Genomic DNA, 88850 nt, shown 5'->3' with positions numbered 1-88850 from the left:
GATGAATCGTCATCGCGCTTTAGGTTGTTGTTTGCGCATGATCTTTCCGGAAAACCGCTTCGCACTTTTCCGGATCATGCTTTAGGCGAATTCCTTGAGCAGCGCACTGCCGGCCAGATAAAGCCCGAGCAGGATCATCGCGATCAGGAACCAGCGACGGAACGCTTCCGCCGGCATCCGGGCCCGCACCGACTGGCCGATGAACATGCCGGCGAAGGCCATCGCCATGCCCACGGCGCCCGGCACCGCATTGGCCGGCGTCAACAATCCGCCCACGGTGAGGTTGAAGGCGAGCGCCAGCGTCGCCGTCGTGAAGAACACGCCGAGCGCCTGCACCAGCTCGTCCTTCTCCATGCCGATCGCCTGCATGAACGGCATCGAGGGGATCACCTGCACCCCGGTCGAGGCCGAGATCACGCCGGTGATGACGCCGACCACGGCGCCGACCCATCCCTCGTTCGCGGGCGCGACGTGGAACTTGAACTTGTTCAGGCCGATCACCGCGTAGATGACGAGCAGGACGCCGAGCACGATCGTGCCGTAGCGCGCATGCGGGCCGGTCAGCGCGCCGGCATTGAGCCAGCAGCCGATCACGGTGCCGATCATCAGCGGCCATAGCCGCCGCAGGATGTCGCGCAAATAGGGGCCGGCGAAGGTCTGCCAGATGTTCGTGACGATGGCCGGCACGATGACGATGGCGATCGCCCGGCTCGGCGCCATGCTCACCGCGAGCAGGCCCATGGAGACCGTCGGCAGGCCCAGCCCGACCACGCCCTTGACGAATCCGGCGAGCAGGAAGACGGCGGCGATAACAATGAGAAGCGGGTCGATCATGTCCGCACATTGACCGAAGCCGCGCCGGCGCACAATCTGGAGGTTACGGAGTTAGCCTTCGTTTGAAACGAAGTCTGAGGAGACCTGCCATGCGCTTTGACCTCGTCGATCTCCAGCTCTTCATCGCGGTCGCCGACCAGCGCAGCATCACCCGCGGGGCGGAGCGCTCGCATCTGGCGCTGGCTTCGGCCAGCGCGCGCATCAAGGGGCTCGAGGACGCGCTCGGCGTCGCGCTGCTCAAGCGCGGACGGCGCGGCGTCGAATTGACCGCAGCCGGCGAGAGCCTGCTCGACCATGCGCGGCTGGTCATCCACCAGATCGACGCCATGCGCGGCGACCTCGCCGGCTTTGCCTCAGGCGTGCGCGCCAGCGTGCACTTCCTCGCCAACACCTCGGGCCTGTCGGAGCATCTGCCGAAGGCGCTGGCCGGCTTCCTGCGCGAGCATCGCGACATTGCCGTCGACATCGAGGAGCGCGAGAGCACCGACATCGCAGCCGCGGTCACCGCGGGCGCGGCCGATCTCGGCTTTGCCGCCGAGCACGCACTGCCCGACCACATCGAGCGCTTCCTGTTCAGCGAGGACCGCCTGGCGCTGGTGACGTCGAAACGCGGCCCGTTCGCCGGCCGCCGCCAGATCGATTTCCAGGAAGCGGGGGCGTACGACTTCGTCGGGCTGACCAGCGCCACCGCGCTCCAGATGCATATTTCGAAGCATGCGGCGCGGCTCGGCATGCGCCCGCATTTCCGCGCGCGCCTGCGCGATTTCGACGCGATCTGCCAGATGGTCGCCGCCGATGTCGGCGTTGCCCTCGTGCCCGAAGCCGCCGCCCGCCGCTGCGCGAAGCTGATGCCGCTCGCCATCGTCCGCCTGCGCGATGCCTGGGCCAACCGCAAGCTCGTGATCTGCGCGCGCAGTTTCAAGGCGCTGCCAAGGCCGGCGAAGATGCTGGTGGAGCATTTGAGGGCGGAGGCGGTGTGAGGCTTCTTACCCTCCCCTGGAGGGGGAGGGTCGATCGCGCGAAGCGCGAGCGGGGTGGGGTGATCTCTCGACTCGAGCTGTGTCGGATGTGGAGATACCGTCACCCCACCCCGTCTCACATTTCACTGCGCTCATGTGAGCCGACCCTCCCCCTCCAGGGGAGGGTAAGAAAGACCTACTTCGCTGTCTCGACGCCGGCGTCCTTGATCACCTTCGCCCACTTCTTCGTCTCATCGGCGATGAACTGCCGAAAATGCTCCGGCTCGTCGCCAATCAGCGTCGCGCCTTGCGCCGCGAGCTTCTCCTTCACCGCCGGATCCGCCATCGCTTTGGTCGCGAGAGCATGCAGCGCGGTGACGATCTCCTTCGGCGTGCCCTTGGGCGCGACCATGCCGTACCAGTTCTCGATGCGCAGATCGGGAAAGCCCGCCTCCGCCGTGGTCGGCACGTCGGGCGCGGTCGGGGCGCGCATCGCCGAGCCGATCGCGATCGGCCGCAAGGCGCCCGCCTTGACCTGCGGCAGCAGCACGGGGAGATCGAGGAAGGTCATCTGCACCTGCTGGCCCAGCAGATCGTTCACGGCCGGCGCCGCGCCGCGATAGGGCACGTGCACGATGTCGATCCTGGCCGTCAGCTTGAACAGCTCACCGGCCAGGTGCGGCAGGCTGCCGGGTCCCGAGGAGGCGAAGTTGAGCTTCCCGGGCTGCGCCTTGGCGAGGGCGATCAACTCGCCGATGTCCTTCGCCGGCACGTTGGTCGCCACCACAAGCATTTCCGGCACGGTCGCAACCAGCGTCACCGGCGTCAGGTCGGCCAGCGTGTCGTAGGCGACCTTCTCCATGCTCGGGCTGATGGCGAGGGCGCCGGCCGAGGAGATCGCGATGGTGTAGCCGTCGGGCGGGGCCTTGGAGACCGCGTCGGTGCCGAGCACGCCGCCCTGGCCGCCGCGATTGTCGATCAGCACGGGCTGGCCCGACAGCTCCGACATGCGCTGGCCGATCACGCGGGCGATGATGTCGTTGGGGCCGCCGGCCGGGAAGGGCACGATCAGCTTGATCGGCTTTGCAGGAAAATTCTGCGCCGCCACCGCTGACGGCAGCATCAGGAACAATCCAAGGAGAAGCCTGCGTGAGATGGTCATGCAAGCCTCCCGCTCGCGTCTGTTATTGGTTCAGCAGTTTCAGTGCTTCTTCGTGAACCCTGGCGTCGCCGGCCGCGATGATGCGGCCGCCGCCCTGGGCCGGCTTGCCTTCCCAGGTGGTGACGACACCGCCGGCCCCGGTCACGATCGGGATCAGCGCAGCGATATCGTAAGGCTTCAGCTCGGTCTCGACCACGAGATCGACGTGGCCGGCCGCCAGCATGCAATAGGAGTAGCAGTCGCCGCCATAGCGCGACAGCCGCGCGCCTTGCTCGATGCGGCCGAAAATGGCGCGGTCGCGCTCGTTCATCAGCAGGGGGCTGGTGGTGTAGGTCGTCGCCTCCGACAGCGAGGCGCAGCGGCGGACCTGGAGCCGGCGCTCGCCGGAGGGGCCTTTATAGTTGGCCGAGCCGTTGTCGCCGGAGAAGCGCTCGCCGATGAAGGGCTGGTGCATCATGCCGAACACCGGCGCGCCCTTGTGCAGCAGCGCGATCAGCGTTCCCCAGATCGGAAAGCCGCCGATGAAGGATTTGGTGCCGTCGATGGGGTCGAGCACCCAGACATAGTCGGCGTCCTCGCCCTCATTGCCGAATTCCTCGCCGACGATGCCGTGCTGGGGGAAGTTGGCCTTGATCAGCCGCCGCATCACCGCCTCCGCGGCGCGGTCGGCCTCGGTGACGGGATCGAAATCCTTGGTCTTGCTCTTGTCGTCGATCGACAACGATGTGCGGAAGAACGGCAGGATGGTTTCGCCGGAGGCGGTGGCGAGCCGTCCGATGAAGGCGGAGAAGTCGATCACCGTCACGGCGTATCCTCAAAGCGAAAGTTGGATGAAGCTCGACTCCTGCCTAGCTCAATTCGCCTCCCGCGTGCAGCGCTGTCTTGATTTGCACCCTGGTATTTTGGATGCCGCCGCCTGCTGCCTCATCCAAGTCATCCGCTGGCCAAATATCGATCACGGCGTTGAAAACTTAGTTCCGGGGATGCCTTGTTCGTATGCAAATGATAATCAACCCATTGAATTTCCTTATCAAAGAAACTGAATCTGGGTTTCCATGGAAGCAACTGAGCCATGTGCTTATTGCATGGGAAACGGCTCAAAAGCCCTTGCGCTTTGTGCGGCGCGGTCGCATATTGTTGCGGTGCGGTAGCGCTTGGCGTTACCGCTGCCCTCCTTGGGCGTTTCCTCCCTAGACTTGGGCCGCTTGCGTCATTCGCGAGCGGCCCTTTTTTCTTGGGGCCGCCGCTTTCGTTTTGAAGCGCGCGGCGAAGCCAGGCGAAGGCGCGGTCGCGCTCATCGCAGATGATCATTCTTCCAGAGAAGAGAAGTCGGCGCTTATTCCGCCGCGGCCTGGAACGGGCCGAGATCGCCGAAGGGAATCGTGGTCGCCAGCACCTCGGCGAGGACGCCGAAGTCGGTCGCCACTTGCGCAAAGCGCGGGCCGCGCTCGCGCCGCCGCTCGTCCATGTAGATCGCGCGGTTGAGCTCGAGCTGCACCGCGTGCAGGCCGCTCGCGGGATTGCCGTAATGCTCGGTGATGAAGCCGCCGGCATAGGGCTTGTTGCGGCCGATCGAATAGCCGAGGCCCGTCATGGTCTCCTCGACCCTATCAGGCAGAAGCGGCGTGCAGCTCGTGCCGTAGCGGTCGCCGATCACGACGTCGGGCCGGCGCGGCTCGTCCCTGGAGACGCCGACCGAGGGCATCGAGTGGCAATCCACCAGCACCACGGTGCCGAACATCTGGTGCACCTTGTTGATCAGCCGGCGCAGCGCGCGGTGGTAGGGCTTGTACAGCGTCTCGATCCGCCCCAGCGCATCGTCGACCAGGATGCGCTCGCGATAGATCTCCTGACCGTCGCCGACCACGCGCGGAATGGTGCCGAGGCCGCCGGCGACCCGCATCGAGCGGGTATTGGCAAAGCTCGGGAGCCGTCCGCTGAACATGCGGGGATCCAGCTCATAGGGCTCGCGATTGACGTCGACATAGGAGCGGGGAAAGTTAACCCTGACGGTCGGAAAGCCGCGCTCGCTCAGATGGCCGATCAACTCGTCCATGAAGGAATCTTCGGACCGCCGCAGCGTCAGCAGATCGATCCTGGAGGCGCTGAGGAATTCGTCCGGATAGATCGAGCCGGAATGGGGCGAGTTGAAGATGACCGGCGCGCGCCATTGCGCGGGCTCCACGATCTCGAAGGCTGGCGACGTCTCGCCGTCAAACCGGGTCATCTTCTCAGGCTTCGTCCCTTCGCGCCGGGATCTGGCAGGGGCCAGACCGCATCGATTCGGCCGATCGAGCGGCTCTTATGTGTCGTCATTGTCCGGAATCGCAACCATTCTGCCAAGCGAAAAGATGTGATGGCCGTTGGAACATGTCTTAACCGTGTGGGCAGGGAGGCGGGGATACGCCCGCGCGGCTCGATTGATTCGAGCCGTTTTCCGGTTCACAAGAGGGCGGCAGCGAGAGCCGGCTCAGGGTAAAGATTTTCACCCCAAATTTACCCTCCGTCGGGCTTAGTGATCTCTGCTGATATCCTCTGGGGATGCGACGATTCCTGCCATGCCAAAGATCCTGCTCGCCGAAGACGACAACGACATGCGCCGTTTCCTGGTCAAGGCGCTGGAAAATGCCGGTTTTCAGGTCTCGTCCCATGATAACGGCATGGCCGCCTATCAGCGGCTGCGGGAAGAGCCGTTCGAGATGCTGCTCACCGACATCGTGATGCCGGAGATGGACGGCATCGAGCTCGCCCGCCGGGCCTCGGAACTCGATCCCGACATCAAGATCATGTTCATCACCGGCTTTGCCGCGGTCGCCCTGAACTCGGATTCGGACGCCCCCAAGAACGCCAAGGTGCTGTCCAAGCCCGTGCATCTGCGCGAATTGGTCAGCGAAGTGAACAAGATGCTGGCCGCCTAAATCGGCCTTGTTCCGTCCTTGCGCCGGCTCCCTTGAGCCGTTATAGGGACCCCACCCGACGGAAGTGGACTTTTAGGGCACGTAGCTCAGCGGGAGAGCACTACCTTGACATGGTAGGGGTCACAGGTTCGATCCCTGTCGTGCCCACCATCTTCTTCAATCGCTTTGGCGCACCGTGCCTGAGGCCTGAAGGTGGTTTCCACAAAGTCCCATTTTAGCCCCGGACTGCCGCATCCGGCGTATCGACCGGACGCCGATCGAGCCAATGTGGCTCGCCAACGCTTTGGGGAGCTGCGGCCGTGTCTTCCGCGCCTCCGTCGATCCCGCGCCGCCTATTTCAGGCCGGTCACAGCCAGGACCGGGCCATCGCCGTCAGCATCGGCACGGCACTGAAAGCGGTGGTCTTTGACTTCACTTGTCGCCCATTCTCGCTCCCTCGAAAGGGCGATGGTCTGGCACTTCATCACTTCAGACGATGCCTGCTGGACGGTGATCGAAGGGAAGACAGCGGCGATGAACCGGCTGACCGTCTCACGATAGGGAGTTGGCGGCGTCCTCTCGCCGGACTGCGCGACGACGCCAATGATCGTGTGGTCTTCGCACATCACCCCCAGCATCGGGACGCTTGGATGCTCGATCAGGTCCCCAATCACCATTCGACGCGAGACCGTTCCGCCGATCTTGGAAGCCGCTTCCGCAGCTTTGGAATCGCATTCGTCTGCAGATGCTGCGGTCGACAACAACATCGCGGTTGTGATCGCCACCATTCCACGATTCAGCGAGAGCATGGCACGACTTCCTGGCAAACGACGAGCAGGCTGGGCCTTCGCCAGGAGGCGCCTGAGCCGACATCGGGGCGAACGATCCGCCGATCCGGCTCTTCGATTCCGGCGATTTTATCGTGGGCCAGGAATTTTTCCCGCGCCCATCCCATTTGGGTCATGACGGTCGCCCGCCAGCCGCGCCTTTGGTTCTGGGCCGCCTGGACTTGCTCGACGAAGCCAGGGACGCGGTCCGTGGAATGATCAGGTCCATGGCAGTTGCCGGGGCGAAGGCCTGGTCGTTCCTCGATTGACGAACCTCGGCGGAGCCACGCATGATCGAGCTGGATGGACGCGTTTGGGGGCCAGAGATGAGGCGTTTGACTGCCGTTTTCCTGTTGTTGGTCTGTGCCGCGTCTGCTGAAGCCGCGCCGCCATCCAGCTGCGCCGGAAAATTCATCGGAGACTGGCGACATTCGGGCAGCGGCAACAGAGGCACGTTGAAGCCGGATGGTGCGGCGTTGTGCAGCGAGCATCCGGCTTGCGTCCAGGGGACATGGACCTGTTCGGGAAACGTATTGACCTACACCAACAGCTTGGGGAGCTGGAATTACACGCTCGAGCCCGATGGGCGATCGATGTCGACGAACGGCGGCGCCGCGGTTGCCGTGCGCATTGGCGCAGTCCCCGCGAGCGCCCGATCCAGGGATCTCGGCTCGGCGGCGAAGAACGTCACTGCCGATATTCTCGGGATCGACAGAACGCCCTCCGCAGCTCCCGAGGCTGGGCCACCCGCCGCGGCCAAGCCGTCCCTCAAGCCGTCCATGGACCGGACAAAGGCCGATTCCGGCGAAGGAGCCGCTCTATTCGGAGCAGGTAAAGAAGCCTTCAACAATGCGATGCGAGCATCGTACGAAAGTCGAAAGAGTTACCTTCGGACGGCCGAGCACTACTTCAAGAGGTCTGCCGAAGAGTTTCGCAAGACCGGCGATTTACAGAACGAGGCGAAAGCGAAGGAGAACATCGAGAAGATCCGAGCCGTCGATGCAAAGACGGCAGATCATGCTCCACCGCCCGAGCGAAAGCCGAAAGCCGCCGGCGGCCAGCTGTCCAGGCAGCAATGCACCACCATGATCAGCCAGATCAACAGAACACAGGTTGCGCTCTTGCGGGATCCGGTCAAAGGCAGCGACGCTGAGCGTGAGGTGCTGAAGCAGCAGAAGGCAGAACTCGAAAAGCGCTGCAACCAATGAGGCTTGCAAGTCTGCCGACGTCGCCGCGGCGGCCAGTCTGGAACATTCCCCTCGAGACGGTTGCCGGTGAAGGAAGTGCTTTCTACGCGGTCCCTGCCGCCGTCCTCAGCAGCAGTTTCTTCAGTCCGGTCGGATAGAGGCTCGGTCCGCCATCAACGTCGAGATCGGCAAGGTCGAACCAGCGCGCGACGATCTGCTCTCCATTGTCCTCGCAGAAGTCGATGCGGTCCCGGCCGGCGAAGGCGCCCTCTGGAAACGCGACCTCCGCGACGAACACCACCTCGTGGCCGGTCGATCCCTCGTGCACGAAAATGTTCTCCAGCACGACAGGCTCGCTCGTGATGGTCACGTCGATGCCGAGCTCTTCGTTGAACTCCCGCACCAGAGCGGCCCGCCAGCTCTCGCCGAACTCGATCTCACCGCCGAGCGGGCGTACGCCCTTGATGCGCCCGGTATCGTCACGAACCTCGGCCGCCAGCAGCCGCCCGTCCCGCCACTGCAGGCCGATTGCGACGACGCGGATGTGCGGATGAGGGCGCCATGTGGTCATGGGGAACCGTTATCGCGCGCGCCGCCGCCGTGCAATGCGCGGAGGCGCGTTCTGTCAGGCCGGATCAGGCTTCGCAGCCTTGATCGACGACTCGCCGCCTGCCATTGTCCGGCCATCCACCACGGCGAGCTTGGTCCGATCGAGGTACAGAGTTCGCCGAAATGCGTCGCTTCGCCGGATGTGAAGAGAAGGCTATCGAGATGAGCAGCGTGAACAAGCCCGGCGGCAACTACTTGCCGGTGATCATCCATGGTGGACTCGCCTATGTCAGCGGCCAGCTGCCGCGCCGCGGCGAAGAGTTGCTGTATGCGGGCAAGGTCGGAGCAGGTGTCGATATCGCTGCCGCACAGGAAGCCGCTGCCCTTTGCGCTGATCTCTGCATTTCCGCCATCAATCACGCAACGGGCGGCGAGGACAGGATCGTCCAGGTCCTGCAGGTCGTGGGGTATGTCGCTTCAGTGCCTGGATTCACCCAGCAGTCGCAAGTCATGAACGGGGCCTCGGACCGGCTGATCGAACGTCTCGGTGAGCGCGGTCGTCATACGCGCACGTCCGTCGGCGTCGCCGAGTTGCCGCGCGGGGCGCCGGTCGAGCTGAACATGATCGCTGCTGTCCGGACCTAACAGGCCGCCTTATCCAACGAGATATCTGGCAACCGCCGCTTCGTCCCACGCGATACCGTTGCCGGGCTCCCCGCTCGGCAGCGCGAAGCCGTCCTTGATCTCGAGCCGCGTTGCCAGCACGGCATCCGCCCAGTCGACATATTCCAGCCAGTGAGCCGTCGGCGTCACGCACAGCAGATGCGCGCTGACCTCCGAGAACAGATGCGTGGACATCTCGATGCCGGCGGCATGGGCGAGCGCGGCCGCGCGCAGCCAGCCGGTGACGCCGCCGATGCGCTGGCTTCCGCCGCAGGCGCGGTCTGCATCGAGAAGGTCCTGTCGAACTGCTCACCGATCTGGACCGGCATATGCAGCGCCCACCAAGGCGCTGGCAATGCGTTGATCTTGATCAAGATGGCGGCGACGAAACGGCGCAACCTCAATCAGAAGATGCAGATGGGAGGATTGACCATGCGGGCTTATCTCTTCGCATTGGCTCTCGTGTTAGCCATTCTGGGGCCGTCTTCGGCGCATGCGGGGTGCTGGCCGAGCGAGAATTTTCCGATCGTCTGCTGGCTCGACACGAAGGGCGAAGGGTGCTCGGAGCACCACGCGCTGACCAGCTACAAGGCAGTGATGTACCCGCATCCGGACCAGTCGATCTATGAGTTCGAAACCACCCATTGGTGGGACGGCCCTCCCATAACGGCCTGTCCACCGACCAAGACGGTCAAGTTTACCAGCGTTTGGAACCGCGAGACGGGCAAGGCGGAGGAAACGGCGTCCAACGGTTGGTCGTCCTGGACGCGCTACATCTATTGCACCAACAACCCATGGACCGGACAAGGCCCGCCTGCGGTGCCGGTCTGTTCCGGACCTGCCAATGACCCGAATGTGGGGCAGCCGGTGACCTCGGCGATGCTGACGCAGAGCCAGCGCGTGAATTTGCTTCAGGTCCAGGAGCCGCTCCACACGAAGTGCCTGCAGGTCGAGCCTGACCCGATGGGTTCGGAATGGCTTACGGGAAGCTCGGTCGTCCGTGTCGTCGTTTCGCACCATGAATATCAAAGGATCGAGTGGCACTATTTCTTCCAGGAGTTCTATTCGTTCGAGGGCTGGAAGGAAGTCCCCGCGCCGAAGTCGAAGATGCCGTTGATCTCGACGAAGAAATACACCGAGCGCCGCATCGCGACCACGACGGGGCGGTTCTGGCTCAACAAGCAGGGACGTTGGAAGATCGTCGCGGTCCCGAAGCCGACCTCGCTCGCCGCCCAGCTCATCGCGACGACCGTGACCAACGAATGCCCGGGCGCGCGATTCAATATCCAATGACGGCAGATCGACGAAAGGCCCCCTCCTGAAGCGCGTGTTCGACAGGCAATGACGAACACGCGAAGGAGCATCCACGGACTACAATCTACCCGACCAGATACTTCTTCACCGCCGCCTTGTCCCACGCGATGCCGTTGCCGGGCTCCTCGCTCGGCACGGCAAAACCGTCCTTGATCTTGAGCCGCGTTGCCAGCACGGCATCGGCCCAGTCGACATATTCCAGCCAATGCGCGGTCGGCGTCACGCACAGCAGATGTGCGCTGACCTCCGAGAACAGATGCGAGGACATCTCGATGCCGGCGGCATGGGCGAGCGCGGCCGCGCGCAGCCAGCCGGTGACGCCGCCGATGCGCTGCACGTCGGGCATTACGTAGTCGCAGGCCTCCGCGGCGAGTGCCGCCTGCATCGCGAAGGCGCTGTCGAAATTCTCGCCGATCTGGACCGGCGTGCGCAGCGCGTCCGCAATGCGGGCGCAGCCGGCATAGTCGTCGTGGCGGATCGGCTCCTCGATCCAGGTGAGGCCCTCGTCGTCCAGCATCTCGCCGCGGCGGATGGCGTCGGTCACCGTCAGCGCCTGGTTGTAGTCGCACATCAGCGTGACCTCGTCGCCGACGGCCTTGCGCACGGCGCGGACGACGGCGAGATCCTCCCGCGCATCGGGACGGCCGACGCGGATCTTGGCGGCCCCGAAGCCTTCGGCCAGCAGCTTGTGCGCCTCGTCGACCGCGGCACCCGCCGGCATGATGCCGAGCCCCTTCGAATTGTAGGCCCTGACCGGCTTCGGCGCGCCGCCGAGCAGCCGCGCCAGCGGCAGGCCGCGTGCTCGGGCGAGCGCGTCCCATGCGGCCATGTCGATGCCGGATTGCGCCAGCCGCTGCAGGCCGGCGAGGCCGAGCAGCGTGAAGCGCTGGGTCAGCTTGCGCTCGATCTCGAACGGCAACAGCTCGTCGCCGGCGACGAGCTCTGACATTTCCGTGACCATCGCCGTCAGCGGCTTCAGGGCCGACGGCGTGATCGAGAACAGATAGGCGTGCCCGACCGCGCCCTGGTCGGTTTCGCAGTCGATCAGCACCAGCGGCGCCTTCGCCACGGCCCCGGTCGAGGTCTTGAGCGGCAGGTTCATCGGCACGATCACGGGGCGCGCGTTGAAGCGTTTGATGCGGATGGTCTCGGTCATGGCGCAGGCTCCGGATGATCAACGGTGGTTGATGCCGATCTTAGACATTCGTGATGAAACGGAAAGGCGCCTGGTCCGACCACCATAAAATGGGGTTGCGCGAACCGGCGTTTTCTGGGTTCTGTGCCGCCGCATTCCCTCACAAATGACAGGCGTTTGCGACAAAATCGCACACGACGGAGCCACAGCGTGAAACCAGAGATCTCCGAAGAGCAGCGCAAGAACGGCATCCTCATCGGGGCCGCGATCGCTTTCCTCCTGCTCGCCTTGCCGGTCGCGGTCTGGCTGGACCTGACCGATCTCAGCAAGACGGCGTTGCGCCGGCAGGCGATCGATCTCAATTCGGTGATCTCGAGCGTGCGCAGCTACTACGCCTCCAACGTGGTCGGGCGCGTGCTCGCCAACCCTGACGGGACCACGAAGGTCGTGCACAATTACGAATCGGTTCCCGGCGCGATCCCGATTCCGGCGACGCTGTCGCTGGAGCTCGGTCGGGTGATCGGCGCCCAGCAGGAGAACATCACCTACCGCTTCGTCTCGGACTTCCCGTTCCAGAATCGCGCCCCGCACCAGCTCGACAAGTTCGAGAAGGACGCGCTCGATGCGCTGCGCAGGGATCCCGAGCAGAAGATCGTGGAGACCGAGACGTCGCTGTTCAACGACAAGGTCCGGCTGGTGGCCCCCGTCACGATGGGCCCGGCCTGCGTGAGCTGCCACAACAGCCACCCCGAGAGCCCGAAGAAGGACTGGAAAGTGGGGGATGTCCGCGGCATCCAGGAGGTGATCATCGCGCAGCCGATCGCCGCCAACATCTTCTCGTTCAAGTTCCTGCTGGCCTATTTTCTGATTGCCGCCGGCAGCGGACTTTCGTTCCTGTCGTTGCAGCGGCGGCAGGCGCGCCGCATCAAGTCCATGAACCGGGAGCTCGAATCCGCCAACGACTTCCTCGCGTCGCTGTCGATGAAGATCTCGCGCTACATCCCGCCGCAGGTCTACAAGAGCATTTTCAGCGGCCAGAAGGACGTCACCATCCACACCGAGCGCAAGAAGCTCACCATCTTCTTCTCCGACATCCAGAACTTCACGGCGACCGCCGAACGGCTGCAGCCGGAGCAGCTGACCCAGCTCCTCAACGAATATTTCACGGAGATGTCGGCGATCGCCCACGATTATGGCGGCACCATCGACAAGTTCATCGGCGACGCCATGCTGATCTTCTTCGGCGATCCCGAGACCAGGGGCGATCGCGCCGATGCGCAGGCCTGCCTGCAGATGGCCTGGCGCATGCAGCAGCGCCTCGCCGAGCTCAACGCGAAATGGCGCGCCGCCGGCATCGAACAGCCGTTCCGCTCGCGCATGGGCATCAATTCCGGCTATTGCAATGTCGGCAATTTCGGCAGCAGCGACCGCATGGACTACACCATCATCGGTGCCGAAGCGAACCTCGCCGCGCGCCTGCAGTCGATCGCCGAGCCCGGCGGCATCGTGCTGAGCTACGAGACTTTTGCCCTCGTTAGCGACATCGTCCGCGCGCATGCGCTGCCGGCGATCACGATGAAAGGCATCAGCCGCGAGGTGATTCCGTATTCGGTGGATGCATTGAACGATGCGGCGGCGGAGCGAAGCGGCGTCATCACCGAGCGCGCGCCGGGACTGGAGCTCTATCTCGATCCGGCGGTGGTGAAATCCGGCGACGCGGCCCACGTACGCGCACTGCTGGAGAGCGCGCTGGCGTCGCTGAAGCCGGCGTAAGGGGGCGCGAACGTGCGTAGCGCTTTCTGATCGAGAGAGTCCCCGTGTGGCACCCCTCTCCCTAACCCTCCCCCACAAGGGGGGAGGAAACGTACCTTTCGGGTGGCACGCGCTCGCTCCTATCAGTCGCGACAGTGAGGCACAGCGCCGCCGCGCACTCCGCTGCGCTCCCTCCCCCCTTGTGGGGGAGGGCGGGGGAGAGGGGTGGCCCAGCAAACGGTGCGTGCTTGAACGCCGCGCTGTCTCAAGGCCGCGTTTGGGTAAACCTCACCGCGCCATCCCTTCCGTGAACGCCGTTTCGATCACGTCGCCAAAGGGCTGCCAGGAGCGGCCGTCGAACTGCACCAGCCGCATCTGCCTGATCGGCAGATAGTTGCCGGGCGAGGTGCTCATCCTGATGTCGGGCAATGCGACGGAAGGATGAAAGCCCTTCAGCGAAGCCGCCTGTCGCATGATGTTCTCGCGCGAGACATCGTCGCCACATTGCTTCAGCACTTGCGTCAGCGCCTCGGCCGCGGCGTAGCCGTAGACCGCTGCGCTGTTGTTGGTGCTTTCGACCTGATGGTACTTGTCCATGAAGGTGAACCAGTCCTTCATGGCGGAATCGTCCTTCCATGCCGGATCGCTCGGATCCTTCAGAAAGGCCGCCGAGATCACGCCGGCCGAGTTCTCCAGGCCCGCGGGCGCCATCGCATTGGCAATCGAGGCAGAGGCATCGTTGACGATGAACACCGGATGCCAATTCAGTGACGCTGCCAGCTTGATCACCTGGGACGCCGTCGACGGCACGCCGAGAAAGACGAAGATGTCGGCACCGGTGCGCTTGAGGATCGAGACGTGTCCGTCGAGATGCGCGTCGTTGATGTCGAAGGCGATGTCGACGAGGACATGACGGTTCAGATCGCCCAGCCCTTCCTGGACGCCCTTGTAGAGCACGCGCCCGAACTGGTCGTTCTGCCAGAGCACGACGATCTTCTTCCTGGGATAGTAGGCCTGGATGTAGTTGGCGTAGATACGCCCCTCCGATCGGAACGACGGCTGCCATCCCATCGTCCAGGGAAACTTCTCGGCCCGGCTCAGTTCCTCGTCGCCGGAGGCGACGAACAGTTGCGGGATCTTCTTCTCGTTCAGGTACCAGCGCGTGGCGAGATTGCCGGGCGTGCCGAACGCCCCGAACATCAGGTGCACGTCGTCCTTCTCGACCAGATTGCGCGTCAGCTCCAGCGCCGTCGCCGGATCGGAATTGTCGTCGCGCGTGATGAAGCGGATCTTGCGACCGTTGATGCCGCCGCGCGCGTTGATCATGTCGAAATAGGCCGCTTCCGCCTGACCGATCGCGCCGAATTCCGAGAGCGGTCCCGAATAGGGCATGACATTGCCGATGCGGATTTCCTTGTCGCTTGTCGGCTGATCGGCGTGTTGCTGTGACATCGCCCCAAGCGAGGCGAGAGCGGCGATCAAAGCGAATAGCAGTCTGCCGGTGACGCGCATGCTCGACACCTTGTCGTTGGCCCCCAACGAGGTCGGCTCGGTCCGCACCAAGGCGAGCTAATCTAGGTCAGGCGTTTGGCAATCGTGTGGCCTGACGGGGCGTCTTCGAAGCGGGGCTCCCGGGCGCCGACGAAGCGGCAGGTGTGCTGACGCGCCGCGGGGTGGCCCAGCAAATGGTGTGAGAGGTCGATGATCGGAGCAGCGCGTCCGCTACGGCAGCCCCCGTGCCTCCAGCTGATGCACCAGCAGCAGGGTAGGTTCGGCGAGGCTGTCGCCGGAACCGTCGAGACCGAAGGCGCTGGCGATGCCGTCGCGGCTGCGCAGCAGCGCGCTGCGCGGGCAATGACCGGCGCCGCAGAGCGTCTTCTTCAAGGTTTCGCCTTGTGCGACGGTGCTGGCGGAATCGTCCGCGGCCCAGGCCAGCACGATCGGCACATCGACGTTGAGGATGCCCGGGAAAACCGAGCGCGTGTTGTACTGGCCGGCGTCGCTGCCGAGATAGGCCTTCTCGCTGTCGTTCGCATCCTTGCCGGCGCGGTAGATGCCGGACACCAGCACGACGGCGGCGACATCGGCGCGGTCGGTCTGAAGCTCGGGATGCGCCAGCAGGGTCGCGACATGGAAGGCGCCGGCGCCGTAGCCGACCGCAACGATCTCGCGGGCATCGCCGTTGAACAGGTCGATATTGCCGTGCACCCAGGACAGCGCCGCCGCCACGTCGGTCGCCCCCATCGGCCAGGTCGCTGCGGGGGCCAGGCGATAGCTGACGCGTACCCCGATCATGTCGTTGCGCGCGGCAAAGCACATCGCCTGGTCCTGGATCTGGCGCGACAGCTCAGGCGCGCCGCGGTCGCCAGTGAAGGTGTCGCCGGTCACGAACAGCAGCACCGGCCGCGGCGTATCCGCCTTGGTCGCACTGGTGGCGACATCGAGCACATTGGCCTCGCTCTCGCCGTAGCGCAGGCCGCGCGAGAAGGTGACCTGCTCGCACAGCCGAGCGGTGCCGCCGGCCGTGGTGTCGGAATCGGTGAGGCCTGCGCGGATGAGATCGGAGGGCGGCGACAGCCGGGCGGGCAAGGGACCGTGGGCGGAGGCCGTGGTCATGGTCAGAAGCAGGAAGAATGTCAGGTAATTTTTCATGATGATGCCGGCCTTGGGAGGCCAATACTGGCTCGCTGATCTGGCCTGTCTTCTCAATTCGCCTCATTAGTCAGCCGGCCTTGAGGCTAATTCGCGGCACCTTTGGCAGACCCGCGGCCGGCGCGGAACGGGCAGCCGGTGCGACATCCAGCCGCGTTTGGAGCGCACATGCGGGGTTGCGCTCTACTGTGCATGGGGTTGTTTTCGCAAATTTTGTTTTGGACGGCCTGTCAGGCCCGCTTCATGGTCCGGAACGTGACCGAGTAGCGGCGCGCCTCCACCGGCGGGATGCTGTGCTCCCATTGCGAGCGCGCCTCGCGGTCCATCAGGTACAGCGAGCGCGGCTGCGCCTCGATCGTGTGGCGCTGCCATTTGTCGCCGCTGCGGCGACGGAAACGGAACTTGCAAGGAGCGCCGAGCGACAGGCCGAGCACCTTGTCGAAATGCGGCTTGTCGCGGTGCCAGCCGATGCCGACGCCGACCTCATACTCGGTGCAGAGCACCTGCCGGACGCTGCCCTGCGGCAGCCCCGCCCATGCCTCGACCCGATGTGCGATCGGCGAGAGCCAGTCCGGGATCGGGTCGGCCTCGGTCAGCCGCTGCAGCGCATAGTCGTAGCGGTAGCCGAAGGAGGCGACCCGACGGTTGCCCTCGAAGGCCCCGAACTGGAAACGCTGCAGCGGCAATGCTGCGATGCGGCCGATCAGCGCCTGCTCGGTGGCGGGCTCGATAAAATGATCCGTATGGCGAAGGCCGGCCGGACCGGATTCCGGTTCGGTGAACAGACCAAGCTGCGTCATTCCTCGCATTTCCGTGATGGAACCTATTGGCGGCTGATGCGACTTACATATGACGCGGGGAGTAACGTGCGAGGCTGTCATGGCACAGAAGCATACCGCCGATCCGGCAGAGATCATGCGGGCGACCGGTCATCCTGAGCTGGAATACGCCGCCGGCTGGACCATCGCCGGTCTGGTCACCATCGGTACCATCGTCGCCGCTTGGGTATTTGCCATCTAGGCTGCGGGAAACTGCAGCTCGAAGGCCGCCCCCTCGTCGGTCGGCTTGAGCCTGATCGAGCCGCCATGGCTCGCCATCACCGCGCGTGCGATCGCAAGTCCCATTCCGGTGCCGCCCTGGTCGCGGCGGGTGGTGAAGAACGCATCGAAGATCCTGTCGCGGTTCGGCGCCGAGATCGGTTCGCCGTCATTGCTCACCGTGAGGCGCAAGGTCGTGCGCTCGAAGGTCGCCTCGAGCCTGATTGTCGCAGCCTTGTGCCGGACCGCGTTGTCGGCGAGATGCGACAGCACGATCAGCGCTTTCTCGCCGGACATGCCGATGGGGCGGTCGAGGCTGCCGCTGGCCGAGATGTCGCTTGCGGGAAACCGGCTCCTGAGCTCGGCGATCACGGGTGCCAGCTCGGTGCGCTCGTTCTGGGGCAGGCTCTCGGCGCGGGCAAGCTCGCGCAGCCGCTGCGCCATCGCCTCCAGCCGCTTTGTGTCGGACAGGATGTTGGCGATGAACGTCTTCTGCTCGGCCGGCGTCAGGCCCTCGGCCTTGCCCTGATAGGAATCCTGCAGCAGCTCGGCGGCACCTTTGATCGAGGTCAGCGGCGATTTCAGCTCATGGGTGAGGTGGGCCGAGAACGTTGCGATGTAGTCCGAGCGCCGCGCCAGCTGCTCGGCCATGCCGAGAAAGCTGTGCGAGAGTTGGGCGAACTCGCGGGTGCCGTAATGCCGGAGCGGCTGGAACGCCTCGCGGTCGCCGCGGCCGATTCTCGCTGCACGGTCGATCAGCTCGCGCATCGGCAGGGTGATGGTGCGCGAGAACACGAGGCCGATCGCGATCGTGCCGAGAATGACGGCGAGCCCGGCCAGCACGAACTTGGCCCGCTCCTGGTAGAGATGATCGAAAATGTTGCTCGGCGTCCGCGTGGTGTAGATCACCCCCGCGACGCGGTTGTTGACGATGACGGGCATCGCCGAGAACACGTGCACGCCGAGGCCGCGGCTGAAGGAATAAATCGGCGGCGGCGGCTTGTCCGGCACGCGGTTGCGCAAGGTGGCGCGATATTGCCCGTGCAGCGCGTCCGCGACCTCCTCGATATGGGCGAGCGACTGCCCGACCTCCTGCCGCCCGGCAATGACGACGCCCTGCGGATCGAGGATGCGGAAGCCCGCCAGCGTCACCTTCTGGGTCTCGCGGATGATCGGCGTCAGCCTTGCGCCGATCTCGACATAAGCGGGCTGTGCTGCTTGCGGCGCGGCCTGCGCGTCCGGCCGCCGCCTGAGCAGGTCGTTGGCGGTGAGGTCGAGCGCGGGGCGGATCGGCGTGACGGGGTCGCCGGGGTCCGGCAGCACGTTCGGCGGCACCTCGGCCCCGAGCGTCAGCCCGCTGTCGAGCCGCGCGGTGACCTCCTGCGCATAGATCGTTGCCAGCACGCGGCTCTGCGCGATCAACTCGGCCTGGGTCTGGCGGATCAGCTGGTTGTCGTAGAGGCGAAAGAAGAACAGGCCGACCAGCGGCAGGATCGCCACCGTCGCCAGCACCGTGAAGATCACGAGGGCGAGCGAGGGCCGCCATTTGTCGGGTGCCGCGCTCATGCCTCTTTCTCGCAGCGCCCGAGCTTGAAGCCGACGCCGTGGATGGTCTCGATCACGTTCTCGCAATCTTGTGCCGCGAGCTTGGCGCGGATGTTGCGGATGTGGCTGTCGATGGTGCGGTCGGAGACCTGGATGTTGAGCTGATAGGCGGCCCGCATCAGCTGCTCGCGGTTGAACACCGAGGTCGGCCGGGTCAGGAACGCGCGCAAAATGCCGAACTCGATCGCGGTCAGCTTCAGCGGCGTGCCGGCGAAGGTCGCGACATGCTGCTCGGGGTCGATCAGCAGGCCGCCTTGCGACAGCGCGGCAGGCCCCGCCTTGGCCTCGCCATTGCGCGGACTGAGCCGGCGCAGGATCACGTTGACCCGCGCGACCAGCTCGCGCGGGCTGAACGGCTTCGTCACGTAGTCGTCGCCGCCGATCTCGAGGCCGAGGATGCGGTCGATCTCCTCGTCGCGCGCCGACAGGAACAGGATCGGCACGTCGGAGACTTTGCGGACCTCGCGGCAGACGTCGAGGCCGTCGAACTCGGGCATGCCGATGTCGAGCACGATCAGGTCGGGCTTGTCGGCGGCAATGCGGAGAAGCGCCTCCTTGCCGTCGCGCGCCTCGATCACGTCCATGCCCGCCTTCTTCAGGGCGACGCGGATGACCTCGCGGATGTGGCCCTCGTCGTCGACGATGAGAATGCGATGCGCCAAGGATATCTCCGCTCATCCTGCCGGCCGGCTGCCGGACTGATCTCTTGCCTGCGCGTCCAGCCTGCGCTGGAGCCGCCAGCTTCGAAAGCCCCAGCTCCGCCAGGCCAGATCCTGGCGCTGCTGTTCTACAAGGCGGTCGCGGCGCGACACAAGGCAGCTCTCGCTGACGCCGGGCCGGAGCGCCATGGCTCGGTCGATAGCGGGCAATGCTTGCGGCCCGAGTGTCAGGAGATAATTGACGTCGATTTTCACGCCGTTGCCCGATGCTTCCCGGCTGTGGGTGACGTTGTAGTCGGCGATGAAGGCGTCGAAGTTCACGAGCGAGCAGCCATAGAGCACGATCGTGAGCGCGATCAGATTGACCCCGACGAGCCATTGGTTGGACCGGTTGAGGACGATGCGGGCGACGATCAGGATCAGCCCCAGCGCGACCAGCCCCATCCAGATGAAGGCTGCGATCCGCCAGTAGGTCAGCATGTAGATGTCCACGTAGAGGTCGAGGCGAAGGATCGAGGAGGCGACGAGAAGCACATTCTGCGCGACCCAGAGATAGACCAGTGGCCGGATCACCTTCGATTTCTCGGCCGGGCCGCCCGGACGCATCGCCACCAGCACGAAGGCTGCGGCGAGCAGGGCGGTCACGATCAGCGGATAGGCGCCGCGATGCGCGTAGCCCGCATAGGTCAGATCGTCGGGCAGCGCCACATGGCCCCAGAGATAGATGCCGTCGAGAACGGACTGGGCCGCGAACAGCAGGTTGAACAGGATCAGCGAGCGCAGGATGGTCGAGGAGCCGAGAAACTCCGCCGAGGCCAGCGGCGGGAGCGGCGGCGGCAAGGGTCCCTCCGCGATGGCGGTCGTGACGATCGTCCTGCCCCGCCAGCGCACATGGATAAAGGGCCAGACCAGCGCCAGCATCAAGGCCCAGAACAGCACGCGCGGGACGCTGATATATTGGAGGATGAGCTTCGGATTGAGCAGGGACACCCACTGCTCGATCACCGGATTGGCCGCGGCGAACAGCGCGACGAAGACCGTGCTGAGTGCTGCAGGGAGCAGCCACTGTGCGATGCAGCGGGTCAGCGCCGAGGCGCTGAACGCCTGGGGCGCATCGAGGAAGAACCTGAAGGGTCCGAGCAGGACCAGGTTGCGCAGCGCGCGGACGCGCTCGGCGAGCCCGGTCGCCTCCGCATTGGTCACGAGCAGCAAGGCAATCGCCAGCGACGCGGCGAGGAGCAGGAACGAGAGCGTGTTGAGTTCCTCCATGGCCGGCACGAGACCGGCGGCGAAAATGGCCGAACCGATCATGGCGCGGCGCCAATCGAGAGCCGCGCGATTGAAGTGCGCCGACACGGCGGCGAGCGCGATCGCAAACAGCGTCAGCGACAGCCCGATTCGATGCCCGTAGAACAGCCAGTCGGCAAGTGCGGCCAGCGCCAGCGCGAGGCCGACCTTGGCAGGGATCGAGGAGTGACCGATCGGCTTGATTTCCTCGATGATCGTCGATGCCAGGCTTGTCATGTCCGAAAAGACCTTTCGTGATGGTTGGCATCGCGAAGTCTGAACGTCGCTTGTGCAGAAGGCGGGATCGTCGTCTGCAGGGCTTCAGGAGTCTTTTGCAGATTTCGTGCAGGCGCGCGTTTGGCTCTCGCGGAACGCAAATCGCTTTGATAGGTGCGAAGCATTCGTCTTCATCGCATGTGGCACATCATGCAACTCCTCCGTCGTATCGGTCTCGTCCTGCTCTGGTTGGCCGCGCCGCTCGTCGCATTCGCGGCCTTGAACAAGAACGACCCCTATCTGCTCGTGCTGCGCGGCGCCGGAAACATCGCGCTTGTCGTCGCAAGCCTCTTGATCGTCGCCGTCCTGCTATGGCGCGGGCACTGGCGCAGCATCGCCGGCAAGCTGCTCGTCGTGCTCTGGTGCTCACCGCCGGTCCTGATGTCGGCGGCACATCTGAAGTTCGAGCTGCGCAAGCACGGGGTCCTGGCCGCCGGTGCGGCCGAGGCGCGCCAGCTCGGACCTCACTTCATGGTTGGCTATTCCTCCTTTTCCGAGGTCGCGCGCCTCGCCGGGCAGGGCTTGATCGGCGGCGTCTATGTGACCCGGCACAATATTCGGGGCCGAGGCATCGAGGCGTTGCGCGCGGAGCTTGCGGCACTCCAGGACGTCAGGCGCGCAGCCGGCCTGCCGCCGCTGGTGGTCGCTGCCGATCAGGAAGGCGGCATCGTCGGTCATCTCGCACCACCGCTGACCAAAGTGCCGGCATTGGCGACGCTTGCCGGGCTTGCTCCCGACGAGCAGCAGGCCAAGGCGGAGGAGTTCGGCCGCATTCACGGAAGCGAGCTCGCCGCCCTCGGCGTCAATCTCAACCTCGCCCCGGTGCTCGACCTCAAGCCGCCGCAGAGGCGCAACCGGCTCGATTTCCACACGCTGATCGGCCAGCGTGCGATCGCAACCGATCCTATCGTCGTCAGCACGATTGCGAGCGCCTATGTGCGCGGACTGGAGGAGTCCGGCGTCGGCGCGACGCTCAAGCATTTCCCCGGCATCGGCCGCGTGCGCACCGACACGCATCATTTCAGCGCGAGTCTCGATACCCCGGTCAAAGAGCTGGAAGTGAGCGACTGGCTTCCGTTCCGCGAGGTGCTGTCGCATTCGCGCAGCGCGCTTATGGTAGGACATGTCACGCTCACCGCCGTCGATCCCGATCGCGCCGCCTCGCATTCGAAACGCGTCGTTGACGGCATCATCCGCGACAAGTGGGGCTATCAGGGCATGGTGATGACCGACGACCTTGTGATGGGCGCGATCTACCAGAACGACGTCTGCAAGGCGGTGGTCGAGGCGCTCAATGCCGGTGTCGACATGTTGCTGGTCGCCTACGACGGCGCGCAGTTCTACCGCGTCTTTGCCTGCGCCCTGGAAGGATCGCGGCAGGGCAAGCTCGACGCGGCGATGCTGCGCGCGAGCGAGACCCGGCTGGCGCGGAGCTTTCCGATCGAGCAGGCACGCGCGGCGCCAAGCCCAATTCAGCTCGTCGAAACTAGCCCTTCGCGAACTGGCGGTAGTCCGGTTCGCGGTGAAACCAGAACTCGTAGCCGGTGACGGCCTTCTGCATCGCGACGTCGTGGATCGGCTGGTTGAGCGGAATGACAGGAACGTCGCGCATGCAGAGCGCGATGAAATCCTTCACGCACCGGTCATACTCCGCCGCATCCGCGGTGAAGCGCGCCTTGTCGATCAGCGCGTCCATCTCCTTGTTCTGATAGGAGGAGATGTTGAAGATCGAGTTGTTGCCGTGGAAATTCCAGTAGAAGTAATATTCGGGATAATCCAGCCAGCCGCTGAAGCGGTTGAGCGCGAGCGGCAGCTCCTTCTTGTTCAGCGTCGTGCGCCAGTTGGCGCCGGGAATCTTCTCGATCGCCGCCTTGATGCCGATCTTGGCGAGGCTCTCCTGGATCAGGATCGCCGTGGGTTCGCCGACGGTCGCGGTGCCCGTGTCGAGCGACAAGGTCGTCTCCAGGCCCGACTCGAAGCCGGCTTCCTTCATCAACGCCCTGGCTTTGTCGAGATCGGTGACATAGGGAGACGGCTGCGGCCAGACCGGCTTTGAGACCTCTGCCGCTCCGCCATACATCGGAACGGCGCGCCCGAAGAACGCACTGCTCTGAATCTGCTCGTAAGGCATGGCCCAGGCGATGGCCTGGCGCAGCTTGGCATTGTCGAACGGCGGCTTCGCGGTGTTGAGGGCGACGTACCAGAGCGCGTTCGGGATCGGCACGCCCGAGACCTTGACCTTGCCTTCCCTGATGATCTGCTCGAAATCGCGCGGCGCAAAGCCGCTGGAGATGTCCGCATCGCCCCGCTCCAGCATGGCGCGGCGGGTACCGGCAGAGGGAACGTCGCGCGCGATCACGCGCTTGACCTTCGGCAGCGGGCCGCTCTTCCAGTCGTCGAACCGCGCCAGCACGGTTTCGCTGCCGGGCTTCCAGCTCTCGATCCTGTAGGCGCCGCCGCCGGCCTCGTTGGTCCTCAGCCAGGCCAGCGCCCAGGGGTCTTCAGCCGTCGCGTTCTTCTTCGCAAGCTCGGAGTTGATGATGAAAGGCACGACGACCGCGACGTTGAACAGCAGCATCTTGTCCTTGCGGACGTAGTCGATGCGGAAAGTGTGATTGTCGACCACGACGAACTGCTCGGGTTTCTCCAGCGATCCCGCCGACATCTGGAAGGTCGGAAAGCCGCCGACCTTCACCGCGCGGTCGAAGGACCATTTGACGTCCTTGGCGGTGACAGGCGTGCCGTCGTGAAATGTCGCGTCCTTGCGAAGCTTGAAGGTGCAGGACATTCCGTCGGCCGCAACCTCCCAGCTCTCGGCCAGTTCGGGCGCAAGCTTCTCGCGATCATACGACAGCGTCCCGTCCGGCAGCGTCCTGGAGGCGTAGGAAAGCAGGCGGTCATAGCAATTCCACGAGAGCCCGTTCACGGTCTGGTTGGAGCCGACGCCTTGCATGTCCAGCGAGTTCGGACCCAGCTCCTGCACCACCAGCAGAGTCTCGCTACGTCCCTGCGCCCAGGCAAGCGGCGGAGTAACGGCACTGATGCCGGCGGCACCCACGCCGCCGACCACGCTGCGGCGGTTCATATGGAAGGGTGAACTGCTCATGGGGCCTCCTGTCCGCCAATCATCCGGTATCGAGAGGCAAGGTGTGTGCCATTGGCACGACCGATCGTGCGATATCCATGGCCGGCCGCCCCGCGCGATGGCGCGAGGCGGCTTCGTTCGGTTCGTCTGTGCGTGGGCCGGCTGTTTTTATTCGGCCTGCTCCACTGCGGCAGGCATCTTTGCAACCGACATCAGCGATCGCGCGACCTGATTAAGCAACAGATCGGCGTTCTCTTCCTCGGCGAGGGATTTGGAGAGCAGGGCGACCACCGCGCTATGCCGGAGCTGCTGCGCCAGGTTGCGCGCGGTGGTGTAGCCGGACATCTCGTAATGTTCGACGCGTTGAGCCGCAGAAATCAGCGAGAGGTCGGCGGCCGCGTCTTCCTTGTCCTCGGCTTCCTTCATGACCTCCTGGCCTTCCTCGATGAGGCCCATCATGCCCTTGCAGGGCTTGGCGCGTGCGTTCTCGCCGAGCAGCTCAAAGCATTCGTTGATGCGTTCGACCTGGTTCTCGGTCTCGGCCAGATGCTGCTCGAACAATTCGCGCAGCTGGTCAAAGCGGGCAGCCTGCGCCATCTTGGGAAGCGCCTTGGTCAACTGCTTCTCGGCATGGAGAATGTCGCGCAGCTCGTGAAGCAGAAGCTCGGTCAGGCCGGACTCGTCGACGGGCGACGAACTCTCCGCGACGATCGACGGGGCTGAGCCTGGATCCGAAGACTGGAGGGCAGGCGATTCCGTGAACACCCAGTCCTCACCCTCGTTCCAGGGACCGCGGGTGTCGATTTCGCCGTGGTCGCCGCTGCCGGTGGAGTCGTTGAAGTACTGGTTCACGAGGCCGGGCGTCGGCGCGAGCCTGCCGATGCTGAAGGCCGGCTTCTCCAGGCTTTCGAGCGCCCGCGCAAAAGCCTTCATATGAGTGATCTCCCGCGTCATCAGGAACTGGAGCGCGTCCTTGCTGCCCGAATCGTCGCAGAAATTGATAAGCCGTTCATAGACGATCTTCGCGCGCGCCTCGGCGGCGATGTTGCTGCGGAGGTCGACGTCGAGCTCGCCGGTGATCTTCAGATAGTCGGCGGTCCAGGGATTGCCTTGTGAATTGAACAGATTGACGCCGCCGCCACCGGCGATCGCAATCAGCGGATCGGCCTCTGCCGCCTGGCGGTCGTTCTTCGAAGGCGCAAGATGCATGCGCGCAAGGCAACCGACGACTTCGAGATGGCTGAGCTCTTCGGTGCCGATATCCATCAGGAGATCCTTGCGGTCGGGATCCTCGCAATTCAAACCTTGAATCGAATATTGCATGGCGGCCGCGAGTTCCCCATTGGCGCCGCCGAACTGCTCGAGAAGCATATTGCCAAAGCGGGGATCGGGTTCGTCGACACGCACGGTGAACATCAGTTTTTTGACGTGGTGATACATGGGAGGGCTCGCGCTGTGGGGGAAACTATGCGCGTCAACCGGCGCTCGGAACGTTCGTTCCTAGTTCGTCGAGATTCAGATCCGGCGCTGCGAAGAAAAAGCGGAGCGCATCTGCACGTTCGTGAATGCCGGCGAGGCCTCTACGGTGCCGCCGCTGCGTGGCTCCGCTCGGCCCGCGCGATAAGCCCGTCGATCATCGCGTGCACGAGGCCTGCGATTTCCTCGCGCAATGCCGGTAGCGGCACCGCGACCAGCTTCTGCTCCAACCCCAGCGCCACCATGCCGTGCACCGCCGAGAACAGGCTGCGCGCGGTGATACCGAGCTCCTCCGGACTCCGCTTTGGCAGCAGCGCGGTCAGCGGCTTGTGGATGTGGCGGAACAGCTGCATCTGATCCGCAGCGGACCAGTCGGGGACGAGCTTGCCGGCCTCCATGCGGTGCTCGAACAGCGCGCGCCAGAGCTGAAGATTTTCGGCGGCGAAATCGCAATAGGTGATGGCGATGCGAACCAGCGTCTCCTGCGGGGAGGGCTCGCCCGCGCCTTCCGCGGTGCTGAGCGCCTCGTCGAGCCGGAGCAGCGTGCGCGAGCCTACGCGCAGGATCAGCTCGTCCATATCCTCCACGAGGTTATAGACCGCGCCATTGGCGCACCCGATCTCGCGGGCAAGATCGCGGGTTTTCAGCCCCGACAATCCACGGCCAGCGATCATCCGCTCCGCCGCGAGGATCAGGTCAGATCGAAGTTTCTCCCGCCGTTCCAATGCCTTAGACATATCGAGGCCAAATTTTTGAGCGTTGCTCAAAATTCTCTTGAACAATGTTCAAGTCTGTTGCTACAAAGAATCCGTGAGCAACGCTCATAACAGGGAGCTTCAGATGTTCAAGACAGTCGTGACACTTTTCCGCGGCAGCGTGGCCGCCGCCGGCGAGGAGCTGGAGGACCGGACGGCCCTCCTCATTCTCGACCAGCAGATGCGCGATGCGGCCGCCGCCGTCGAGCGCAGCAAGCGAACGCTGGCGCTGGCGATCGCGCAGGACCAGCAGGAGGGCCGCAAGCTCGAGGCGACCATCGCCCGCATCGCCGATCTCGAGACCCGCGCGGTCGCAGCGCTCGAGGGCGGCCGCGAGGACCTCGCCAGGGACGCCGCCGAAGCCATCGCCGGCCTCGAGGCGGACCGCGATGCCGCGATGACGGCCCGCGCGCTGTTCGCGACCGAGATTGCCCGGCTGAAGCGGCACGTCGCCAATGCACAAGCTCGCATCACCGAGCTCGATCGGGGCCGGCGCGTCGCCCGTGCCTCGGAGGCGGTTCGCTCGCTTCGCCGCAGCGGCATCGAGGCCGCGCGTCCTTACGAATCCACCCTGCCGGAAGCGGAGAGCACCTTACGACGTTTGCGCGATCGGCAGATGGAAGCCCAGGCCGCCGACGACGCGCTGGTCGAGCTCGATGCGGCCACCGGGCCTCTCGCGACCGCCGAGAGATTAGCCGAGCAGGGCTTTGGCCCGCGGCTGAAGACGACCGCAGACGACGTGCTCGCGCGGTTGAAGTCCAAGCGCGTGCCGACGGCCTGATCTCACCCCCATCATCATTCGCACCAACAGGAGACCATCATGAACCAGAACGGCCAGCCCCACAGCAGCGCCTGGGTGACCTTCACCTACGCGTCCTTCGCAGCCTCCGCCTTCCTCGTCGCCATCGGCGTTTTCTTCCTGCCGATCGACGTCTGGATGAAGGGCTATCTCACCATGGGTATCGTCATGCTGGTCCAGACCTGCATCACCCTGACCAAGACCGTGCGCGACAATCACGAGAGCAGCCGGCTGGTGAACCGCATCGAGGACGCCAAGGCCGAGCGTCTGCTGATGGAAGTCTCCAAGGCCGCTTGAAAGGAGCGTCAGATCCGGACGACGAGCAAGAGAGAGCCGCGGAGCAGCGTCCCGCGGCTTTCGCGTCGGCAAATGAGGTCTTGATCGGCTCCAGCGATCCGCATCCCGCATTGTGCTTCGACCCCAGGTGCGATATGGCTCGCGCGCTTTCCAGAGGCGGAGACGAGCTTTGTCGAAACAATCGCTGCGTGAGGAGGCCGAGCGCCTCATCCGCGAATCGATGGAAAAGAAGTCCATCGTCGTCAAGCAGGGCTCGACCCGCATCGAGGCCGTCTGCGGCAAATGCGGCGCGCCGAACCGGGTCCAGGCGGAGAAAGGCCAGACCCGCGTCAAGTTCGCCTGCAAGAACTGCGGGCACAAGCAGGAGACGCTGTAGGTTCCTGACCTTCTCCCCTTTTGGGAGAGTGGTTCGCCGCGCAGCGGCGAGACCTACTTCCCCTCCACGAACCGCTTGAACGCATCCGCGTAATCCGGATGCCAACGCGACAGCGGCGGGCGGTTCTCGACGATGTCGCCGGCTGCCCACAGCACGCGTTTCTCGTCGAGCGTGCGCGGCACGTCGTTGTCCGGGCACAGGATGTAGAAATCGTCGGCCTCCAGTCGCGCCAGCATGAAATCCACCGTCTGCTCCGGCGTCCAGGCGCCCGCCGGCTTTTCGGTGCGTCCCTTTGCGGTCAGGCCGGTGAAGACGAAGCCGGGGATCAAGAGGTGTGCCGTGATGCGACAGTCTTTCGTATTGCGCAGCTCGTGCTGGAGCGCCTCGGTGAATGCCTTCACCCCGGCCTTGGAGACATTGTAGGCGGGGTCGCCCGGCGGCGTGGTGATGCCCTGCTTGGAGCCGGTGTTGATGATGAGGCCGTGCCTGCCGCGCGCGATCATGCTGGGTGCGAAGATGCGCGAGCCGTTGATGATGCCCCACATGTTGACGCCGATGATGCGCTGCCAGTGATCGGGCTCGCCGAACAGCGTGCTGCCCGGCTGGATGCTGGCATTGTTCATGAGGAGGTCGGTGCCGCCGAACCGCTCGCGCACGGCGCGCTCCAGTTCCGTCACATTCTCGACCTTGCTGACGTCGACGGCGGCCGTCATCACGTTCGCGGCACCGGCGATGGATGACAGTTTTGTTGCGGCCTCGACCAGGCGTTCCTGATCGACATCCACGATGCACACTCTCATTCCGGTGCGCGCAAACGCGGCGGCGGCAAATCCGATGCCGGATGCGCCACCCGTGACGACGGCAACGTTGTCTTTGACGATGGCTGGATGTGACATGGCTGGTCTCCGGCGAAGTTGCGTTGCGCTCCGTCGCGTTATAGCACGCGCCTCGTTCGACCCTGCACAAGAGGGCATGGGAGGTCTTCGTTCCGCGCTGCCTTTACGCCTTTCCGGCACCGCTGTATCCTTCGACATGACGATCCCGCCCAGATCGAACCAATCAATCACCTGACCAGGGAGTGCAGCCATGGCTGTGTCGCAGGCTATTCCGATCACGCGCCATCCGTTCGCGAACGGGTCCTACAAGCAGATGCTGATCGACGGGAAGTGGGTTGATGCTGCTTCCGGCAAACGCTTCGAGACCCACAACCCTGCCACGGGCGAATTGCTGGCTACCGTCGCCGAAGGCGACAAGGAAGACATCGATCGTGCGGTCGCCGCCGCGCGCCGCGCCTTCGAAGGCCCCTGGAGCAAGGTCAAGCCTTTCGAGCGGCAGAACCTGCTGCTGAAGCTTGCCGATCTCGTCGAGAAGAACTTCGATGAATTGTCGCAGCTCGACACCCTCGACATGGGCGCGCCGCTCAGCCGCACCCGCGCCTATCGGCTGCGCGCGGTCGGCATGCTGCGCTACTATGCCGGCCAGACCACGGCGATCCACGGCGAGACCATCGAGAACTCGCTGCCCGGCGAGATCTTCTCCTACACGCTGAAGGAGCCGATCGGCGTCGTCGGCGCCATCATTCCCTGGAACGGCCCGCTGACCGCGACGATCTGGAAGATTGGTCCGGCGATCGCGACTGGCTGCACCGTGGTGCTCAAGCCCGCCGAAGAAGCGCCGCTGACCTCGCTGCGCATCGCGGAGCTCGCGATGGAAGCGGGCGTTCCGCCCGGCGTCATCAACGTCGTGCCCGGCTATGGCGAGACCGCAGGCGCGGCGCTCGCCTCGCATCATGATGTCGACAAGGTCGCCTTCACCGGCTCGCATGTCACGGGCCAGTCGATCATCCGCGCCTCCGCCGGCAACCTCAAGCGCGTCTCGCTCGAGCTCGGCGGCAAGTCGCCGGACATCGTGTTCGCGGATGCCGATCTCGATGCCGCCGTGCCCGGCGCGGCGATGGCGGTGTTCGCCAATTCGGGCCAGATCTGCAGCGCCGGCACGCGCCTGTTCGTCGAGCAGGCGATCTACGAGGAGTTCGTCGGCCGCGTCGCCGAGTTCGGCAAGAAGCTGCAGGTCGGCAACGGCCTCGATCCCAACGTGCAGATCGGCCCGCTGGTGTCCGCGCAGCAGCTCGAGCGCGTCACCGGCTATCTCGACATCGGCCAGAAAGAAGGCGCACGCGCGCTCGCCGGCGGCGGCCGCGTCACCGAAGGTGCGCTGTCGAAGGGCTTCTTCGTCTCACCGACGGTGTTTGCCGGCGTCCAGGACAACATGCGCATCGCACAGGAAGAGATCTTCGGCCCCGTCATCTCCGCGATTGCGTTCAAGGACATGGACGAACTGGTCAAGCGCGCCAACAACACCACGTTCGGCCTCGGCTCCGGCCTGTGGACGCGCGACGTCACCAAGGCGCATGCGGTTGCGAAGCGCCTGCGCGCCGGCTCAGTGTGGGTGAACTGCTACCAGGCGATGGACCCGGCCGTGCCGTTCGGCGGCTACAAGATGAGCGGCTATGGTCGCGAGTCCGGCAAGCAGCATGTCGAGGAATATCTCAACGTGAAGGCCGTCTGGATCAAGACGGCGTAGGGCCTCTCTCTCGCGTTCCGCGAGGGGGAATATCTATTTTTGCAGGGGCGGCGCCTTTTCCGGTAGCCGCCCCTCGTTATATGATTTGCATCCTTTCAGTGACATCCGGGGCCCCCATGAAATTCGAGGCGTTGTTTAGACCGTTGCAGGTCGGACCGTACAAGCTCGCGCATCGCGTCGCGCTGGCGCCGCTGACGCGCATGCGCGCCGAGCGCGAGAGCTTTGCGCCGCGGCCGCTCAACGCCGAATATTACGCCCAGCGCGCGACACCCGGCGGCCTGATCATCGCTGAGGCGTCGCCCGTGCTCTCGCACGGCCGCGGCAACCCGGCGACACCGGGCATCTATTCGCAGGCGCAGATCGCCGGCTGGCGCAAAGTGACGGACGCCGTGCACGCCAAGGGCGGCATCATCTTCCTCCAGCTCTGGCATGTCGGCCGCGTCTCGCATTCCTCCTTTCACGGCGGCGAGCTGCCAGTTTCCGCCTCCGCGATCCCGATCAAGGCGGAAGGGATGAAGGCGATGACGGCCGACGGCAAGATCGCCGATTACGAGACGCCGCGCGCGCTGGAGACCGAGGAGGTCAAGGGCATCGTCGAGGCCTTCCGGCAAGGCGCGAAGAACGCGCTCGCGGCCGGATTCGACGGTGTCGAGATCCACGGCGCCAACGGCTATCTGCTCGAGCAATTCCTGCAGTCGCGCAGCAACCAGCGCACCGATCAATATGGCGGTTCGATCGAGAACCGTGCGCGGCTGCTGCTGGAGGTCACGCAGGCCGCGATCGACGTCTGGGGTGCGAACCGCGTCGGCGTGCGGTTGTCACCGTATGGCATCGCCAATGATTCCGGCGAGCCCGATCCGATGCCGCTCTACACCCATGTCGTGAAGGCGCTGGACAAGCTCGGCCTGGCGTATCTGCATTTCATCGAGCCGCGCTCCAGCGGCTCGGGCCGCGCCGAGGTCAACTGGCAGAACGTACCTTCGGCGATGGTGCTGTTCCGCCCGCTCTACAGCGGCGTGCTGATGACCGCCGGCGGTTTTACGGGCGAGACTGCGAATGCCGCCATCGCCGACGGCCATGCCGATATCATCGCCTTCGGCCGCATCTTCATCTCCAACCCCGATCTGCCGCGCCGCTTGCAGCATGGCTACCCGATCACGCCATACAACCGCGCGACGTTCTACGGCGGCGAGGAGAAGGGATATACGGATTATCCTGTTTATGACGAACTGACGCCGGCTTGACCGGTCATTCCGGGGCGATGCAACGCGTCGAACCCGGAATCCATCTCACCTGCTGGCTTGCCGTCCGATGGATTCCGGGTTCGATGCTTCGCATCGCCTCGGAATGACAGTCGTGTATTGTCGCGCTGGCAATGACGACGGAGAGACTTCATGGCCAAAGCCGCAGCCGCCGCAGGGATCGCCACCGGCCAATGCCTTTGCGGCAAGGTCACCTTCGAGATCGACGTGCCCGCGCGCTGGGCCTGGCATGATCATTCGGCTGCAAGTCGCCGGGCCCATGGTGCAGCCTACGCGACCTATGTCGGAAGCTGGAAGAAGCGGTTTCGCGTCACGTCCGGCAAGACGGCGCTGACCCGCTACGAGGACAAGGCGACCAAGACCGCGCGCAGCTTCTGCTCGCATTGCGGTACGCCGATCGCCTACGAGCGCCCGCGTGGACCGCACATGGTCAACATCCCGCGCGCGCTGTTCAACGAGCGCACCGGCCGCCAGCCGCTCTATCACATCGCCATCGAGGAGCTGCAGGAATGGGCCTATACCGGCGAGCCGCTGGTGCCGCTGAAGGGCTTTCCCGGCGTGGTTTGGCAACGCTCGAAGAAAAAGAAGCGGGCTAGCGGCGAGGACCCTTTTGAACTCGGCCGCGAGGAAGCGCTTTAGCCCCCTCGGCGCCGCTGGATTGAGCTGACGCAGCCTTCCGCGGTGCCGCCTTGCGTCCTCCGGTCTTCGCCGGCATCGCCCCGACGAAGTCGAGCGCGCGTTTGACCCATTTCTTCAACTCGGCGTCGCTCTGATAGCCTTCTGGTGCGACGCGCACGAAGCCGGTCATGATGCGCCCGCGCATTTCCATCGGGCTCGCGTGCGGCTCTTGCAGCATGCGCGCATGTGCGTCGGGGCCGACGCGGATCAGCATCCCGCCGCGCCCGCTTACGGTGCAGCACATGGCGTTATCAACCATGAAGCAGAGACCGCCCATCATCTTCTTTTCCGCGACATGCCGCTGGTCGGCCAGCAATTTACGCACCCGCGCGGCAGTGTTCTCGTCATATGCCATCGTGTCCCCCACAGGCCCAGCTCTGTGCATGTTCCCAGCCTACAGGCATCGGCGCAAGCCTGCCATGACCGGGCTTCCTTGCGTGCATCCCGTGACTTCGGCCATCATGCCTTTCGTCCTTGCGGCAACGTCCGCTCCTGGAGGAAACATGAAGAACAAGATCACCGGCCGTTCCGCCTTTCTCGCGCTGCTCAAGGACGAGGGCATCACCCATCTGTTCGGCAACCCCGGCACCACCGAGCTGCCGATCATGCATGCGCTGAAGGACCATCCCGACCTCACCTACGTGATGGCGATGCAGGAGAGCCTGGTGGTCGCGATCGCCGATGGCTACAGCCGCGCGTCCGGCAAGCTCGTCGCCTGCAACGTCCACGTCGCCCCCGGCCTCGGCAACGCCATGGGCTCGCTCTACAACGCCCAGTTCACGGGCACGCCGATGATCTTGACCGCGGGCCAGCAGGAGCAGGGGCACGGGCTGATGGAGCCGGTGCTCTACGGTCCGCTGGTGCGGATGGCCGAGCCGCTGGTGAAATGGGCGGTGGAGGTGACGCGTCTGGAAGACCTGCCGCGCATCGTGCGCCGCGCCGCCAAGGTGGCGATGACGCCGCCGACCGGACCGGTGTTCATCTCGCTGCCGGGCGATATCCTGAACAGCGAGGCCGGCATCGATCTCGGCCGCTCCACCCGCATCGATGCGCGGACAAAACCATCGGACGAAGCGCTGAGAGCTTTTGCCGCTCGGCTGCTCAAGGCGGAGCGTCCCGTCATCGTCACCATGGACGAGGTGGTCAAGAGCGACGCCCTGAAGGAAGCCGCCGAGCTCGCCGAGCTGTTAGGTGCCGCCGCCTACCAGTCCTCGACGCCTTACGGCTCGCACTTCCTCTCGGAGAGCCCGAGCTTCGTCGGCACGCTCGCGCGCGTGCAGAAAGTCGCGCGCGATACGCTGGCGCCTTACGACCTGCTGATCGCGCTCGGCGGCGATCCCTTGCGCATGTCGGTCTATAGCGAGGTGGACGCGCTGCCGGATGGCTTGGGCATCGTGCAGATCGGCCTCGTCGATTGGGAGATCGCCAAGAATTACGGCGCCGAGATCGCGCTGAAGGCAGACCTGAAGGAGACATTGCGCGCGCTGATCCCGGTGTTGAAGGAGCTGGGCGGCGCGACACTTGCGGGCCGCGCCAGGCAGCGCCTTGCCGATCTCGCGCCGCAGAACTGGACCGCGCGCCGCGCGGCGCTGGTCGAGCAGATCGGCAAGAGCGCGGGCCGCAGCCCCATCGATCCGGATTTTTTGGTGCTGCAGATGGTCGAGGCCATGCCCGACAACGCCATTCTCGTCGACGAAGGCCTCACCTCCAGCCGTCAGGTCACGGCGCTGCGCCCCCATCGCGACCGCTACGGCTATCACGGCCTTGCCTCCGGCGGCATTGGCTGGGGCCTGCCGGCCTCGGTCGGCGCCAGCATCGCCAATCCGGATCGCCCCGTCGTGTGCTTCTCCGGGGACGGTAGTGCGATGTATTCGATCCAGTCGCTGTGGACCGCGGCGCATCACAAGCTGCCGCTCAACGTCGTCATCGCCAACAATGGCGGCTACCGCATCATCAAGCAGCGCCTGCTCGCTTTTCACGGCGATGACAATTACGTCGGCATGGACTTCGTCGATCCGCCCGTCGATTTCGCGGGCGTCGCGAAGGCGCTGGGATGCGAGGCGATCAGGATCAGCGACCCTCGCGAGCTCAAGGCGACGCTGGCGTCGGCGTTCAACCGGCCGGGGACGAAGCTGATCGAGGTGATGGTGGACGGGAAGGTGTAGGGCGGGCAGCCGACACGGCGCTGCCGCCATGGTCTCCGCCGTCATCGCCCGCGAAGGCGGGCGACCCAGTATTCCAGAGACGGTTGTGATTCCGTGATAAGCCGCGGCGTACGGGATGCCCCGGTCAAGTCGGGGCATGACACCGGGTGTGCGACGTCTATCCCGTCTTCCCCACCCGATACCCTGCCGCCGGATGCGGCGCATCCAGCCTGGCGCGACCATCGCCGAACAGTTTTTCGCGCAGCGTGCCCTTGGCATATTCTTTCTTGTAGCGCCCGCGCTTGGTCAGCTCCGGCACCAGCATGTCCGCGATATCCTCGAAATCGCCGGGCGAGATCGCGAAAGCGACGTTGAGGCCGTCGACGTCGGTTTTCTCGAACCAGTCCTCGATCTTGTCCGCGACGCTTTCGGGCGTGCCGACCACGACCGGGCCGGCGCCGCCGATGCCGACATGCTCGATGACGTCGCGCACGGTCCAGACGCGATCCGGGTCGCCGCGGGTGACGTTGTCGAGCGCGCTGCGGCCGGCATCGTTCTGGACGTGACGCACCTGCTGGTCGAGCTCGTAGCCGGAGAAGTCGATGCCGGTCCATCCGGACATCAAGGCCAGCGCGCCTTCCGGATTGATGTGCGAGCGGTAGTCGGCGTATTTCGCCGCAGCTTCCGCTTCGGTGTTGCCGAGGATGATCGTCATCATGTTGAACATCAGGATCTCAGCGGGATCGCGGCCGAGCGCGGCGGCCTCCTGGCGGATCGCCGCGACGCGCGGCGCGATGATCTTGGCCGACGGTCCCGACATGAACACGCATTCGGCATGCTTGGCCGCGAACTGCCGGCCGCGCGGCGAGGTGCCGGCCTGGTACAGCACGGGCGTGCGCTGCGGCGAGGGCTCGCTGAGATGAATGGTGTTGTTGATGCGGTAATTCGCGCTCTCGTGATTGATGCGGTGAACCTTGTTGGGATCGGTGAAGATGCCTCGCGCCCGGTCGCGCAGCACGGCGTCGTCCTCCCAGCTGCCTTCCCAGAGCTTGTAGACGACTTCCATGTATTCGTCGGCGATGTCGTAGCGGTCGTCATGCCCGGTCTGCTTGTCCTTGCCGGCGCCGCGTGCGGCGCTGTCGAGATAGCCGGTGACGACGTTCCAGCCGATCCGCCCCTCGGTGAGATGGTCGAGCGTCGACATCCGCCGTGCGAACGGGTAGGGCGGCTCGAAGGAGAGGTTGCTGGTGACGCCGAAGCCGAGATCTTTCGTCACCGCGGCCATCGCCGACAGCAGCAGCAGCGGCTCGTTTGACGGCGTCTGTGCTGCGTTGCGCAAGGCCGCGTCAGGGCTGTTGCCATAGACGTCGTAGACCCCGAGCACGTCGGCCAGGAACAAGCCGTCGAAGCGGCCACGCTCCAGCGTCCTGGCGAGATCGATCCAGTAGGGCAGGCGGTTATACTCGGCGGTGCGGTCGCGCGGATGGGTCCACAGGCCCGGTGACTGGTGGGCGACGCAATTCATCGCAAAGGCGTTGAGCCGGATTTCTTTGGCCATGCTGGTCCCCCGGCGCCCTGTACTGAGCGCTCTTCGAATGATAGACGTGCGCCCGAACTTGGCGCCAAACTTGGCGAAGTTCTTGCATATCGTTTGGGCTTGGCAAGGCCAAAATCAGCGTCGCTGCTGCGCTTGGCAAGCCAATCTCAAGGAAGCAAGAACGAAATCCCAAGAGAAGTACAAGAGAACTACAAGAGAAGTACAAGAACTATCCAACTCCCTGCCACTTTCGAAGGCCAATCCGTGTCGGGTAAGGTCCTTCCTCTCAAAGCCTCGAAAAACCAGTCATGACCAGAGCCGACGCCATCGCCCGCGCCCGTGAGGATTTCAAATCCGGCGCATTCCTCGCCGAGCTCGACCGCCGCGTCGCCTTCAAGACCGAGAGCCAGAATCCGTCGCGCGGCCCCGAGCTGCGCGCCTATCTGGAACAGGAGATGCAGCCGGCTTTCGCTGCGCTCGACTTCACCAGCCGTATCGTCGAATCCCCCAGCGGCAAGGCGCCGTTCCTGTTCGCCGAGCATCACGAAAGCGCGTCCGCGCCGACCGTGCTGGTCTACGGTCATGGCGACGTCGTCGACGGCATGGAAGGCGAGTGGCGCGATGGCCGCGATCCCTGGCGCACCACGGTTGCGGGCACGCGGGTCTATGGCCGCGGCACCGCCGACAACAAGGGCCAGCACAGCATCAACATGGCGGCGCTGCGCGCGGTGCGCGAGGCCCGCGGCGGCAAGCTCGGCTTCAACGCCAAGTTCATCGTCGAGATGGGCGAGGAGATCGGCTCGCCCGATCTCGGCAAGGTCTGCGATCTCCATCGCGACGCGCTCAAGGCAGACCTGTTCATGGCCTCCGATGGGCCGCGCCTGTCCGCCGACCGTCCGACGCTGTTCCTCGGCTGCCGCGGCGGCATCCGCATCCATCTGGATGTGAACCTGCGCGACGGCGGCCACCATTCCGGCAATTGGGGCGGCGTTCTCGCCAATCCCGCGACCATCCTGGTCAATGCGATCTCCACGCTGGTCGATGGCCACGGCCGCCTCCAGCTCGATGCCCTGAAGCCGCCGCGGCTCACCAACCAGATCCGCTCCTATCTCGCCGACGTGCAGGTGGTGCCGGGTGCGGACGAGCCCGCGCTGGCCGAGAACTGGGGCGAGGAGGGGTTGTCGGCGGCCGAACGGCTCTACGCCTGGAACACGCTGGAAGTGCTGGCGATGTCGTCGGGCAATATCGACAAGCCGGCCAATGCCATTCCCGGCCATGCCAATGCCGTACTGCAACTGCGCTTCGTGGTCGGTACCAAGATTGATGGGCTGATCGAGGCGATCCGCGCCCATCTGATCGAAAAGGGCTTTCCGATGGTCGAGGTGCGCGCTGCCCAGAGTTTTGCTGCATCGCGCACCGATTTCGACAGCCCATGGATCAAATGGGCGGCGGATTCGGTGCAAGAGACCACCGGCAAGGCGCCGGCCGTACTGCCGAATTTCGGCGGCTCGCTGCCCAACGACGTCTTTTCCGAGATCCTGGGCCTGCCCACGATCTGGGTCCCGCACTCCTATCCCGGCTGCTCCCAGCATGCGCCGAATGAGCACATTCTGCTGCCTCTCACCGAAGAAGCCTTGACGGTGATGGCCGGGCTGTTCTGGGATCTCGGCCAATTGCCGAGACCTCTGACGAGACCTCTGAGCTGAGCCATTAACCTGAGCCTTCAATCCAGCCGAAAGTCACATTCTAATCCAGGCCGATTTGTGCTTGCATTCGGCCGCATCATCCTGAAAGGGGAAGAAAGACGTGAAACATTTCCGTAGCATCGGGCTCGCACTCGCCGCGACCTTCGTCGTCAGCCAGGCCGGGGCCCAGGAGCTGACCGGCACGCTGAAGAACATCAAGGACACCGGTGCCATCACGCTGGGCTTCCGCGACTCCTCGATCCCGTTCTCCTATCTCGACGACAACCAGAAGCCCGTCGGGTTCGCGATGGACATCTGCTACAAGATCGTCGACGCCGTGAAGAAGGAACTCAAGCTCGACAAGCTCGGGGTCAAGCTCAACCCGGTGACCTCGGCGACCCGCATCCCGCTGATGGCCAACGGCACCATCGACCTCGAATGCGGCTCGACCACCAACAATGCCGAGCGTCAGAAGCAGGTTGCCTTCACCAACACCCACTTCCTGACCGCCAGCCGCTACGTCTTCAAGAAGTCGAGCGGCCTGAAGTCGATCGACGACCTCAAGGGCAAGACGGTGGTCTCGACCGCCGGCACCACCAACATCAAGCAGCTGACCGAGGCCAACGTCGAGAAGAAGCTCGGCGCCAACATCATTCCGGCCAAGGACCACGCCGAAGCCTTCCTGATGGTCGAGACCGACCGCGCGGTCGCCTTCGTCATGGACGACATCCTGCTCGCGAGCCTCGTCGCCGGCTCGAAGTCGCCGGATGACTACGTCATCTCCAAGGACGCCTTCTCCAAGCCCGAGCCCTACGGCATCATGCTGCGCAAGGACGACGCGCCGTTCAAGAAGGTGGTCGATGCGGCAACCGCTGCGCTCTACACCTCCGGCGAAGGCCAGAAGATCTACGACAAGTGGTTCACCCAGAAGATCCCGCCGAAGGGCCTGAACCTCAACAGCCCGATCTCGGCCGAGCTGAAGAACGAGTTCGCGAAGCCCACGGACTCGCCGAACCCGGACGACTATAAGTAAGATAGAACCTCGAACTTTCGATCGGGATCATGTCCGGCCACTCTTGACACAGGGGTGGCCGGACATTTGCATAGGCGCCGGGACAATCTTGATCAGTGGCGCGTTCGCGCGGGGGACACGTGAACTATAACTGGAACTGGGGAATCTTTTTCCAGCCGAACCCGATGGGGACGGGCACCTATCTCGACATGCTGCTGTCGGGCCTGGTGCTGACCCTGAAGACCGCGGCGTTGGCCTGGGTCATCGCGCTGATCACCGGCTCGCTCGTCGGCGTCATGCGTACGCTGCCTTCGAAAGGGGCGAACTGGTTCGGTTTTGCCTATGTCGAGTTCTTCCGCAACATGCCGCTGCTCGTGCAGCTGTTCCTGTGGTTCTTCGTGCTGCCGGAGCTGCTGCCCAAGACCGCGGGGACCTGGCTGAAGCAACTCCCGAACGCGCCGTTCTGGACGGCCGCGATCGGCATCGGCTTCTTCATGTCGGCGCGCGTGGCCGTTCAGCTTCAGGCGGGTATCGGTTCGCTGCCGCGAGGGCAGAAGATGGCGGCCACTGCGCTCGGCCTCACCACCGTGCAGGCCTATCGCTACGTGCTGCTGCCGATGGCGTTCCGCATCATCCTGCCGCCACTGACCTCCGAATTCCTCAACACCATCAAGAACACCGCGGTGGCCATCACCATCGGCCTGCTGGAGCTGACCGGACAGGCGCGCTCGATGCAGGAATTCTCGTTCCAGGTGTTCGAGGCCTTCACTGCCGCGACGATCCTCTACCTCCTCGTCAATGCCGTGGTCGTGACGGCGATGCGCTTCCTCGAACGCTGGGTCGCGATCCCCGGCTACATCACGGGGAAATAGCGATGTTTGCCAATCTCGATTTCGACGTTATTCGCCGTGCGCTGCCCTATCTGTTCTACGAGGGCATGACGTTCACCCTGACGCTGACGGCGCTTGCGGCCCTCGGCGGCCTCGTCTTCGGCACCGCGCTCGCGCTGATGCGGCTGTCCGGCTACAAGATCCTCGGCCGCATCGCCGGGGTCTATGTCGATTTCATGCGCTCGCTGCCGTTGGTGCTGGTGATCTTCTGGTTCTACTTCCTGGTGCCCTATATCGGGCAATGGGTGACCGGCGCCTCGCGTCCGATCAGCGTCGGCGCCTTCGCATCCTCGCTCATCACCTTCATCATGTTCGAGGCGGCCTACTTCTCCGAGATCATGCGCGCCGGCATCCAGTCGATCTCGCGCGGCCAGCCGGCCGCGGCCAGCGCGCTGGGGCTGACCTACGCCCAGACCATGCGCTACGTCGTGTTGCCGCAAGCCTTCCGCAACATGCTGCCGGTGCTGATCACGCAGACCATCGTGCTGTTCCAGGACACCTCGCTGGTCTACGTTCTCTCGATCACGGACTTCCTGGGCGCGGCGAGCAAGGTCGCGCAGCGCGACGGGCGCCTCGTCGAAATGTACCTATTCGCAGCGGTCGTCTACTTCACCATCTCCTGTATCGCGTCCTTCGGCGTCCGTCGCCTGCAGGCGCGCATCGCCATCATTCGATAGAGCGTGTCCGTCATGATCGAAATCAGCCACGTCAACAAATGGTACAGCCCGAGCTTCCAGGTGCTGACCGATTGCACAACGAGCGTGACCAAGGGTGAGGTCGTGGTGGTCTGCGGCCCCTCGGGCTCGGGCAAGTCGACCCTGATCAAATGCGTCAATGCGCTGGAGCCGTTCCAGAGCGGCGACATCAGCGTCGACGGCACCAAGGTCAACGACCCCAAGACCAATCTGCCCAAGCTGCGCTCGCGCGTCGGCATGGTGTTCCAGCACTTCGAGCTGTTCCCGCACCTGAAGATCATCGACAATCTCTGCCTCGCGCAGCAGAAGGTGCTCGACCGGTCGCGCGACAAGGCGATGGCGAAAGGCATGCAGCTGCTGGAGCGCGTCGGCCTCAAGGAACAGGCGCAAAAGTATCCCGCGAACCTGTCGGGCGGCCAGCAGCAGCGCGTTGCGATCGCCCGCGCGCTCGCGATGGATCCGATCGTCATGCTGTTCGACGAGCCGACCTCGGCGCTCGACCCGGAAATGGTCAGCGAGGTGCTCGACGTCATGGTGGACCTCGCTCATGAAGGCATGACCATGATGGTTGTCACCCACGAGATGGGCTTTGCCCGCAAAGTGGCCAATCGCGTGATCTTCATGGACCGCGGCGAGATCGTCGAGGACGCGGCGAAGGAAGACTTCTTCGGCAAGCCGCGCAGCGACCGCGCGCAGAAGTTCTTGTCCAAGATTCTGTCGCATTAGCTCTTTGTCATTCCGGGGCGCGACGCAGTCGCGAGCTATGGTGCGCAATTGCGCACCTGAGAATCCATCGGGCGGCAGTACATGAGGTGAGATGGATTCCGGGCTCGTCGCTTCGCGCCGCCCCGGAATGACAAAACGAGGGTGCTTGCTCCCCTTAACTGGCGTATAAGCGCGCCGAATCCCCCTTTGCCGGCCAGGAGACCTGCCTTGGACCCGATCGCCTACGTCAACGGTTCATTCGTCCCGCTCTCGGACGCCAAAATCTCGGTCCTCGATCGCGGCTTCCTGTTCGCCGACGGCATCTACGAGGTCTCGGCGGTGCTCGACGGCAAGCTGGTCGACAACGCCTCGCATCTGGCGCGGCTGGAGCGGTCGGTCGGCGAGATCAAGCTGAAGCTGCCGGAGACGCTCGAGCGCATCACCGAGCTGCAGAAGGAGCTGATCGCGCGCAACAAGCTCGCGAACGGCCTCGTTTACCTCCAGGTCACGCGCGGCGCCGACAAGGGCCGCGACTTCGCCTTCCCCAAGGGGGACGTCAAGTCGAGCCTCGTGATGTTCACGTCGGAAAAGGACATCATCAACGCGGCCTCGGCCAAGACCGGCATCAACGTGATCACGGTGCCCGACATCCGCTGGGAGCGCCGCGACATCAAGAGCGTGGCGTTGCTGGCGCAGGTGTTGGCGAAGCAGGCGGCGGCCGAAGCCGGCGCGGGCGAGGCCTGGATGCTGGAAGACGGCTACGTCACCGAGGGCGGTTCGTCCTCGGCGTTCATCCTCACCAAGGACGACGTCATCGTCACCCGCAAGAACTCCAACGCGATCCTGCCGGGCTGCACCCGCAAGGCGGTGGTGGCACTCGCCGAAGAGCGTCAGCTCCGCGTCGAGGAACGCTCCTTTACGGTCGAGGAAGCGTTGGCCGCAAAGGAAGCCTTTGCCACCTCGGCCTCGCTGTTCGTCCAGCCGGTGATCGCGATCGACGGCAAGAAGGTCGGTGACGGCAAGCCCGGCCCGATGGCGACGCGCCTGCGCGAAATCTACGTGGAGTTCGCCAAGGCGACGGCGGTCTAGGCCACACGCTCAGCTGCCGTGGGTGGGCAAAGCGAAGCGTGCCCACGTCCTTAGAATTCATGGAAGATGGTGGGCACGGCGCAAGTGCGCCTTTGCCCACCTGACAAGACTGTCGTTGTGGTTGGCTCACGCCACCGACGCCTTCACCTTCACCGGATGAACCACGCGGAACGCGATCGCAATCCTGTTCCAGGCGTTGATGGCGCCGATCAGCATGGTCAGGTTCACCGTCTCCGCGTCGGAGAATTGCGCGCGAACCTGTTCATAGACGTCATCAGGCGCGTGCGTCTCTGAGATCAGCGTCACGGCTTCCGTCCAGGCCAGCGCCGCGCGCTCGCGGTCGGAGTACAGCGGAGATTCGCGCCAGGCGTTGAGCAGATAGATTCGCTGTTCCGTCTCGCCGCGCTTGCGGGCGTCCTCGGTGTGCATGTTGATGCAGAAGGCGCAGCCGTTGATCTGGGATGCGCGGATCTTGACCAGCTCGATCAGCGATTTCTCGAGCCCCGTCGACTGGATCTGCTCTTCCAGCGCCATCAGTGCTTTAATGGTGTCGGGCGCGGCCTGGTAGTAGTTCATGCGAGGCTTCATGGTCGTTCTCCTTGCTTCCTAGGGTGGGATCAATGGGCTCCGCCGGCTGAAGTCTGGCCGGGCTTCTTCAGGAAGATCACGGCGACCAGAGCGACGATCAGCGCCATGCCGAGCAGGTAGAAGGTGTCGCTGAAGGCGACGATGTAAGCCTGCTTCTGCACGATACGGCCGACCGCGACATAGGCCCGATGCGCGGCGTCTGCACGGTCGAGAACGCCGTGGTTGACGAAATATTGCGTGAGCTGTTCCAGTCGCGTGCGGGTGGCCTGCTCGAACACCGAGACCGACTGCATCAGCACGTTGGAGTGATATTGCTCGCGCTTGGTCAGCACGGTTTGCAGCAGGGCGATGCCGACGGCGCCGCCGAGATTGCGCATCATGTTGAACAGGCCGGAGGCGGACCCCGCATTTTCGGCTTCGATGCCGGCGGTCGCGACCGCCGACAACGGTGCCATCACCAGCGCCTGACCGATGGCGCGGACGACGTTGGGCCACAGCAGCTGGTCGGCGGCGTAGTCGTTGGTCATATAGATGTTCATGAAATTCGAGGCCGAGAACAGCACGAAGCCGACGCCGATCACGATGCGCGCGTCGAATTTCTGCATCAGGCGCGGCACCAGCGGGATCAGCACGAGCTGCGGCAGCCCGGTCCAGGCCAGCACCATGCCGATCTGCTCCGCGTTGTAGCCCTGGATGCGCGCCAGATATTGCGGCAGGATGAACACCGAGCCGTACAGCGCGACGCCGAGCAGGAAGTTCGCCAGCATGCCGAAGCCGAAATTGCGGCGGGCGAGCAGGCGCAGATTGAGCAGCGGCTTCTTCACCGTGAGTTCGATGATGAAGAAGGTCGTCAGCGCCACGACCGCGATCACGCTGAGCTTGACGATGAATGGCGAGCCGAACCAGTCGTCCTTGTTACCTTCCTCGAGCACGGTCTGGAGGGCGGAGAGCCCGATTGCCATGGTGATGATGCCGGCCCAGTCGCCCTCGCGCAGCAGCGCCAGCTTCATCGGCTTCGCCTCGAGCGCGTACCAGAGCATGCCGACCATCACCGCGCCGGGCACGAGGTTGACGTAGAAGATGTACTCCCAGCCGAAATTCTCGGTGAGATAGCCGCCGATGGTCGGGCCGATCGCTGGAGCGAACGTCGCGGACAGCGCGAACAACGCAAGACCGACCGGCTGTTTCCCGCGCGGCAGCAGCGTGATGATCAGCGTGAACGCCATCGGGATCAGCACGCCGCCGGTGAATCCTTGCACGGCGCGCAGCACGATCATCTGCGGCAGGTCCTGCGCCAGCGCGCAAGCCGCCGACAGCAGCAGGAACAGGACCGCGTTGCTGAGAAGATAGATCCGGATGGAGAAGACCTGCGCGAGCCAGCCGGAGAGCGGGATCACGACGATCTCCGCGATCAGATAAGAGGTGGAGATCCAGCCGCCGTCGTCGATACCGGCGCCGATTGCGCCCTGAATGTCCGCGAGCGAGGCGTTGACGATCTGGATGTTCAGCACCGCCATGAAGGCGCCGAGCGTCGCGCCGATCACCGCGATCCAGGTTCTTGTCGACACCGCCGGCGTCGCGGGAGCGGCGGGCGCGGGGATGTTGCCGATGGATGCGGCGTTGACTGTCGGTTGAAGCGTGCTCATGGAAGCCTCGTCTCGGGTACGGAGACAGGATGCGTCAGGCAGGTGGTTTCGATCATCGAGGAAGTCCCGGAAGGATCATCCGGCAGGATTTGACAATCCCGCCGGAGCCTTCCGGCTTCAACCGCCGTTGCGGCGAGGGGCGTTGTCAGCCAGACGCTTTGCGGTGTCGCGCTCTGCCAGCACCGTCTGCTTGGTGTCGACGGTCGGCACCGCCGACATGCCGGGGCGCAGCAGGCCGATCAGGCTGTGGTCGTCGAGCACGATCTTCACGGGAACACGCTGCACGATCTTGGTGAAGTTGCCGGTGGCGTTGTCCGGCGGCAGCAGCGCGAATTCGAGCCCGCTGGCCGGCGACAGGCTGTCGACATGGCCGCGCAGGGTCTTGCTACGGAAACTGTCGACGTGCAGCTCGACCGGCTGGCCGGGGCGCACATGTGTCAGCTGCGTCTCCTTGAAGTTCGCGACGACATAAACCGAATCGAGCGGCACCACGGCCATCAATTGCGTGCCGGCCTGGACGTATTGGCCGACCCGCAATGCGCGGGCACCGACCGTGCCGTCGACCGGCGCAGTGATCTCGGTATAGGACAGGTTCAGCGCCGCCTGCTGTGCGACCGCGCGGGCCCGTTCCAGCTGGGCCGCGGCCTGGGCGCGCTGGGTGGTGAGCACGTCGACCTTGCGTTGCGCGGCCACGAGACCGGATTTGGCATGCTGCAGCTGCGCGCTGCTGGCGCGCAGTGCCGCGTCTGTCTGCTGTGCGCGCTGGATGGTGCCGGAGCCCGACTTCATCAGATCGTCGTAGCGGGCGCGCTCCTCCTGCGCGAATTTGAGATTGGCGTCCGCTGCCGCAACATCGGCGGTGCTTTGCTCGATGATCGGTTGCTGGAGTTCGAGCTGGGCATCGATGTTGCGCACCGAGGCTTCGCCGGCGGCGACGTCGGCGCGTGCCTGCTCCAGGGCCGCCCTGAAGTCGCGATCGTCGATCTTGGCGAGAAGCTGGCCGGCTCTGACCTTCTCGTTGTCACCGACCAGCACCTTGGCGATATAGCCGGAGACCTTTGGTGCGACGATCGTGGAGTCCGCCTTGACATAGGCGTCATCGGTCGTCTCGAGGTAGCGGCCGTTGGTCCAGTAGTCGTGCCCGTAATAAGCCACGGTCGCCGTGCCCGCGAGCAGCGCAAGCACCAGCGCCGCGCGCCGAACCATATTCCGGGGCGGGGCACTCGGCCGCGCCTTGGAATAATCGGCAGTGATTTCAGTTGCTTGCTGAAAGTTTTCGGTGCGGGGCATCTCGGACATGGCGGTCTTCCCTTTCGGCTCGCCGTGAATATCGGCCTTTCCAGTTCAAGCGATAATTGGCGAATTGCAGGAAGGATTATCCACCAGCAGCGGATAGTCCGAGGCTGCGTCTTGACCCGGATGATGTACCGAACCGGCCCGGCGACTGCGCCAGAGCGATTGCCGTCCCTGTCGTACGATTGCTGCTAACGGGCCTGGGTCCTGCCGCACGCAAAGCTCTGGGCGGGGTGGGACCGGTATGCAGGATCTGATAGATAATCGAGGAGAATCCCCAGTGATTATCGATCAAGAGCGGACAATCACGCAGCCATGGACCGATTGACCAGCCTCGAAGTGTTCAGCCGCGTGGTCGAGACCGGCGGCTTCTCCGCAGCAGCCCGCAAGCTCAACATGTCGACCACCATGGTGAGCAATCACGTCCAGGCATTGGAAGACCGGCTTGGGGTGAGGCTGCTTCATCGCACCACGCGCAAGGTCAACCTTACGGAGATCGGCAAGGCCTATTACGATCGCTGCGTCCAGATCCTCGCGGACATCGAACAGGCCGACGACATTGCCGGCGAATTGCAGTCAGTGCCCCGCGGCACGCTGCGCATCCACGTCGCCACCCATATGGTGCCGTTCGTGACGCCGGTGGTGGCGAAGCTGCTGTCCACCTACCCGGAGCTCAAGATCGATCTGCGCATGGGCGAGGCCGACGTCGATCTCATCGAGGAAGGCTACGATGTTGCCCTGCGCATGACCCCGCCGCCGGATTCGAGCCTGATCGTGCGGAGCCTCGCCACCTGGCGCCACGTGCTGTGCTGTTCCCACGATTACATCGAGAGGCACGGCCGGGTGCAGAAACTCGACGAGCTCACCACGCATAATTGCGGTCGTCACCTGAACTATCCGTTTGGCGATGAATGGCACTTCCTCGATCGCAAGGGCGCACCGGCTTCGGTGCGAATCTCGGGCAGCTTCGTCACCAACAGCGGGGAAGCGTTGCGGAAGGTCGCGCTGGAGGGGGCCGCCGTGTGCCTGATGGCAGGGTTTCTCATTCAGGACGACCTCGAGGCCGGCCGCCTCGTGCGTCTGTTGCCGGAATATCGGACCGTCGAGCTGTCCATGAACGCGGTCTATCCGCATCGGCATCATCTGTCGGCAAAGGTCAGGACCTTCATCGACCTGCTCGTGCACCACAGCGCCGAGCAGCAGAAGCTGATCAACCCGTATTCATGAGCGGCGCGGCGGCAGGCCAGGGGGTGGGCAAAGGCGCGCTTGCCTCGTGGACACGGCTTTGCGTCAGCCGGTGGCGCGCATCCTTGCCGACGCTGGTCCGCGGAGTTCGTCGAGCAGCCGCGCGACCTCCGTCTTCGCCTTCCCGATCGCGATGTCCTTGACCGCGCCGTAGCCGCGGATCTCCATCGGCGCCTTTGCAATCGCGACGAGATCCGGCAGACGCGCCGTACCGAGCTCGCCGAGCATCCGTTCGATCAGGCCTTCATACCAGGCGATCAGTTCGCGTTCGGTGCGCCGCTCGGAGGTGTAGCCGAACGGATCGAACGGCGTTCCGCGCAGCCCCTTCAATCGCGCGAGCGCGGCGAGCGGCATCTGGATCCACTGGCCGAAGGCGCGCTTGCGCGGACGCCCGCGTGCGTCGCGCTGCGACGGCAGGAATGGCGGTGCGAGATGGTACTGGACTTTGAAGCCGTCCTCGAATTCGCGTTTCAGCACATCGAGGAATCCGCTCTTCATGTGCAGGCGCGCCACCTCGTATTCGTCCTTGTAGGCCATCAGCTTGAACAGGGCGCGTGCGACGGCCTCGGTCAAAGCCTCGCTGTTCAGAGCAGCTTCGGCATGGCGGACCCTTGCGACGGTCGCTCGGTAGCGCGCCGCATAGCTGCTGTCCTGATAGGCGATGAGAAAGTCGGCGCGACGGTCGATGATCTGGTCGAGCGTCTCGGTTGTGGGCGCCTCGTTCGGCTTCGGCAGGAAGTCCGGATCGGAAGCCGCGATCCGGCCCCAGGCAAAGGCCTGCTTGTTGCGCTCGACTGCGACGCCGTTGAGCTCGATCGCGCGCAGCAGCGCGGCGAGCGAAATCGGGATCAGCCCGCACTGCCAGGCAAAGCCGAGCATGATGATATTGGCATAGACGGTGTCGCCGAGCAGCCGATCGGCAAGCGCATTGGCATCGAGCGTGCCGAGATTGTGCTCGCCGACGACCCGGCCAATGGCGCGCAGGCGGGCGGAGGAGGCGAGATCGGCGTCGCGGAAGCGGACAACGTCGCCGGTCGGCATCTCCGCGGTGTTGACCGCGGCGCGCGTGCCCCGGCGATAGGTGCCGGATGCCTTCGGCGAAGAGCTGACGACCAGATCGCAGCCGATCAGCGCATCGGCAGCGCCCTGGTCGATGCGAACCTGGTTCAGGCCCTCGGGAGACGGTGCGAGGCGAATATAGCTCAGCACGGGTCCGAACTTCTGCGCAAAGCCGGTGAAGTCCAGCACCGAAACGCCACGGCGCTCCAGATGCGCGGCCATGCCGATCAGGGCGCCGACGGTGATCACGCCGGTGCCGCCGACGCCGGTCACGAGCAGGTCATAGGGGCGATCGAGCGACATGGAGGAGGGCAGGGGAAGCGTGGCCGCATGGCTGGCCGCGTCGATCTGGCTTGCACCCTTCTTCCGCCGCGTGGCGCCCTCGACGGTGACGAAGCTCGGGCAGAAGCCGTTGAGACAGGAGAAATCCTTGTTGCAGGACGACAGGTTGATCTGGCGCTTGCGGCCGAACGGCGTCTCCTTCGGCTCGACGCTGAGACAGTTGGATTCGACCGAACAGTCGCCGCAGCCTTCGCAGACGAGATCGTTGATAGTGGCAAAGCGCCTGGGATCGGCCATCAGCCCGCGCTTGCGCCGGCGCCGCTTCTCGGTGGCGCAGGTCTGCTGGTAGATCAGGACCGAGACGCCGGGGATATCGCGCAGCTCGCGCTGCACGGCATCCATTTCCTCGCGGGGATGAATGGTGACGCCGCCGGGCAGGTCCGCCGGGCTGAAATGCGCGGGATCGTCGGAGACCAGCGCGATGCGCGCCACGCCTTCGGCGCGGACGCTGTGCGCGATGGCATGCACGCTGACGGGGCCGTCGACCGGCTGGCCGCCTGTCATCGCGACGGCGTCGTTGAACAGGATCTTGTAGGTGATGTTCGCCCCGGCGGCGATCGCCTGCCGGATCGCCATCGAGCCAGAATGGTAGTAGGTGCCTTCGCCGAGATTCTGGAAAACGTGCTTGTGGCCGGTGAAGCGCGACGAAGCCGCCCAGTTCACGCCTTCGCCGCCCATCTGGATCAGCGACGACGTCTCGCGGTCCATCCAGCTCGCCATGAAATGGCAGCCGATGCCGGCCAGCGCCTTCGACCCCTCGGGCACCTTGGTCGAGGTGTTGTGCGGGCAACCCGAGCAGAAATAGGGCGTGCGCGTTGCGCCTGATACGTTGATGGTGCGGGCCGCCTCCGGCAACAGCGCGGCTGCACGCGCGGCCAGATTGAGGCCTGGAAACATCGGGTCGAGCCGCCGAGCCAGCACGGACGCGAGTGCGCGCGGCGACAATTCACCGATCCAGGAGATCAGCCGTGCGCCGGTTTCGTCATGCTTGCCCACCATGCGTTCGGGCTTGCTGCCGGGATAGTCGTAAAAGTATTCCTTGAACTGGCTCTCGATGATGCCGCGCTTCTCCTCGACCACGAGGATCTCGCGCTTGCCCTTCACGAAGGCCATGGCGTCATGCAGCGCCAGCGGCCAGACCATGCCGACCTTGTAGATGTCGATGCCGATGCTGCGGCAGGCGGCCTCATCGAGGCCCATCAGCCGCAGCGCTTCCATCAGGTCGAGATGCGCCTTGCCCGTTGTGACGATGCCGTACGTCGCATCCGCAATGTCGTAGATGTGACGATCGATAGGATTGGCCTTGGCGAAGGCATAGACCGCGTGCTTCTTGGCCTCCAGCCGTTCCTCGATCTGCGGGCCCGGCAAATCGGGCCAGCGATAGTGCAGTCCATCGGGCGGCGGCGCGAAGTCGGGTGTGCGGAAGGCACGCGGAGGGCGTAGCGCGACGGAGGCGCCTGATTCCACGATCTCGGAGATCGCCTTGAAGCCGACCCACATGCCGGAGAAGCGGCTCAGCGCGTAGCCATACTCGCCGAATTCCAGATACTCGCTGACGCTGGCGGGATGCAGCGTCGGCATGAACCAGCTCATGAAGGCGACGTCGGACTGGTGCGGCATCGAGGAGGAGACGCAGCCGTGGTCGTCGCCGGCAACGACCAGCACGCCGCCATGCGGGGAGGAGCCGTAGGCATTGCCGTGCTTGAGCGCGTCGCCGGAGCGATCGACGCCGGGGCCCTTGCCGTACCAGAGCCCGAACACGCCATCGACCTCGCGATCGCCTTGCGTCTCGACCTGCTGCGAGCCGAGCACCGCGGTGGCCGCGAGGTCCTCGTTCACGGCGGGAAGAAATTCGATGCGGTCCCGCTTCAGCCGCTCCTGGATGCGCCACAGCTCGAGATCGACGCCGCCGAGCGGCGAGCCGCGATAGCCGGAGATGAAGCCCGCGGTGTTGAGGCCGCTCGCGCGATCACGCCTCGCCTGGTCGAGCGCGATGCGGACGATGGCCTGCGTGCCCGTGAGGAAGACGCGGCCCTCCTCGCGATCGTAGCGGTCGGAGAGATCGTAAGTGTCGAGTGACGGAATGGCGTCCATGACGGACCTCGCGCGGCATCCTGCCTGATCGTGGAAGGTTATGCCTGGGAGGCTGGTAGGTCTTACCTATTCATCCCATTCAAATTGCAAATTCGGTAGAATTTTGCAGAATAGTATCAAATTTGGTAGAGGTTTCCGGCTGGGGAGGCCATCATGATCGAAGAACAGGACGCGCGAATACTCGGCCATCTGCAGAGGGATGGGCGAGCCACCAACCAGCAACTCGCCGACGAGGTCGGCATGTCCACCTCGGCCTGCTGGCGCCGCGTGCGGGCGCTGGAGGAGGCCGGCGTCATCCGGGGCTATGCAGCGCTGGTCGCGCGAGAGCAGGCGGGCTTTGCGATGTCCGCCATCCTCCACGTCTCGCTGGAACGGCACGACGCGAAATTCGTCGATGAATTCGTGGCCAGGGTTACGACGCGCCGCGAGGTGCTGGAATGTTTCGCGACCACGGGCGATGCCGATTATCATCTGCGTGTCGTCGTGCAGGACATGGCGGCCTACAACCGCTTCCTCGACGAGTTCATGTTCCGCATCCCCGGCATCCGCTATGTCCGCAGCAACGTGGTGCTGAAGGAGATCAAGACGAGCGTGGCGCTGCCGTTTTGAGGGAGGTCTTGGAGAGTGGGCGAAGCGAAGCGTGCCCACGTATTTTCCGCGATCGAACGAGATCGTGGGCACGGCGCAAGAGCGCCTTTGCCCACCCTAAGGCACGCAAATGCGGCTACCGTTGCTCCCGCACGAACCTGTTGCGCAACGTGCCGACGCCGCTGATGTCGATCTCCACGACATCGCCGTGCCTGATATCAGGCGATGCACCGTCCGTGCCCATCCAGATCACGTCGCCTGGCCACAGCGTAAAATACTTCGTCAGCTCGACCAGGAACGGCACCACGCCGAAGATCATGTCGGCGGTCGCGAAGCGGTTGGTTTCCTTGCCGTTGACCCGGACGACCGTTTCCATCTGTTCGAGCTCGGCCGCGGTCTCGATCCACGGCCCCATCGGCTTGAACGTGTCGGCATTCTTGGAGCGCCACAGGCTGCGATCGGCCTTCTGCCAGCTGCGCTCGCTGACGTCGTTGCCGATGGTGTAGCCGAACACGCAATCCATCGCGTTCTCTTTGGTAAGGTGCTTCACCTTCTTGCCGATGACGACGACGAGCTCGCCCTCATAGTGGATCTTCTCCGTCGCGAAGGAGGGGATCACGACGTCCTCGTCATGCGCGATCAGCGCGTTCTGCGCGCGATAGCCGATCTCCGGGCGGTCGGGCACGGCCGGCACGGTGCCGGCCTTGTCGGCGGCTTCCTTCAGGTGCTTGAGGTAGTTCAAGCCGACGCAATAGAAGGTGCGCGGGATCAGCGGCAGCTCGATCTTGACGGCGCCGAGCGAATGCGTGCGCGTGGTGCGGTGCCACTCGCCGAAGGGATCGCCGTCGACGGCGATCACCTTGTCACCCTCGATGATTCCCCAGGAGGTCTTGCCCGCGGTGGTGAATTTCAGCCAGCGCATGTCGGAGCCTCCCGTTATTCCGCGGCATCGCGCGGCTGCACCTTCCAGGCGCCGGCCGCCGGCCGCTTCAGCCCGAGATTTTCCCGCAGCGTCTTGCCGCGATACTCCTTCTGGAACAGGCCGCGGCGCTGCAGCTCCGGCACCACGTGCTGGACGAAGTCGGCGTAGGAGCCGGGCACATAGGTCGCCGCGATGACAAAACCGTCGCAGCCGCGCTCGACGAACATTTCCTCGAACTTGTCCGCGATCTCCTTGGGGCCGCCGACCATCGCATCCTGAACCTGACCGCGGCCGGAGAAGGTGACGAAGTCGCGAGCGCTCGGATTGCTCTTGCCCGAATTCTTCAGCACGCCGTCGCGGATGCCGAGAATGCCCTGCATGCTCTTCAGCTCGTCCGTCGTCAGCGGCTCGTCGAGATCCTTGGACGCGAAATCGTAGTTGAGCGCTTCGGCGAGCAGCGACAGCGCGTCGATCTGCAGCGGCAGCTTGTTGATCAGTGCCATCTTGTCCTCGGCCTCGGCCTTGGTCGCCGCGCAGACCGGCGTCGTCAGGTTGCAGAGAAACATCTGGTCGGGATCGCGGCCGGCCTTGGCGGCCTGGTTGCGCACGGCTGCGTAGCCTTCCTTGGCAGCAGTGAGATTGCGTGCGGCGGTGAAGATCACCTCGCCCCAGCGGCCGGCAAAGCGCTGGCCGCGACCGGATGCCCCGGCCTGGATGATCACGGGATGGCCCTGCTGCGAGCGCGGCACGGTGAACGGCCCGCGCGACTTGAACGCTGGTCCCTTGTGATCGAGCCGTTTCACCTTGCTCGGGTCGGCAAAGCGGCCGCTCTTCTTGTCGATGATCAGCGCGCCGTCTTCCCAGGTGTCCCAATGGCCGAGCACGACCTCCATGAACTCGTCGGCCTTGTCGTAGCGCGAGTCATGTTCGGGATGGGAGTCGCGTCCCATGTTGAGGGCTTCGCCGTCGTTCAGCGAGGTCACGACGTTCCAGCCCGCGCGTCCGCCGGACATCAGATCGAGCGTGGCGAAGCGGCGGGCGACGTCGAACGGCTCGTAATAGGTGGTCGAGCAGGTTGCGCCCAGGCCGAGCTTGTCGGTGACCATGCCCATCGTGGTCAGCACGATCAGCGGATCCATCTTCACGCAGCGGATGCCGTATTCGACGGTGTGGGCGTGGTCGTTGCCGTAGCGGTCCGGCATCGCCAGGCGGTCATCGAAGAAGGCCATGTGGAACTTGCCGGCTTCGAGGATTTTGGCGATCTCCTGATAGTAATCGGCGGACATCGAATCGTCGCGTGAGTCCGGATGCCGCCAGGAGCTCGGCAAATTGGTGCAATTCTGCGCCTGGAGGAAGCCGACCAGGACCATCTGCCGGTTCATGTTGCTGTTCTCCGGATTGCGTCAGGACAGATCGAGGACGGTGTCGAGCCGGTATTCGCGCGCCAGCACGCGCAGCTTTTCCCAGGTCGCATCCTCGATTTCGATGCCGTCGCGCAGGCGCTGTTGCTCGCGCAGGCCCTCGATCTCGCCGGGATAGTAGACGCCCTTGCTGCCCTCGGAGGGCGGCGTCGATTTCAGATAACGCGCGAACTCCGCGACCTCGCGCTTGAACTCCTTCAGCGGACGGAACGCGGCGACGTTGAACACGGCCATGAAGCAGCCGTCATTGTGCCGCCCCGTCGGCTCGACGCCGAAGCCGAGACCGGTCAGCAGGCCGCAGAGCACCTCGACCATGGCGGCGAGGCCGCTGCCCTTGTAGCCCTCGGTGCCGCCGAGCGGCAGCAGCGCGCCGCCCTTGCGGTATTGGGTTGGGTCGGTGGTATGCCGTCCCTCGGCGTCGATGATCCACCCCGTTGGAATCTCTTCGCCGCGAGCGACGGCAAGCTGGATCTTGCCGGCCGCGACCGCCGATGTCGCCATGTCCAGATAGAACGGCGTCTCGAGATCGGACGGCACCGCGATCGAGATCGGGTTGGTGCCGAGCCGCGCCTCCTTGCCGCCGAACGGCGCGACGTGCTTCGGCGAACGGCCGGAATCCGCCGTCGCGATCCCGATCATGCCCTCGCGCATCGCCATCAGCGGGTAGGCGGCGAGGCGACCGACATGGCTCTGCCGGAATACGGTGCAGGCGGCGACGTTCGCGGTCCTCGCCTTCTCGATCGTCAGCGCCATCGCCTTGGCGTTGACGTGGAAGCCAAAGCCCCAATGGCCGTCGATCACGGTCGTGGTCGGCGATTCCTGGACGATGGTCCATTCGGCGCCGGGCACGATGTGCCCGGCCTTGATGCGGTCGATATAGGTGGGAACGGCGATCACGCCGTGCGAATCGTGGCCCGCCAGATTGGCGTTGACGCAGCCGATTGCGACCGCGTCGGCTTCTTCCTCGGAGGCCCCGGCGGCGCGGAGCAGGGCGGCGCTGATGCGCGTGAGGCGATCGGCCTTGACGACCGGCATGGCGTTCCCTCGAGATCCCCGCCCTTGGCGGGCGCGGGTTGTTGAAGCCATCGTCTCAAAGCGCGGCTGCGATATCAATCTCCCGTAAACCAATACAGGGCTGCAAAATCGTAAAGAGACCCGCCATTGGTCGGCGAATCGTCCCGTGCGGCGGTATTTCCTGCAGTTTGGCGCAGGTCGTTCGCAGCTCGTTCACTTTGATTGAGGGTTTGCAGCGCGCAATAACGACCACTTAGGCGATGGCCGTTCATAAAGTCACCGGGAGAAATAGGCAGAATGCCCGGGAGCTGAGATCGTGCCGACGACACTCGCGCGCACCTTTGCGGCGTTGAGCGCCATGAACGAGGCGATTCTCTATGCGAAATCGCCGGACGAGCTGTACCAGAAGGTCTGCGACGCCGGGTTTTCGAGCGGGGACTTCTTGGCCGTGGCGGTGTTCCTGGTCGAACCGGACGGCCGCCGCCTGCGGTTTGCGGCGGGCTGCGGCGATGACATCGAGCGATTGCGCTCGATCGTCATCACCACGGAAGCCGGCACGCCCGAAGGATCGGGTGTGGGGGGCGAGGCGTTTCGCGATCAGAAGCTGTGCATCAGCAACGACTATCTGAATGATCCGCGCTCGCTGGCGTGGCGCGCAGGCGCGGCTGCGGCCCATATCGGTGCGGCGGCGGCGTTGCCGCTGCTCTGCAACGGCAAGAGTGTCGGCGTGTTGCTGGTGACCCGCAGCGAGCCCAATTCGCTGAACGAGCAGATGGTCGCGCTGTTCGAGCGCATGTCGGCCAACATTTCCTATGCGCTGGACAATTTCGCGCGCGACACCGCGCAGCAAGCCAGCGAGCGGGCGACGCGGCGTCTCAACCGCATGTTCGGCGCCCTCAGCGCCACCAACGAGGCCATTCTGCGCGCCAAGACCGAGCAGGAGCTGTACCAGCTCGTGTGCGACGCCTCCGTCCATGGCGGCAAGTCGCTCGCGACCATCGTCCTGCTGAAGGAGCGGGACACCCACTGGCTGAAGCCAGTCGCCGGCACCGGCCCGAATCTGGAGCTGGTCGCCCAGACCAAATATTCCGTCGATGCCGCCAACCCCTATGGCCGCGGCATCTCCGGCACCGTCTTCCGCAGCCAAAGGCCCCTTGTCGAGGACGACCTCGTCAGCCGCACGAAGGGAACGCTGTGGGAGCAGGCCAATGTGAATACGGGTGTCGCGGCCTGTGTAGCCGCTCCGCTGATCAAGTTTGGCGAGAGCGTCGGCATTGTCCTGTTCTTCATCAGCAAGTCATGGGCCAAGGACGAGGAAGTCGTTGCGCTGCTGCTGCGCATGGCCGAGAACGTCTCGTTCGCAATCGAGAATTTCGACCGGGTGTCCGAGAAGGCCAGAATTGCCGCGGAAGAGGAACGGCTGGCGCGCATGTATGCGGCGCTCAGCGCCACCAACGAGGCGATCCTGCGGGCGCGGTCGCGCGCCGAGCTGTTCGACCTCGTCTGCGAGGCGACCGCGAAGGGCGCCAAGTTCACCTCGGCCAACATCGCGCTGGTCGACCATGACGCCGAGCTGCTGCGCGTCGTCGCCAGCTACGGGCCGAACGCGGACCATGTTCGCAATTTCAAGTTCTCAACCTCCGAGGACGTGCCGGAAGGCCGCGGCCTGACCGGCACCGCCTTCCGCACGCGCCAGCCCGCCGTCAGCAACGACGTGCTCGCCGACGAGCGTATCGCGCCGTGGCACGCCAGCGCCCGCCGCACCGGCATCGCGTCCTCTGCGGCACTGCCGCTGTTCAACGGCGATCGGATCGAGGGCGTATTCCTGTTCAACTCTCCGGAGCGCGGCACCTTCACGGATGAATTCGTCGAATTGCTGCGCAAGCTTCAGGCAAATGTCGCCTTCGCGCTGGAAAGTTTCGAGCGTGCCGAGGAGAAGGCGCAGGCGGACAAGCAGCGTAACCGCCTGACCGGAATGTTCGAGGCGCTCAGCGCAACCAATGAAGCCATCATCCGCGCCAAGACGCGCGAGGAATTGTTCGAGGCCGCTTGCCAGGCTGCCGTCCTCGGCGACGTGTTTGCCTCGGCCACGATCGGCATCATCGACAAGGGCAACGAAATCGTTCGTGTCGTCGCGGTGAAGGGGCGTCTGCAGGAGCAGATGGCCGGACGGACCTGCAATATCTCCCCCGGCCATCCCGAGGCCCAGGGCATCATCGGGGCCTCGCTCCGGAATCGCCGGCCCAGTGTCATGAATGACTATCTGAACGAGCCGCGGTCCATGTACTGGCGGACGAAGGCGGTCGAGGACGGAACGCGCGCGGCCGCCAGCTTCCCGCTTCTGAAGACAGGCCAGGAGCCCATCGGCATCCTGCTTTTCCTCGCATCTGAAGAGAATACATTCACGCCCGATCTGGTCGAATTGCTGGGACGCCTCGCCGAGAACGTCTCCTTCGCCCTCGACAATTTCGATCGGGCCGAGGAAAAGGCCCGCACCGAGGCGCAGAAGGAGCGCCTGACGCGCATGTTCGCGTCCCTGAGCGCGACCAACGAGGCGATCATGCGGGCGAAGTCGCGCGCCGAACTGTTCGATCTCGTGTGCCTTGCGGCCTCGAACGGTGCCAAGTTCACCTCGACGACGATTGCCCTGGCCAAGGCCGACAGCGATCAGCTGGAGATCGTGGCGAGTGCCGGCCCGTCCGCCGACACCACGCGCAACGTTCGTCTCTCCATCGATCCGGAGCGGCCGGAAGGGCGCGGAATGAGCGGCACGGCGTTCCGTACGCGCCAGCCCTGCATCAGCAACGACTATCTCAACGACCAGCGTGTGAGCGCCTTCCACGCCATCGTGCGCGGCGACGGCGCGCGCTCGGGCGCGGCGTTTCCGCTCGTCGTTCACGACCAGGCGGTCGGCGTCATGATCTACATGTCGACCGAGCCCGCCACCTTCACGACCGAGTTCGTCGAGCTGTTGCAGCGTCTGGCCGACAACGTCTCCTTTGCGATGGAGAATTTCGATCGCGCCGACGCCAAGAACCAGGCGGACGAGCGGATCGAATACCTCGCCTCGCACGACAGCCTGACCGACCTTCCGAACCGCGAGACCTTCAATGCGCTTCTTCGCGAGGCGATCGACACGGCAGAGCGTCACGATCACCGCTTTGCGGTATTGTTCATCGACCTCGACCGCTTCAAGGTCATCAACGATTCACTCGGGCACGAGGCCGGCGATCTGCTGCTGCTCGAAGTCGCAAACCGCCTGCGCGGCGCGCTGCGGACCAGCGACGTGGTGGCGCGGCTCGGCGGCGACGAGTTCGTGGTGATCCTCGACCAGTGCGGCGAGATCGACGACGTTCAGCGCATCGCGACCGAACTCCTGACCGCGCTTGCCCAGCCCATGGAGCTGGCCGGGCACGAGTGCCACACCACGGCGTCGATCGGCATCGCGATGTATCCGGCGAATGGCTCGGATGCGCAGACGCTGACCAAGAACGCCGACATGGCGATGTATCTCGCCAAGGAAGACGGCAAGAACGGCTATCGCTTCTTCTCCAAGGAAGTGAAGACGCAGTCGATCGAGCGTCTGTCGCTGGAGAGCGCGCTGCGCCGGGCGCTGGAGCGCGGGCAGTTTTCGCTGAACTACCAGCCCAAGGTGGAGATGGAGACTGGCCAGATCACCGGCGTCGAGGCGCTGCTGCGCTGGACCCATCCCGATCTCGGCAGCATCTCGCCGGCGCAGTTCATTCCGCTCGCGGAGGAAACCGGGCTGATCGTGCCGATCGGCCGCTGGGTCCTCAACGAGGCCTGCGCGCAGGCGATGGCCTGGCAGCGCCGCGGCCTGCTGCCGGTGTCGATGGCGGTCAATTTGTCGCCGCGGCAGTTCGCCGACGAACATCTGTTGCAGGACGTCGACGAGGCGCTGGCGGCCAGCGGCATGTCGCCGGTGCTGCTCCAGCTCGAAGTCACCGAGAGCATGATGATGCGCAACGTCGGTCGCGCCCTCAAGGTGCTCGACGCCATCCAGAGCCGCGGCATCCGCCTCGCCATCGACGATTTCGGCACCGGCTATTCGTCGATGTCCCTGATGAAGCACTTCCCGATCGACACCATCAAGATCGACCGCTCCTTCGTGCGCGACCTGCCGCAGGATTCGGAAGACCAGGCGATCGCGCAGGCCATCATCAGCATGGGCAAGGCGCTCGGCATGACCGTCGTCGCCGAAGGCGTCGAGAACGCCGAGCAGGAGGCATTCCTGCGCACCCATGGCTGCGACGAGATGCAGGGCTTCCTCATCTCCAAGCCCTTGCCGGCGCGGCAGATGGCCGAGCTGCTGCGGCCGATGGTGCCGCCTGTCGCCCCGCCGCTCCAGCCGGAGCCCGAAATTGCCGCCACGGAAGCCGCGGCGTCACGGCTGAAGCGCGCCGTGGTCTGAGGACTGCGGCGCTCCGTTCCCGGCGAAGCAAGGCGCGGGCGCGCCGATGGTCTAGCGCGGTCTGAACGGATGCGCCTTCTGGTGCCAGGCCCAGGCGGTGCGGATCACCGTAGGCAGGTCGGAGTGACGCGGCACGAAGTTCAGCACTTTTCTCGCAGCGGAAGGATCTGCGACCAGATAAGTCGGATCGCCGGCGCGACGCGGCTTGACGGTGTGCGGCACCTCGCGTCCGGTCTCCTGCTTGATCGCATTGAGGATCTCGCGCACCGAGAAGCCGGAGCCGGTGCCCAGATTGAAGCTGCCGCCGGCATGCCCGCCTTCCAGCAGCTTCAATGCCGCGACATGCGCTGCGGCAAGGTCGGTGACGTGGATGTAATCGCGGATCGCGGTTCCGTCGGGCGTGTCGTAGTCGTCGCCGAACACTGCGAAGTCGACATGACCCTGCAGCGCCATCATGGCGCGGGGAATGAGATGGGTCTCGTTGTCGCGCAGCTCGCCGATGCCGCCGGCGGGATCGGCGCCGCTGGCGTTGAAATAGCGCAGGCAGAACGCGCCGAAGCCGTAGGCTGAGCGGTAATCGGCCAGCATCCGCTCGATCATCCATTTCGACGCGCCGTAGGGATTGATCGGTGCGCAGGGAAAGTCTTCCGGCAGTTCCTTTGAATCGGCGTTGCCGTAGACCGCGCCGGTCGAGGAGAACACGATGCGATGGCAATTCGCGTTGCGCATCGCCTGCAGCAGCGACAGCGTGCCCTGCACATTGTTGACATAGTATTTCTGCGGATCGGTCATGGACTCGCCGACGAGGCTGGCGGCCGCGAAATGCATCACCGCCGTGACCTTGTGCTCGGCGAAGGCGCGCGCCAGCGCCGCGCCGTCGAGCAGATCGCCCGTCACCAGGGGACCTGCAACGAAGCTGCGGTGGCCTGTCGAGAGATTGTCATAAACGACGGGCTGATAGCCGGCGGCGGTCAATGCGCGGCAGGCGTGCGAGCCAATATAGCCCGCGCCCCCGGTGACGAGGACGGTCGGTCGGTCTGTCATGTCGTCTTCTGCTCTTCTCTTAGCGGACGGGTCGGTTGCGGCTGAAGAGAAGATAGAGCGCGCGGGGGTTCGTGGTCAAATAGCGCCAGAACAGGCGGCGCGGCTCGAGCAGCGTGCGCCAGGCCCATTCAAGCCCGATCTTCTGCATCCATTGCGGCGCACGGGAACGGCTGCCCGACAAAAAATTGAACAGGCCGCCGGATGTCTTGATAACGCCGACATTGGTGAGGTGCGGGGTGAACTCCTTCACGAATGCCTGCTCGTTGGGCACGCCGAGCGCGACCCATAGATAATCAGGCGCAAGCGCATTGATCTCCTCGACCTTCGCGCGCAGCGCCTCGCCGCGCAGATAGCCGTGGCTGTAGCCGACGATCTTGAGGTCGGGATAGAGCTTCTGGACGTTCTCGACCGCCGCGATGTTCTCCTCCTCGCTGGCGCCGAACATGTAGAAGGTGCGGCCGGCCGCTTCCGCCTTGCGCGCAACCACATGGAACAGATCCGTGGTCGCAACGCGCTCGGGCAGCGGAAACCAGGATTGCAGTCGCGAGGCGGCGACCAGCGGCTGGCCGTCGGCGTTGATCAGGTCGGCGGCGCGGAACAGGCGTTCGGTCTGCGGCTCGGTCGAGCAGCGCGCCAGAACCTCGCCATTGGCCGAGGTCAGGAACAGCGGGCGGCCGATGCGATTGTCGGGATCGGTCGCCTCGATCATGAAATCGGCGGTGGCTTCCAGGTCGATCGCGGCCATGCGGAGCCCGCCCACGGTGATCCGCGGAACCTCGGCCGTCGCTGCCCGTCCATCAATGTTGACGCGGCGCTCAAGCATATTGTCTGCCTCGCTGGCGCGTTTCGACCGCCGGGGTGAGCTCGTCGAGCACGACGCCGACGAGCTTGCGCTCGGCGCGGCCGAGCCCGGCCAGGATCTCTTCCAGGCTGTCATTGATGTCGTGGCTGGTCGGCAGCACCGCCACCAGCGCGTCGACCTCGTCGAGCAGCTTGCGGCTGCCGGCAAGAAGCGGCATGGCGGGGCCGTCGAGGACGACGAGGTCATAGCCCCCCGCCGCGCGCGCCTGACCAATCGCCTTGCGGATCGCATCAGTCGCCTTGCTGCCATCGCCTTCGCCGGCGGGCAGCACCGAAATGCCGTTGACCGTCTTGATCTCGCGTGCGGCCTTGCTGCCGATCGAGAGCCAGCCGAACCTGCTCGGCTCGCTCTTGCCGGGGCGGTTAATCTTGTTCGAGAGCGCGTGGGCCTGATGGTCGGCATCGATCATCAGCACGCGGGCGCCGTCGCGCGCGGCTGCGAGCGCGAAATTCAGCGCAGCCACGCTGCGTCCCGTGGTCTCGCCGGCACCGACGAGCGCAATGACGGGCATCGCCTTGCCTTCGGCGCGCCGGGCCACGGCAGCGCGCATGTCGCGCCAGGCGTTGAGCAGCTTCGTCAGGGGAAAGCCCGGCCGCAACGTCGGCCAGCCCAACCGTGTGAGGTCGACACCGCCGCCGGTGGCAAGAATGGCGCCGAGCGTGTGGATGACGTCGGCCTCCTGAAGGCGCGCGATCAAGGGCTTTTCGATCAACGGCTTCTCGACCATCGCTGGCTGCAGCGACGGCGCGGCGAGTTCGGGCAGCGCCTGCGCCGCTTCCGCAAGCTCCGAAGCCTGCTGAGGCCGCGGCGCTTCCGCAGCCGGCAAGACCTCGGGCGCGCGCGCCTTCTCCGGCACCGGCTTGCGCTCACGGCGGGCTAGTGCGGGGACCGGTGCCGTCGCGCCGGCGAACAGGAGCTCGGCCGCGACAAACCAGCTTGCGGCCGCGAGCGCGCCGAAGATGAAGCCGATCATGGCGAACAGACTCATCGCCGGCGGGAACGAGCGTCGCTGCGGCACCGTCGCCTCGCCGATCACGCGGGCCGCCGAGGTGTTGAGCGTCTCCTGCTCCTCGGTCTCGCGCGAGCGCTTCAGGAAGGATTGGTAGACGTCGCGGCTGGCATCGGCCTCGCGCTCGAGCTCGCGCAGGCGCACGGCGGCCTGGCTGAGCTGGACGCTTTGCCGCTTCTGCGCTTCCAGCGCCCGGTTGAGCGAGGCCTCGAAGTCGCGGGCGCGCGTCAGATCGTTCTTGGCCGACTGGGCGAAGCGGTCGATCTCCTCGCTGATGGCGCGCTTGAGATCCTCGACCTGCTTCTCGGTCTGGCGCAGCGCCGGATGGCGCGGGCCGAGCTCGCCGGCCTGCTCCGCATATTTCTTGCGGGCGTCGGCATATTGCGCGCGCAGATTCGCGATGGTCGGCGATTGCAGCGCCTCCGAATTCGCGCCGGCATCGGCGGCCGTGCGCCGGCTCGCCTCGATCTGGTCGAGCCGCGCCTGGGCATCCATCGTCGCCGCGCGGGCCGCGGACAGCCGCTGGTTGCTGGCGGAGAGCTGCTGATCGCTGATCAGCGCGTCCTGGGTGCCGACGAAATTGTTCTGCGCCTTGTAGGTGGCGAGCGCCGTCTCGGCGCTGCGTAGCCGCTCGCGCAGCTCCTTGAGGCGACCGGACAGATCGTTGGTGGCGCGCCGTGCCGCCGAAGCCTGCGAGTTGCGGGATTCGGCGAGATAGGCGCTGGTCAGCGTGTTGGCGAGCATCGCCGCTTTCGCCGGATCGGTCGACCAGACCTCGACGTCGACGATGAAGCTCTTCTCGGTCTTGCGGATGGTGATGTGCCGGTTCAGCGCGTCGAGTGCCGCCAACTGCACTTCCTTCTTCTCCGCGGCGGAGGGCGCCGCAGGTTGAAGACCGATCAGGCCAAGCAGCGACGACATTGGGCTGGCACTTCCGCCGCCGCCGAATTCCGGATCCTTGTCGAGGCCCGCCTGCTGGATCACCTGGAGCAGCACGCTGTTGGAGGTGATCAGGCGCGCCTGGCTCTCCACCACCATGGACATGCCGGAGACGTCCTGCGCGCGCGGCGTGAGCTCGCGGTCGACGAGCTGAAGCTCGCGCGGGTCGACATAGAGCTGGGCGGTGGCGGTGTAGCGGGGCGTCATGCTCTTGCCGATGGTGACGGCAAGCGTTGCGCCGAGCAGGGCAGCCGCGGCGATCGCGACCTTGCGCCGCCAGAGCAGATTGGCGAGCTCCAGCACGTTGAAGCCGGCCTGAGATCTCTGTTGCGGGGGCTCGGCTCTCGCCCGATCTATCGGCTGGTTATAGTCAAGCATGATCCCCAGCTTTCATTCCAAATGCCGCAGGCTGAGGGGTTACTCTTCGCTCTACGCCACGCCCCCGGGATATAGGGGCCCAATCAACGCAACAGGGAAAATTAACCATACTCACCGAGGGACTATTCACCGAAATGGCAAACAAAGCGTTTAAACGCTTGCCGCTCAGCGATGCGTCCTCGTGACGCCCGACATGCAGGGGCTCCGTGAAGATTAACCGTTCGTTACCGCGCACGGCACGGCCGCGAGGCTTCCTTTGTCCTGCAATGGGCCGCGCGCACGCCATGATGGTCAGATCTTCCGCAGGATGACGTGATAGTCGCCGCGGCGGACGTCGGTGCCGCGCGACAGCATGGTATTGAGCAGGGTGGCGCCGGCATCCACGAGGGCCGCGAACAGCGGCTTGCGCCGACGCATCTCGGGATAGCGCGGGCTTTCGACCTCGCGGCGGTAGACCATCTCGAGGCCGTTGGCGGCCGCGAAGGCTTCGAGCCGGGGCAGCGTCACCAGCGGATGAAAGAAGGTCGGGAACGGCGGCTCGCCGGGCAGGCCCGCGTCCTTGATGCCGCGGATGTGCCGGTAGAACCAGACGTGAAACCAGTGCGGCGAATATTTGGTGACGACACCCGACAGCGAGCGCGGATTGGGGGCGCCGATCAGGATCATGCCGCCGCGCTTGAGCGCATCGCGGAAGTTCAGGAGCGCGGCGTCGACATGGGGCAGATGCTCGATCACGTTGTAGCAGATCACGAGATCGAAGGTCTCGCGGCCGAAACGGTAGGTCTGTACGTCGCCGAGGATCGCCTCGTCCGCGTAGGTGTTGTTGCGGACCTGGTCCTCGTCGATGTCGACGACGGTGACCTTGCTGCGACCGAGCAATTCCGGCGGCAGCACGCTGCACGAGCCTCCGCCGGCTTCGTAGATGGCAAGCGGGTCCTTCGGCAGCTCGCGGCGCAGGACGTCGTGAACGGCAAGCAGGCTGTCGCGCGCTTCGCCGGGAACGAGATCGTGCAGCGCCTGGACGGGGCCTGCGGGAATCCGGATCGCCGTGGCTGTTGCGAAATCGATCGTGGCTGGCTTGTTCATGTTTTCTGACCGCGCTTGTTCTAATCAAATTTACAGGAAAAAACTCGCTTGCCCGAAGAGCAAATCCGATGCCGCGCGGTCTCACCGGTGGCAGTGCTTACGGCCCGGTTAATGCGCATGTGCATTAACTACGGTATTGTTCATGTTGGGTCGTTGTCGCCGCATGGACCGCGACTTGCAGTACCACGCGCGCATGATTTCGCGGGAGAAACCGGGCAAAGCGGTTAAACGGATGAATTTGTTTCTGGGCGGCCATGAGATCGGCGCGAGGCCATGGGCTGACGCGCCTCGACCGGCCGTTCATTCTGGGACGCATCTGTCCCGCGGCGATGTGCCATCGCAGGACGCGTGATCGAAGCAGGGCTTTTTCAACATATCTCGGACATTGAGAACGTCATGACATTGATCCCGACAGAGCTGTCCACCACGCGCATCTCGGATGCCGTGCGCGATCCCAACCGGGAGATCGCGGCGAGCTCCCGAATCATCGACCTGTCGGTCGGCATCGTCGTCTGCATTCCCTGCTTCCGTCGTCCGCAGCACCTGCGGCTGACGCTGGACTCGCTGGCGAACCAGCGCACTCCGCGCTCCTTTGCCGTCGTCATGGTCGAGAACGATGCCGTGCAGCGCGAGAGCGCGCCGGTCGCCGCGGAATTCCTGGCCGAGGGCAGGCTGCAGGGCGTCTGCCTGGTCGAGAGGCGGCAGGGCAATTGCCAGGCGATCAATGCCGCGTTCGAGACGGCGCAGGCGCTGTTCCCCGCCGCCACCCGCTTCCTGATGATCGACGACGACGAGATCGCCTCACCCGACTGGCTCGAGCTGATGGTCCGCACCGCGGAGGCGACCGGGGCCGACGTGGTCGGCGGCCCGGTGCTGCCGGTGTTCGAGGACGACAGCAAGCCGTGGCTGGCGCGTCATCCCGCCTTCCGTCCCGCCTATGATTATTCCGGCGCGGTGCCGCTGATCTATGGCTGCGGCAATTGCCTGATCACGCGCGCGGCCTTCGAGCGGTCCGACCGTCCCGCGTTCGACCTCCGCTTCAACTTCCTCGGCGGCGGCGATTGCGACTTCTTCGTGCGCTGCCGTGACGCCGGCATGATCTTCCACTGGACGGCGGAGGCGGTCATCACCGAGACCGTGCCGCAAAGCCGCACCAGCCTCGGCTGGATCGCAAAGCGCGGCCTGCGCATCGGCGCGATCAATTATCGGGTGCAATACAAGGCTGCGCGGAGTGCGGCGGCGCGGGCGCGGGTGTTCGCGCAGATGCTGGGACGATTGCCGCTGTCGTTGTTTCGCGCTGCCGGCCTGCTGACGTCGTCGAAGGCCGTCGTTGCCATGCACCCGGTGCTGGTTGCGTTCGGCTCGCTGCTGGCAGCGTTCGGGATCGAGCCGAAGCCTTACGAGGCCTCGAAGATCGTGTCCTGACGCAGCCGCGGACGGGCTAGATCCCGAAGCGGGCGAGGGCGGTCCTGGCCGCAGCACGCGGCAACGCCTTGAGCGATCGCCGGCCGATCATGGCGAGATAGGAGAAAGCGTCGCGATATCTGCCGAAGCGCACCGCCTGCATCGCCGAATAGGTGACGAGATGAATCTCGGCGGCGAGGCGCAGCCCGGCCGTCATGCTCTCCGGCAATCTCGCCAGGATCAACCCGTCGTCGAACACCCGCGCAATGGCCGGGAAGAAGTCTTTCGGCGTCCGCACCGCGGCGTTCATGGTGTTGGCGGTGTGCAGACGATAATCGAGCAGCAGTTTTGGCGCGAACTCGAATTCGCCGATCGCGGCGAGGCGGCACCAGCAATGCCAGTCCTCGCAATATCTCAGGGACGTATCGAAGCCGCCGATGGCACGGAAGGCTTCCGCGCGTGCGAGCGCGATGCCGCCATTGACGATGAAATTGCCGGCGGCAAGCCGCGTCAGCACGTCGCCGGACGGCTTCCGGCGTCCTTTCAAGAGGCCACGCCGGCCGATCTGGCGCCCTTCGCTGTCGATCGTGTTGTAGTCGCCATAGACCAGAACCGCGCGCGGCGCGCTGCGGGCGACCGTCAGCAATGCAGCCACCGCTCCCGGGCGGAGCCGGTCGTCGGCATCGAGGAAGAGCAGCCAGTCGCCGCTGGCATATCGCGCGCCGAGATTGCGCGCCGCCGACACGCCGGCGGCGTCGTTTGCCATCAACCGCAGGCGCGGATCGCGAATGGCGCGGACGATTGCGGTGGTGTTGTCGGTGGAACCATCGTCCACCACGATCACTTCGCCGACCTCGCCTTGCGCGAGCGCGCTGGCGAGGGTTTCGCCGATATAGGCCGCGACGTTCTTGGCGGGAATGACGACGGATACGAGCGGGACCGACGTCGCCGGCAGCGGCTGACGCGCTGCCGGCCCCACGCGAGAGGCGGCCGGCAATTCGAGAACGTCTTCGGCGGTGATCACGCTACTGCTCGCCCTTAATGATCTGTTAACCAGGGCGCATCCGCCGCACTTGAAACGCGGGCGATCGCAACCTTGGTTGCTCGCGGATGATACCCGCATCGCACGCGAATGGTTGCCGGGAAGGCCATCGCGGCGCCGGTTTCGTCAAATAGCGTTAAGCCGCTGGCATTAAGCCTGTGGCAAATTTCGAGGAGAGTGACGGCCTGTCTCATGCGAGAATGCGCATCAGGTTGCCGCGGATGGATCCAGTGCCCGCAAAGACGTTCGAACACGACCCCGATGCGATGATCCTCAACCTCTTCTACGAGGACAAGGACGATCGCTGGTTTCCCGGCGACCGGCATCTGCGGCGCATGGCGCGCCGCCTGCTGCTCGGCGAGCCGCGCATGAGCGGACAGCTTCGCGTGTTCCTCAACCTCTGTGCGGGGCTCGACCGGCTCGGGATCCGCTACCGCGTCAACGATTACGGCTACATCGCGCAGCACCCCGACGAGCTCGCCTGCATCATCGGCCGCACCTTCCTGCTCGACAAGTTCGCGTGGAAGAACCCGATCCTGCTCGGCGTCGCCGCCCACAATCATCCGCTCGACGACCCTGACCTGTTCAAGCGTCTGCCGGTGAAGAAGGTCGTGGTGCCCGGCCCCTGGTACGTCGACATGTACCGGCCGCACTGGCCCGACACCGAAGCCTGGCCGATCGGCATCGACACCGATCTCTGGGCGCCGTCGCACCCTTCGCGGAAGACAGTCGACGTACTGGTCTACGACAAGGTCCACTGGGATCGCGAGCGCTATGCGCCGGAGTTGATCGAGCCCGTTCGGGCCCGGCTCGTCAGGGAGGGACGTTCGTTCACGGAGCTGCGTTATGGCAGCTACAAGGAGGAAGACTTCCAGGCCGCCCTGGCGGCTTCGCGCGCGATGATCTTTCTGTGCCAGAACGAGAGCCAGGGCATCGCCTATCAGCAGGCCCTGTCTTGCGGCGTGCCTGTCTTCGCCTGGGATCCGGGCGGGCCCTGGCGGGACCCCGACTACTATCCGCACCGCGTGCAGTTCGCGCCGGTGTCGTCGGTGCCGTATTGGGACGATCGCTGCGGCGCCAGGTTCACCGACATCGCCGGGTTCGAGGCCGGGTGGGACGACTTCTGGGCCGGCTGTGCCGCGGGAGCTTTCGATCCGCGCAGCTATATCCTGGATAACCTCACGCTCGAGCAACGGGCGCTGCAATATTACGAGATCGCACGGAGCATCATGCGGCAGCCGGCGACGCGGACGGCCGGCAGACCCGTTGACGGACGCCTGGCAGAGGTCAGCCAGGACGTGGAGCTTCACCGGCGTCACCAGATGACCTGAACCATGGACCGCAGCGCCGCCGACATCACTGACCTCGAGGCCCGATCATTGGGCTGTGCCTTTCGCGATGGGCTGGCGGAGCTGAACGCCATGCAGGCCGCGCGCTGTCTCGTCGCCGTCGCCGCCCTGCTGCTGGTAATGGTGACGCTCGATCCGTTTCCCGACCTGCGCAATCCCGATGTGACCACCGTCGTCGGTGGGCGAATGGCGCTGGCCTATATCTCCTGGGGCCTTCTGGCCGCGGTCGCGGTGCTGTTCGCTGCTGGCACCGATGCGCCTGCGCTGAAGAGCCTGGTGACGCCGCTGCATCTCTGTCTCGCGGGCTGGCTGCTGATCAACATCGTCCTCTCCGAGAACCCAGGCGTTTCGATACAGCGGTTCGTGCTCGCCGCCAGCGTGACATCGCTCGCCGTCCTGCTGCCGTTGCTGCCGCCGTCGCAGCGCAGCTTCAACCTGTGCCTGGGCGCCGCTGCGCTGGTGCTGCTCGCGCTCTGCTATCTCGGCGTCTTCCTCGCGCCGCATTATGCGATCCATACGGCGCTCGACATCACCGAGCCGCAGCTCGCCGGCGATTGGCGCGGCAGTTTCGGCCATAAGAACATCGCCTCGCCCGTGATGACGATCCTGGTTTATGTCGGCATCTATCTGTCCGCCGTCGGCTCCTTCGTGATGGGTCCGGCGATCGCGGCGCTCGCCGGCATCTTCCTGATCTTCACGGGCGGCAAGACCTCGACGGTGCTGTGCCTTGCGATCTACGCGCTCGCCTCGCTGGTCTATGTCACCCCTGGCCTGTGGCTGAAGCGGATCATCTGCTTCGTTCCGCTGATCGTGATGAACCTGCTGACGGTCGGCAGTGTCCTGAGCCCCGCGCTCGGCGCCATCACGCGGCTGCTTCCGCTCGATCCCACCTTCACCGGCCGTTCCGACATCTGGGAGTTCGCGCTCGCGGCGGTCGCCGAGAAGCCGATCATCGGCCACGGCTATGCGGCCTTCTGGGACGACGTCACCGCGCGGCAGACGGCGCAAGGTGCGGAATGGGCGACCTCGGCGGCACACAGCCACAACAGCTATCTCGACCTCGCGGTGACCATCGGCCTGCCGGGACTGATGCTCGTGATCCTCGTCTTCGTGCTCGCACCGCTTCGCAATTTCCAGTCAGCCCGGACGCATAACCACAGCCGCGCGCTGGCCAAGCTGTTCCTGACCGTGTGGCTGTTCGGCCTTTATTATGGAGCGACCGAGACCTTCCTGCTCGAACGGCAGAATCCGATCTGGTTCATGTTTGCTCTGGCCGTGGCCGGTCTGCATTTCCTGGCCAGGTTCCAATGCGTCGCCCAAACGGAACCAGTGCCGTGAAAGCGTTCGCATCAAGGGCTGTCCGTCGTGGCAATGGCTTAACGATAAGCCGGTCTGCGACAAAACATGACCTATCCCGAAACATTCAGTAATCGTATGCCCCGCCGATGACGTTTCTCAGCGTCGAGCAACTGGATGGTGTTGTGTCCGCCACCTCGGACATCGCGATCGAATTCGTGCGCGACTGGCGCGAGGCCGCTTCGCGCCTGAATGCAGGGCATCGCACCGCCTTTCAGCATGGGTACTGGCTCGATGCCTGGTATCAGGCGTTCGACGACGTCGCGCCGTTGATCGCCGTGATCTCCGATGCCGCCACTGGCAAGGACATCGCGGTGGTGCCGATGATCAGCCATGTCAGGCGCGGCATCCGCATCGTCGAGTTCGCCGATCTCGGCGTCTCCGACAACAACGCGCCGATCCTCGCGGTCGATGCCGCATTGGACGCGGCGGCGGCGCAGGCGATCAGCAGGGCGCTGGTCGCGGCGCTGCGAGCCTTGCCGGACCGCTTCGATCTGCTTCGCCTGCGGAAGATGCCGGCCCAGCTCGGCGGCAGGCCAAATCCGCTGGTGTCGCTCGGGCGTATCGGGTCCTGCTCGCTGAACGGCAATCTCGTGCTGATGGGCGACGACTATGCGGACTATCAGGCCTCGATCAAGCGCATGCAGATGCCGCGTTGCTGGCGCGTCTTCAGCCGGCACGAAGGCGCGCGGTTCGAGATCGCCACCAATGTTGCGCGTGCGCATGAACTGATGGACGTGATGGATGTCCAGCAGCAGGCGCGCATGCGAAAGCTAGGCTCGCCGTTCGTTCTCAACGACGAGACTCATGCGCGATTCTATCGCGAGGTCGCCCGCCAGGGCGTCGCGGAAGGTTATGCGGTCCTCACGGCGCTGGTGTGCGACGAGGGCGTCGTCGCCACCGCGCTCGGCGTCAGGCACGGCGCGACCTATTACCTGCTCCGCATCAGCCACGGTGGTGATTCATGGTCGAGCTGCTCGCCGGGGCTGCTCGTCGCCGAGCGCACCATGGCGGCGCTGCATGAAGAGGGCGTGCGCCGTTTCGACCTCAGCATCGGCAATCAGGACTACAAGCGGCGCTTCGGCGCCGAGCGGGTGCCGCTGACCGATGTCAGTGTCGCCCTGACCTGGCGCGGTCTGCCCTACGCCTGGCGTGACCACGCCGCACAGGGCCTGCGCCGCTATCCCGCGGCTGCCGCCCTCGCGGCGCGGGCGATGGGCAAGGGAATACGTTGAAGCGGCATTCCCGGACGGGAATGCCGCGATCGTATCAGCCGTTCGGCTAGCCGTGCGGCTCAGCCATGCAGCTTCTTGGCGGTCTCCGCGATCTGGCGGCCCTGGTAGCGCGCGCCGGCGAGCTCGTTGGCGCTGGGCTGGCGGCTGCCGTCGCCGCCGGTGATGGTGGTGGCACCATAGGGCGCGCCGCCGGTGACCTCGTCGAGCTTCATCTGGCCGGCAAAGCCGTAGTTCATGCCGACGATCACCATGCCGAAATGCAGCAGGTTGGTGATGACGGAGAACAGCGTCGTCTCCTGGCCGCCATGCTGGGTCGCGGTCGACGTGAAGGCGCCGCCGACCTTGCCGTGCAACGCGCCCTTGGCCCAGAGCCCGCCGGCCTGGTCGAGGAAGTTCGCCATCTGCGAGGCCATGCGGCCGAAGCGGGTGCCGGTGCCGACGATGATTGCGTCGTAGTTCGCGAGATCCTCGATCTTGGCGATGGGAGCGGCCTGGTCGACCTTGTAATAGGAGGCCTTCGCGACCTCGGCCGGCACCAGCTCGGGCACGCGCTTGATATCGACGGTCGCGCCGGCCTCGCGCGCGCCTTCGGCAACGGCATTGGCCATCGCCTCGATATGGCCATAGGCGGAATAATAGAGGACGAGAACTTTGGTCATGGGTGGTCTCCGTTGGGGTCGTTGGTGTTGAATGAAGCTTGAGGTTGTCATGCCCGGGCAGAAGCGCGAAGCGCGTCTTCGGCGCTAGACTTCCCGGGCATCCACGTTCTTGATTGCTCCAGCCGTGGATGGCCGGGACAAGCCCGGCCATGACGGAGAGAGCGGCGCCTACGCGGCGTCGACGAGCACGAGCTCGGTATCTTCCAGCGCCGTGATTGTCAGCCGGTCCTCGTCGCGGATCGCAGCGCCGTCGCGGGCATTGACGCGGACGCCGTTGATTTCGACCGCGCCTGCCGCGGGCACAAGGTAGAGGTGCCGCGACGTCTGCGGCGCATACTCGGCGCTCTCGCCGGCCTTCAGCGTCGTCGCGAGCACCCGCGCATCGGCGCGGATCGGCAGCGCGTCGGCGTCGCCCTCGATCCCGCTCGCGATGGTGACGAGCCTGCCGGAGCGGTCCGCCTTCGGAAACGGCTTCGAGCCCCAGGTCGGCTGTCCGCCGCGCGCCGTCGGCTCGATCCAGATCTGGAAGATCCGCGTCTTCGTGGGTTCCAGATTGTACTCGGAGTGACGGATGCCGCTGCCGGCGCTCATCACCTGCACGTCGCCTGCCTCGGTGCGGCCCCGATTGCCGAGGCTGTCCTGATGGGTGATCGCGCCCTCACGCACATAGGTGATGATTTCCATGTTGGCGTGGGGATGGGCGGGAAAGCCCGTGTTCGGCGCGATCTCGTCGTCATTCCACACCCGCAAGGCGCCGTGGCCCATGTTGTTCGGGTCATAGTGACTCGCGAAGGAGAAGTGATGCTTGGCCTTGAGCCAGCCGTGGTCGGCGCCGCCGAGCTTGTCGAACGGTCTGAGTTCGATCATTTGCGAAAATCCTCTTTTCTGGGCGGGTGGCGCGATCAGGCGCCGAACCCGCCGTTGCCCCCTTGGATAAGCCTCGAGCTGTGGTATATAAATAGAAACTGTTGAAACACATTGTTTCCAAAAATAACCGATCGGACCGGCTTCCATGGCAAAACTCCCCGATTTCGAGGCGCTCGCGATCTTCGCAAAGGTCGTGGAATTACGATCGTTTGCGGGGGCCGCGAGCGAGCTCGCGATGTCCAAGGCGACGGTCTCCAAGGCGGTGACGCGGCTGGAGGAGCGGCTCGGCGCCCGGCTGTTCAATCGCACCTCGCGCCGGCTGGCGCTGACCGATGCCGGCCACAAGCTCGCCGAGCGCGCCACGCGCCTGCTGGTCGATGGCGAGGCGGCCGAGAACGAGGCGCTGGCGCAATCGGTGGCGCCGCGCGGGCTGGTGCGGCTCGCCGTGCCCATGACGTTCGGCATCAAGGCCGTGGCGCCGCTGCTGCCGGAATTTTTCGAAGCCTATCCGGAAGTGTCGGTCGATCTGCACTTGAGCGATGCGACGGTCGATCTGATCGGCGAGGGTTTCGACATGGCGGTGCGGATCGCGCGGCTGCCGGATTCCTCGCTGATCGCGCGACGCCTGTTCACCATGCCGCGCTTCACGGTGGCCGCGCCGTCATACCTGAAGAAGCATGGCCGCCCGACGCATCCGATGCATCTGGCCGAGCATAAGTGCTTCAGTTACGCCTATCTCTCGACGCCGAATGTCTGGCACTACACCAATTCCGCCGGCGAGCAGGCCAGCGTCCGCCCCGGCGGCCTGCTTCGCGTCAACAACGGCGAAGCCGTGATGCCCTCGCTGATCGCAGGTCTCGGCATCGCCGAATTGCCCGAGTTCATCGTCGGCGAGGCCATCTCCTCCGGCGCCGTCGAGATCATCCTGAAGGACTGGAAGCAGGCCGAAGGCGCCGTGCATCTGGTGACGCCCCCCGGCGGCCCCCGCCCCGCCCGCGTCGAGGCCCTCGGCGATTTCCTCGCGGCCAAGCTGCCGGGCACATGCAAGCGGCGGCCACGCGCGAAAGCCAAGGCGTCGTAGGGAAGTGAGCGGCTTCAATCGTCATTGCGAGCGCAGCGAAGCAATCCAGCTGCCGTAGGGTGGCAAAGCGCAGCGCGCCCACGTCTTTGCTCGGGGATCGCAGCATGTCTCGATACCGGCGCGCACAGGGCAATTCGGCGAGTGATCGTGGACACGGCGCGCGAAGATCGCGCCTTTGCCCATCCTACGGCATCTTGTTCCTACATCACCTTCACGCCGTCGATGGCGACGATGCGCAAGGTCGGCTTCAGCGTGCCCTCCAATTGCGTCTTCAATTCGTGGACGCGCGGGTCGCGCGAGCGTGCGGCGCAGACGCCGTATTGATGGACGGATTGCGCCAAAGCGCGCCGCGCTTCCGGGGTCCGCGTCATTTCGGGCTTCGAAAGCCGCAACACGATCGCCGCGAGATTCACCAGCATCTCGTCGAGCGCAACGTCGATGGTCGCCAGATTCCGCATCGCTCACTCTCCTCGGGAGGGCAACAGCGGGTCCATGCATGCGTTCCTGGCGCGGCCGGACATGGTGAACGCTTCGTAAACGTCTTGTTCTTGCCGCCTGGCGCGTTAGGCTGGCGGCGACATAAGAAAATCAGGGGGAGGCACCATCATGGATCGACGCGATCTCTTGCGCGCCGCTGCTTCATTGCCGCTGATGGAGTCTTTGACCAAGCAGTTTGCCAGGGCGAAGAAACGCCAGGCGCCGTCGCGTTGCGGTCATAGACTTTGTTGTCTATATCCGCGCCGCGTTTTGTTTCCTGCTTCGTGTTTCTCAACAACCCGATCGACCGCTACATGATGCTTCGTCTTGTTTGCCTCGTCCTGTTCGCACTCTGCCTGGCCGGTCCCGCGCAGGCGCAAGCCGCCCAGCCGGCGACGGTTGCCAAGCCGGCAAAGAACGCGCTTTCCAAGCCGGCACCTGCTCCGCGGTCCACGCCGCAAGCTGCAGGACCGTGCGTCGGCGTGATATCGCTGCTGGGCGATCGCTTCATCGTGAAGAAGATCGGCGCGACAGTGTTCGGCAACGAGAACAAGGAGGTTCCGGTCGACGGTTTCGGGCTCGATGACCTCGTTGTCGAGCGTGTGAGGGTCGCGGTCGGCTCCGGCTTTGTCGTCCGCAGGATCGCCGCCGATAAATCCGCATTCAGTTCGTACGATCCCGGGCTTGGCATGTTCGCTCGCAGCGACAAGGCCGGCGCCATCGTCCGACAAGTTGCCGGTCAGGCCGGGTGCAAACGCTATGTCGTCGTGATCAAGGGAATACGCCAGGGTGGATTCTTCGGCATCGGCGTCATGAAGGGCAGCCCGTTGTACAACATGGCCGACATCTACGCGGTCATACGGATCTACGTTCATGACGGGCAAAGCTTCGATATTCTGAAGAGCGGCGAAGGCTCGATCAGCGGAAGCAACTTTATGACCGGGCCGCCGACGCTGCGTATCGATTGGGCGCAGTGGCCAGAACCGCCGGAAGCCGCCAACAATCCGGCGATGCGCGCGTCGACGCGGCAACTGCTCGGCAACGTCCTCGACAAGAGCCTGCCTACCTTGTTGCAGTCGCAGTAGTTGAGGAGATCCGGCCAACCGGTCGACCCCCTCTCCAGGCCCCCTTCGCGGAGGGTGCAAGCGCACGGCTATCGCAACACAATCCATTTCGGTTAGGCTGCCTCCCAACAACGAAAACAATCGGGGAGGTACCAACCAATGAACCGCCGCGAACTCCTGAAGGCCGCTGCCGTGCTGCCGCTGGCGCAGGCAGCTTGCTCTCAATCAAGCTTTGCCCAAGCTCTTTACCCCTCGCGCAACATCACCATGATCGTGCCGTTCCCGGCTGGCGGCCAGGCCGATCTTGCGGCGCGCCCGGTGGCGATGGCGCTGGAGCGGATTCTCGGCAAACCCGTGATCGTCGACAACCGCGCCGGCGGTGGCGGCGGCTCGGTCGGCAATGCGGCGGCGGCGCGCGCCGAGCCCGACGGTTACACGCTGCTGATGACGCTGTCCTCGCTTGCGGTGCTGCCCGAGGCCGACCGGCTGTTCGACCGCCCGGTTGCCTACGAAGTCTCGCAGTTCATGCCGATCGCGCGCGTGCTCGCCGATCCCACGCTGCTGGCGGTGCCGGCCTCCGCACCGTGGAAGACGGCGCAGGATTTCATCGAGGACGCTTCGAGGCGCCCGGGCCAGATCACTTACGGCTCCTCCGGCCCTTACGGCACGCTGCATGTGGCGATGGAGATGTTTGCGAACAGTGCCGGCATAAAATTGCTGCACGTGCCGTTCCGCGGTGCCGGACCTGCGCTCACCGCGCTGCTCGGCGGCACCGTGCAGGCGATCGCCGCCGCGCCCGGAACGCTGAAGCCGCAGGTCGACGACGGCAAGCTGCGCGTGCTCGGCAATTGCGGCGCGCAGCGCATCGCGAGCTTCCCCGACGTGCCGACCTTCCAGGAGCTCGGCTATAAGGACGTCGAGATGTACATCTGGGCCGGGCTGTTCGCACAGAGCTCACTTCCCGCGCCGATCGCGAGCCGGCTGCGCGAGGCGATGGCACAGGTGATGAAGAGCCCCGACGTGCTCAAGGCCTTCGAAACCTCGGGCAGCCTCGTAGCCTATCAGGACGCGCCGGCCTTCGCGCAATTCGTCGCGACCGACAGCACGCGGCTGATCGCGGCGGTGAAGAAGATCGGCAAGGTGGAGTAGGGGGCGGCTTTAGAATTCGCTGCGGACAACGCCCCGCAAAGTATGTCGGTCGTATCCCGGCGCGAACGCGCCCTCATAAGAAGCCTTCAACGATGTCGCGGCCGTGAGATCCCACCGGATCTCCGCGCCGGTGAGCGCCACGGTGCGTGTGCGCTCGACCCCGGTGATCGCGAACGGAATGAAGGGCGCACCTTCGAGCGCCGCCGTCGTGGTTGCGGCGCCGGTGAACTCATGACGCACGGCGATGGTGGCGCCGAGCCGGGCCGCGTGGCCGTTCGGCATCGTCATGCGGTGATCGGTGCGCAGGCCGGCCGTGCCATAGCCGACGTCCAGTCTGCCACCTCGCACCAGTTGATTGACGCCAGGGGCGCCGGTTTCGGACAGGCTGCCCTGGCTTGTCGCGTACCAATCGGCCTTGGCGAACGGTTCGGCGGTAAAACCCCATCCGGTCTCGAACGGGCGCGCGATGCCGAGCGATGCGGCGAAGGTGCTCGCCCGGGAGGAAGCGGTCGCCGTTTCGCCGAGGAATGCGATCGTGCGTGAGGAGTCGAGTGCCGCGAAGGAATAGCTGATGGCGGAGGCGAGATTGAAGCCGCCTGCCTCGCCGCGCGCGTAGAAACCGGCATGGCCGGCATTGGCCTCGATACGGTCGGCGCGGCCCGCCACGCGCAATTGGCCGGTCGATGCGCCGATCGCAAGGCCCGCCGTGAAGTCCGGCATCTGCCAGAGGTCGACGCCGAGCGCTGCGCCGCCGACGGTCGTGCTCGTTCCAAAAGCGATGCTGCTCGCCGCCACCTTGTCCCAATTGCCGTAACCGCCGAACCAGACGCTCTGTACCGGCGTTGGGCGGCGACCACGCAGCGCCTTGCCGATCGGGTCTGCCGGCTCGGGCGCGTAAGCGGCGGCCGACATGCGCACGCTCTCGCCGCGTGACTGCGTGCCGGCATTCCACATGAAGCTCTGGAACATGTCGGCCTGATCGGCCGTGAAGCGGCGGCCATCGGCGTGGACTTGCCCGGCGAGATCGTCGAGACCGGCCTTGATGCCTGATGTGCCCAGTGCAGCAAGCGTGTTGATCGCGGTGCCGAGCGATCCGGATGCGCCGCCGGACTGCGCCTGATCCAGCGCGCCGGCCACCGCCGTCTGGTTAGGCGTCAGGCCGGACAGCGTGCCGAAGCCGCCGATCTGCTGCAGGATGAAGTGGACGTTGTTGGCATCGTAGCTGAGCTGTCCCGAAACCAGCGGGCCGCCCGAGGTCGTCAGCGTCGCGAACGTGCCGCTGACGCCGCCGGTCGCGGTAAGGATGGTGTATTGGGTGTTGGCGAGGAAGCCCGCGCCGAGCGGCACGATCTGCACCGTGCCGCCATTGAGCGTCGCCGTTCCCGTCGCTGCGATCTTGTCGGACTGGCCGCCGGGGTTGATCTCGACCTGAAAGGTCGAGCCCGCGTTGAACGTCACGTTGCCGCTGACATTGAGGGTCCCGATCGAATTGCCGGGAGCCACCGTGCCGCCGTTGTTGACGACGATGCCGCCGACCGTGCCGGTGCCGCCGAGATAGCCGCCATTGACGGTGACGACCGACGGCAACGTGCCGTTCACGATCAGGCCGCCGGCATCCACGCTCGTCGCGCCGATAAAGGCCGTGGTGCCGGTCAGTGTCCAGACGGAGGTACCGTTCTTCTTCAGCTGCTCGAACTCGTCATATTGCAGCCCGGGGCCGAGATTGCCGAGGTCGAACGAGGCGCTGCCGACGCTGCCGAAGTTCAGCGTGTCGGTGCCGCTCCCGCCGCGAACATTCCCGGTGATCGTCGCGCCTGGAGCGAGGCCGAGCAGATCATCGCCCCCATTCAGCTCGATCGCTCCGCTGCCGCCGCCCGAGATGGTGCCGGAGTTGAAGATGGTGTCGCTGCCGGAAGAGCCCTGGATGGCGATGAAGAAGCCGCCCGAAATCGTGCCGCCATTGATGAGCGTATTGCCGCCGGCGATGAATTGCACGCCGGTATGGCCACCGCCGATCGATCCGGTGTCATAGACGAGGACGGCATTGCCGCTCGACGTCCCGCTGATCCGCAGTCCCGTCGTGTTCCCTCCGGTCCCGACGACCGTTCCGCGAATGTTGACGAGATTGTCGTTCGCATTGTCGATGACGATGGCCGCTTCGGCGTTGCCCGTACCCTCCGCGATCCCGCCGGCCGCGATCGTGACATTGTTGTGGCTCGAGCCGTTGGAGAGCAGAACCGCGCCGCTGTAGGTCGAGGCCGTCGCTTGATTGCTGACGGTGATATGCGAGCCGATGGTGCTGTCGAAAACGACCGCGGGTATGCCGGCGCCCGGCAGGAGCGAGGTCGGCGTGCCGTCGCCGACGTTGAGCGTGACATTGCTGCCGCCGGTGGCGTTGATGTGGTCGGTGTTGCCGAGGCCGGTGCAGGTCGCGACATCGCCCGAATCGAGCGCGCCAATCGTGCCGGTGCCAGCCACATTGCAGGCCGCGAGCGCCGGATTGGGCATCAGGACCGGGAAGGCGGCGAGCACGAGCGGCGCCAGCGCCGCGGTGACGAGCAGTTTTTGCCGCAGGATGGTGGCCGTTGTGGCGTTCAGCGCAAAGACCCCTATTGCGGTCGGCATCGACGATTCCCCTCATTCCAGCGCAATTCCTAGCGGGAAGGCCGCCGTGCTTCTTGGCGTTATGCGAAATGCCCTATGGCGAAAGGCGCAGGAGAAGGGGTTGCTCCGGCCCTGTTGCTGGGGTGCCACGGACTAAAGCGTCGGCAAGGGTGGCCGGGGTTCCGGCGCCCGTTTTCACATTTTGTTGTTGGTCCAGAACCGGCTCCCGCCTCATTGATTGATCAGAATTCGTGGGAATCGAGAAGGATCGGGATATGCGAACAGAGCGGATTGCGCTGGGTGTCGTGCTCGCGATCGGCGGCATCGTCGCGCCGGGCGCAGCATTCGCCGAGGAATATCGCGGGACCATGGAACAGCAGATGGCCTGCACGCCGGACGTCTGGCGTCTCTGCAGCGACCAGATCCCCGACGTGAGCCGGATCACGGCTTGCCTGCAGCAGAACACGCCGCAGCTCTCGAGCGGCTGTCGTGCCGTGTTCCAGTCCAACAACCAGATGCCGCCGCAGCAGCAGGCCCCACGCAATCGCCCCGCACCGCCGCCGCGCTATAACAATGCGCCGCCTCCGCAGATGCAGCCGCGTCCGTACGACGATAACGACGATTAGGCCCTGACCAGAGCGCGATCCGGAGAAAAGCGCGGCCGCAGGTGTGACGATGCGGTCGGGCCGCCTCGTTCAGCGTTCTGTCCTGCGGTCCGATTCAGGCCGCTGTCCAAGCACCATCCGCAAGACGACACCGAACAGAATGGCTGCGACCGGCCAATGAAACCAGATCCTGTTGCTGGTGAACAGATTGATCAGGATCAGGAAGGCCGACACCGTGAGGGCCGCGGCAACCGGGCGGGGCAGCCTTGTGAGCCAATCCGAGACGACATTCGTCGGCGATGACGGCGCGCGCCTATTGTCCATCCGGGGAGCATGCGCTCGCTCGAACGGAGTTGCGCTTTCCCCGATCGCGGAGTTCCCTGTCCCGGCAATTTGGCCACCCAGGGTCAACCGGTAACTGGTCAGGGGGGCAATGTTCTTCATCGGGCGTTGGCCGAGACAGTCGAAGCCAACCGACATTTTGTTGTGCACCTGATCGTAGACGGAGCTCGAGATCACGACGCCGCCGGGCTCGGCAAGCTCCTGCAGGCGCGAGGCGATATTGACGCCGTCGCCATAGATATCGGAGCCGTCCACCATGACGTCGCCGAGGTTGATGCCGATGCGAAACTGCATCGGGTTCGCCTGGGGTGTGTCAGCAGCGTGACTTGCGATTTCCTGCTGGATCTCGACCGCGCATTGCACGGCCTCGACGACGCTGGCGAACTCGGCGATCACGGCATCGCCCCAGGTATTGACGATGCGGCCGTCATGGCGCTCGACCAGGCGCGCGATGGCCGTGCGGTAGCGGCGGAGCGTCTCCAGCGTCCCGGCCTCGTCCGCTTCCATGAGGCGCGAATAGCCGTACACGTCGGCGCACAGCACGGTGGTCAGTCGTCGTTTCACCTTCTCGTCGGTCATGGTCGTTATGCTAGCCTCCCTGACCGGCAAATGCACGAGGCATCGTATCCGGCGCCGTCCTACGGCCTGACCTCGCAGACATCGACCCATTCGGCCGAAGTGAGCTCGGCCATGCGATCCGGCGTGATGCGCACCGCGCTGTGGGTCGAGCCCGCGGCCGGCACCACCACGTCGAACGCCTTCAGCGACACGTCGCAATAGACCGGCAGCGGCGCCTTCAGCCCGAACGGGCAGACGCCGCCGACCTCGTGGCCGGTGATGTCGGCGACCTCCTCCAGCCCCAGCATCTTCGGCTTGCCGCCGAACTGCGCCTTGACCTTCTTGTTGTCCATGCGCGAGGTGCCGGCGGCCACGATCAGGATCACGCGTTCGCCGACGCGCAAGCTCAGCGTCTTGGCGATCATTCCGGGCTCGACGCCATAGGCTTCGGCGGCCAGCGCCACGGTCGCCGAACTGATCGGGGATTCGATGACTGATATGTCGGGGGCTTTCTCGGCGAAGAAGGCGCGAACGGATTCCAGGCTCATTCCATGCAGCTCGTGTCAGACTTGCGGGCGGCGATGCCTCAGCAATCCCTGATGATCCCTGGGTCATCCCCGGATGATCCCTGGCAGCTCGGAGAGCGCGCGGACACGATGATCCGGTGCGAATCCAAGCTCGTCCATCTGGGTGCGGATCGCCTTGAACATGGTCAGCGGTGCCACGAGTTCGGTCTCGACGCAAGCCAGCGCCATGGCCTCCGGCGTCACCCGCTCGATCCAGGCGACGTTCAGCCCGAACGACTTGGCCCCCGCCACGTCCCAGGGATTGGAGGACACGAACAGCACCTCGTCGGGCGCGGTGCCGAGCTCCTCGCCGATCAGCTGATAGGCCGCCGGGCTCGGCTTGAAGATCCTTTTCGCGTCCACGCTGATGGTGGCATCGAGCAGGCGGTCGAGCTTGGTGTTGCGCACCAGCGCATTCAGCATGTCCGGGCTGCCGTTGGAGAGGATGGCGAGCTTTCGCGGCCTCAAGGCGATGAGCGCTGCGGTCGCATCCGGATAGAGATCGAGATGAAGGTACTTCTCGATGACGCGCGCGAACGCGTCCTTCTCGTAGTCGAGCCCGAGCACGCGCAGCGTATAGGCGAGCGAGTCACGCGTGACGACGGCAAAATCCTGGTAGCGTTGCATCAGCGAGCGCAACCAAGTGTATTCGAGCTGCTTGATGCGCCAGACCTGCGTGATGATCTCGCCATAGCCCGGAAACGCATCCTCGGTGACCTCGGCGACCGACTGGATGTCGTAGAGCGTTCCGTAGGCGTCGAAGACGACGGCTTTGATGCGCATGGGTTGTCCTTCCGGGGCTGTCATCGTCAAGCGAACTATAGAGCGTTTTCGAGCGAAGTGGACACCGGTTCGCGCGTCGAAACGGTCGACCGATCCGACGGTGACGCCGATGATGTCGGCGTTCTCCCATTGCAGGCGGGCGAGGTCGGGCTTCGGGCCGAACCCGGTCAAGACGCCGATCTGGATGATCTTGCCGCCGGAAGCGACGGATCGCAGCGATCATCGTGGGTGCCGGGTCCGCCGAGTTCGAGGATATGGGTCTGAAGTCCTCCTATCTGACTTCTGATCCGGAAGCACTTGCATGTGGCCCGCACCACGGAAGCGGGAGCCGCGGCAAATAGTCGGGGCTCCATTCGCAGACGCTCTCGCGTCCTCCGCCCTTGAGCGCGATCTTCACCGGCTCGGCCTGGCTGACTGCGAAGTGCAGTGTGATCAATGCGGCGCCGATCGGGAAAGTCCAGGGGTGCGCCCAGAGGTCCTTGGCCTGATCCAGCAGCAGCATCCCCGCGATGATGATCAGCGGGTCGGTGAAGACGAAATACTCCAGCTTGAGGCCGCGGCGAACCCCGGCTGCATCGATCGCAATCGCCGCAAGCATGAGGATGGTGGCCTGCACGGCAACCTGACGGGTGCCCTGCCGCCAGGCATAGACAATCCCGGGAATGACCAGCCAGGTCAGGAACACGGTTGGGCGGGGAGAGGAAAACAGCACGAACGTATAGCGTCGAAGGACGCCGAGCAGGCCCGCCAGCAGGAGCACGAAGGGACTTTCGGGATGCCCACCTGCTTGAGGGATCTGGGCATAGCGAAGCATCTGTTCGATGGGGTTGAGCACGATCACTGCGTCCCGCGCATCGTATTGCAGAGAGGGCGCGAGGAGGCCGAGCGAGGCGCCGGCGAAGAGGCAGCACATGGCGGCGAGAGTTTCAGGCAGGCTTACCCGCCAGAGCGCAGCGAATGCGGCCATGCTGCCGAGGATCCAGGCCAGGAGAAGGAATTGGTATGTGCCAAATCTCCCCAGCAGAAGCGGATGCAGACCGGCAGCGCTCGCGGCGACCGGATCGAGCCCTGCGGCGACCAGCGGCCATGCCGCCGCCGTCGCGCCGGCGGCGATCAGGGCGGCCGCGGTGGTTGCCAGCCAGGCGCGCGCGCTTGACGTCCAGAAGGCGACGCTCGCAGTCGCGCTCCCTCCGAACGGCAGCAGCAGGGCCGGCAGGGCGGCGATGAGCAGGATGGCCTGAACCTTGTTTTCGAGCCCGGTCACGCAAAGCCAGCCCGCAATCGCAAGTGCGATCGGCCGCAATAGGGTGCCGCGGCGCGCCGCGACGATCAGCAGCATGAGGGCGATCACGCAGAAGCAGGCCGCGATCATCTCGCTGCGCAATATCCGCAAGTGCATCTGCACGCCGCCCGACATTGCGAACGCAACGACCCCGCAGGTTGCAATCCGCCTGTCCGCGACGATGCGTTTTGCCAGGGCGGCGAATCCGAGAACGCAGGCCCCCGCCGTCATCGCCGCAACGATCCGCCCGGCGCGGACGACATTCGTCATCGAGGCGTCGAAGCGGGAGCTGTCCGGGGGAACGGTCGAGAGAGCCCATTCCTGCAAGAGGCCAAGCCGGTGCAGCAGACGAAACCAGAATTCGACCGACAGGATGGTCCAATAGGCCGGGTGGTCGAAATAGGCGCGATGGTCCCCGTCGTTGAGCAACAGGGCGCTGTAGACCACCATGAAATCCATGTCGGCATTGCGCCAATAGGCTATGAAATAGCCGCACAGCAGGAACGAGGCGAGGGAAAAGACGAAGAGGAAGACCAGTGCTCCCCGCCATCCGAACGGGGTCAGCCGGTCGAGCGGATCCTGGCGCGACGGCCCCGTCTGACCGGTGCTCGCGACCTGCCGCGACAGGTGTGCCAAGGCAGCTCTCACGTGCAACCCGCAAGGTGGATCGTCTTCATCAGACCGCTTTGATCTTGAAGAACGCGAATATCACCATCTTGAGCAGCATCCAGCCGTGGCTGAAGCGCGAGATCTGCGTCTCGCCGTAGTTGCGCGCGGCATAGCGGATCGGAAGGTCGACCGATTTCAGATTGAGCTTGGACGCGCCGAAGATCAGATCGAAGTCGCCGAACGGATCGAAGTCGCCGAAATAGGCTTTCCCCGCCTTGAGGCGTTGATAGTCGGCACGGCGCAGCACCTTGGTGCCGCAGAGCGTGTCGGTGTAGCGCTGATTGAGGAGCCAGGAGAACAGGTAGGAGAAGGTCTTGTTGGCGATCAGATTGAGGAAGCGCATCGCTCCCTCGTCCATCGGATAGACCAGACGGGACCCGTTGATGAACTCGCCCTTGCCCGAGCGCAGGGCCTCGTAGAACTTGCAGAGCTGCTCCGGCGGCATGGTCAGGTCCGCGTCGAGGATCATCAGGACGTCGCCGCGCGCGACGTCGAACGCTGCGAAGACCGCATCGGCCTTTCCCTTGCCGGGCTGCTTCATCGTCTTGAGGTCGAGCCCGTCGAATGTCCGCTTGACCCGCTCCATCTCCTCGAAGGTGCCGTCGCTGCTGTGTCCCTCGACGAAAATGATCTCGATGTCGGCGCAGAAGCCGGCGATGCGCCGCACGGCCGGCTCGATGTTGCCGCGCTCGTTCCGCGCCGGGATCACGATCGTCACGGACGAAATGTCGTCGTGCGCACAGCGCATCGAACGGGCGACGAGATAATGTCGCAGCGACAGTGCGCGCAGGCCGGGCAGCACGCTGACGTAGCGATTGACGAAGCGTCCGATCCCGAGCAGCGCTGCAGGCAGGAGCACACGCTGCTCGGATTTGACCGGATCGAAGTCGGCCAGCGACACCAGATTGCGCAAGTCCGCCGGCGAGAGCACGTTCTGATCGGGATGCGGCATGCGCATGCCGAGCGTCTCGGCCAGTTTCAGGATCGGATACCAGAGATGCGAGAAATATCCGAAGACGACCCGCGTGTTCCGTGTGCACAGCGGGTGCAGGTTCTCGATGAAGCTCTGGCAGTCGTCCAGTGAGCCGATCGTGTCGAGAACGAGAATGAAATCGAACGGACCCTCGAGGGCGGCGTAGGTGGCGGGGTCTTCGGCGTCGGCCTCGACGAAGGTGAGGTCCGGATGACGGCCCTTGGCGATCTCGATCTGTGCCGCGCTGAAATCGATACCGACGCCGTGGGACGGGGCGAGTGAGGCGAGCGTATCGCCGATGCCGCATCCGATCTCGAGCACCCGGCGTCCCGGTGGTATCAGAAACCGCAGGTAGCGTTCGTCCTCGTCGTGAAAGAAGGCAGCCTTTTCCCGCCAGCGGATGCGAGAGGCAGCAAACCGGTTGGCATGATCCTGCAGCAAGGCCTTGCGGGACAATGCGAGACGGACAGATGCTGCAGTCGAATCGGCAGGGCAACTGCACGGAAGCGCTGCGTCGCGCTCAGGCAATTCTGAGCTGAGATATGCCATGAAATACCACCAACACCCCTAAAGGTTGCATGATGGCAGAACAGCGGCTGGCATGGCCAGACGAATCTCGCGCGGCGACGTCAACCGCCGCGCAGTGCAATATGGTCAGCGGTGCCTGGGTGAGGCTAAAGCCTTTGCATCGCCGCGAGACGCGACCGCCTTCGTCAGATTCCCAGAATCTTCCTTGCGTTGGCCTTCAGCACCTTCGGCCGGATCTCGTCGCGGATCTCGATCTTGGCGAAGTCTGCGAGCCAGCGGTCCGGCGTGATCACCGGCCAGTCCGAGCCGAACAGCATCTTGTCCTGCAGGATCGAGTTGATGTAGCGCACCAGGATCGGCGGGAAATATTTCGGCGACCAGCCCGAGAGATCGATGTAGACGTTCGGCTTGTGGGTCGCGACCGACAGCGCCTCTTCCTGCCAGGGGAAGGAGGGATGGGCGAGGATGATCTTGAGGTCGGGGAAATCGGCCGCGACGTCGTCCATGTACATCGGGTTGGAATATTTCAGCCGCATGCCCATGCCGCCGGGCATGCCCGAGCCGACGCCGGTCTGGCCGGTGTGAAACAGCGCGATCGCGCCGCCATTGTTGATCTCTTCATAGAGCGGATAGGCCATGCGGTCGTTGGCGTAGAAGCCCTGCATGGTCGGGTGGAATTTGAAGCCGCGCACGCCGTATTCCTCGATCAGCTTGCGCGCCTCGCGGGCGCCCAGCTTGCCCTTGTGCGGGTCGATCGAGGCGAAGGGGATGAGGACGTCGAGATGGTCGGAGGCGGCCTCGATCATCTCGTAATTGTTGTAGCGGCGGAAGCCGGTCTCGCGCTCGGCGTCGACCGGGAAGATCACGGCGGCGATGTTCTTGGAGCGGTAGTAGGCCGCGGTCTCCGGCACGGTCGGCGGATGCTTGTTGGGCGACTTGAAGTATTCGGCCATCTGCGCCTGGAAATCGTCATAGCCGTCGTCGGGGTGGCAGCCGCAGGGCTCCTCGGCATGGGTGTGGATGTCGATGGCGACGACTTTGTCGATATCAGGCAGCTTCAGCTTCGGCATGGGTGTCCTCCCGACGGGTTGCCGAATTGATTATATGATATAACGAACTTGGCAAGGCGTCGTCGAAACAAGGCGTCCTCGAAAGGTCCTGATTTCCCTTGGGATAAATCGGGCCGATCCGGCCGCTTTGACTGTGCATGGGGTTGTTTTCGCGAATTTGTCGGTTCGGAAGCGGGCAGTTAACATTGACATGACCTCCCGCCATGCCTTAAGAACCGCCCCGTCCCGGGCGGTCGTCCGCCGGCGGGAAAAATCTCATTTTGCCACATTCGCGCGTGCCGCAACGGTAGTGCCGAACACGGCCTTTCGAACGTTCAGGATTCCGCCATGAAGGTCCGTAACTCGCTGAAATCGCTGCGCGGTCGCCATCGCGCCAACCGCCTGGTCCGCCGCAAGGGCCGGGTCTATGTGATCAACAAGGTGCAGCGCCGCTTCAAGGCTCGCCAGGGCTGATAACAGGGCTGATAAGCCCTGCCGGTCGCCCCCGCGCGCCCCGCAAGACCACGGCTCACACGAGTTTGACGCCGCCTTTGCTTTGCAAGGGCGGCTTTGCGCGTTTAGACTTTGCCCATGGCAGTGAGATTCCCTCATCCGCGCACTTTGTGTCTGGCGGTCGTGCTGGCAGCCACGGCTCTGGCTCCGGCAGCCGCGCAGCAGGTTGAGCCGCCCGGCAAGCAGAAGAAGCTCCCCGAGGCGCCGGCCAAGCTGCCCAAGGTCGATCGCAACAAGAATCTCGATTTCCTGTTCGGCGCGCTGAAGGCGGCGCCCGACGAGGCCAGTGCCAAGCATGTCGAGGCGCGGATCTGGGCGATCTGGCTGCAGACCCCGAGCGACACCGCGGCGCTTCTGATGGCACGCGCCAAGACCGCGGTCGATGCCAAGAAGATCGAGGTCGCGATCAAGCTCCTGGATTCAGTCATCAAGCTCCGGCCCGACTACATCGAGGCCTGGAACCGGCGCGCCACGCTCTACTACATGCAGAACGATTACGGCCGGTCGCTCGCGGATATCCAGCAAGTGCTGATCCGGGAGCCGCGCCATTTCGGCGCGCTCGCGGGCCTCGGCATGATCATGCAGGAGGTCGGCGACGAGAAGCGCGCGCTGGAGGCCTATCGCAAGGCGCTCGCCGTCAATCCGCACCTCGAGAAGATCCCAGACCAGGTCAAGGCGCTGACCGAGAAGGTCGAAGGTCGCGACATCTAGCGGACAACTCGATCAGCTTTCGAGCGATTGCAGCCCGCGCGGATTAACCACGATCGGAACCGCGTCATCGTGAGCACTATTGCCGGCGCTGCTGCAGGCCTACCTGCATGGCAGGAGCGAAAGCCATGAAGCGTTTGATTCTTGCAGGGTGCTTGCTGCTCGCGTCGGGGACGCTGAGCCTCGCCGACGGACTGTTCTGGGTGGTCGGCAACCGCGCCACCGGAAAATGCAACATCGTGACCAGCAACCCGGTCATCATCGGCGATATCTGGTTCGGCGACGGTCCCTATAAGTCGAGGGCCGATGCCAAGCTTGCCCGTTCGACGATCCGCGCCTGTCCCGCGCTCACGCCGGACGAGGAAAAGGACGAAGACGGGACGAACTAGCCGCGCTCAATGCAGGACGCTGCCACCGCGCTCGATCAGGCCGCGGTCGGCGGCTGCGGCGTAAGCCTTCGCCAGCTCCGCCTCGAGATGCTCGTTGATCAGCAGCAGCGCCCGCACGGCACCGCGCAGGTCGCCGTTGCAGCTCGCGACGATCTCGTCGATTGCAGTGTCGTTCGATCTGAAGCTCATCGAAAATCCTCCGGTTCAAACCAGGACAAGTTCTGCCGGTCTTTCCCCAGCCCCTGAGGTTGCGAGGAGGATCGGCGCCCACCCGCGCCTAGATGGCGGAACCGACCATGGCGATTATATGGAAGCCGCGATGACGGCCGCATGAAGCTGTCGGGGGCTTGCGCGCCCGTGTGGAATAATGTTGATTCCATTGGGTTTTTACGTTCCGCAATTGTGCACATATCCACAGCCCCGGCGTTTTTAGTGGAAGACGCAAGAGCCGGTGGAACGAAACTGCCGCCCATAAGGTCCGTAACTGCCCTGTGCCCAGGATCTCCCGGATTCTCTCAATGATCGTGATGTCAGTCGTGACGGCGCTGGTTCTGCTGGCGCTGGTCACGCAGGCCGGAATCGTCGCCGTGCAACGCGCCTTTCCGCCGCAAGGCGAGATGGTCGAGGTCGACGGCGCGACGCTGCACGTCGTCGACATCGGCCCGCGCGATAAGGCCTTGCCGATCGTGATGCTGCACGGCGCGAGCTCCAATCTCGAAGCGATGCGGCGCCCGCTCGGCGACCTCCTCGCCAGGGATCATCGCGTCATCCTGGTCGATCGTCCCGGTCATGGCTGGAGCACGCGGGCGCGGCGCCAGGATTCGACGCCGCAGATCCAGGCGCGGATGATCGACGAGGCGCTTCATAAGCTCGGCATCGAGCGCGCGGTCTTCGTCGTGCATTCCTGGAGCGGCGCGCTCGGCGCGCGGCTTGCGCTCGATCATCCCGGCCGCGTCGCCGGCCTCGTCATGCTCGCGCCCGTCACCCATCCCTGGCGCGGCGGCGTCGGCCGTTACAACGAGATCATCGCGACGCCGGTGATCGGCCCGCTGCTCGCCTACACCATCACCCTGCCGCTCGGCTATTTCGTCGCTGAAGCCGGCGCGCGCAACGTGTTCCTGCCACAGACGATGCCCGATGGTTTCGTGCAGGATTCCGCGACGCCCCTGCTGCTGCGTCCGCGCGAGTTCATCGCCAATGCCTATGATCTGGTGACGCTGAAGGAGGCGGTCGCGGCGCAAGCTCCGCGCTATGGCGAGATCAAGGCCCCGGTCACGATCATCGCCGGCGAGCCCGACAAGACGGTGAGGACCAGCATCCACGCCCGCCCATTCGCGGCCCTGGTGCCCAATACGAAGCTGATCGTGCTGCCCGATCTCGGCCACATGGTGCAGAACGCCGTGCCGGATCGCGTCAAGGCGGAGATCGAGACGATGATCGGGAGAATCGTCCCGGCACAGGCGGCGGCTGATGAGAGCGGAATTCTCCCGTAGCCCGGATGGAGCTTCCGCCGTCGCTCGCAGAGCGAAGGCGGATGCGTAATCCGGGACCGCTCGCCCGGCATCTTGCACCGTCCCGGATTGCGCTCCGCTCCATCCGGGCTACTGGACTGCGCCTGTGTCGCCCGCTGTCAATCCACGCGCGCAAAAATATTCCGCTTTACCGAAATTCGGTTTTGTCGTATGTGTCGCCCATCCCGGCTCACCCAAGAGGGGCGACTTGTGGTCGTCTTGTTCGCGAGCCGGGCTTGCGGTGGACGCGGCAGCGTCGGCA

Annotated in this window: 79 protein-coding genes, 1 tRNA gene and 1 pseudogene; 38 read left to right on the top strand and 43 right to left on the bottom strand. The window is 64.8% G+C overall.

Annotated features, from left to right (window positions below; genetic code table 11):
• Nucleotides 1–81 precede the first annotated feature (81 nt).
• Nucleotides 82–834 (bottom strand): sulfite exporter TauE/SafE family protein, encoded by a 753-nt coding sequence (locus UNPF46_RS34000; protein ID WP_142252983.1) that lies wholly within the window; start codon nt 832–834, stop codon nt 82–84.
• Between the two features lie 89 nt (nt 835–923).
• On the opposite strand from UNPF46_RS34000, the gene UNPF46_RS33995 reads away from it, so the two are divergent.
• Nucleotides 924–1814, top strand: coding sequence for a LysR substrate-binding domain-containing protein (locus UNPF46_RS33995; protein ID WP_142252982.1), 891 nt, complete (start codon nt 924–926; stop codon nt 1812–1814).
• Between the two features lie 175 nt (nt 1815–1989).
• Here UNPF46_RS33995 and UNPF46_RS33990 read toward each other — a convergent pair whose 3' ends face one another.
• The gene (locus UNPF46_RS33990) at nt 1990–2955 is read right to left on the bottom strand and encodes a Bug family tripartite tricarboxylate transporter substrate binding protein (protein WP_142252981.1); all 966 of its coding nucleotides are present in this window, start codon (nt 2953–2955) and stop codon (nt 1990–1992) included.
• Between the two features lie 22 nt (nt 2956–2977).
• A complete protein-coding gene (gene hisN / locus UNPF46_RS33985; protein WP_100174581.1) occupies nt 2978–3760 on the bottom strand; it encodes a histidinol-phosphatase in 783 nt (260 codons plus the stop codon).
• A 25-nt stretch (nt 3761–3785) separates the two neighbouring features.
• Between hisN and UNPF46_RS33980 the strand changes: the two genes are divergently transcribed.
• Complete coding sequence (locus UNPF46_RS33980) at nt 3786–3998, top strand: hypothetical protein (RefSeq protein WP_142252980.1); 213 nt, start codon at nt 3786–3788, stop codon at nt 3996–3998.
• Nucleotides 3999–4291: 293 nt separating this feature from the next.
• Here UNPF46_RS33980 and UNPF46_RS33975 read toward each other — a convergent pair whose 3' ends face one another.
• Nucleotides 4292–5182, bottom strand: coding sequence for an N-formylglutamate amidohydrolase (locus UNPF46_RS33975; RefSeq protein WP_142252979.1), 891 nt, complete (start codon nt 5180–5182; stop codon nt 4292–4294).
• A 331-nt stretch (nt 5183–5513) separates the two neighbouring features.
• Here UNPF46_RS33975 and cpdR point away from each other — a divergent pair, with 331 nt between their 5' ends.
• Together cpdR and UNPF46_RS33960 are read left to right on the top strand one after the other, a co-directional pair.
• Nucleotides 5514–5873: a cell cycle two-component system response regulator CpdR gene (gene cpdR / locus UNPF46_RS33965; protein ID WP_007597092.1), complete on the top strand. Its 360-nt coding sequence runs from the start codon at nt 5514–5516 to the stop codon at nt 5871–5873.
• Between the two features lie 75 nt (nt 5874–5948).
• Nucleotides 5949–6023 (top strand) — tRNA-Val (locus UNPF46_RS33960).
• 182 nt (nt 6024–6205) lie between these two features.
• On the opposite strand, the gene UNPF46_RS33955 is transcribed toward UNPF46_RS33960, so the two are convergent.
• Nucleotides 6206–6661: a hypothetical protein gene (locus tag UNPF46_RS33955; RefSeq protein ID WP_142252978.1), complete on the bottom strand. Its 456-nt coding sequence runs from the start codon at nt 6659–6661 to the stop codon at nt 6206–6208.
• A 308-nt stretch (nt 6662–6969) separates the two neighbouring features.
• Here UNPF46_RS33955 and UNPF46_RS33950 point away from each other — a divergent pair, with 308 nt between their 5' ends.
• On the top strand, nt 6970–7887 hold the full coding sequence (locus tag UNPF46_RS33950; protein ID WP_142252977.1) for a hypothetical protein: 918 nt from the start codon (nt 6970–6972) through the stop codon (nt 7885–7887).
• An 82-nt stretch (nt 7888–7969) separates the two neighbouring features.
• Here the strand turns inward: UNPF46_RS33950 and UNPF46_RS33945 are convergent, their stop codons facing one another.
• The gene (locus tag UNPF46_RS33945; protein ID WP_142252976.1) at nt 7970–8437 is read right to left on the bottom strand and encodes an NUDIX hydrolase; all 468 of its coding nucleotides are present in this window, start codon (nt 8435–8437) and stop codon (nt 7970–7972) included.
• A gap of 200 nt (nt 8438–8637) precedes the next feature.
• On the opposite strand from UNPF46_RS33945, the gene UNPF46_RS33940 reads away from it, so the two are divergent.
• Nucleotides 8638–9060, top strand: coding sequence for a RidA family protein (locus UNPF46_RS33940; protein ID WP_142252987.1), 423 nt, complete (start codon nt 8638–8640; stop codon nt 9058–9060).
• Between the two features lie 9 nt (nt 9061–9069).
• Here the strand turns inward: UNPF46_RS33940 and UNPF46_RS38790 are convergent.
• Nucleotides 9070–9416, bottom strand: a pseudogene (locus UNPF46_RS38790) (enolase C-terminal domain-like protein); the annotation flags it as partial.
• A gap of 94 nt (nt 9417–9510) precedes the next feature.
• On the opposite strand from UNPF46_RS38790, the gene UNPF46_RS33930 reads away from it, so the two are divergent.
• Nucleotides 9511–10371, top strand: a complete 861-nt coding sequence (locus UNPF46_RS33930; RefSeq protein ID WP_142252975.1) for a hypothetical protein — start codon at nt 9511–9513, stop codon at nt 10369–10371.
• An 85-nt stretch (nt 10372–10456) separates the two neighbouring features.
• Here UNPF46_RS33930 and UNPF46_RS33925 read toward each other — a convergent pair whose 3' ends face one another.
• Nucleotides 10457–11548 carry an enolase C-terminal domain-like protein gene (locus UNPF46_RS33925; RefSeq protein WP_142252974.1) on the bottom strand — a complete coding sequence of 364 codons (1092 nt, stop codon included), beginning with the start codon at nt 11546–11548 and terminating at the stop codon, nt 10457–10459.
• A gap of 189 nt (nt 11549–11737) precedes the next feature.
• Here UNPF46_RS33925 and UNPF46_RS33920 point away from each other — a divergent pair, with 189 nt between their 5' ends.
• Nucleotides 11738–13300, top strand: a complete 1563-nt coding sequence (locus UNPF46_RS33920) for an adenylate/guanylate cyclase domain-containing protein (RefSeq protein ID WP_142252973.1) — start codon at nt 11738–11740, stop codon at nt 13298–13300.
• A 267-nt stretch (nt 13301–13567) separates the two neighbouring features.
• On the opposite strand, the gene UNPF46_RS33915 is transcribed toward UNPF46_RS33920, so the two are convergent.
• The 3 genes from UNPF46_RS33915 to UNPF46_RS33905 form a co-directional block, all read right to left on the bottom strand.
• Nucleotides 13568–14791, bottom strand: coding sequence for an ABC transporter substrate-binding protein (locus UNPF46_RS33915; RefSeq protein WP_174719264.1), 1224 nt, complete (start codon nt 14789–14791; stop codon nt 13568–13570).
• Between the two features lie 210 nt (nt 14792–15001).
• Nucleotides 15002–15931, bottom strand: a complete 930-nt coding sequence (locus tag UNPF46_RS33910; RefSeq protein WP_142252972.1) for an alpha/beta hydrolase — start codon at nt 15929–15931, stop codon at nt 15002–15004.
• 230 nt (nt 15932–16161) lie between these two features.
• Complete coding sequence (locus tag UNPF46_RS33905) at nt 16162–16731, bottom strand: alpha-ketoglutarate-dependent dioxygenase AlkB (RefSeq protein WP_142252971.1); 570 nt, start codon at nt 16729–16731, stop codon at nt 16162–16164.
• Nucleotides 16732–16810: 79 nt separating this feature from the next.
• On the opposite strand from UNPF46_RS33905, the gene UNPF46_RS38035 reads away from it, so the two are divergent.
• The gene (locus UNPF46_RS38035) at nt 16811–16951 is read left to right on the top strand and encodes a hypothetical protein (RefSeq protein ID WP_164718835.1); all 141 of its coding nucleotides are present in this window, start codon (nt 16811–16813) and stop codon (nt 16949–16951) included.
• Here UNPF46_RS38035 and UNPF46_RS33900 read toward each other — a convergent pair.
• Genes UNPF46_RS33900 through UNPF46_RS33890 form a run of 3 tightly spaced genes read right to left on the bottom strand, consistent with a single transcriptional unit; the run spans nt 16948 to nt 20756 of the window.
• Nucleotides 16948–18534: an ATP-binding protein gene (locus UNPF46_RS33900; protein WP_142252970.1), complete on the bottom strand. Its 1587-nt coding sequence runs from the start codon at nt 18532–18534 to the stop codon at nt 16948–16950. The genes UNPF46_RS38035 and UNPF46_RS33900 overlap by 4 nt on opposite strands.
• A complete protein-coding gene (locus UNPF46_RS33895) occupies nt 18531–19235 on the bottom strand; it encodes a response regulator (protein ID WP_142252969.1) in 705 nt (234 codons plus the stop codon). The genes UNPF46_RS33900 and UNPF46_RS33895 overlap by 4 nt, the downstream gene beginning before the upstream one ends.
• Before the next feature lie 12 nt (nt 19236–19247).
• Nucleotides 19248–20756 carry a DUF4153 domain-containing protein gene (locus tag UNPF46_RS33890; RefSeq protein ID WP_142252968.1) on the bottom strand — a complete coding sequence of 503 codons (1509 nt, stop codon included), beginning with the start codon at nt 20754–20756 and terminating at the stop codon, nt 19248–19250.
• 189 nt (nt 20757–20945) lie between these two features.
• Between UNPF46_RS33890 and UNPF46_RS33885 the strand changes: the two genes are divergently transcribed.
• The gene (locus UNPF46_RS33885; protein WP_142252967.1) at nt 20946–22343 is read left to right on the top strand and encodes a glycoside hydrolase family 3 N-terminal domain-containing protein; all 1398 of its coding nucleotides are present in this window, start codon (nt 20946–20948) and stop codon (nt 22341–22343) included.
• On the opposite strand, the gene UNPF46_RS33880 is transcribed toward UNPF46_RS33885, so the two are convergent.
• From UNPF46_RS33880 to UNPF46_RS33870, 3 genes are all read right to left on the bottom strand, one after another.
• Complete coding sequence (locus UNPF46_RS33880) at nt 22282–23901, bottom strand: ABC transporter substrate-binding protein (RefSeq protein WP_142252966.1); 1620 nt, start codon at nt 23899–23901, stop codon at nt 22282–22284. The two genes, UNPF46_RS33885 and UNPF46_RS33880, sit on opposite strands and share 62 nt — an antisense overlap.
• 147 nt (nt 23902–24048) lie before the next feature.
• Nucleotides 24049–25320 carry a DUF892 family protein gene (locus tag UNPF46_RS33875; RefSeq protein ID WP_097657428.1) on the bottom strand — a complete coding sequence of 424 codons (1272 nt, stop codon included), beginning with the start codon at nt 25318–25320 and terminating at the stop codon, nt 24049–24051.
• Between the two features lie 140 nt (nt 25321–25460).
• Nucleotides 25461–26093 (bottom strand): TetR/AcrR family transcriptional regulator, encoded by a 633-nt coding sequence (locus tag UNPF46_RS33870; protein ID WP_142252965.1) that lies wholly within the window; start codon nt 26091–26093, stop codon nt 25461–25463.
• A 103-nt stretch (nt 26094–26196) separates the two neighbouring features.
• On the opposite strand from UNPF46_RS33870, the gene UNPF46_RS33865 reads away from it, so the two are divergent.
• The 3 genes from UNPF46_RS33865 (at nt 26197) to UNPF46_RS33855 (ending at nt 27583) form a co-directional block, all read left to right on the top strand.
• Nucleotides 26197–26892 (top strand): PspA/IM30 family protein, encoded by a 696-nt coding sequence (locus tag UNPF46_RS33865; RefSeq protein WP_100174597.1) that lies wholly within the window; start codon nt 26197–26199, stop codon nt 26890–26892.
• Between the two features lie 39 nt (nt 26893–26931).
• On the top strand, nt 26932–27207 hold the full coding sequence (locus UNPF46_RS33860) for a YiaA/YiaB family inner membrane protein (RefSeq protein WP_097657431.1): 276 nt from the start codon (nt 26932–26934) through the stop codon (nt 27205–27207).
• Nucleotides 27208–27376: 169 nt separating this feature from the next.
• A complete protein-coding gene (locus UNPF46_RS33855; RefSeq protein WP_097657432.1) occupies nt 27377–27583 on the top strand; it encodes a hypothetical protein in 207 nt (68 codons plus the stop codon).
• A 53-nt stretch (nt 27584–27636) separates the two neighbouring features.
• Here UNPF46_RS33855 and UNPF46_RS33850 read toward each other — a convergent pair whose 3' ends face one another.
• Nucleotides 27637–28479, bottom strand: a complete 843-nt coding sequence (locus UNPF46_RS33850) for an SDR family NAD(P)-dependent oxidoreductase (protein ID WP_142252964.1) — start codon at nt 28477–28479, stop codon at nt 27637–27639.
• Between the two features lie 190 nt (nt 28480–28669).
• Here UNPF46_RS33850 and UNPF46_RS33845 point away from each other — a divergent pair, with 190 nt between their 5' ends.
• The 3 genes from UNPF46_RS33845 to UNPF46_RS33835 all read left to right on the top strand — a co-directional run bounded on the left by UNPF46_RS33845 (nt 28670) and on the right by UNPF46_RS33835 (nt 32067).
• The gene (locus UNPF46_RS33845; RefSeq protein ID WP_100174599.1) at nt 28670–30166 is read left to right on the top strand and encodes an aldehyde dehydrogenase family protein; all 1497 of its coding nucleotides are present in this window, start codon (nt 28670–28672) and stop codon (nt 30164–30166) included.
• A gap of 116 nt (nt 30167–30282) precedes the next feature.
• Nucleotides 30283–31410: an alkene reductase gene (locus UNPF46_RS33840; protein ID WP_142252963.1), complete on the top strand. Its 1128-nt coding sequence runs from the start codon at nt 30283–30285 to the stop codon at nt 31408–31410.
• Nucleotides 31411–31560: 150 nt separating this feature from the next.
• Complete coding sequence (locus UNPF46_RS33835; RefSeq protein WP_142252962.1) at nt 31561–32067, top strand: GFA family protein; 507 nt, start codon at nt 31561–31563, stop codon at nt 32065–32067.
• Here UNPF46_RS33835 and UNPF46_RS33830 read toward each other — a convergent pair.
• Nucleotides 32021–32461, bottom strand: a complete 441-nt coding sequence (locus UNPF46_RS33830; RefSeq protein WP_181770242.1) for a TfoX/Sxy family protein — start codon at nt 32459–32461, stop codon at nt 32021–32023. The genes UNPF46_RS33835 and UNPF46_RS33830 overlap by 47 nt on opposite strands.
• 148 nt (nt 32462–32609) lie before the next feature.
• On the opposite strand from UNPF46_RS33830, the gene UNPF46_RS33825 reads away from it, so the two are divergent.
• The gene (locus UNPF46_RS33825) at nt 32610–34271 is read left to right on the top strand and encodes a thiamine pyrophosphate-binding protein (protein WP_100174602.1); all 1662 of its coding nucleotides are present in this window, start codon (nt 32610–32612) and stop codon (nt 34269–34271) included.
• 157 nt (nt 34272–34428) lie between these two features.
• Here UNPF46_RS33825 and UNPF46_RS33820 read toward each other — a convergent pair whose 3' ends face one another.
• Nucleotides 34429–35808 (bottom strand): LLM class flavin-dependent oxidoreductase, encoded by a 1380-nt coding sequence (locus tag UNPF46_RS33820; protein WP_142252961.1) that lies wholly within the window; start codon nt 35806–35808, stop codon nt 34429–34431.
• A gap of 287 nt (nt 35809–36095) precedes the next feature.
• Between UNPF46_RS33820 and UNPF46_RS33815 the strand changes: the two genes are divergently transcribed.
• From UNPF46_RS33815 to UNPF46_RS33790, 6 genes are all read left to right on the top strand, one after another.
• On the top strand, nt 36096–37493 hold the full coding sequence (locus tag UNPF46_RS33815; protein ID WP_100174604.1) for a M20 family metallopeptidase: 1398 nt from the start codon (nt 36096–36098) through the stop codon (nt 37491–37493).
• A 100-nt stretch (nt 37494–37593) separates the two neighbouring features.
• Nucleotides 37594–38505, top strand: a complete 912-nt coding sequence (locus UNPF46_RS33810) for an amino acid ABC transporter substrate-binding protein (RefSeq protein WP_142252960.1) — start codon at nt 37594–37596, stop codon at nt 38503–38505.
• Nucleotides 38506–38624: 119 nt separating this feature from the next.
• Nucleotides 38625–39356 (top strand): amino acid ABC transporter permease, encoded by a 732-nt coding sequence (locus UNPF46_RS33805; RefSeq protein ID WP_100174606.1) that lies wholly within the window; start codon nt 38625–38627, stop codon nt 39354–39356.
• A gap of 2 nt (nt 39357–39358) precedes the next feature.
• Nucleotides 39359–40051, top strand: a complete 693-nt coding sequence (locus UNPF46_RS33800; RefSeq protein ID WP_094894725.1) for an amino acid ABC transporter permease — start codon at nt 39359–39361, stop codon at nt 40049–40051.
• A gap of 12 nt (nt 40052–40063) precedes the next feature.
• Nucleotides 40064–40795: an amino acid ABC transporter ATP-binding protein gene (locus tag UNPF46_RS33795; protein ID WP_100174607.1), complete on the top strand. Its 732-nt coding sequence runs from the start codon at nt 40064–40066 to the stop codon at nt 40793–40795.
• 207 nt (nt 40796–41002) lie between these two features.
• The gene (locus UNPF46_RS33790) at nt 41003–41863 is read left to right on the top strand and encodes a D-amino-acid transaminase (protein WP_100174608.1); all 861 of its coding nucleotides are present in this window, start codon (nt 41003–41005) and stop codon (nt 41861–41863) included.
• Between the two features lie 126 nt (nt 41864–41989).
• Here the strand turns inward: UNPF46_RS33790 and UNPF46_RS33780 are convergent, their stop codons facing one another.
• The 3 genes from UNPF46_RS33780 to UNPF46_RS33770 all read right to left on the bottom strand — a co-directional run bounded on the left by UNPF46_RS33780 (nt 41990) and on the right by UNPF46_RS33770 (nt 45396).
• Nucleotides 41990–42451 carry a carboxymuconolactone decarboxylase family protein gene (locus UNPF46_RS33780; protein ID WP_100174609.1) on the bottom strand — a complete coding sequence of 154 codons (462 nt, stop codon included), beginning with the start codon at nt 42449–42451 and terminating at the stop codon, nt 41990–41992.
• A gap of 29 nt (nt 42452–42480) precedes the next feature.
• The gene (locus UNPF46_RS33775) at nt 42481–44097 is read right to left on the bottom strand and encodes an MDR family MFS transporter (protein ID WP_142252959.1); all 1617 of its coding nucleotides are present in this window, start codon (nt 44095–44097) and stop codon (nt 42481–42483) included.
• A gap of 117 nt (nt 44098–44214) precedes the next feature.
• Complete coding sequence (locus UNPF46_RS33770) at nt 44215–45396, bottom strand: HlyD family secretion protein (protein WP_142252958.1); 1182 nt, start codon at nt 45394–45396, stop codon at nt 44215–44217.
• 309 nt (nt 45397–45705) lie between these two features.
• On the opposite strand from UNPF46_RS33770, the gene UNPF46_RS33765 reads away from it, so the two are divergent.
• A complete protein-coding gene (locus tag UNPF46_RS33765) occupies nt 45706–46617 on the top strand; it encodes a LysR family transcriptional regulator (RefSeq protein ID WP_100174612.1) in 912 nt (303 codons plus the stop codon).
• A gap of 63 nt (nt 46618–46680) precedes the next feature.
• Here UNPF46_RS33765 and UNPF46_RS33760 read toward each other — a convergent pair whose 3' ends face one another.
• Nucleotides 46681–50130 carry an indolepyruvate ferredoxin oxidoreductase family protein gene (locus UNPF46_RS33760; protein WP_142252957.1) on the bottom strand — a complete coding sequence of 1150 codons (3450 nt, stop codon included), beginning with the start codon at nt 50128–50130 and terminating at the stop codon, nt 46681–46683.
• 153 nt (nt 50131–50283) lie between these two features.
• Here UNPF46_RS33760 and UNPF46_RS33755 point away from each other — a divergent pair, with 153 nt between their 5' ends.
• Entirely contained in the window at nt 50284–50739 is a 456-nt protein-coding gene (locus tag UNPF46_RS33755) for an Lrp/AsnC family transcriptional regulator (protein WP_100174614.1), read from the top strand.
• Between the two features lie 115 nt (nt 50740–50854).
• On the opposite strand, the gene UNPF46_RS33750 is transcribed toward UNPF46_RS33755, so the two are convergent.
• Genes UNPF46_RS33750 through UNPF46_RS33740 form a run of 3 tightly spaced genes read right to left on the bottom strand, consistent with a single transcriptional unit; the run spans nt 50855 to nt 54096 of the window.
• Nucleotides 50855–51640 carry a fumarylacetoacetate hydrolase family protein gene (locus UNPF46_RS33750; RefSeq protein WP_142252956.1) on the bottom strand — a complete coding sequence of 262 codons (786 nt, stop codon included), beginning with the start codon at nt 51638–51640 and terminating at the stop codon, nt 50855–50857.
• A 14-nt stretch (nt 51641–51654) separates the two neighbouring features.
• Nucleotides 51655–53022 carry an LLM class flavin-dependent oxidoreductase gene (locus UNPF46_RS33745; RefSeq protein WP_142252955.1) on the bottom strand — a complete coding sequence of 456 codons (1368 nt, stop codon included), beginning with the start codon at nt 53020–53022 and terminating at the stop codon, nt 51655–51657.
• 21 nt (nt 53023–53043) lie between these two features.
• Nucleotides 53044–54096, bottom strand: coding sequence for an Ldh family oxidoreductase (locus UNPF46_RS33740; protein ID WP_142252954.1), 1053 nt, complete (start codon nt 54094–54096; stop codon nt 53044–53046).
• Between the two features lie 295 nt (nt 54097–54391).
• On the opposite strand from UNPF46_RS33740, the gene UNPF46_RS33735 reads away from it, so the two are divergent.
• Nucleotides 54392–58507, top strand: a complete 4116-nt coding sequence (locus tag UNPF46_RS33735) for a bifunctional diguanylate cyclase/phosphodiesterase (protein ID WP_142252953.1) — start codon at nt 54392–54394, stop codon at nt 58505–58507.
• Between the two features lie 51 nt (nt 58508–58558).
• Here the strand turns inward: UNPF46_RS33735 and galE are convergent, their stop codons facing one another.
• From galE to UNPF46_RS33715, 4 genes are all read right to left on the bottom strand, one after another.
• Nucleotides 58559–59551, bottom strand: a complete 993-nt coding sequence (gene galE / locus UNPF46_RS33730) for a UDP-glucose 4-epimerase GalE (RefSeq protein ID WP_100174619.1) — start codon at nt 59549–59551, stop codon at nt 58559–58561.
• A gap of 19 nt (nt 59552–59570) precedes the next feature.
• Nucleotides 59571–60374 carry a WecB/TagA/CpsF family glycosyltransferase gene (locus UNPF46_RS33725; protein ID WP_142252952.1) on the bottom strand — a complete coding sequence of 268 codons (804 nt, stop codon included), beginning with the start codon at nt 60372–60374 and terminating at the stop codon, nt 59571–59573.
• Nucleotides 60367–62739, bottom strand: a complete 2373-nt coding sequence (locus UNPF46_RS33720) for an exopolysaccharide transport family protein (protein ID WP_142252951.1) — start codon at nt 62737–62739, stop codon at nt 60367–60369. Before UNPF46_RS33720 ends, UNPF46_RS33725 begins: the two co-directional genes overlap by 8 nt.
• A 291-nt stretch (nt 62740–63030) precedes the next feature.
• The gene (locus tag UNPF46_RS33715) at nt 63031–63825 is read right to left on the bottom strand and encodes a class I SAM-dependent methyltransferase (protein ID WP_100174622.1); all 795 of its coding nucleotides are present in this window, start codon (nt 63823–63825) and stop codon (nt 63031–63033) included.
• A gap of 396 nt (nt 63826–64221) precedes the next feature.
• Here UNPF46_RS33715 and UNPF46_RS33710 point away from each other — a divergent pair, with 396 nt between their 5' ends.
• Nucleotides 64222–65250, top strand: coding sequence for a glycosyltransferase family 2 protein (locus UNPF46_RS33710; protein ID WP_142252950.1), 1029 nt, complete (start codon nt 64222–64224; stop codon nt 65248–65250).
• A gap of 16 nt (nt 65251–65266) precedes the next feature.
• On the opposite strand, the gene UNPF46_RS33705 is transcribed toward UNPF46_RS33710, so the two are convergent.
• Complete coding sequence (locus tag UNPF46_RS33705; RefSeq protein ID WP_181770241.1) at nt 65267–66253, bottom strand: glycosyltransferase; 987 nt, start codon at nt 66251–66253, stop codon at nt 65267–65269.
• Nucleotides 66254–66501: 248 nt separating this feature from the next.
• On the opposite strand from UNPF46_RS33705, the gene UNPF46_RS33700 reads away from it, so the two are divergent.
• From UNPF46_RS33700 to UNPF46_RS38030, 3 genes are all read left to right on the top strand, one after another.
• Nucleotides 66502–67602, top strand: coding sequence for a glycosyltransferase (locus UNPF46_RS33700; protein WP_142252949.1), 1101 nt, complete (start codon nt 66502–66504; stop codon nt 67600–67602).
• Nucleotides 67603–67605: 3 nt separating this feature from the next.
• The gene (locus UNPF46_RS33695; RefSeq protein WP_142252948.1) at nt 67606–68958 is read left to right on the top strand and encodes an O-antigen ligase family protein; all 1353 of its coding nucleotides are present in this window, start codon (nt 67606–67608) and stop codon (nt 68956–68958) included.
• Nucleotides 68959–69065: 107 nt separating this feature from the next.
• Nucleotides 69066–70211, top strand: a complete 1146-nt coding sequence (locus UNPF46_RS38030) for a GNAT family N-acetyltransferase (protein ID WP_181770240.1) — start codon at nt 69066–69068, stop codon at nt 70209–70211.
• Between the two features lie 59 nt (nt 70212–70270).
• Here UNPF46_RS38030 and wrbA read toward each other — a convergent pair whose 3' ends face one another.
• Both wrbA and UNPF46_RS33680 read right to left on the bottom strand, forming a co-directional pair.
• Nucleotides 70271–70870 (bottom strand): NAD(P)H:quinone oxidoreductase, encoded by a 600-nt coding sequence (gene wrbA / locus UNPF46_RS33685; RefSeq protein WP_100174625.1) that lies wholly within the window; start codon nt 70868–70870, stop codon nt 70271–70273.
• A gap of 168 nt (nt 70871–71038) precedes the next feature.
• Nucleotides 71039–71737 carry a pirin family protein gene (locus tag UNPF46_RS33680; protein ID WP_142252947.1) on the bottom strand — a complete coding sequence of 233 codons (699 nt, stop codon included), beginning with the start codon at nt 71735–71737 and terminating at the stop codon, nt 71039–71041.
• A gap of 145 nt (nt 71738–71882) precedes the next feature.
• Here UNPF46_RS33680 and UNPF46_RS33675 point away from each other — a divergent pair, with 145 nt between their 5' ends.
• A complete protein-coding gene (locus UNPF46_RS33675; RefSeq protein ID WP_100174627.1) occupies nt 71883–72818 on the top strand; it encodes a LysR family transcriptional regulator in 936 nt (311 codons plus the stop codon).
• 200 nt (nt 72819–73018) lie between these two features.
• Here UNPF46_RS33675 and UNPF46_RS33670 read toward each other — a convergent pair whose 3' ends face one another.
• The gene (locus tag UNPF46_RS33670) at nt 73019–73276 is read right to left on the bottom strand and encodes a hypothetical protein (RefSeq protein WP_100174628.1); all 258 of its coding nucleotides are present in this window, start codon (nt 73274–73276) and stop codon (nt 73019–73021) included.
• A 303-nt stretch (nt 73277–73579) separates the two neighbouring features.
• Between UNPF46_RS33670 and UNPF46_RS33665 the strand changes: the two genes are divergently transcribed.
• Nucleotides 73580–74380, top strand: coding sequence for a hypothetical protein (locus UNPF46_RS33665; RefSeq protein WP_181770239.1), 801 nt, complete (start codon nt 73580–73582; stop codon nt 74378–74380).
• Nucleotides 74381–74518: 138 nt separating this feature from the next.
• Nucleotides 74519–75508 carry a tripartite tricarboxylate transporter substrate binding protein gene (locus UNPF46_RS33660; protein WP_142252945.1) on the top strand — a complete coding sequence of 330 codons (990 nt, stop codon included), beginning with the start codon at nt 74519–74521 and terminating at the stop codon, nt 75506–75508.
• A 9-nt stretch (nt 75509–75517) separates the two neighbouring features.
• On the opposite strand, the gene UNPF46_RS33655 is transcribed toward UNPF46_RS33660, so the two are convergent.
• Nucleotides 75518–78133, bottom strand: a complete 2616-nt coding sequence (locus UNPF46_RS33655; RefSeq protein WP_142252944.1) for an autotransporter outer membrane beta-barrel domain-containing protein — start codon at nt 78131–78133, stop codon at nt 75518–75520.
• Nucleotides 78134–78387: 254 nt separating this feature from the next.
• Here UNPF46_RS33655 and UNPF46_RS33650 point away from each other — a divergent pair, with 254 nt between their 5' ends.
• Complete coding sequence (locus tag UNPF46_RS33650) at nt 78388–78738, top strand: hypothetical protein (protein ID WP_142252943.1); 351 nt, start codon at nt 78388–78390, stop codon at nt 78736–78738.
• Between the two features lie 69 nt (nt 78739–78807).
• On the opposite strand, the gene UNPF46_RS33645 is transcribed toward UNPF46_RS33650, so the two are convergent.
• From UNPF46_RS33645 to UNPF46_RS33620, 6 genes are all read right to left on the bottom strand, one after another.
• The gene (locus tag UNPF46_RS33645; RefSeq protein WP_142252942.1) at nt 78808–79638 is read right to left on the bottom strand and encodes an adenylate/guanylate cyclase domain-containing protein; all 831 of its coding nucleotides are present in this window, start codon (nt 79636–79638) and stop codon (nt 78808–78810) included.
• 59 nt (nt 79639–79697) lie between these two features.
• Nucleotides 79698–80165 (bottom strand): YbaK/EbsC family protein, encoded by a 468-nt coding sequence (locus tag UNPF46_RS33640; RefSeq protein WP_142252941.1) that lies wholly within the window; start codon nt 80163–80165, stop codon nt 79698–79700.
• Nucleotides 80166–80228: 63 nt separating this feature from the next.
• Nucleotides 80229–80966 carry a haloacid dehalogenase type II gene (locus tag UNPF46_RS33635; protein WP_142252940.1) on the bottom strand — a complete coding sequence of 246 codons (738 nt, stop codon included), beginning with the start codon at nt 80964–80966 and terminating at the stop codon, nt 80229–80231.
• Nucleotides 80967–81237: 271 nt separating this feature from the next.
• Nucleotides 81238–82875 (bottom strand): hypothetical protein, encoded by a 1638-nt coding sequence (locus UNPF46_RS33630; protein ID WP_142252984.1) that lies wholly within the window; start codon nt 82873–82875, stop codon nt 81238–81240.
• A 49-nt stretch (nt 82876–82924) separates the two neighbouring features.
• Nucleotides 82925–84439, bottom strand: coding sequence for a bifunctional class I SAM-dependent methyltransferase/glycosyltransferase family 2 protein (locus tag UNPF46_RS33625; protein WP_142252939.1), 1515 nt, complete (start codon nt 84437–84439; stop codon nt 82925–82927).
• A gap of 164 nt (nt 84440–84603) precedes the next feature.
• Nucleotides 84604–85488 (bottom strand): amidohydrolase family protein, encoded by an 885-nt coding sequence (locus tag UNPF46_RS33620; protein ID WP_142252938.1) that lies wholly within the window; start codon nt 85486–85488, stop codon nt 84604–84606.
• Nucleotides 85489–85815: 327 nt separating this feature from the next.
• Between UNPF46_RS33620 and ykgO the strand changes: the two genes are divergently transcribed.
• From ykgO to UNPF46_RS33605, 3 genes are all read left to right on the top strand, one after another.
• Nucleotides 85816–85941 (top strand): type B 50S ribosomal protein L36, encoded by a 126-nt coding sequence (ykgO, locus tag UNPF46_RS33615; RefSeq protein WP_006611362.1) that lies wholly within the window; start codon nt 85816–85818, stop codon nt 85939–85941.
• 117 nt (nt 85942–86058) lie between these two features.
• The gene (locus UNPF46_RS33610) at nt 86059–86691 is read left to right on the top strand and encodes a tetratricopeptide repeat protein (RefSeq protein WP_100174638.1); all 633 of its coding nucleotides are present in this window, start codon (nt 86059–86061) and stop codon (nt 86689–86691) included.
• Nucleotides 86692–86816: 125 nt separating this feature from the next.
• Complete coding sequence (locus tag UNPF46_RS33605) at nt 86817–87077, top strand: hypothetical protein (RefSeq protein ID WP_100180899.1); 261 nt, start codon at nt 86817–86819, stop codon at nt 87075–87077.
• Nucleotides 87078–87083: 6 nt separating this feature from the next.
• Here UNPF46_RS33605 and UNPF46_RS33600 read toward each other — a convergent pair whose 3' ends face one another.
• Nucleotides 87084–87266 (bottom strand): hypothetical protein, encoded by a 183-nt coding sequence (locus tag UNPF46_RS33600; protein WP_100174639.1) that lies wholly within the window; start codon nt 87264–87266, stop codon nt 87084–87086.
• Between the two features lie 329 nt (nt 87267–87595).
• Here UNPF46_RS33600 and UNPF46_RS33595 point away from each other — a divergent pair, with 329 nt between their 5' ends.
• A complete protein-coding gene (locus UNPF46_RS33595) occupies nt 87596–88570 on the top strand; it encodes an alpha/beta fold hydrolase (protein WP_181770238.1) in 975 nt (324 codons plus the stop codon).
• The last annotated feature ends 280 nt before the right edge of the window (nt 88571–88850 follow it).

Origin of the sequence: Bradyrhizobium sp. UNPF46, assembly GCF_006658625.1 — a bacterium.
Taxonomy (GTDB): Bacteria; Pseudomonadota; Alphaproteobacteria; order Rhizobiales; family Xanthobacteraceae; genus Bradyrhizobium; species Bradyrhizobium nitroreducens.
The sequence above is the reverse complement of the archived record's forward strand: the minus strand, read 5'-3'. Positions and strand labels throughout refer to the sequence as shown.

Bases quoted from the DNA above. Each gene is read 5' to 3' on its own strand.
- wrbA (WP_100174625.1), bottom strand. From the start codon at position 70,870: ATGACCAAAGTTCTCGTCCTCTATTATTCCGCCTATGGCCATATCGAG.
- UNPF46_RS33765 (WP_100174612.1), top strand. From the start codon at position 45,706: ATGGACCGATTGACCAGCCTCGAAGTGTTCAGCCGCGTGGTCGAGACC.
- UNPF46_RS33775 (WP_142252959.1), bottom strand. From the start codon at position 44,097: ATGAGCACGCTTCAACCGACAGTCAACGCCGCATCCATCGGCAACATC.
- UNPF46_RS33860 (WP_097657431.1), top strand. From the start codon at position 26,932: ATGAACCAGAACGGCCAGCCCCACAGCAGCGCCTGGGTGACCTTCACC.
- UNPF46_RS33650 (WP_142252943.1), top strand. From the start codon at position 78,388: ATGCGAACAGAGCGGATTGCGCTGGGTGTCGTGCTCGCGATCGGCGGC.
- UNPF46_RS33595 (WP_181770238.1), top strand. From the start codon at position 87,596: ATGATCGTGATGTCAGTCGTGACGGCGCTGGTTCTGCTGGCGCTGGTC.
- UNPF46_RS33870 (WP_142252965.1), bottom strand. From the start codon at position 26,093: ATGTCTAAGGCATTGGAACGGCGGGAGAAACTTCGATCTGACCTGATC.
- UNPF46_RS33715 (WP_100174622.1), bottom strand. From the start codon at position 63,825: ATGAACAAGCCAGCCACGATCGATTTCGCAACAGCCACGGCGATCCGG.
- UNPF46_RS33780 (WP_100174609.1), bottom strand. From the start codon at position 42,451: ATGAAGCCTCGCATGAACTACTACCAGGCCGCGCCCGACACCATTAAA.
- UNPF46_RS33840 (WP_142252963.1), top strand. From the start codon at position 30,283: ATGAAATTCGAGGCGTTGTTTAGACCGTTGCAGGTCGGACCGTACAAG.
- UNPF46_RS33820 (WP_142252961.1), bottom strand. From the start codon at position 35,808: ATGGCCAAAGAAATCCGGCTCAACGCCTTTGCGATGAATTGCGTCGCC.
- UNPF46_RS33625 (WP_142252939.1), bottom strand. From the start codon at position 84,439: ATGGCATATCTCAGCTCAGAATTGCCTGAGCGCGACGCAGCGCTTCCG.
- UNPF46_RS33925 (WP_142252974.1), bottom strand. From the start codon at position 11,548: ATGACCGAGACCATCCGCATCAAACGCTTCAACGCGCGCCCCGTGATC.
- UNPF46_RS33885 (WP_142252967.1), top strand. From the start codon at position 20,946: ATGCAACTCCTCCGTCGTATCGGTCTCGTCCTGCTCTGGTTGGCCGCG.
- UNPF46_RS33760 (WP_142252957.1), bottom strand. From the start codon at position 50,130: ATGGACGCCATTCCGTCACTCGACACTTACGATCTCTCCGACCGCTAC.
- UNPF46_RS33815 (WP_100174604.1), top strand. From the start codon at position 36,096: ATGACCAGAGCCGACGCCATCGCCCGCGCCCGTGAGGATTTCAAATCC.
- ykgO (WP_006611362.1), top strand. From the start codon at position 85,816: ATGAAGGTCCGTAACTCGCTGAAATCGCTGCGCGGTCGCCATCGCGCC.
- UNPF46_RS33990 (WP_142252981.1), bottom strand. From the start codon at position 2,955: ATGACCATCTCACGCAGGCTTCTCCTTGGATTGTTCCTGATGCTGCCG.
- UNPF46_RS33930 (WP_142252975.1), top strand. From the start codon at position 9,511: ATGCGGGCTTATCTCTTCGCATTGGCTCTCGTGTTAGCCATTCTGGGG.
- UNPF46_RS33865 (WP_100174597.1), top strand. From the start codon at position 26,197: ATGTTCAAGACAGTCGTGACACTTTTCCGCGGCAGCGTGGCCGCCGCC.
- UNPF46_RS33900 (WP_142252970.1), bottom strand. From the start codon at position 18,534: ATGAGCGCGGCACCCGACAAATGGCGGCCCTCGCTCGCCCTCGTGATC.
- UNPF46_RS33755 (WP_100174614.1), top strand. From the start codon at position 50,284: ATGATCGAAGAACAGGACGCGCGAATACTCGGCCATCTGCAGAGGGAT.
- UNPF46_RS33950 (WP_142252977.1), top strand. From the start codon at position 6,970: ATGATCGAGCTGGATGGACGCGTTTGGGGGCCAGAGATGAGGCGTTTG.
- UNPF46_RS33850 (WP_142252964.1), bottom strand. From the start codon at position 28,479: ATGTCACATCCAGCCATCGTCAAAGACAACGTTGCCGTCGTCACGGGT.
- UNPF46_RS38030 (WP_181770240.1), top strand. From the start codon at position 69,066: ATGACGTTTCTCAGCGTCGAGCAACTGGATGGTGTTGTGTCCGCCACC.
- UNPF46_RS33940 (WP_142252987.1), top strand. From the start codon at position 8,638: ATGAGCAGCGTGAACAAGCCCGGCGGCAACTACTTGCCGGTGATCATC.
- UNPF46_RS33915 (WP_174719264.1), bottom strand. From the start codon at position 14,791: ATGCGCGTCACCGGCAGACTGCTATTCGCTTTGATCGCCGCTCTCGCC.
- UNPF46_RS33675 (WP_100174627.1), top strand. From the start codon at position 71,883: ATGGCAAAACTCCCCGATTTCGAGGCGCTCGCGATCTTCGCAAAGGTC.
- UNPF46_RS33725 (WP_142252952.1), bottom strand. From the start codon at position 60,374: ATGCTTGAGCGCCGCGTCAACATTGATGGACGGGCAGCGACGGCCGAG.
- UNPF46_RS33975 (WP_142252979.1), bottom strand. From the start codon at position 5,182: ATGACCCGGTTTGACGGCGAGACGTCGCCAGCCTTCGAGATCGTGGAG.
- UNPF46_RS33980 (WP_142252980.1), top strand. From the start codon at position 3,786: ATGAAGCTCGACTCCTGCCTAGCTCAATTCGCCTCCCGCGTGCAGCGC.
- UNPF46_RS33945 (WP_142252976.1), bottom strand. From the start codon at position 8,437: ATGACCACATGGCGCCCTCATCCGCACATCCGCGTCGTCGCAATCGGC.
- UNPF46_RS33645 (WP_142252942.1), bottom strand. From the start codon at position 79,638: ATGACCGACGAGAAGGTGAAACGACGACTGACCACCGTGCTGTGCGCC.
- UNPF46_RS33695 (WP_142252948.1), top strand. From the start codon at position 67,606: ATGGACCGCAGCGCCGCCGACATCACTGACCTCGAGGCCCGATCATTG.
- UNPF46_RS33720 (WP_142252951.1), bottom strand. From the start codon at position 62,739: ATGCTTGACTATAACCAGCCGATAGATCGGGCGAGAGCCGAGCCCCCG.
- UNPF46_RS33795 (WP_100174607.1), top strand. From the start codon at position 40,064: ATGATCGAAATCAGCCACGTCAACAAATGGTACAGCCCGAGCTTCCAG.
- UNPF46_RS33800 (WP_094894725.1), top strand. From the start codon at position 39,359: ATGTTTGCCAATCTCGATTTCGACGTTATTCGCCGTGCGCTGCCCTAT.
- UNPF46_RS33600 (WP_100174639.1), bottom strand. From the start codon at position 87,266: ATGAGCTTCAGATCGAACGACACTGCAATCGACGAGATCGTCGCGAGC.
- UNPF46_RS33640 (WP_142252941.1), bottom strand. From the start codon at position 80,165: ATGAGCCTGGAATCCGTTCGCGCCTTCTTCGCCGAGAAAGCCCCCGAC.
- UNPF46_RS33680 (WP_142252947.1), bottom strand. From the start codon at position 71,737: ATGATCGAACTCAGACCGTTCGACAAGCTCGGCGGCGCCGACCACGGC.
- UNPF46_RS34000 (WP_142252983.1), bottom strand. From the start codon at position 834: ATGATCGACCCGCTTCTCATTGTTATCGCCGCCGTCTTCCTGCTCGCC.
- UNPF46_RS33905 (WP_142252971.1), bottom strand. From the start codon at position 16,731: ATGACGCAGCTTGGTCTGTTCACCGAACCGGAATCCGGTCCGGCCGGC.
- UNPF46_RS33825 (WP_100174602.1), top strand. From the start codon at position 32,610: ATGAAGAACAAGATCACCGGCCGTTCCGCCTTTCTCGCGCTGCTCAAG.
- UNPF46_RS33890 (WP_142252968.1), bottom strand. From the start codon at position 20,756: ATGACAAGCCTGGCATCGACGATCATCGAGGAAATCAAGCCGATCGGT.
- UNPF46_RS33745 (WP_142252955.1), bottom strand. From the start codon at position 53,022: ATGAACCGGCAGATGGTCCTGGTCGGCTTCCTCCAGGCGCAGAATTGC.
- UNPF46_RS33830 (WP_181770242.1), bottom strand. From the start codon at position 32,461: ATGGCATATGACGAGAACACTGCCGCGCGGGTGCGTAAATTGCTGGCC.
- UNPF46_RS33875 (WP_097657428.1), bottom strand. From the start codon at position 25,320: ATGTATCACCACGTCAAAAAACTGATGTTCACCGTGCGTGTCGACGAA.
- UNPF46_RS33845 (WP_100174599.1), top strand. From the start codon at position 28,670: ATGGCTGTGTCGCAGGCTATTCCGATCACGCGCCATCCGTTCGCGAAC.
- UNPF46_RS33610 (WP_100174638.1), top strand. From the start codon at position 86,059: ATGGCAGTGAGATTCCCTCATCCGCGCACTTTGTGTCTGGCGGTCGTG.
- galE (WP_100174619.1), bottom strand. From the start codon at position 59,551: ATGACAGACCGACCGACCGTCCTCGTCACCGGGGGCGCGGGCTATATT.
- cpdR (WP_007597092.1), top strand. From the start codon at position 5,514: ATGCCAAAGATCCTGCTCGCCGAAGACGACAACGACATGCGCCGTTTC.
- UNPF46_RS33635 (WP_142252940.1), bottom strand. From the start codon at position 80,966: ATGCGCATCAAAGCCGTCGTCTTCGACGCCTACGGAACGCTCTACGAC.
- UNPF46_RS33710 (WP_142252950.1), top strand. From the start codon at position 64,222: ATGACATTGATCCCGACAGAGCTGTCCACCACGCGCATCTCGGATGCC.
- UNPF46_RS33670 (WP_100174628.1), bottom strand. From the start codon at position 73,276: ATGCGGAATCTGGCGACCATCGACGTTGCGCTCGACGAGATGCTGGTG.
- UNPF46_RS33910 (WP_142252972.1), bottom strand. From the start codon at position 15,931: ATGAAAAATTACCTGACATTCTTCCTGCTTCTGACCATGACCACGGCC.
- UNPF46_RS33655 (WP_142252944.1), bottom strand. From the start codon at position 78,133: ATGCCGACCGCAATAGGGGTCTTTGCGCTGAACGCCACAACGGCCACC.
- UNPF46_RS33770 (WP_142252958.1), bottom strand. From the start codon at position 45,396: ATGTCCGAGATGCCCCGCACCGAAAACTTTCAGCAAGCAACTGAAATC.
- UNPF46_RS33740 (WP_142252954.1), bottom strand. From the start codon at position 54,096: ATGCCGGTCGTCAAGGCCGATCGCCTCACGCGCATCAGCGCCGCCCTG.
- UNPF46_RS33620 (WP_142252938.1), bottom strand. From the start codon at position 85,488: ATGCCGAAGCTGAAGCTGCCTGATATCGACAAAGTCGTCGCCATCGAC.
- UNPF46_RS38035 (WP_164718835.1), top strand. From the start codon at position 16,811: ATGGCACAGAAGCATACCGCCGATCCGGCAGAGATCATGCGGGCGACC.
- UNPF46_RS33995 (WP_142252982.1), top strand. From the start codon at position 924: ATGCGCTTTGACCTCGTCGATCTCCAGCTCTTCATCGCGGTCGCCGAC.
- UNPF46_RS33660 (WP_142252945.1), top strand. From the start codon at position 74,519: ATGAACCGCCGCGAACTCCTGAAGGCCGCTGCCGTGCTGCCGCTGGCG.
- UNPF46_RS33880 (WP_142252966.1), bottom strand. From the start codon at position 23,901: ATGAGCAGTTCACCCTTCCATATGAACCGCCGCAGCGTGGTCGGCGGC.
- UNPF46_RS33955 (WP_142252978.1), bottom strand. From the start codon at position 6,661: ATGCTCTCGCTGAATCGTGGAATGGTGGCGATCACAACCGCGATGTTG.
- UNPF46_RS33750 (WP_142252956.1), bottom strand. From the start codon at position 51,640: ATGCGCTGGCTGAAATTCACCACCGCGGGCAAGACCTCCTGGGGAATC.
- UNPF46_RS33835 (WP_142252962.1), top strand. From the start codon at position 31,561: ATGGCCAAAGCCGCAGCCGCCGCAGGGATCGCCACCGGCCAATGCCTT.
- UNPF46_RS33605 (WP_100180899.1), top strand. From the start codon at position 86,817: ATGAAGCGTTTGATTCTTGCAGGGTGCTTGCTGCTCGCGTCGGGGACG.